The organism is Candidatus Hinthialibacter antarcticus, assembly GCA_030765645.1.
Classification (GTDB): Bacteria; Hinthialibacterota; Hinthialibacteria; order Hinthialibacterales; family Hinthialibacteraceae; genus Hinthialibacter; species Hinthialibacter antarcticus.
Map to the genome: position 1 here is coordinate 1 of JAVCCE010000074.1, position 115,343 is coordinate 115,343.

Here is a 115,343-nt window from a genome sequence, read left to right on the forward strand (position 1 = left end):
ATATTTATTCAGAAACAGGCTCCGGCATTTCACAAATTGACAAACCAATCAGGCGTGGGTGGAACTCTGGGAGCGCCTGTGCATAAGGGCTTGAAAGCCCGCACTGAAGCGAGCAGAGTTGTACCCACGCCTAATACAGTGAAAGATCAAAGATTTATGAAAAAGCGTCAATAAAACGCAATTTAATTTGTGATAAAGTATCCAAATACCGGAAGAACCAAAATTAATTACATGAGACGGATTGACTACGATTCGCTTTTTTTCTTGAGGGTCTGGTGATATTCGGAGCGGCGGCGGCGATACTCGTCAGCGGACATGGTCGGCGTTGGGTCTTCGCCGTTCTGCATCTTCTCATAGATGTTCTGCAGAAAGGGGATGCACCAGCCGCAGCCCGTGCCTGCGCCGTGACATTCGCTCAACTGCGACGCCACTTTGGGCTGATGGCGGCGAATATGCTTGACGATCTTGCCGTACGGCACATGATAACACATACAGATTTCGCGGTCGTCGTCGTCGCGTTTTTTAGAAGGATCGTTGATATCAGACATGCGTTCATCTTACCCGCCGAAGGCGAAACAACAATCCACGCGCTAGGGCTCGTCGCTGAGCGCGTCCGGCAGCGGCAGAAGTAGTTTCTCACGCCCCTGCTGCGCCGCTTCGACCACGGCCTCACGAAACGGACCGCCGAACACATCGTCTAATATTTCAACCACAGAAGGATGCAGCGTCTTCGAGTTCTTGCGGCGCTTGGCGTTGCAATGAAATTTCATTGCGTCATCGACTACCGAGAGCGTCTTATTGCTCCCGCCGGAAATCGCCAGCGGCCATAAGATGCACGAACGCGGCTTGGCGGTCGGGACGGGAGCGCCCAGACGCAGCGCTGCTGAGTGCAGACCGCAGCGCATCTCATCGCCGTGGGCGTAGGCGAACACGCATTGCCCGTCGCCGTTTTCGTCGATGCAATACAGGCCGTCGTCGACGGGTTCGATCACGTTTTCGTAGCCGCCGTCAACAATCAGGTCGGGGCAGTCGCGCGAGGCTTCGGCGATGAAGCCGTCGATCTTGGCGATCTCGGCTTCGCTGATACAGATTTCATAATGCCCGCAGCAAAACGGCTGGGCATGGCCCGCGCAACTATCGCACACATGATTAATCGAACACAACGCGGCTATATCAATTTCAATTTGGGACCGCTTCATAAAGTGAGCACTTTCGTTCTTCCCTCGACAGTAACTCGTTTTTGCAGAGTTATCTTGCCTCACCCGCGTTTGCCTGAGTCGCCGATGAAGTGTTCGGAGCGGTCTTTAAACAAAATATTAAACGTGGTCAGGGTGCCGTAAATCTTGGTGATGTATTGTTGCAGGTCGATCTTGTCTTCTTCGGTCAGCACCTTATGCGCGTTGATTTTTTGTTCCATCACCCGCAGCCGGTCGCGCAGCATGACGATTTTATGAAAGAAGCCGTCGATAGGAATCTCCTTCGCGCCAGTGCCGCCGCGCGGTTCCATATACAGTTTGCCGCCGATCCACTTCTCGGCGATGGTGGTATGCCCCACCGGCAGGTCTTCTTGAATGAGTTCGCGTAAAATTGATTTGAGTTCTTCCCGGGTCATTTCCATTTTTGCTTCCCCTACAAGGTTGATGTGTATGGCGCGGCGAAAGCTCGCGCTCCCTAGAATCATCGTAGCGCAGCGCCGGTTCGTCAATATCGGTTTTGCGCGTTTTCTGCTTCGCTCATATCGCGGTTTGTGACGTTTTTCGATACAATGAGCTTATTAGAGTGTTTCTTAATCTAAGCGTAAAGCCTGCCTGCCGCAGGCAGGGGCTTAGCGATAGACACAAAAACTCATTACGAACCGATTTTTGAATATCACAATAAAAATGTCCGGAGACGGTTGAAAGCATGAACAGCAAACGGGAAATTCGCATCGGTATCATCGGCGTAGGCATGATCGGGGTGGAGCACATCCGTGGATTTAAGGTCATTCCACGCTGCAAAGTGTTCGCCATCGCCGACCCTGACGAGGGCCGTCTGAAAAAAGTCAGCGCGGAACACTCGATTCCGTTGTCGTTTAAGAACTACAAAGAGTTGCTCGATCATGAAGAAATCGACGGCGTGGTGATCTGTGCGCCGCCCTTTGCGCATGAAGAAATCGCGACCGCCGCGCTCAAAGCGGGCAAGCACGTGTTGACCGAAAAACCGATGGCGCCCAACCCCGCCGCCGCCAAGCGCATCAACCGCATCGCGAAGCGGGCCGGGCTTTGGCTTGGCTCCTGCTCATGCCGTTTTCGTTTTAGCCCAACGGTAATGAAAGCGAAAGAAATTGTCGAATCAGGCGATTTGGGTGAAATCTACCACATCTCGATGTCAGGCGTATCGCGCCGCAACCGCCCCGGCATCGACTACCACGTATCCGCCGCCTGGAACCTGGACAAATCAAAATCCGGCGGCGGCGCCGTCATGGACTGGGGCATCTATGACCTCAACATTTTGTTTTGGTTGTTCCCTGACTTAAGCGTAAACGCCATTGATGGATTTTGCTTCCAGGGCGTCGATGACCCGCAGGTGGGCGACCTTAAATTTGACGTCGAAGAACACGGCGCAGCGTTGTTGCGTTGTTCGAAGGGAATCAACGTCATGTGGGAACGCGCCTGGGCCGCCCACATGAACCGCCAGCCGCGCATTCGCATTTACGGCTCGCAGTCGGGCCTGGCGTTTGACCCGGTGGCGTGGTCGCGCGATGTGTTTTTTGAAATTTATGAAGACCGTAGCGGCAAGCCGGTCACCATTGCGCCCGACACCGACTTCGACCCGTGGAACGTGCATATCAGCATGGCGAGCGACTTTGTCAGCGCGATTCAGAAAAACCGGGCGCCGATTACCACCGGCGAAGAAGAAGTGAAATTTCTAGACATCATCTACGCGCTCTATAAATCAAACCAGAAAAAAACGTCGGTAAGGGTGTAGTAAAGAAGGTCTGAGAGAACACAAACAAACGGCGGCGGGGCGTTATTTCCCGCCGCTTTTTCGTTGTTTATCCATAAAGGCCATGCCCAGGCGGGATTCTTTTTCGGCGGATTTCATCGGTCGCTGTTCAAACGGAAGCAACCTGTCAGGGAGCATCTGCATCCACATAGGCATAGAACGGGGTGAAGATACGTCACCCTTCGCGTCGGATATCTTATTTTTAATTTCCAACGCAGCGATATCGAAAAGGCAAGATGAAAATTTTTTCACACCGCCATCGGAATACAGAATCGATCCATTTTTAAATACTAAGTTTTGTATTGGATAATTCCAGTTCATCGACTTAGACGTGATCTGCTGTATTTCGTGCCCTCCTATTAACCTTAAATTTACTCCACTGCCTGAAATTTTTTTATATAATGCAGTTTTGAAAAACAAAAAATCACCATTATGAATCTTTAGGTTTTGTATGGTAACAAAGATTTTTTTCGACATGAATTCAACGCCTGTAATTTCTAATTCAGTGGCGGCTCTGTTCTCTTGGAAATCAACGCTATTTGAGTGCAGAGTTGCTTGAGAGCGTGTCAAACCAGATCCAATAGTCATGATTTCTCTGCAATAATAAGGTATTTTCTCAAAGGAAGGTTGTTCGTATTCTATGCAAAGATTGGAAATCATTATTTTATTTTCATTCGGAACATACTTAAATGATTCTAGTTTTATTGTCGGTGTGTTTTCATGAGCGGCGAAATAACTAATCTTAGCTTCATTTATAGTAAAAATTTCAACTTCATTACTTCCAATTTTCGACACCTGAATAGTATAACGATCTATCCAAAGTGATATCACTAGTAGGCAGATGCAAAACAGAAAGCACAGTAGTGAATAGCCTTGCTTCATTGTTTGAAACTGCTCAAATAATGCAATTCATGCAAATCCCAATAATTGACCACGCTATCGCCATTTATATCGCCGCCTGTTACAGCTAACAACCCAGCAAAAACTCGATCAAGCAGAGAGAGGTAGCGCGCAATTGATTGTGCGTCCTGGCCAGTATTTAAGTAAAACAAATGGACATTTTGAGGAGTTTTTCGAATGGCTACACTTTCAAGACCGTCGCGAATGTTTTGAGTACCCAGCAACCAGTTCTTTAATGCTGAACGGAAAATCTGTTGTATTTCCGCTCTGCCAGACAGAAGATCTGGATATTCGATTAAAAGAGAATCAAGAACAATTGGATCGGTTGGAAAAGGGTAATATTTCTCCGCTGCAACTTTTGGTTCCATCCCTAGATCAAAAGCATTTAAAGCAAGGATCATTGATTTCATTAACAATAATATGCCCGAACTGATTTTCACGTCACCATTATCAATTTGGACCCATCCCGTTCTTGCCGCCGTTAGATCAGTCTCTTCCTCATTGACTTCATCGGGATAGACTTTTTTATCATATTGTATTGGAGGGATAAAAGCAGTCGCATCAGATTGATTAATTACCTTTTCTAAATGTTCCAAAGACAAGTCGATTACAGGCAGTATATTTTCAACTCCATATAATTGAATTTCACTCACTTTCATCATCGTGTCTGTTGGGTTATCAATTCGTGACCCAGATGGAAACAAGTCAAAATCAATCTGGAATTCATTGTAAATAGAAACAAGCTGTTGATCAGGATTCTCAATCAGGTTAATTATTCGAAGCACTGCCGCATAGAGATTCGATTCAGGGTCATCAGGCGCAATTTCGAGAAATTGTAATTGGTCATCAAGCGCTTCCTGACAACGGTTATTTTTGAGCAATTGCAGCAAGTATTTTAAACGCGAATTTGCAGATTGCACACTAATCTGAAATCTTCCTGTTGATCCATTGTATGGCTCAATTTTAATCAAATATTGACCCGAAGTCAGACAAGTCCACTCCAAGTATTTTGAATTTTCATCCCAAGGGTCATTAAGTGCGAGAACCGTTGTACCATCTGTATCGTAAAGCCCTAATTGGAATTGCTCGAGAGAATCGGGTGATGCAATGATGATGTATTCTATGCCGCCTTGCGCTTCAAATGAAAAGAAATCGCTTTCATCAGAACTTTCGAAAACGCCCGAAATCCAAACCCCTGTTTCTAAAGGGGATATAACACTTTGTGGTTTAGTTGTGTTCTCAGCAAAAGAAGTGGATGCAAAGCACAACATCAGCGCTATAAAACCATATAATTTTCGCATCACATCAGCCCCCCGTTTATTTCTTTATTAAATACTGCATGATATAAAACAAAATTGCAAGAGTTTTTTTTCAATTAAAAACCATTTCCCCCGCCCTAGAGCGTTTGTCAAAAAGATGTCCGTAAAGCGCGCCCGCAGCCCAATGTCATTAACTTAAGGGGTGGCGAGCCAAGGCGCCGCGAATCCCCCCTGACGCTTTCAGCGCCGTCCCCCCTTAAAAAGGGGGGCTAAAAGTCTTAAGTCAATGACATTGCCTCTGTATCTCCCCCATCTTGGGGGAGAGGATTCTGCGGTAGGGCGGGTTCTTAACCCACCTAGAAAATCCTAGACGGGGCGTTATTTCCCGCCGCTTTTTCGTTGTTTGTCCATAAAGGCCATGCCCAGGCGGGATTCTTTTTCGGCGGATTTCATCTTCTTTCGTTCAAATTCTTTTGCGTCATGCTTCGAGCGTCCAGTCGCAAGCCGGTCGAGTTCGCCCAACACGCTATCGTTCAACGCAAACCCGCTGCTCATCAGTTCGTCTTGAACGGTTCCCGGGACGCAGACTTCTTCCTGAGGATTTTTTTCGAGCCACTGTTTTTTGAGCCAGCTGCGCACAAACACTGACGAAAGTTGCACCCCGTTCATCGGCTCAATCTCTTTGACTAACTCAGCGACAGGGTAGAAATCCTGGTCGGAGCAATGCAAAAACGCATAAACCGTCACCAGTAGGTCGAGTTCTTTTTCCTCACAACCCTCACAGCACAGGCTTTTCTCGTCGATGGACTTCAATTGCCCGCAGATCATACATTTTTTTGACGGCATGGTTCTCTTTCCAGTTCAGCAATGTTCAACAAACCATTCTACTATCCTCTATAAGAATCGGAACATCAAAACGGTTTCTTAACAAAAAAACCGCCCGGCGGAATTTTCTACCAGACGGAACTCTTGGGAAACAACTCGAAGCATCTCTAAAAAATACTGATGATATGGTTTTTCGACCTATCAAAAACTGATAACTCTATTTTGGCATGGGTGCATCTCCGAGAGCGCCTGTGCATAAGAGCCTGAAAGCCCGCACTGAAGCGAGTGGAGTTGTACCCATGCCCTTCTCAGCGAAAGATCAAGTAACTTTGAGATGGTTTCGAGAGTCAATATCATTTTGCGTTCTGGTCATAAATACTATCAAAAATGCCTGCGTCTTGCTGGTTTGCACTGCCGCCGCCGAACTCACGTTCAGGGATGATAACCAGCGCACCCAGGCGGTTCTGGCCATTATCGCGGCGGTTATAGCCAATGATGATGGGGCGCCCGATGCGCCCGGTGACGGCGTTGCGTAAAATCAGCGAGTCTTTTTCACCGGAGGAAAAAGTGAACGGGGCTGCGCCAGTGGTCTTGTTCATTTCCACTCCAGTTCCTCCGCCCATTCCACCCATCATCCCCGTGCCGCTTGAGGATTTGAATGAAACCGGCGCTCGAATGCCAATGCCCGACATGGGACGGTTTCCACCGCCCTGTTCGAATACGGACACATCCAGACGAAAGCCTTCATCCTGTCCGTCGGCGCTTTCCATCACCAGTTTCCAGTCGCCCAGCGGCGCCTCGACCGTCCCCGGCATTGAAGTATTACCGAACCAATAGCCGGTCACATAGAGAGCATTACCAAGTAGGCTTTTCAGCGTCCCTTGGACATTCTGTGGAATTTCAATACGGCTCGGTTGCATCGTTTGAGAGGGTTCACGAGCTTCGATTTGGTCAACGGTAATTTTTAATCCGCCAAGTTGAACAATCTTATCTCTCAACCGGAGCGCTGCTCCTTTTTCAAACCCAACGCCGTATAGTTGATACGTTTTTTCATTAGGAGTACGGCTTAATCGGGTAATTTCAAATGCATCATCATTGAGAGTAAAAAGGTTCTCTATTTCTAACTCTTCCAATGCGGTTACCACCATGCTGAATTCTTCAACGACTTTGTCATCATTGTCAGAAAGCGCTTGGTTTTCAATCGCATACACCCGCACCGCCATGTCGGCGGTCTGGATCGGCTCCGGCGCAATGGGTTCTGTATCCAGCGTCCTCAAGACGTCTTCAAATAATTTGAAACCGCTTTCGTCGCCGACGACGATTAAACTGCGGTTGCTGGGGTGCATTGAGATATTCAACTTGCCGCTGAACAATTTTTGCATGATGGGCAAAATGGCTTCGACCGGGGCGTGTTGCATTTGAAATACCCGTATCTGCACATTGGCGTCTTTCTCCCAGTCAATCGCGGGCAAATCAGGAACCGTACGTCCCCCATAAAAACTTTCTACGCCAAAACCGCCGCCGCCGCTAAACCCACCTGAAGCAGTGCTGCGGCGATTTGAGGGTTCACTGCGTGGCAAGACATTACTCATCCGGTTCTGTCGCTGAACCTGTTGTTGTAATTGTTGAATCTGTCTTTGTAGTTGCTGTCGGTCTTGAACCATATCTTCAACAGGGATTTCGCCAATTAGAGGGAGATCATCGTTTGCTTCTGGCTGGGCGAGTTCCTGCTCATAAACTTCCGCCTGCGACCAAACACCCGGCTGGATAGCAAGCATCGCGATAAGGCATACACTGAAATATCGAATCTTCATCATAGAGTCTCCTCATTTGTTTTATAAATTCAGAACCACCTGAATGGCGCCATTTTCGCTGGTTCCGTGAATGACTTTCTTTTCACCCTTCGGATCACTGGAGTCGATCACCAGGACGGGGTCTTCAATATTGGAATAGACCATATCGAGCGCCTCGCCGCGCACGGTTTGAAAGGCGTCGAACTGCTCAATGACAAGTGGATTGTTTACAGGTTGCACTTCTAAAACAGGTTGTTGTCTGCTTTCTGATTTATGATCTTGTTGGGCGGGGGCGTTCATGGTGACGACGATGCCGCAGATCATGCCGATCACAAACACCGACGAAGTCTTCCAGGCGGAATGAAGCAAGCCATAGTACCAAGGCGCGGCGTTGGGGCCGGCCTTCGCCCAGGCGGCCTCAAACTGCTCAACTTTTTCATGTGGAGCCAGCGCGGGCGCCCCGGCCTCTCGCATTTGGTCGAGCGCTTCGCTCAACGCCTGGTATTGCGCCTGTAATTGGGGCGACGCCTGCAATTGCTCGCGCAGTTCCGCCGCGCGCGGAGAATCCGCCTCGTAATATAATGCGACGAAGTCTTCATCCGTGATTTTCTTCATGATGTTCCATCACCTCTTGATACGGGGCCAACGCCTTGCGTAATACCCGCGCTGCCCTGTGGATATGCGTTTTGACTGTTCCTTCGGAGCATTGCAGCGCCTGCGCGATCTCGGCGTAGGCGGCCCCTTCATAATGCCGCAACGTAAATGCGGCCCGCTGCGCCTCTGACAGCAGCCCCAGGCAGGCGTGTACTTTCAACTCGAAGGCGTTTTCATCGGTCTGACGCCGCGCTGATTCTGGTTGCTGAATGTTTTCAAAGACAAATTCATTGTCTGTCTCTTTTTTGCGCCGACGGCCTTGCTTGCGGTGCTCATCAATCGCGGCTCTCACGGCGATGGTCCGCGCCCAGGCGACGAAAGATTTGCTGCCGTCATAACGGGCGAGATTGCGAAAAATTTTGATCCAGGCTTCTTGAGAACCGTCTTTGGCGGACGCATGGTCAAGCAGCACACGGTAACAGACAGCAAAAATGCGGTCAGCGTACCGGTGATAGAGCTGCCCGGCGCTGGCTTGGTCGCCGTTCGCCGCAGCCCGCGCAAGAGTCGAATCGCTGCTTGTCTGCATTCCCTCAGTCAAACTGGTTTCTGATCAATTGAGAATCTCATTTCGCCTGTCACCCTTAATGTACGCCCGATTGGGGGGACGGGTGTACACAAAATTTCATGGATACGAACAACTTTTTCATTTTTCTTTATTGATATGCTCGCTGAACGGCGACAATTACCTGAGAAGTGAGTACAATTTCGTGATGAAATGAGCCTCAGTGCTCTAAATGCCTTGACGGGAGCCCGCAAGTCGGCTACTTTTTCCCTCTTGCGTGACTTTTTACGGAAAATGGAATAGAACATGAAAAGCCATATAGCTACTCAAAAAGAGATTCAACAGGCACACAAAGTACACCTGATCGACGCGGAAGGCAAAGTGATGGGGCGCCTCGCCAGTGAAGTCGCGAGACTTCTAACTGGTAAGAATAAGCCTATTTACACGCCGTTTCTTGACACTGGCGACCACGTCATCATCATCAACGCCGACAAAGTTCGCCTCACGGGCAACAAGTTGGAAGACAAGAACCATACCTATCACACCGGGTACCCGGGCGGACTGAAACAGTCTCCCTATCGCATCGCGATGGCCGATAAGCCCGTGACCATGGTCACCAAGGCGATTTGGGGCATGTTGCCCAAAACGCGGTTGGGTCGCCAGATGTTGAAGAAACTGCGCGTCTACAAAGGCCCGCGACATCCCCATACCGGTCAAAAGCCGGTTCCTTTAGAAGTTAAAGCTTAGGAGATTAGTGAACGATGGGTGAATCCTACATTTCATACGGCACAGGACGCCGCAAAACTTCGGTTGCGCGGGTTTATCTAAAAAACGGCTCCGGCGAAATTATCATCAATGGTCGCAAAGCGCCCAACTATTTGATGCGTAAATCGTTGGAGATGATCGTCAATCAGCCCTTCGACGTCACCGAAACGGTGGGCAAGTTTGACGTATACGCCAACATCGGCGGCGGCGGACTCAGCGGTCAGGCGGGCGCGTTGCGCCACGGCATCGCCCGCGCACTTTGCGCGTTTGACAGCAAGTATCGCGCGTTCCTCAAAAAAGCAGGCCACCTGACCCGTGACCCGCGTATGGTCGAGCGTAAAAAATACGGTCAGCCCGGCGCCCGTAAGCGCTTCCAGTTCTCGAAACGCTAGAGCACGCCGACATACCTATACAGTCAAAACGGGACAAGCAATTCGCTTGTCCCGTTTTTGTTTGCACGAATTTTATTATGGTTCTTCCGTAAATTTGGATACTTTTTTTAGAGCGTTTGTCATAAATATGTGCGGAAAGCACGCCCGTAGGGCTCAGCGATAGATACAGGTATGAAAACTCAAGCCGCACAGTATTCTGGCAACCACTATAAAAATTGAATTGAGATTTCACTGCATGTGGCATGAGTACAACTCTGCTCGCTTCAGTGCGGGCTTTCAGGCCCTGATGCACAGGCGCTCCCAGAGTCGCACCCATGCCTGAATTGGTTTGCCAATTTTTGATATGCAGGAGCCCGTTTCTGAATCAAAAAAATGACCATCCATCAATGCAAGAACTCACTTACCGGATGAACCTTTATTAAACCGAAACCCCACCTCCCCCAATAAAAAATGCCGCTGAAACCATATCGGCCCCAGCGGCATTGAGTTGATTGGTGGATGGACGGTCTACATTTCTTCGGTGTCAGTATCGGAGGCAAAGCGTGTCGAGCCGGAATGGTTTGGGTCGGCCAACAGGCGTTGCTTGCGTTCATCGGCTTCTTGCTGCATGCGGTCTTCCTGGTCTTGGGCTTTGCGTTTCGCAATGCTGCGAACCGTTAAGTTGATTCCAAGCGCGATGAAGATGCCGAGGGTTCCAAGAACGCTAATCAGTTTCGCGGCAAGTCCGGTTGCGACGGCGGCAATGAGTGCTGACAAGAACCAGCAGGTCACAACCCAGACTGTCCGCCCCATTTTGAGTTGCGCATCGCCCCGGTGAAAAACGCGGTCAGCCCACCCGGTTGAAACGACCGCCGCAAACGAGACGTAGGTGGTAGAAACCGGCAGGCCGATTCCCGACGCGAACGCGATTACGCTGGCGGATACGGAAGTAATCACTGATGCGCGTAGGGCGTCATAGTGTTGAATTTTTGTCGCTTCTTCTATTGGCGCTTCGGGCGCCAGGGCTTCTTCTTCATGTTGTTTTGGAACAAACAACCCGGCGACTTTTATACACCATTTTGGCGCGTAGAGACGGACGATGTCTCCCTGGCTGCCTGTATTGACTTCTGAACGGGTGACGCGCTGGGCGTTGCGGGTGGTCATCCCGAGAAACAACAACACGCCGCAGCATAACAATAACCAAGCGGGGACATCAAGTTCCGGCGCCAGTTCACCGTGCTGTAGAATCATAATCGCCGCCAAGCCGGGCGACGTGCAGTTCGCCAGGTCATTTTGTCCAAATGCGACAGCGATGGCCATCATTCCAATAATCGCCATGGTTGGGAACAAGCGCAGCCGAAATTTATCGCCGCCAAAGTGCAAAACGACAACGGTGAGAAACGTCATCAATCCCCAAACCAAAATCATTACCAGAAGAAAACCCGAATTACTGAGTACATCGAGCGTTTCGGAGCGGATCATTTTAATGAAAGATAAACTCTTCATCCCCTTAAAAACCATAAAATAGAGTAAGCCGGTCAGCAGCGCCCCGGCGATCCAAGGCCCGTGGAGTTTGATTCGCTCCATGTTCGTACAGTCTTTTCCCATGGCGCCGCGAAAGGCGCGTTGAATCAGAAATCCGGCGATTCCGCTGACAAAGATCGAACACACAATGGCAAAGAGAACTTCAAGGCTTTTCGAGCCGCTGACCGAATCAAAGCCGCCTAGCATCAATCCGCCGCCCAACAGCGAAAATACGAGGCCTGCCGTCGTGGAAATAGGCATTCCAAAAGCGGAAAATGAATAGAGCAAGACAGTATCAGTCAGATAAACGCCTAAATAAATCGCGAGCGCATCGGAGAGGGAGAGCGTTTCGGGAAGGAAGATGCCTTTGCGGGCGGTTTCCATGACGGGCGACGACGCCCAGGCGCCAATGATGACCGCAAGCCCCGCGAGGTAAACTGCGTTTCTGCGCTTGAGGACGCGGGCGCCAAACACGGCGTTGACGATATTGGCGGCGTCATTTCGCCCGACCTCAATCGTGTCCCAGATCAGCATTCCTACGGCAATCGTAACAGCAGTGATGACAAAAAACGATGGTTCAAATCCCATGATGTTCCTTATAGTTCGAAGACTTCAGATAGCGGACTAATTTTTGGGGGGGCTCTAGATACAAAATCCCCAGTCTTGCTCATAACATAACAAAGTCCTAGCCTTGTTGGACAGGCCGTGGCATCATTTTAATGTAATTCTAACATTGAGGGGACAGCGACTAAATCGCCGCTCAAAATAATACTGCTCTATTGCCTGTTTTTCACTAATCTCGAAGCCCTAGCCCAGTTGCAAGCAGCCCCAGGGCTCAATCCGAATAGAATTCTATCTACCACTATAAAAAGTAGACAAGCGCTTTTTTTGCCCAATTGAAAGAATTTTCTTCTATATTCGTATATAAACGTAACGCGAATTCGAAGGGAAAACTCATGCGCAAACTCGCACCGTATAAAACCAAACGAGGCGCCATCGTCGCTCTGGATAACGGCGGTCGATTTTATAATTTTCTGACACAGGCGGATGACGGCGAGATTTCTCCCGCTGAGTTAGGAAAAGCAGCAGGCGTTTTCTCAAGCCGTCAGCAGATGTTTCTTTATCTTGAGATGGCCATCGCCGAACTCGACGACCAATCGGTGACGGACATTTTTAAGCATCTGTCGCCCGCTCTCAAAAATTCAGCGAAAAAATTTAGACCCGTTCACTACACGCCCGCCGAAGCCACAGCCAACGGCAAGCCGTCGAAATCCGCTATCGTGATTGGAACGCCAACATATATGGAATCTTGCTCCGATTTCGTTGGATTTATCTTTATTCCAATCAGCACGGGCAAAACCACCACCATGATGATGGTTCCAATTATCGACCAATATGATGTGTATGAAGTACGCGATCGGGCGACCGACCAGCAGTTTTTGCTGGCCCATACCAAGGGACAGAAGAAACTGGAGCCAGTCGAAACCCGCTTTGGCGGGGTCATCAAAAAACTTCAGGCGAAAAAAGGCAAACCCCAAAAGCATAAGGTCTTTCTCGAAACCCTCTACTACACCCCAAACCCCAAGAACCGCCGGGCGACTATTTAAAGTGGACATAAAAATAGGGGCATAGCGTCGCGCCATGCCCCTGCGGTTTCAGTTATGTAAAAAAGCCGACTTCGCTATACGCCTTGGATGCAGCGCACGGTGTCGCGGGCGAAGACCAGCTCTTCATTGGTCGGGATCGCCCATACGCCGACTTTACTCGACTCAGACGAGAACTTGCCCTCGCGCCCGACGCACGCCTTGTTGAGTTCTTCATCAATTTGCAGCCCCATAAATCCCAGGCCGTCGCATGAGTCAGAGCGCACCAGTTCTGAGTTTTCGCCGATGCCGCCCGTGAAGATCACGTGGTCAACGCCGCCCATCGCCGCCGCATAAGCGCCGAGGTATTTCTTGATGCGGTACGAGAACATATCCAACGCAATCTGGGCGCGTTCGTTGCCGTCGAAGGCAGCTTTCTCGATCTCGCGCATGTCGCTTGAGACGCCGGAGACGCCCGCCAGGCCGGAGTGTTTATTCATCAAATTGTTGGCCTCGCCAAAGGTCAGTTCTTCTTTGGCGGCGATGGTGGTAATGATCGACGGGTCCATGTCGCCGGTGCGGGTGCCCATCAGCAGCCCCTCGAGCGGCGTAAAGCCCATGGTGGTATCGACCGACTTGCCGTGGTCGAGCGCGGTCATACTGCAACCGTTGCCCAGGTGGCAAGTGATAATTTTCAGATGGTCGCGGTGGGTCCCGACTAACTGACCCAAACGATACGAGACATAACGGTGCGAGATACCGTGGAAGCCATAGCGGCGAATGCCGTGTTTTTGGTAAATCTGATATGGCAGGCCATAGAGATACGCCTTGGGCGGCATGGTTTGGTGAAACGCCGTGTCGAACACCGCAATATGCGGGCAGTTGGGCAGCACCTCTAAACACGCGTAATAGCCCTTCAAGTTCGCGGGGTTGTGCAGCGGCGCAAACTCGACGCAAGCGCGGATTCCCTTAATCACGTCTTCGTCGATCAGAACGGAAGACTTAAAGAATTCGCCGCCGTGGACGACGCGGTGACCAACGGCGTCGATCTCGTCCGGCGACGAAACCACGCCGCGTTCGGGGTCGGTCAACGCTTTGAGCAAGTGTTGAATCGCCTCTTCGTGGCCCAGAATTTCGATAGGCTCTTTGTCTTCGGGTGGAAGCGAATCTTTCTTTTCGGGCAACGTCAGCGGGTTTTCATTCAGCTTTTGATAACGCAGAATGGCGGGCGAAAAGCCGATCTTCTCGACCATGCCCATCGCCAGCACAACTTCGGTCTGTTTGTCGATGGCTTCTAAATCGGTTTCAATCAGTTGAAATTTTACAGATGAACTGCCGCAGTTTAACACTAAGACTTTCATGGCGCCGTGACCTGATGTCCTTTCAATTATGCCGTCGCGCGCCGTTTTCCGGCTTGCGCTTGTACGGCGGTGATCGCGATGGTGGTATAGATGTCTTTTGCGCAGCAACCGCGCGAAAGGTCGTTGACTGGCAGCGCCAGTCCCTGCAACAAGGGGCCGTAGGCTTCGGCTTTGGCCAGACGCTCGGTGAGTTTATAAGCGATGTTGCCCGCGTTGAGATCGGGAAAGATCAGCGTATTGGCCTGGCCCGCAACGCTGCTGTCGGGCGCTTTGCGTTTGCCGATGGCTTCGATCAAGGCGGCGTCGGCCTGCAAGTCGCCGTCGAGTTTTAACTCAGGGAACTTCTCTTTGGCGATTTTGGTCGCTTCTTTCACTTTATCGACCAGCGGGTGGTCGGCGCTGCCGTAGGTGGAAAATGAAAGCATCGCCACGATGGGTTCAACGCCGGTGAGCGCTTCCATCGAGACCGAAGAGGAATAGGCGATATCGGCCAGCTGCTCCGCCGTCGGATCGGGCACCACCCCGCAGTCGCCATAGCACAAGGTTCCGCCGTCGCCGTACTCGCAATCGGGGACGATCATCAAGAAGCATGACGACACTGTCTTGATCCCCGGTTGTGAGCCGATAAACCACAACGAAGCGCGGATCACGTTGCCAGTCGAGTTGACGGCGCCCGCCACCATGCCGTCGGCTTCGCCCTGGCTGACCATCATGGCGCCAAAATAGAGCGGATCGCTCAACACTTTAGCGGCCTGCTCAACTGTCATGCCTTTGTGTTTGCGTTTTTCGGCGAAGGCTTCGGCCCATTCTTGATTTTTGGGATGGGCGGCGCGGTCGATGATGGTAATGCCGTCGAGTGAGACGCCTTTGCTGGAGGCGGTTTGTTGGATAGCGGCAGGATCGCCCAGCAGGAGAACTTCGGCGACGCCCTCGTCTGCGGCCTGTCGGGCCGCTTCGATCATGCGGTCATCGGTTGCTTCGGGTAATACGATTCGCTGCGGTTTGTCTTTGGCTTCCTTGAAGATTCGGTCCAGTGGATGCATAGCGCCAAAATGACCTTTCTATTGAGTGAGTTAACAAAATGCGCGTTTTGGGTCTTTTTCTTCTATGATATTTTTTCACAAACACTTACTACCGCTTGCGGCGATTTTGAAGCCGCAAGCGGTTCCAGCGTCTAATTCAACCTTTTTGTCTGCCGCGCTATGCGCGTTTTTCGGTCACTTTCTCCTTGTGTCGTCTGGCTTGCGTTTCGATCTTTTCGACCGCTTTATCGACGCAGCCTAAGACATTGTCGCCTTGTTCGCGAACATGCATGACTTTCTGCAATCCATGAAACGTGATCTCGACGATTTGACCGGTGTCGTTTCGTTCTAACACGACATGCGCCTCGCCGGCGCCTTGCGCATATTTCTCCAGCTTTGATACTTTTTTCTCGATGTAGTCCTTGAGGTGGTCGGAAAGGCTGTGACGGCGGCTCGTTATTGTGGTTTCAATCAACGCCCTCTCCCCTTTCTATGGCCATGATTCGCCCGTGGTTTGATGCTTGAACTCAGATGACGATCCCTATGTAGCAAGGTAGCATAGCCCTCGCGGGAATCCAAGTTCCCTCTTGAGAATTTGCCCCAGTCCCGAAGCAGTTTTTATCAATTCTTTCGGTCTATATCTATTTTACTTCTTCAAATCAAAAGGCAATCATCATTTATTCCATTAAACAGAAATAGGACGATTTGTCTAAAAAATCCCGCCGGAATTGAGATTCAAATGGATGAAAATGCTAGCGTATTGAGGTCATCTTCATGCCTGCATTGGCACTTATTCGACTGACCGCATCGACTTTCGCGTCAAAAAACATTACAAAAACTTGAGGTTTTTCTCTGGTCGCCGATACTATAATTCATACGATATACATTTATTTTTATTGACGTCGGTCGATGAAAAAAACACAAAACGTAATACTTTTTCATTGACAGCAGAGAGAATCCAGCGTACCTTAGTGAAATTATGCGGGGAACCTGATTCTTGACTCAAGGGGAAAATCTGCTTTAGTGTCACAGTTAAACTATGTCTATTGCCCCATTTAACAACGAATGCTTCAGGGGCTTTTTTAGGGTTTTGAGGGATATTCCAAAGCCGGACTGCTTTGAATGATGAAGCCCATGAAACGGAATATCCTAGCCCAAGCATCGTTGGACGAGGTGATGCGCGAATATGCGCAACGAGCAGGCCTCGACTTCGATAGCGCCGTACCCGCATCGGTAAGGGCTAGATTACAACGTGAAACTTTTCGCTCCGAGGGGAGACTGCATCTGATGCTCACCGCAGCGTCGATCGTCTACTTCGTGGTTTGCCATGTATTAACGCAACCAGTGCGACGCTTGGCGATTCGCCAAACAGCGCCTGTCTATGCGACCGCCGGGCTATTGATCGCCGTTTGTCTTGCGGTGTATGGAGCTGCGTGGCCGAAACCCGAGGTACAACGTAACTTTAGAGAAGTGGTTGAGTCGTTTTCGATCTCATTAGAAAACGGCGGCGCCATTACGAATTGGGATATCCATGAGGCCGAAGCGCATGAGCCGTTTCATGGTCTCGCCCAAAATATCCCCAGCGAACTATTACCCGACAGCTACCACGGCATCGTCATGCAGCCGTTATTGGTGCAAACGCCGGTTCTGCCCCATGATGAATGGCTCGAAGAGAGTGGGGCGCCGTTATTGGCCCAATCCAACATCCCCGACATTCAGCCGTCAGACGACAAAACAACCGTCGCCAAAACGATCGAACCGCCCAAGCCTCTCGAAAAAGGGGTGAAATACACCATTCAAAGCGGCGACAATATGTGGTACGTCGCCAAGCGCTTCGGCGTCAAACACGACAAACTGGTTGCGTATAATCCATTGGTGAACCCCCGCGCGATGCAGCCTGGCGACAAGATATACGTCCCGGGCGTCACCGAGCCGATGTTGAAAAACATCATCACCAATCGAATGATTATGCCCATCGCCAATACTACCATCACCTCTAACTATGGAATGAGAAAACACCCCTTGGGCGGAGCGGTTCGCTTCCACCACGGGATTGACATCCGCGCCAAGTATGGAACGCCAATCAAGGCCGTTCTGCCCGGCATCGTCAAAACAGCCGCCTATCAAGGCAGCAAAGGCAACACCGTCATCATTCAACACGACAATGGTCTCCAAACGGTTTATGCGCACTGTTCAAAATTCAAAGCGAAACGCGGACAGCGGGTCAATCAGGGCGAGACGATTTCGTATGTCGGCAACACCGGCCGCGTAACCGGAACCCACCTGCACTTTGAAGTCTTAAAAGCAGGCAAGTCGCAAGACCCGATTAAGTATTTGCCCTACAAACCCCGTTACGTAAAAAGCAGCCGCAACCGAAGTTAATCGGCGATTTTCTTGATTGACAAAACGATGATAAAAAAACGCCCCGGCAATCACCGGGGCGTTTTTCATTTTCAAAAGATACGAGGCTGATATTATTTGAAAGAAGAAAGAAGGATGTCGCCTTCTTCAACTTCCACTTTAATCGTCTTGCCGCCGCCGTTTAAATTCAACATTCTTGCAGAACATAAGGATTATTGTTTGTCGTCTGGCTCATCCGGCGCGTCTGAGTCATCTTCATTGTCAGTCTGGTCGAGTTCGAAGACCTGCTCAATGGGAAACTCTTCCTGACCGGACGCCATATCGAGCACCAGATATTCGCAGTCGCCGTCTTCGAGGATGCCCAGCAACACATCGCGTTCAATCTCGACGCTCATCATCTTCACGCCAAAGTCGACCAGCCATTTCGCCAGGATTTCTTCGTTAGACCACACCGGAACAAAGCCCACGTCTTCGGCGTCGGTCAGCGAGACCAGCGAAATTTCATCGTCCTCGCCGAGTTCCACTTCTTCCGGTTCGGCTTCAGGGTCGCCCTGTAACGCGGCGAGCACAAACAGCGTATCCGGTAATTCACTCAGTGACATATTCATTTTTAATCTCTCCTCGTCGCCGTTTGCAGCGCCCGACTTGTAGGGTGGGTTCTAAACCCACCAGAATCTTTAATTCAATGCTTCTTGAAAATTCTCACCTAGCAGTTCCGCCACAATCTGGTTTCCGCGTTTGGTAAAATGGGCCGAATCGACGAACAGCGTCTCCGGCGAGGCCGCGAACTCAGGCGCGCGGGTCACATCAAGCGTATCGACGCCCTGTTGCGACAATACTGCGTTTGAGGCGTCGATGAAACGCTGGTACACCGCCGGGTAGTGGTCTTTATAATGCGGCGCCAACTGGTCGATCAAATCAAGCAGCGCGTCTTCGTGTTCAGTGCGCGTCTGCTTGCCGCCCAATTCGGGTTGAAACCCCGCCGTGTAGCCAATTTTGTTCTCTCGGCAGATTTGGGCGATGCGTAATAAATTATCGGTGTAAGCGCGAACGGTTTTGTTGAAATATTCATCTGACATTTCGGGACATGGCGCGGCGCGGCGTTGATTTTTGATGGAGCGTTCCATGGTATTTTTTACGGCGTCGTCAAGCAGGCGGACGCAGGCGCTCTTTCGTAACGTCACTCGCATAAACCGCCCTAACGCAGCGAACGCCCCGGTCTGGGTGTGGTAATTCGCCGTCAGTTCGTTTTGAATCTGCGGCAAGACCAGCATGTTGTAGTTCATTTCCTGATCGGTTTTTTCTTTGCCAAGCGCAACCAGACGATGCCAAGCGTCGAAGATGTCAGCGTAGGCGTCGAAGGTGATAACGTAGTCAGGCTCCAGCGCCAGCAGTTCGGTTTCAAAGTAGCGCAGTTCCTGCATGGAGTTGTAGCCAATCACCGAAGCGTTGATGACTTCGAGCGTTGGGTCAGCGTCGAGTAACGCGGCGAAGGTTTCGCCGTTGCCCTTGGCGCCGAAGCCGAAGGCGGTGGATGCGCCCAGGATAAGAACGCGTTTTTGGCTGGGATCCTTCGCGCCGACTTCATCGCCACGCAGGCCGATTGAGTTAATCGAAAAATATTCCGTCTCTTGATTGGGAATCGTTTTGTATAGCAAGTAAGGCGACAGCGCTAGTTTGACCGGACCTTCGGTGGTCGAGATGGGCCTGCCGTCGTGGGTATGAAACGAGGTGTGATAGGGGTCAGGCTGTTTGAAGGGCGGGCGAAAGAAAAATAAGAGCTCCGCCAGCAGAAAGAGCGTTCCGAAAAACACAATCGGCGGCAGGGCGGAACGAAGCGTTTGTTGAATACGTTGCAACATGGGGCGACTCTATCCCAGGGTGGAGGGTTTATTTTTTGCGGCCGATCATTAAGAATAGGCCGCCGTCGATGTCGTAGATCATCTCGCGGCCCTGGCTGAGCAAGTGGTCGAGCACCGTGCCGCGCGGCTCCGGCTCAAACACCGACTTGCGGTAATCATAGTCGGGACGCGTTCCAAAAACCGCGCTGGGCAGCGCCCGCACAAACTCGATGCCGTTGTCGTCAAACCACTGTAACACTTCGTCTATAGTATGCAACGACTCGCGTGGATTGACGTATTGGTCCATGATCCACGATTTGCGTTTTTCTTCTGACACCTTATATTGCCGCAGGTAGGGGTCGAACATCGCCACGCGGTCGCCCATGAAGGGGTACATCCATTGGCGCATGACCGTTTTCATGCGGCAGTAGCGGTTATAAAGGCCGATCACCATGTAGCCGCCGGGTTTGACCAGCGGCACAAAGCCGCGAAATCCGCCGACGGGATCATCGGTCGAGTGCAACACGCCGGTGCAGATTAAATAATCAAACGATTCGGGCTTGAGGGGAATGCGGAACAGGTTCATGTGGCAGAATGACGCCCGGTCGAGTTGGTTTTCGGTTTTGAATTTGGTCGCCAGCCGCAATGAGTTCAAACACAAATCGACCGACACCACCCGGCGTTGAAACACGCTCAAGAAGTTGCCTAGTTGTCCGGTGCCGCAGCCCACTTCGAGCACGGTCGAGTGCGGCGGGATGCTGCGGTTAAACAAATTGGGGAAACCGCGCGCCAGGCTTTTTTCGATCAGCGAACCGACGCTGTCAATGTCGTCATAATTGGGGAACGGGTGTTCCTCATAAAACGCCTTCATCTTCTGGGTGATATCTTCATCGGCGCCTTCGTGAGGGACGAACGCGCGCAGAAAGCCCTCTTCGATAGGGAAGCGAACGCTATCGTCGCCCTCGCTGACGTAGGCGTCGCCTTGCAAGCGCATGGGCGCACCCGTCTTGGGGCAGATCAACAGGTCGTCTAATGTCCAGGCGTGGTTCGTAATCATTAAGTCATCCTAAAAAAGCGCGTAGATCAAAAACACACCTTGGGTGCCGCCCAAAACAACGAGTAAACCGAGCAGCAGCACGATTGCCACCACAGGCACCAGCCACCACATTTTGTATCTCATAAAAAAGTAACCCAGTTCGCTCAACAGGCTGCGTCGCGCGGGCTTGGGGGCTGAGTTGGTCATTTAGCTTTGTCTCCCAAAACTATCGAGGTCTGACGCGGGCGCCTCGTGAAACATCGAGTCTTTGCGCCGCGCTGCGCCAAAGTTTCGTTCGAGGCGGTTCATGCCGCACAGGCGCAAGAAGAAGCCGATCAACATCACGCCGAACAGGTACATCAAATACACCATCAGCCATGAGATCAGTTGGCTGATCCAAAAGGCGATGAGAGAGAAGACCAGAAATACGCTGCGCCCAATCAGTGGATACGCCATCCAGGCGATCAATTGAACGCCGCCCATGCAGGCCAAAATGGTTGGAAACACCCACCAGCCAGTGATGAACCAGATCAGCCCCGCCATGGCGGGCATACCCAATCCACCCGTCAGCAGATGGCGCTTTTCGGCGCGTTGGCCGGGATAAAACAGGTTGGCGCTCATGGGGCGGCCTCCGTCGCGGCGAAGTCGCGCATAGGTTTGTCGAGATCAACGCCCGGCTTGGCGATGACGATGTTATCAATCACGAGAATATCAATATCAGTCATACAGAAGCAATGATACGCGTCAACATGGTCGCACACGATGGGCTCGCCGCGCACGTTGAAACTGGTGTTGACGATCATCGGGCAGCCAGTTTGTTTGTCGAATTCAGCGACGATTTCATAAAAAAACGGGTTGCGCTCGGCGTTGACGGTTTGCAGCCGCACCGAGTTATCAACGTGGGTCACGGCGGGAACATCCGAACGCGGCGTGTTGAGTTTAGCAAAGCCCGCCTGCGCGTCGTCCTGGTTGATGCGCTTATCTTCATTGATGGGCATGACGAACAGCATGTACGGGCTGGGGATATCAATATCAAAATAATCTTTGACGCGTTCTTCGAGAATCGCCGGAGCAAACGGGCGGAACGATTCGCGGTATTTCACCTTGCGGTTGATGCGCGACTGGCTTTCGGGGTCGCGCGGGTCGCCCAGAATGCTGCGGGCGCCGAGTGCGCGCGGGCCGAACTCCATGCGCCCCTGGCACAGGCCGACGATGTAGCCCGCGCCGATCCATTGCGCGATGCGCCCCGGCAGAGCGGCGGCGTCTTCTTGGTTATGCTCACGACCCAAGCCATCGAGATATTCTTTCGCGCTCGCAGCCTCAACCTTCGGCCCTAAATAGGCGCCGTTCATTGCGTCGGTGAGTTGCGCGCGTGGATTGCCTAACACCTGATGCCAGACTTGCATCGCCGCGCCAATGGCGCCGCCGGGGTCGTTGGCGGCGGGCTGTATATAGATATTGTCGAATATTTTCTCGCGATAAATGGCGCCGTTGCCCACGCAGTTCAGCGCCACGCCTCCCGCCATGCACAGGTTTGACTTGCTCGTCATCTCTTTTGCGGTTCGCGCAAGTTTTACCATCGCCTCACTGCAAACCGACTGCACTGAGGCGGCGACATCCATGTGGAACTGCTCAATCGGATCGCGGGGGTGACGCTTGGGCTGGCCCAACAGGCGCCCCAAACGCGGCGAGATCATGGTCAGGCCGAATTGATAGCGAAAGTATTTCAGGTTGAGCGCAATCGAACCGTCGGCTTTCAAGTCGATGACTTCGTTGCGCAGTTGCTCAACATATTTCGGCTCGCCGTAAGGCGCGAGGCCCATCACTTTGTATTCATCAAAATTCACCGCGAAGCCGAGGTATTGAGTCATCGCGCTATAGAACAGCCCCAGCGAGTGAGGAAAATGCTGCTCCTTCATCAGGCGAATCTGGTTGCCTTCGCCCACGCCGATAGATGTACACGCCCACTCGCCTACAGCGTCAACGACGAGAAGCGCCGCGTCATCAAAGGGGCTGCAAAAAAACGCCGAGGCGGCGTGCGACTCATGGTGGCGCGAGAAATAAATCGGCCCTTCATACCCCGGCAGGCGGGCGTCGATTTGCTTGGGGATTTTCAGTTTTTCTTTCAGCCACACTGGGATACTGGCCTTAAACGAGGCGTAACTCTGAAAGGGATATTCTAAGTATGACTGCAACAGGCGGCTGAACGTCTGGATCGGCTTGTCATAATAGGCGACCGCATCCAGCGCATCGGGTTCGACCCCGCCCTCAGCCAGGCAAAACTCAATCGCCTTCTCGGGAAAACGCGCATCGCCCTTGCGCCGCGAGAAGCGCTCTTCTTGGGCGGCGGCGACGATATGCCCGTCTTTGACAAGACACGCGGCGCTGTCGTGATAGAATGCGGATATGCCTAAAATTGCTGTCATTGCGTTGATTTTTCGTGGTTGATCAATTATTGCTCCAATGGAAGCAACGAACGGGTATGGTACATTTAATCGCCCCATTCTCAAAGGAATAGCGTCCCGTTTGACGTTCAATGCCCAACACTGCTGTGGGAGGGCGAGGCTCCCGCCGAGCCGCAAAAATGAGATTGGCTTTCTGATTGATCCGGCTCACCAGGAGCCAGCCTGCCGCAGTCTGCTAGCCGGAGGCTAGGCAGGGTTCGCCCTCTCAGTGAACTGATGAAGCGGCAGCGTAGTTCCTTCTCCCTCTGGGAGAAGGTGAGGATGAGGGAGAATTTTTCCAGCGCCGCCTTGGCTCGCCAACCCGTCTGCGAGCAGGTTGCTTTTTCAGCCCCCTTTTTCAAGGGGGGACGGCGCGGCAAGCGCCAGGGGGGATTCGGGCGCAACACGTTGCGCCCCTACAGGGCTGATCTATTTTTATTTCGTTGCATCCAGCGCCGCTTTGCTCTTGCCACCCCACTTAAATCTGATCTAATCTAACGGTGCGATCCCTCAATATATTTTAGTTTTAATCTCAAGGACTAATAACAGTATGTGTTAAAAAAATCTACTTAAACAAAAAAAGGAAGTGAGAAAAGCATGAAAAGAAACATGGTTTCTTATGGAATAACTGCTTTTATTGATATTTTAGGTTTTAGCGAAAAAGTTTTGTCGGCAAAAACTTATGAAGATATTAATGAAATACAATTATTGCTTGAGAAAATTCAAAAAGAATTTGATTTCAAAACAAAGGATTCATCAATAAAAGATGTTCAAAAACTATACAAAAAAAAGGTTCTTGCATTTTCAGATTGCGTAGTGATCAATATCCCATTAAAATCTAACGCTACCAAATATGACGGAACATTTGATCCTTTAATGATTGAATTATCTAACTTTGCTATCGCTCAAGGATCATGCGTGCAAAATGGCTTATTTCTCAGGGGAGGAATTGATTTAGGATGGTGGTTTCAATCTAGGACATCTTTAATAAGCAAAAGCTTGGTAAGTGCTTATAAGATTGAGAAACTTGCCAAGATGCCTATAATTGCATTGTCAAAGGGTTTTTACAATTTCCTTTCTAAGCACAAGCATAGAGATTATTATTGCAATGAACTAGATCCAGTAAAAGATTTATTTAAAAAATACAAATCAATTAAAAATGGAATAGAAGTTTGGTATTTAGATTATATTTCAATTTGCTTAGATTCATTAGACTGGAGACTTTCTGAAAGACAGGTTGAAGAACACAGAAATGCGACTCCCGATAAAAAAACCAAGATCGAAAGAAATGGGTATCGTAAAAATACAGATAACTGGCTTATTAAGCATGCGCAGAAAATTGAAGAATCATATGTTAATTCTCCTGATAACAATGTGTGTGAAAAATATTCTTGGTTGTCTAAATATCATAATAGGATGGTCAACGGTTATTCAAAAAATCCTAAATGTAAATGCAGTTTAGCAAGAGCAAGGAAGAAAAAAAACTCTTAGTATTTAATTACAATTAAGTATTCAAAGAGCTCTTACACATATTATAGAATCGAAGAAGCGGATCATTTTCGCTCCCCTCATTACTCATACAACATCCATTCTTTGATCCCCGTGGCGCCGCCGTCGCGGAAGATGGAATACTGATTGGCGTCCAGGTCGTATTCAAAAATATCAAACCCGTCATCGCGCTCGATCATTAGCATCCCGTCGCTGATGGATTGGACATTAGAAATTGTCGGCTGACCAAGAAACGGCTCGGCGATGGTGATGTGGCGCGTTTGGTTCACGCCGTCGCGGCGGGCGATCACTACCGGATGCGTTCGCGGCAACGATTGCGACGGCCCCTTCGCGAGAAAATATTTCGTCGCCCCGCCGCCCGCAAAGGCCAGCTGCAAGCCGCGCACTTCGCCGAGATGGATGGCATCGTTGCTCCAGGTTTGGATGTTGTCGATCCAGATGCGGTAGAACCCCTCAAAGCCCGACGCGCCGCTCAATCGAAATTGCAGAACATGGGTGCGCAATGGGTCTTCAAACGAAAATTCCGGCTGCGTTAGATCAATGTCAGCCTGGTTCCATTCTCCGATGGGTAATTCACCCTGCACGCCAATAATGAAGTGGTCGCGCTGGTTTGGGTTGAGTCCGTTCAGTGCAATTGAAAACTGGCTGAAGGTGGCGGCCTCGATTTTATAATCAAAGGTCAATCGTTGCGGCGCCGGGGCGGACGGGTTCACAATTTCATACGATTTGCCGATGCTGTTAAAGCCGCGCGGAATCACGATCCATTGCAGCGAATGTTCGCCCTGGGTCGCGTCGGTCGCCAGCCCGACGTTGCCGCTCCAATCGTTGAGCGTCTCGCAGTCGTCAGCAAAGCCGAACCGATGACGCGCTTGGATCATGAACGGCGCATCGGTTTCCGCTTCTAAAATGCCCACCGCTTCTCCCTGCCCGAACAGGCGCGGCGCTTCGAGATATTGATAGCCGGTGGTTGAGTCGCGCCATACCTGCGCGTCTTCAGAAACCTGAAATGCTTGCACGCCGTCAAACGCGCCCAGCGTGTGAAAAACGAAATCATAAGGCGCAGGGCCATCGGCGACTTCGTCGATGATGATGAGATAGTCTTCACCCACCAGCGCCGCCGTGCGGTCAACGCTGCCTTGCGGATACGCCGGTTGGCTGATTTTCGCCCGCATCACTTGCAGCAACTCATAAAAGGGCGGAAACAAATCAATCGGGCGTTCCAACTCGCTGTCAAACGTCTGTCCGGCTTCGCCCATCATGACGGCGTTGTGCGCGATGGTGCGGCGAAACCATCCCTCCTGCGTGGGCTGGCTGCTGCTGACCGCGCCGACGTCAGGCAGCCATTCGTTGCCTTGCCCGAACAACGAAACATGCAACTTATCAAAATGCCCATGCGCGGCGCCGTGCGGGCCGAAGTCCATCAGCGCGACCGGAAGCGATAGAAAATTGATTCTTCTCAGAATCGCAACGCCCATCTCTTCTTTCAATGAGGGCGGCGGCGAGAAAAAGGCCGGTTGATAGGCGCGGCCAAAAAAGAGCGTCTCAAAATCTGAACGCGGGCGCCCCAGTTCCTTATAGATAAATGTGAGAATTCCATCGAACAGATAATTCTCATCATAATGGGCGTTGCAAAATTCATAGAGAATGTCGCGGGAATACACGTTCTGGTTGGTCGAGTCATTGAGGTTAGGAAACGAACCATCGGGGAACACCATATCCAAAATTGAAACATGAGCGCGTTCGATTATTTCGTCATAGACAGATTCGCCGTGGGCTTCGGCGGCTTCCATCAAAAGATGAAGCGGCAGCAGCGCAAAGAAGTGATAGCCCACCGAGCCTTCAAACCACAAGCCATCGTCGCGGATGGCGTTGGCCTTGAGAAACGCCAGCCCGTTCCCGCCGCGCAGCGCAAACTCGACCATTGAAGAGTCATTGAGAATATAGCCGACCAGGCCCACGGCGGCGTTGTGCCACGACTGCCAGTTGCTGGTTCCCATCGGGTTGCCGCGAATGATTTCGGCGGCGGGGCGCAGCAGGTTTTCTTCGATGTGAATGCGGTCGGCGTCGCTAAAGGCCGCGTCCCAACGCGCCAGCGAATATGCCAAGGCAATGCGATGCAGCCAGATGGCCTCGCCCAAGGTCTCGGTGGTAATTCGCGCCGAACGCACGGTAGTGTTACCGAGAAAATCGTCAAGCGGCCAGGTCTTGTAGCGGGTCGCGTAGTCGGTCAACATCGCGCGCAGTAACTGGGCGTATTCCGGCTTTGGTTCGAGCGCATAGGCCAGCCCCAGCCCGCGCAGGCGGTTGCTCTGATCGTCGTGATAAAAGCCGCGCCAACCGGCGTCGTATTGCTCGCCCTGATAGATGCGCCCGTCGCTGGAACTGATGTGCAGATGCGGTTGTCGCACGTCGAAGATCAGCGGCGCGCCGTCGCCGTCGTTGGGGTCGTCGTCGCCGTCGCCCACGCCGTCAGAGATATAGCGCCCCGTCCAGCCCGCTTCGAGATCGAGCACCGGCAGGTTGTCTGCAACCACCGCGTCGCCAAAACGCAACGCGCTGGAATAAATCGCTTGCATATCAGCGGGGCCATTGCTTCCACTTTCGCGAATTGCTTGCAGGCGGTCTTCGTCAAAGAAAACATAGCGCGGCGCGCGTTCTTCGGCGGCGCTGGCCTTGATTCGCAATTCCGCATTGGCGCGAACGATAGGCGTTCCCGCCTCATCGCTGAGCGTGATTCTAAACTGCGCGATTGATCTATCCGCCGCGTTTTGCGCCGCGCGGATACGCAGGGGGAGGCGCGCCGTCGAAGCGCTCTGCACAACAATCGGCGACAGGTTTTCAACGGTCGCCGCAACCCCGCTGGTTTGTTCAGCAGAAACAAGAAACGATAGCGATTGCGCGTTGTGGTTCTCAATGCGAAACCGAAACGGGACCGCAGCGCCCGGGGCGCCAGTCATCGAAAGTGAACGCGGCAGCAGCAGGTTATCCAGCGAGGGGAACGGATACGCCGACTCAGGCTCCAAATAAAAATAATTAAACCCGTCTCCCTCAATCAGCACGTCGCTTTTCGGTACCAACAATCGCCACAGCGTTCCCGCTTGTTCAGAGGGAACGTCAGCGACCAGCGTATAGTCGCGATTGATTTCTGCGAGTTCGACGGATGAAACTGATTGTTCTGTTGAATCAAACAACTCAATCGTCTGTCCGAGTCCATCAAGGTGTTGGGTGCGCAGGCGTATCGAAACCGCGTTGGGCGGCGCATAAAAATAGAGCGTCGCCGACTGTTCGGGCTTGAGCAATTCGAGGGTCGAGGGCAATCCAAAAAACGGCGCGTCAACCACCAGCGCATAGCGGCTATCGCGGCTGGCGTTAGTGCGCAAACGATAGACGCCCGGTTCAGGCAAATTCAACGTCATGGTTTTTTGCGTAACCGGGCCAAACACGCCGCTGGCGGTTGCGTCGCCGTCGTCAGATGAAATGCCCACCGCGACGCTTTTATCAGACGCGTCGAGCGCAAACACCGCAAAGGCGTCGCTGCCTGCTTCTAAATTAAAATCCTGCTTGATGATGGTGAGTTGCAGTTGGGTTCCCGGGACGGAAACCAGCGCCTCGATGTTGCCGCGAACCGCAAGCGGAAATTCGATTTGCGTTTGTTGCAGCAAGGCCGCGCCTGGTTGGTGCGGTAATCGCAACCATTCGTCGCGCCGCTCTCTATCGGCAAACTGTTGAGCCTCCTGAGGCGACGGGTAGGTATCGCTGGCGGCGAATGGAATATTGCTAATGAAAACGAGCGACGCAATCCAACAGAAAAACAGGCGGTTCATCCATTCATCCCAATCTCAGCGTCAATGCGTCTTTCTCTTATGTGTATCGTACCGTATCCGCCAAAGTTACGCAAAAAGCCGTTCTGAAAATCCCTCTTAAAGAAGGTCTACAGGTGATATTGCGATATCCACTCTACGCGAATCTATGATATGCTTTATTGTCTCTACGCTTTTTTTTATGATAAGAACACTGAACCGTTTGATTGTTCGCCATGACATGATTTCAGGGGAAAAAAAATGACGACTCACAACTCACGCCGTCCGCATCGGCGGCATCGGGGTCGGCGACCGCGGGTCGGGCTGCATCCGCACCGCGAAAACGCTGGGCGCTGAAATTGTTGCGCTCGCTGACGATTGATTGCGCAACAACCAAGCCGCTTCCGTTGGTTCAGTATAAAATAAATCCACGCTCAGTCTGTCATGTCATAGTGCAGCCGGTAGTTATGAAAGATATCACCGAGTTTTGAATTCCCATCCACTACGCAAGTATCATAAGCAACGATGCGGTCCACTTTTGGGTAAAATTGCAACCGTCTCAACCAACCGCCGCCGCCTTCTTCACCCATGCTCTGAAAGTCGGTCAGAATTTCATACACAACGCCGCCCGCGTCATTGATGCTAGTTTGTAATGACAACGCGCCAACATGCCCGCACACCACCATAAAAATATTGTCGTTGGTTTTGACCAACTGCTCCCAAACCTTCACGCCTGCGTCGTTGCGGCCTTGGGGCGACATGTACTTATGCGTCGCCACAATCACGCGGCGGTCGGGATGTTGCTTCATCACGCCGTCCGCCCAAGCGAGAATTTCGTCCGATGGTTCATACTCAAGGTTCACGATCATAAACTTCAAGCCATCGACGTCTAAAAAACAATAGTTGTTATCATTGTCGTCGCCCATGCGCCCGCCATACCATTCATTCGTCTCATAATCACTGGCGGGAAAATATTTGTTGAAGAACGATGAGTCGCGCGTTTCGACGTCCTGGTCGTGATTGCCCGGCGCGACCGTGTATGGAACAACGCCGTCAAGCAGGCGATGGGCGTCGCGCGCAATCTTCCACTCATCTTCGTTCTCGTTACGGTTTTGAACGATATCGCCCAAATGAATCACAAACTGAATATTCTGGCTTTCGGCGTTATCGCGAATCCACTGGCATTGCGCCTGATACAGATGAGGAAATTTTTCAGAATAGAATTGAGTGTCCGGCATCAGCACGATGGTAAAGTAGGGCGGCTTTTGGTCAGCGTCATCTTGACCAACCGCGTGATACGCCAACACCGTCGCCAATACTACCATCAAGAAAAAATGAAATCGCCGCATGGTTTTCTCTCCAATCGACGCGTGGTCGCGCGTCTTGTTCTTTTTGTAACGAGGCAAAAGGCCGTGATTCAGGATATCTCCTGGCTGCTATTTTGTCTCTCGCTTTATTAAAGCGTTAAAAAGGTTTGACGGTCGATTGTTAAAGTGGAATTATTAAAAAACAAAACTCTTCGATCAGAGCGAATTCGAGCAAATTCATCTGTAGCCGCAACGCTTGCGCTACGCTATGATGTCATAAACGAAACGCTACTGTTCTATGGGATGCGGGGAATGCCGGACAACAAACTCTATATATGCGTCAACAAAGAAAACCAGGAGGTTTTCTTTGCCTCGATGATCAACCGAAAAGATTTTCACGCCAATTTGCGTTCGTCTCACGCAATCGATAAAGGCATGAGCTTGATTATGATCGAAGCGCCGCCCGATTGGGACGGAAAACCCATCCCGGCGGAGAGCATCACCAAGTCGTCAAAGTCATTCGAGGCGCACGTCATTTATAATGAAGGCCGCGGCTCGTTTCGCGTACGCATTCTCTCCGGCGACCAGAAAGACATGGTCGAGCGGGTACGGTCCGGTTCGATTAAAAAAAATATCCTCAGCGTAAAAGTTCGCGAAGTCGGCGCCATTTATGAATTAGACCTGAAAGGCCGCCTGGGGGTCGACTCGGTCGGTAAGATTCAACGCGCGTTGCGCGAATTGCCGGAGAAGATCAAACCGCTGTTATTTGACTTTGCAGGCGTCACTCACATCAGCAACGACTGTTTCGGCGTATTGAGCGAAACCCTGGAGTCATACCGGGAAAAAGGCCATGCCATCAATATTCTCGTCCCGCCAGACAGCCACATCGAAGAAGTCATGTCAAAGTCGCGCTTGTCGGCTATCATAGAAGTCTATAGCGACCGCGAGCAAGCGGTGACTGCGCTGTTAATGCGAACCTTTTCGTGACCCTTGTTATCGCCTGCCGTTCGGCTTTGATACACGCATTCTCAGCCATGTTTTGAAATTGCCCTGGAGTGAAGCGTAACCAACGACCATGATCCCGCTCAACCCTGAACGTCTCGACCAAATTAAAATGCTTGCAGACCAACTCGGGTTTCCACAACTCGACCCGGAACAATTGAACCTCGCGTTCTGTCACAGTTCATACGCCAACGAAGTAGACGGCTGCGCCAACTACGGCAACGAGCGCCTCGAGTTTCTGGGCGACGCGGTGGTCGGCTTCGCCGTGACCGAAGCGTTGTATGAGCGCCGACCCGACCTGCGCGAAGGGCAGCTCTCTAAAATCAAAAGCGTGGTGGTCAGCAAACGCATTCTCGCCAGACGCGCCGAAACGCTGGGGCTGGGCGATTTTCTCTTGCTCGGCAAAGGCGAAGAGCAAACCGGAGGCCGCACCCGCTTCTCCATCCAAGGCAACTTGTTTGAAAGCCTGGTCGGCGCCATTCATCTATCAGAAGGCATCGAAGCCTCCAAACGCTTTGTGATCGATCAACTGATTGAAGAAATCGACAAAGCCTCGCGCGGCGAGAGCATTCTTGATTACAAATCCATCTTGCAGGAAGAAGTACAAAAATCGTTCGGCGTCCTGCCAGCCTATCGGGTGATTTCCGCCGAAGGGCCTGACCACGATAAATTATTCGTCGTCGAAGTTTTCGTCCGCGACAAACGCATTGGACGCGGCGAAGGCAAGAGCAAAAAACTCGCGGAACGCGCCGCCGCCTCCAACGCGCTCAATGAACTGGGCGTTCAGGAAACCGCATAAATGAAAGTGCTGCCGCTTTACATGCCCTTTCAAGGCTGCGGCCACCAATGCGTATACTGCAACCAGCCGCTCATCGTCGGTTCCGAAGACGAGCAGGACTGCTGGGATGAACGCCTGCAATCTTTGCATCAAACCGACGATGAATACGAAATCGCTTTCTACGGCGGCACCTTCAGCGCCCTGCCCCGCGAGACCATGCAGTCTTGCCTGGAACGCGCCCGCCCCTATCTCGATTCAAACCACGCCAGCGGCGTACGCATCTCGACCCGCCCCGACCGGGTGGACAGCGACACGCTTATTTTTCTTTGGGAACGCGGCGTACGCACCATTGAACTGGGCGTCGAATCGTTTGACGACCGGGTCTTGCAAAAGAGCGGACGCGGTCACAACGCCCAGACGGCGCGCGACGCCTGCCGCCGCGTGAAAGAACACGGCTTTCAATTGGGCGTCCACCTTATGACCGGCCTGCCCGCGCAAAGTGAAGCCTCCTGGCGGGAAACGGTCGGCGAGGCGATCGAACTGCGCCCCCATCTGGCGCGCATCGCCCCCACGCTAGTCATCAAAAACACGCCGCTGCACCGCCTATATGAACGCGGCGCCTATCAACCGCAAACGCTCGACGACGCGCTTGCGCAATGCGCATTCGGCTATGTCCAATTGCGCCGCGCGGGGACCGTCATCGCCCGCATCGGCCTGGGCGTGTCAGACGCAAGCGGCGACGGGACCGACAAAATCGTCGCCGGGCCGTGGAGCCACGCTCTGCGCCACGACGTCGAATCGCTGCTGGCGGGCGAGACCATCGAACGCGCCATGCGTTTGTATGGCGCAACTCAAATCATCATTCACCCAAAAGATTATTCCATCGTCGCCGGGACGAAAAAATGCAACCTGCTTCGCTGGGCGCGACAATGGGGCGACGCCGTGGAAATTTTGCGCGGCCCTCAAGTCGAGCGCCATACGTTTCAAATCAACGGGCGTTCGCAGCCGCTGTTTTGGAGTAACGATGACTGATAGGGGGCGCATCCTCGGATTGGATTTAGGCAGCAAGCGCGTCGGCGTCGCTCTATCGGACGCGCTACGCATCACTGCGCAGCCGTTTGACACGCTCGAGTTTTCCAGCGTCAAAAAACTGATTGAAGACGTGCTCGCCATCATTGAGCGTGAATCCGTCTGTGAAGTGGTGGTGGGGCTGCCTAAAAAATTGAGCGGGGCGCATGGCGACAAAGCCGTCGAGGCCAAAGCCTTCGCAAAACAACTTCGCGAAACGGTCGGGGTTCCTGTACACTTATGGGACGAGCGCTTCTCGACCCATGCAGCGCAGCGCGCACTGCTTGAAGGCAACGTAAGGCGCAAAAAACGCAAACAGGTGATTGACAAAACCGCCGCCGCCTGGATTCTACAAGGCTATCTTGATTCGAAATCAATGGGATGAACCACGCCGCGCCTCAGACAAGACAATCTCCCCAAGCAGTCAGCGCAATCGCAGCGGCGTTGATTGTTCTGCTTGTCCTTGCGTTTTTTTATCGAAATGAATTTCTCGGGCCATTGCTTCACCTGCGCGGTTGGATCGCGGGCCTGTTGCCCCTGCTGATGTTTTGGGGAACCGCAGAACGCATCATTCAGCGCCTCGCCCCAAACGACGGTTCGAACGAACGCATTCTATACACAGCGTTTTTGTCATTCGCTCTCGCATCCTTACTCGGCTTCATCTTGCTGACGCTGCGCATCGGCAACCCGATTGTCTTCTTGACCCTCTCGGCGATTGCCATCGTTCTTGACCGCCGCGCCTGGGCGCAGCGCTTCACCGCGTGGATGCTTTTAGTTCGCAACGCCGAAGCGTCATCAAAAAAATTATGGCTTGCCATCGGCGCCGCGCTCTTACTTCTCGCCGTCGCCGCCAGCCTGCCGCCGCTTTGGTATGACACGCACGAATATCACCTTTACGCACCCGAACAATTCCTGCGCACGGGCGGCTGGGTCGCCTTTTCGAGCAACGTCTATTGCGCGTTCCCCATGAATGTAGAGATGTTGTTTTTGTGGCCGCTGGCGGTCGGAAGCAGCGTCGGCTGCAAAGTGGTGCTCTTCGCGTTCTGCCTGATCGGCGCCGGAGCAACGGCGTCGCTGGCCAAGCGTTGGGGCGCGGGACGCAGCGCCGCCTGGAGCGCGCTGATCCTGCTCGCGACCGGATTGCTGTTACGCGTACTCATGCAAGGCAAACTCGATGCAGCGCTGGTTGGCTCAACGGCGGTGTTATTGCTCGCCTATGAACGCTATCGCGAGAAAGCGAACTCACTCGACGGCTTAATGATCGCGGCGGCGATGGGGTTTGCGCTCGGCGCCAAATATGTGTCGGCGTTGTCGATTGCAGCGCCCTTTGCGGCAATGGTATTCATTGACGCGCTCGCCTCAAAACAATGGCGGCGCTGCAACGCTTTCGGGTGGTGCGCAGCCGGCGCCGCCGTGTGGTGCGCGCCCTGGCTGGTGCGCAACGCGTTTTTATATGAGAACCCGGTCTACCCGCTGCTGACGCCGATGTTAGGTGGAACGCCGCCGATTTTCGCCGATTTATTCCAAGCCGCTCATGCCCCCACGTCGGCGCCGTTGGCGCAGCAGGCGCTCGATTTCTTCTGGCTGCCGCTAAAAAAATCACTGCTCGAATCTATGCCGATTGGTTTCTCGCCGCTGTGGCTGGCGGCGCTGCCGCTGATGTTCACGAAGCCGCGCAATAGCGGCCTCGCGCACGGCGCCGCGTTTTGTGTAGTTGCATATATGGGTTGGTTTTTTCTCACTCAACGCAATGACCGCTTTTTGGCGCCGTTGCTGCCGCTGCTGGCGATCTTCCCCGTATTCGTCATTGCGCAATGCGGGCAATGCCGAACGCAGCGTACGTTGAAAATTTTGTTTTCTTTTTTTATTGTGATGCAACTCTGGCTGGGCGCGCGGGTGGTCGTCAATTCACAATCGGTCGGCTATCTTTCATCGCCCACGCTCGAAGAAATCTACTTCAGCGAACGCATGCCGCATTACCGCGCCATCGACTGGCTGAATCAACAAAGGCAAAAGAACCCTGCGCAAGTCGGCGGCGTTTTATTCGTTGGCGAGGCGCAGGCTTACGGCGCCAAGTTCACCGCGATTGCGCCGACGGTGTTTAATCATCATCCGTTAGCGAACGGCAATCTCAGCAACATAACCCATATTTTGTATAATCGTTCGGAACTGAGTCGCCTCACGAAAGGCTACGGCCCGTTGGGTTGGAGGCTCGGCCCGGTCTTGCAGCAGCGCATGGACGAACTCATCCAAAGCGGTAAAATCGAAGCCGTCTATAGCGACCCCGACTATCCCGATGTGATTAAAATTTTTCGCGTGAATCCATAAAAAAATGCCGGAGAGCACACACCCTCCGGCATTTGATTTGACTTGTGGCGTTTGACTTAGTCGAGCGGTTTGACTTTGACGTTAGCGAACAACACCACGTCGGTCGCATGGTGGTTTTGCAGCGCAAGCGGCCCGGCGTTGGGGAACGCATTGTCGGGGTCTTTCCAATCCAATGAAATTTTCCCGTTGATCCAAATGATGAAGTGATTGTCGATGCACATCACTTGCTGGTGCATCCATTTGCCTTCATGCACTTCAAAAAAGGCTTCCGGTTTCCATTTGCCGTCTTCGACTAACAGGTTGCCGGGCGCGCGTCCATAGATGCCGCCGGTGGGGTTGTTGATGTCATACGGGTCAACCTGAATTTCATAACCCTTGGGGAAGCCGCCGCCGGTTTTTACGGTGCGGACAAACACGCCGGAGTTACCGTAGCGCTTTTTGGGGATAGCGACGTCATACGCGCATACGTCCCACTGGACGATGCAGTTTTTAAAGGTGCGGTCGCTGAACAGGTGGCCGGTCCCGCTTTTGCTGACGATCACGCCGTCAACCACTTTCCATTCGCCAGCGTCAGGCGCCCAGCCGTCGAGGTTTTCGCCGTTGAACAGCAGTTCCCATCCTTCGGCTTTTTCCTGCTCGGTCAATTGGTTGAGTTTTCCTTCGGGCTTGTTGATGGGAAAACTGCGGTCGCCTTGCGCATAGGCGCTGACGCAGAGAAACCCTGCGGCGATGGCGAGCGATAAAAATGTTGTTGAAAAACGCTTCATTGAATTGCCTCCAGATACCAAGTATGCGCCTGCCTGCGTTCGCAAGCGGCGAAACCATTAAACCGAAACGCTTCGCAAAGGTCTAGGCTTTGTCTAACGCGAATTGCAAGTCGGGAATCGGTTTGCCGTCGATATCAGAGAGTTCAAAATAGAATCCCCAGGGGCCGTCGCGTTTGCTGATTTTGACCAGAAAATGGTTCCATCCTTGAAACAACTTAAAATAATGGATGTCCGCAGCGGGCCGGGGTTGAAAATAGCGGCGCTGCGAAAACATCTCTTTGTAATTCAAAAAGACTTTCACATCGCCCGCGCCGCCAAACTCCAAACGGGCGGGCAGTTCACGCGCAGAATATACGCTGACATACGCATACGCCGCGCCCGAATCGCCCCCGTACGCGGACGCGAAATTGATGAACCCATTGTCGAATGTGTTCTCAGCCCAAGCGATTTCGCCTTTGGGAACTTTGTAGGTTTCGGTCACGTCGATATCGACTTCGGGCGGCAGCAACGCCGAGAACGCCTCGCCGCGCGCATCGGAAAACGGCCCCACCGTCATCCACTGTTTGATAAAATCATGCCCCACAGGCAGTTGCAATTCGCGCCGCAGCGGCATGCCGTTCCATAAGCCGGTAATCACCGCAGGCAACAAGCGGCGGCGCATCCACAGGTCTTCGGCAGGCGCTACAGAAAACTCCACCCGATGCCTCCCCTGCTGCATGGCCGCTTCATCGGGCGCCAACGGGCCGGTGGATTCCACTTGCCATTGTTGAGGCGGGTCAAGCGCAACCCGGAAATCTAAATCGCCTTTCACCGGGAACCGCGTCTCGACCGAAACCGTAAACGGCGCAGCCTGAGGCGGCGCGGGGCTGGCCTTGGCGCTAATGGTCAACGGCGCAAAGTCGCCCACGATCAAGGCGGAAACCACCGGGTCCGGGCAACGGCGCAAAACGTCTTGCAAAAAACTGGCTTCTTCTTTTCGCGCTCGCTCAATCACATCCAACAGCGATGTACGCGAGCGTTTTTCTTTCTGATCGCCTTCTGAAGCAAACGAATCCGCCGGGCCGATTTCAAGTAGAAACCCGCGCTCTTGCGCGTCTAACGAAACGGCTTCGTCGATGCGTTTTTGTAAATCCCACAACTGGCTGCCGAGTTCCCTGGCGATGGATTCTAACGGGACAATGCGCCGTGTCGATTGCGCACACGCCCATTGTGCGCGGCGTAGCCAATCCTGGTCATCCAACGTCAACGGGCTGGTTTGCAACAACACCGGGACCGCCAGCCCCGATTCAGCCAACCCTGCAATTCGGGCGCCGTCTAACGCGGCGGTTTGAAGCGCGTCGCCTCCGCCCTGCATTTCGAGAAAAATGATTTGCGGCGAACGCAGCCTGTTTCTGACCCGAAACGCCGCGTTGCCTGCGCTTGAGTTGATGGGTTCAATGTCGCAATAGGCGCCAAAGTTCACCGCGACTTTCGCGGCGAGATCCACGCGCACCCGCCCCCCCTGATTTGACGCATACACGCAAATCAATTCGTCGTCTTTCTTGAGCGCGCGCGGGTAGGAAAACTCAAACACGCGCGAGCGTCCGCTGGTGAAATCCTGACCGACGGCGGGCTTGCCGTTTAACAACACCCGCAACACCGCCGCGTCGGGGTCGCCCATCGCAGGCGGGCGAAAGGCGATTTGTTTCAACCGGGCTTTTCTGGGAACCGATTGAACCCGCAGGCGCGCGGTCGTCTGCCCGGTTTCCGGCGGGCGGGCCGCATCCAACATGAAGGTATAGCCGCCGGATTGCAGCAACGCGTTGGCCTCAGCCGCGCCGCCCACCATCGAAGGGCCGACGATAAAGCGTTCGTTGTGTGGATCGTAGCCCGCGCCAGTGAACGCCGACTGCGCCCACCACAGGCTGGCGTCATTCAATACGTCCCAACCGTTTTGAATATGCGATTTTACGTTGACCGCTTGCAGCGCAGCGTTGGGGTATCCCGCCAAAATCATCGACGCGACATCCAGCCCCGGCGCCCACGAGCGCGGCAACACGCTACCGCTTGATTGATCGGCAAACCCGCGCCAACGCGAGACAATGCGCTCGTCGCCCAGCGGCAGGTTCCAACCAATAGACTGCAAGAAGCCCGTCCCCGGCAACGCCCCCGGCTGCACGGTTGGCGCCTGGGTTTGTGAATTCACATCAAATTCATTGAGAAAAAATTCGCCGTTCCATAATTGTTGAATCGCGCGTTGCGCAATCTGGCGGTAGGTCTTGCGGCAGATAGATTGAAACTCAAGATCGCCCGCCCACTGGCCCAGTTCTTCGCCGATGCGTAAGGCGCCGAGATAGAGATCAATATTTTCAAGCGACGTCGCATGGCGCGACGCATTGCCAAGCAGCACCGGCCCCCGGGGGACGCCGCCGTCTTCGGCCTGTTTCGCCAGCCACACAATCGCCGCGCGCAAGTTAGGAACCATATCTTTTAAATAGTCTTCGTCGCCTGTCTCGAGATAGGCGTAAAAGCCCGCCAACACAAACGCCGAGGCCGACGATGCGCGCCCTAAAAAACCGCCGGGCGCATCGTTTGAATCCAGCCCCGACAAAACCGACCCCGCCGCGCTCGGCGCCTCTCCGTCCGACAATTGACCGTCCGCCAATCGCAGGAGTTGGTCTTTCAACAATGCGGGGAACTCGAGCGCCAACATCGGCGCCGCCGCCAATAATTCTTCGGGCGAAGCCAGTTGGCCGGGATACTTGGGGTCCTGCCCTAACAGCCCCATCGCGTTATTATCGAAGTGAACGGTAGAAGCCGCCAACAGCCCAACGCCGTTCAAAAGACGGGAGACAAACGCCTCCGGCAGACTGGACGAATAATATTGCTGCTGCCACGCTTCAATTGTTTCCAGCCAGCGCTGCCAACGGCCTTCGGCGGCCTCGGCGGCTTTTTGCGACGACTTCCAGCGCTTGGCATAGTCCACGCCGCGCTCATCGCCATTCAACAAGTTCCAATGCGGCATCCGCCAGGCAAACACAAACACATAATCTTTGGCCTCGCCGGGCGCAATGGTTTGCTTCATCGAAACCACCGCTGCGGGGCGATGCTCTGACTGCGCCTCAACCTCCGCCGTTTCGGCCTCGCCGCGCGACAACACGCCGTCTTGCGAAAAATCATCCAACAGCGCATCCATGTTTGTTGTTGAAACCAACGGCGCAATCGAAACTTCGGCGCCGTCTTGCTCGATTGCCGCCAGGGTATATTCGCCCAGCGCATTTTGTTGAGCAGGTTCAACTTTATCTTTGGATTCAAACCCCATCCCAACACCCAACAGGCCGCCGCTCTGAAACGCTTCGTGCTTGCAGGTTCCTGAAAGAGAAATCGCTTGCGCCGCGCCGCCAATCCCGATCCCGTTTTGCCAACGGACCGCGATTGCAACCTCAATCGGCGCCAAGGTCGGGTTTTGGACGCGATATCGCAACGTCAGCGCCGGGATAGACGATTCATCGAGGTCGCCGGAAACGTAGGGCGTAAAAGCATTCAGTTCGACGCCAACCGGTAGGCCGCCGTCCGCGTATCTTGCCTTCGCCAGTGGGAACCCGCCGCTGAGCGAAACCGACTCCACCCCGCGCTCACCGATATGCAGCCACTTCGCCTGAGACGCGCTCGCGCTCTTCACATAGACCGCCGCAGCGCAGCCCGCAGGCGCGTTGATGGGGTGATGGGGGTTATTGTTGATGGTTATGCGGTCCCAGCGCCCGTCTTCGCGAAGCAGCAGCGAGCCTGTCCCAACGCCGCCCAGCAAGACATCCGCAAAGGCCGCCGCGTTGGCGGAAATCAATAAAAATACGCACAGAATAATTCGCAATGCGCGGCTAACAATCTGGTTCATCATCGTAACAAAGGTCCAATCAAATATCCGGCTTCTTATGTATTGAAGATAGTACATTGTGGCGAAAATGGCGATTTTCCAACAGGGATGCCGCAGTTCCCCTTACGATTCAGAACATAAAGGCGAGGGGGCGTCACATCGCTAGCGTTGGCAGCAGAGGAAAAGCCCTCTTTTTTTAAGGGGGGTGGCGCGTCAGCGCCGGGGGGATCAGGGTTCAAGGATCGGTTTTCATTTTGTCAGAATCAGAATGACCAGGATTTTCAGGATGAACAGGATAACAGAGTTTGAAATTTGAAGCCTAATGTGCGACGATGAAGGTTCGCTTTGTTTATAGATTCGACGCCGCATCTGATTTGGAGACCATCCATGAAAATCACATTACGCATCCTTCTTCTTTTCGCCTGCATTTCATTCCTATTTAACGCAACCGCAGCGCCCCGCATCGACCTCAGCAGCCAGAGCCAGTGGTCGGCGCTGCATGATGTGAGCGCGTTCTCGCAAAGCGAACCAGGCTTTGCGTTTGAATGCACCGGGGCCGACCCCTATATTCACACGCAGCCGTTTTCCGCTTCCAGCGACGACTACAAAGCCATGCGCATCCGCCTCAGCGCCAGCGCAGGCTCGCAAATACAAGTGTTTTGGATCAGCACAGACAACCCCGGTTATTCAGAACCCTTTAGTGCGCGGGTGGAACTCAAACCCGACGGCAAGCCGCATGAATACGTTTTGTCGCTGGCAGCGAACCCGAAGTGGACGGGAACCATTACGCGCCTGCGCCTCGACCCGTCCGACACCATGAGTAAAGTCACGCTGCATTCGTTTGAACTGATCGACCGCATCGGCCCGCGCATCGAACCTATACGGTTCGCTCCCGCCGCGCCGTTCGCCAACCTGGGCGAACCGTTGCGCGTCCGAGCGCGGCTGCGCAACGCGGGAGACCAAGACGGAAGCGTGATTGTAAAACTGATTGCGCCGCCGGAAATCGAAGTCATCGGCGCCGCCACCCGCAGCGTTTCCATCCCGCCCAATCAAGAGACTTACGTCGAGTGGCGAACGGCGTCTCATCAAACCATTGCCGCGCCGTTACGCTGTGAAATCAATTCCGGCGGGCCATCCATGAATACTGTCGCCCGCTGGTTTGACGCGAAAGTTCCCGGCGCTTTTGAGATGAACGCCGACGACTGGCGCGCGCGGTTTGTTTTGGCTGACGGCGGCGCCCAGGCGATTGAACTGAGCGCGAAAGTCGGCGCCCAATGGCGCAGCGCCGCCTGGTCGCCTGATCTCGGGACCGTCAAGACGCAAACCCATCGCGGCGAAACCCACACCCTCACCGTCGCAGGCCTCAAGCCCGTGCAGAGCGACGCCTCCAGCATTCAATTTGAAACCAAATGGCGCGACAAAGACGGCGTCCATTGGCGCTATTCGCTCGAAGCGAGACGGATCAAATCTCCGGTGGACGTATTGCAGTTTGACGTTGCCCTACAAGGCGACGGCGGGCGGCTGTTGTATCTGAGCGGGCCGGAATTTTACCCGGGCGAGCGCAGTTTTGGCCGCAGCAAAGACCTCGCGCTATTGCCCGGCGTTGAATATCTCGACCGCTATGCGGTTTCATCCAGCGACGAAGTAGCGAGGCCGCCAGTACGCGACCATTACCGCCCGCATCCCTACAAAATCACTATTCCATTGATGGCGCTTACGCAAGACAATCTTCTGATATCGCTGTTATGGCCGCCGAAATATCCCTGGTCGCGCAATGAGCAGACGCTCTCGCCGACCTTCGCCGTTCCCAATTGTTTTGATGAACAAAACAACCATCGCTTCGGCGTGTTTGCGCCTTCGGTTCCCAATTATGTATTAGAAAACGCCGACGCCGCGCATGAGCCTTACATCATTCAACCCGGCGAAACCGTGCGCCTGCAATATGCAATGTATTTGACGGAATCCAACGACCCGATTGACGCAATCGACGCCTGGACGGCGCTCTATCAACGCAGCGAGTTGCCGCAGCCCATGCAGCCGCCGCGTTCATACGAAGACGCCATCCGCGTCAGCCGCGAAGCCTACATGACCACCTGTTGGGACGAAACAAAAACCGGCTGGGGTCACTGCGCGGGCTGGGCGGCAAGCCCGTCTGGCGGCATGTTGGCGCTGCTTGATTTCGACCGCTTTCTCACTGGAGACAACGACGCAGCGCTGTCGCAACGCATTGAGACAGTACGCAATCACATTCTAGAAACCCAGGGCGAAGCGGGGCTGGCGAGTCCTGCGGGCTGCCACGTCATGTTCGAGGAGGCGGCGTTTTATTGGGGCGTGGTTGAGCAATCGCTGCCGGGTTGGAAACGCGCGGCGCAACGTCTCGCCAACGCGCAGGACCTCGACGGCAGTTGGGGCTTTGGTCCCAACAAACCCGAACAAAAAGACCTGGGCGAAGCCGGCGAAGTGGTTTCGGGCACCATCGCGCCCAACGCCATGCGCCTGTTGCGCTACGCCCGAATCAGCGGCGACGTAAACGCGGCGTGGACAGGCTTCAAAGCGCTCAAAGCCCTGAACGCCCTCCGCGTTCCTCGCGGGTCGCAAGGGTGGGAATGTCCTCTCGCCGCCGCCGACGTTATGGTGTGCGGGTACGCCGCCCGCGCCAACCTCGACGCCTACCGCATCACCAACCAACGCGCTTATCTCGATGAAGCAGTCTACTGGGCGCGCGCCGGGCTGGCGTTTCATTACCTGTGGGAACTCGACGACCGCCCCTTGCAGCGTTATGCCACCATCCCCATTTTTGGAACCACCTTCTTCACGCATAGCTGGCGCGGCGTTCCGGTGCAATGGTGCGGGCTGGTCTATTCGTATGCGCTGCAAGAACTGGCGCCGTTTGACGACCGCTACGACTGGCGCATGATCGCCGAAGGCATCATCAACAGTGCGCTTTGGCAGCAACTCACCGACGGCCCCTACGCAGGGACGCTGCCCGACAGTTACGGCGACTATTGCCTCACCGCGCGCGGGGCGTACATCAATCCCGAAAACATCATGACCAACCTACACGCGCTGCACGGCAACAGTTTGGATATCGAAACGGCATTCTTTGAAAAAGCCGCGCCCGACGCGCAACGCGTCAGCGCCAACGCCGCAATCAGCGACCCGAAGCGCGATGGCGGCAAGTTATCGTTTTCGCTTTCATCAACCCCAGGGCGCACGACGAGCATTCTCATAGCGCCATTGCCACAAAAGCCGGAGTCGATTTATCTCAATGGCGAAGCGCTGCAAATGAAATCGGATTCAGATCAAAGCGGTTGGTGGTTATACCAGGAAGACGGCAAGCATCTCATCATCACCATCAAACAACAAATGCAGACAGATGTGATTGTGGTTGAGTAACAAAAAAAATCGCGGCGAGCGCTCAAATCAGCTCGCCGCGATTGATTGTCTTTCTGCGCTTAATACGAAATGAAACTGGGAGCGCCCGGCTCAATGCTTTGCGGGCGGCCCTTTGGCCCCATCAGCTGAATGCCGATCTGGATGCCGAAGTCATCGCCAAGCGTCGGATGGTTCTCATGCTCCAACTCAATCGTACCGAAGAAGTCATACATATTGCGCATCAGCCCGATGGTATTGCGGCGGAAGCGCTCTTCATCGAGGTCGAATCGCATTTCATAAAACAGCGCCCATTTGTTGGAGACGTCCCAATTGAGGCGCACCGAAGCGTCTTGTTGCTCATTCAAATTCAAAAACGGATAGCGGAAGGTGTAGTAGCCAATCGACAACCGTGCACGATCCATGATGTTGAACTGCGAGAAATAATATTGCGACCGCATTTCTTCGTCGTCGATGTCATAGCGCAGGTTGCCGCCCAGCGTCCACCAGGCAAACGGCATGATGGCAAAGTCATGCAGCAGGTCAGAAAACCGCTGGTCGTTTTCTTCGGCGATGTCTTCATAGAATAAAAAATTGTCGAAGCGCAGGTTCTCATCGGGGAACACTTCATACGCAAACCCCACCGATGCGCGTAAGAAATCAGACGTCGCGCCATTGGCGTCTTTGCCCTGGACGCGGGCGCGCAACATCGTTCTCACGCTGTGCATCTCGGCGCGAAAATCATCAAGCGGGTCTACATACGGAAAACGCCCGCCCGCCGGGGTGGTTAGTTCTTCCAGGTCGGTATCCGGCAGGTAGTAGCCATATTCAATCGCGGGTTCAAACAAGACGCGCATTTTTTGATAGCGGTCTAAGAACGGGTCAAATTCCATCGTGCGCCGCGTCGAGAGGTTCATGCCGGTCTGCGCCATCAAGCGCGACTCGGAGCCAAAATCAAACCGCTGCAGCGACCCGGTCAGCGGATCGTTTGACAACCGGTGCGCGTCCTCATACATCGTTGCGCGGTAGCCGATCCACGGCTCCAGCGTGAAGCGTTCGGGCAGGTAGAAGGGATACGTTACTTTGCCGTCGGCGTCATAGCGGGTGAATTTATCGACGAACTCGGTCTGTTGATAGAGCGTGTATTTATCCAGCGGGAAGGTGATTCCCTGTTCGCGGTTGTAGCGGCCATAGTCAAGCGACATGCTGCCGTACAGCCCGGTGTTGAACAAGTTGGTTGGATATTGTTCAGCGTGGACTTGGGGCTTGCGTTCAATATACGGCAGCCCGTTTGAATAAAACTCATCCAATCGCAGGGCGCCGGTGATGCGCACGCTCTGGTCGTCGAAGCGCTTGGTCAGGTTGATGTTTGAGGTCAGGTCGCGTTCCGACTCGCGAACGTCCATCTGGCGCACCCGCTCAGGCGAGCGGTAATCGTCGCGATATTCAGAGTCGGAAAACTTGTGCCCCTTCACGGTAAGGCGCATGTCGTACGGCAGTTCCTGGGCGTATTCCACCGCCATGTGATAGCGGTCGTCGCCGTCAAAAATGCGGTCGTTGTCAGGAGCTTCTTGTTTGATGTGGTAGCCGTAGACCTGGCCTTCGGGGCCGTATTCACCGTCAATATCCCATTGGAATTTCGCGCCCTTACCAATGCCCGCCTCGGTGTGGTAGTCGCCGTAGAGGTCGATCATATATTCGTCGCTGGGGACAATGTTGACTTTGTTGAACGCCACAAAGCCCAAGCGCGAATAGTGCGCCGCCCAGATGTAATAAGCCACCTTGTTTTCACGCAGCGATTGCGAATAAAACGGCAGGTAGGCCATCGGCATAAACTGGGTGTAAAACACCATGTCATACAGCCAGTAGCGGGTATTGGGTACGACCACCAGACGGTCAAACTTAAAGTAGTAATAAGGATGGGGCAGATCGTTTCCGGTCACGCTGCCGTTGAACAGGGTATATTCGCGGATGGTCTCTTTGCCGTCGACGGTTTCGAGCGACCCCGCCTGACGCGGTTTGTATTCAAGCCGCTCGCCTTTGAAATAAAAACCTTCGTTCAGTTCGGCGTCGAGCACCGTCCACAAGGTGCCAGTATCGTTTCTCAGATCGGCCCACATGCGGTCGCCGCGTAGAATGCGTCCGTTTTCCCACAATTTCACATCGCCGGTGGCGCTGAGAATTTCGTCAGTGGACTGATATTCGATCACATCGGCGGTGATGGCGGTCTTGCCTTTGGAGAGCGTCGCTTGTTTGCCTGCGCTGCCCGTAATGATGAGCGAATCGCTGTTGACGACGTACTCGACCTCGCCCTTGATGATTTCAACTGGCGCGTCGGCGGCGGTCGAGAGAAAATCCTGTGCGGCGGCTGGCAGCGACAACGCAGCCAGACATATAAATAACGTAGAGAACCGAATAGACAAAATCACTTTCCCTTCAAACCCGTAACTCGCAAACGAAACGGGAGATAGGCTTTTCTACCATGCAAGCGCCATGCGGTCAATCGCCGGGCGAATTTTGATTTGATTTTTGGGGGCGTCTTCACTGGCGCCTGCGTCCACACAAGCGTAAAAAAAGCGCCCCTGTAGGCAGGGGCGCTCGCTGGTAATCACACTCAATACAGAATCGAATGGGCTGCTAATACGTTCCGCTCAAATCGCTGCGCATGTAGGCGCGTTCTTTCTTGTGCCAGGCGACGTTCGCCATGTGCGGCCCGCAAACAGCCGAGTGGCCCACCTCAACCGGCGCGTTCGGGTTTTTGCGCGACTTGATGCAATCCAGAAAATTCTGCGTATGCGGCGCGGTGGGGATACTGCCTTCGATTTTCATCGCGGGCTTGGTGTCGTATGTCATTTGGTAGGGGTTGTCCATGTTCCAAGGTTCTTCATAAACCTCGGCGCCCGAGTCGTTGATATTGATGGTGCCGTCCGTGCCTTGGAACTGAATCGTCCAACCGCTTTGGTATTTGTTTGTGTAATTGAGAGTCCAAGACGCCTGGAACGAACCATAGTCATAAATGGCGGTAAAGATGTCGGGGGTCTCGGCGCCAGTCATGCGATACACGTCGCCGAAACATTCCGCTGACTTGGGCGGATCGCTGTCCATAAACCATTGCACGACGTCCATCAGGTGGGTGCCCTGGTCGGTGACGTTGCCGCCGGAAAACGGCCAGAAGTAGCGCCACTCGCGGTATTTCATCGGTTCAAACGGCACGTTCTTTTTTGGGTAGCAGAACGCGTCCCAATCGAGATCATGCGGCAGAGGCGAGTTATCAAGCGGATGCGAAAGCACCCAGTTCCACCAGGCTTTGACCATATATATCTTGCCGATTTTTCCGTCTGAAATCAGTTTTTTGGCTTTCATCACCGTTTCTGAACTACGGCGTTGCATGCCGATCTGAACAACTTGGTTGGTGGCGCGCACCGCCTGCACGGTGCGGTAGCCCTCTTCGATAGTGTTAGACATGGGCTTTTCGCAATAGGCGTCTTTGCCCGCTTGCACGGCGTTGATGAGTTGGGTGCAGTGTTGGTGTTCGGGCGTGGCGATCAAGACGGCGTCGATGTCTTTTCGCTCTAATAGTTTTCTGTAGTCGCGGTAATTTTTGACGCCGTCGTCAAGCATATTCATGGTTTCAGCGGCTTCGGCGTCATAGATTTCGCTCATGGCGATAAACTTGGCGTCCTGGCGCAGAAAATCGCGCATCACGCTGCGTCCGCGTCCGCCCGCGCCGATGATACCCATACTGATTGAGTCATTGGCGCCGATGACGCTGCTGGCGGCGACCATTGGCGCGCACATCGCGGTAATGCTGGCGGCTGAGCCTTCTAAAAACGAACGGCGGTTTACTTCCGGCTTTTTGTTCATCCTAATATTCCTTTCAAATGAATACCCCCGCCGCAAGCAGCGGGGTATCAAATCAAGTATTTATAGTGCTTGTCAGAATACTATGCGGATTGATCTTTCATAACTGTATCCATCGCTGAGCCCTACGGGCGCGCTTCAGGTACATACTATTTGACAAACGCTTTTGAAGCCATCTCAAAAATACTTGACCTTCGCTGCGTTTGGCATGTGTACAACTTTGCTCGCTTCAGTGCGGGCTTTCAGGCCCTTTTGCACAGGCGCTCCCAGAGTTGCACCCATGCCTGAGACGACTTGTCAATTTTTGATCGGTCGGAATCCCATTTCGTTATCAGTATTTTTGAGATGGCTTCAAGTAATCTTTGCGCCCCAAGGGGCGAGGAATCAAACCTGATAACCATTCAAAGCAACACGCCTAAACAGAATATGCGTTTGAGTATGGCAAAAAATCAGCGAAGGATCAATGAATCAATGAAATTTTATGATTGCGACTGCATTTGCTCCAGCAGCCAGGCGGGCATACGCTGCGGGGCGAGTCGTCCGTTCTTGAGCGCGGTGCAGACCATCTTGGTATAGCCGCGCGCGATCTCTTCCCGTTCGCCGTCTTTGTTTATGCGCGTGATGGTATAGGTAAAATCCAGGAAGGCTTTTCCGCCCGCTTCGACGCGGGTTTCAATGTCCAGCGCGTCGCCCAGTTTGGCCGACAACAAATAATCGGCCTCGGCGCGGCGGCAGACAAACAGGCAGTTGCGCTCCTCAAGTTCAGGCAGAGTGAATCCCGCCGCCTCGACATACAGAGCGCGGGCGTATTCAAACAGGCGCAGGTAGTTGGCGTAATAAACCACTCCGCCCGCGTCGGTGTCGGCGTAAATGACTTTGTATGGAAAGGTACGCGTGGGAAATGACATAGCCTCGCTCTGACTGTTCGAGATATTGCACTGGCGGGTTAAGAACCCACCTTACGGTTATTGCACTGCTGCATGTTGCGAGTGTCGTTGCGAGCGAAGCGACGCAACCTGCCTGCGGCAGGCAGGTCTCGTATTCGACAGAACAGATCGCATCGGTCGTTATACTCCATCGCGATGACGCGAATGATAGAGAGAGCGACAATATTGTCCCTTCTCCCCCTGGGAGAAGGATAGGATGAGGGTTGAAAAATTTGTGAATCAGAAGCCCTCACCCCAACCCTCTCCCAAAGGGAGAGGGAGTCTGGCAGCCCCCGCGCTCACGATGACGCGATCCTTAATTCACAAGACAATCGCTGCCATCAAAATCAATACTGCAACGCGTTAGTGCAATGGCTCCAACGCATGTTTCATCACGTCTTCCATTTCTTTCATAAAATGGATTTTGATCTTCTTGCGCACCGCTTCGGGGATATCGGGCGCGTCCTTGCGATTGTCGTCAGGCAGCAACACCGTCTTCATATTGGCGCGGTTGGCCGCCAACACTTTTTCTTTGATGCCCCCCACCGGCAACACCTTGCCGCGCAGGGTGATTTCGCCAGTCATGGCGAGGTCTTTTTTTACGGGACGCCCGGTCAGCGCCGAAATCAACGCAATCGCAATGGTGATGCCCGCCGAGGGGCCGTCTTTTGGAATCGCGCCTTCAGGAACATGAATGTGAATATCAAACCGTTTGTGAAATTCGCGGTCGAGTTGCAGCGAACGCGCCCGCGAGCGGGTAAACGACAGCGCCGCCTTGGCCGATTCCTGCATCACGTCGCCCAGTTGCCCGGTCAGAATCAACTGCCCGGACCCCGGCATGATGGTGACCTCGGTGGTGAGGGTTTCGCCGCCCACGCTAGTGACCGCCAGCCCGGTCGCGCAGCCCACACCGTTTTCTTTTCCGTATTCGGTTTCACGATAGCGGGGGATGCCGAGCAGGTCGTTAACCATTTTCGGCGTTACATTAATTTCTTGTTCTAACTGGTTTGACGCGGCCTTGCGCGCCAACTTGCGGCACACCGAGGCCATTTCGCGCTCCAGGTTTCGAACGCCCGCTTCGTGGGTGTAATCGCGCACCACTTGCAGAATTGACTTCGCGGAAAATTTCGGCTTAAAGCGGTTGAGCCCGTGGTTCTTAATTTGTTTGGGCAATAAAAAATCGCGGGCGATACACGCTTTGTCTTCTTCGGTGTAGCTGGGCACTTCAATAATTTCCAGCCGGTCTTTCAACGCAGCGGGTACGGTATGGCTGACGTTCGCGGTCGCAATGAACATCACGTTTGAGAGGTCGAATTCAACCTCCATATAGTGGTCACTGAAGGTGTGGTTCTGTTCCGGGTCGAGAACTTCCAACAACGCCGACGCCGGATCGCCGCGAAAATCCATGCTCATTTTGTCGATCTCGTCGAGCAAAAAGACCGGGTTGTTTGACTTCACTTTTTTGAGCGATTGAATGATGCGCCCCGGCATGGAGCCGATGTAAGTGCGGCGGTGGCCGCGAATCTCGGCCTCGTCGCGTACGCCGCCCAGCGAGATGCGCACAAATTTGCGCCCCAACGCGCGCGCAACCGAACGCCCCAGCGAGGTTTTGCCCACGCCCGGCGGTCCAACAAAACACAAGATGGGGCCTTTGAGATTTCGCTTCAATTTGCCAACTGAGAGAAATTCTAAAATACGTTCTTTCGGTTTTTCGAGGCCGTAATGGTCGGCGTTGAGGATCGCCTCCGCCTGATCAAGTTTCAGATTATCTTTGGTCGATTTCTGCCAGGGCAGGTCGCACAACCAGTCGAGATAGTTGCGCACCACCGTCGCTTCGGGCGACAGCGGCGGCATCCCGTTCAAGCGCTCTAATTCTTCCAGGGCCTTCTCTTCGGCCTCGCTGCTCATTTTGGCGCGCTTGATGCGCGAGCGGTATTTTCCGAAATCTTCGCCGCCCTCTCCATCTTTGCCGAGTTCGCGCTGCAAGACTTTGATCTGTTCTTGCAGGTAATATTCTTTCTGCGAGTGCTCCATCTGTTTACGCACTTCGCCTTTGATTTTGCTTTCGAGTTCTAAAATTTCCAACTCATCGTTGAGCATTTCACCCAAATATTTCAGACGGTTTTTCGCGGTCGCGGCGGCCAACAGTTTTTGTTTGTCTGATACTTTAATGACCAGTTGCGCGGCGATGCCGTCCGCTAGTTTCCCCGGATCGTCGACATTCATAATCGACAGCAGCGTTTCCTGCGGCACTTTGCGGTTGAGTTTGATGTAGGTTTCAAACTGGTCGCGGACGTGGCGCGACATCGCCAAGACTTCCGCCCCAACGTCATTAGACGGTTGAATCGGCTCAATATCCGCGACGAAGAACGGCTCTTCCGCAGCCACGGTTTTGATGCGAACCCGGGCCACACCTTCCACCAACACTTTGATGGAGCCGTCCGGCAGTTTCAACATCTGCATAATGTTGACCAAGGTGCCGACCGAATAGAGTTCTCCGGCCTTCGGCTCATCGACTTCCATTTTCTTTTGCGCGGTGAGAACGATCTGCTTGTTGCCCTGCATGCCCGCTTCGAGCGCCGCCACCGATTTCGGGCGCCCGACAAATAGCGGCATAATCATTCCAGGAAAAATCACCACATCGCGCAGAGGCAAAAGCGGAAATTCAGACAACGGCTTGGCGACGGGTTTCTTTGCTGCGCCTTTTTTGGCTGCTGGTTTCTTGGGTTTGGCTTTTTTGGTTTTAGACGCAGTTTTTTTGGTTGTTTTCTTTGTGGCTGTTTTTTTAATAGGCATAGTGACTCATAGGTCGATTCTTTATTAGGATCATGGAATAGGAAATAAGCCGGACGTCAAGCCAATGTCGGCCCCGACAATTGCGCTTCATAAAACACGCCCATTTCACGAAAGCGCTGATAGCGGTGTTCCGCAACCGTTTCCGGGTCCATCGCCGCAAATTCTTCGAGACGCCGGGAGACCGCCTGCTCGACGTTTTCATAAGCCTCTTGGGGGTTCCGGTGGGCGCCGCCCATCGGTTCCGCAATGATTTCGTCGATCACGCCCAGGCGTTTTAGGTCATCGGCGACAATGCGCATCGTCCCTGATACTTGCGCCGCTTTGGTTCGGTCTTTGAGAATAATCGCCGCGCAGGCTTCGGGCGTACACACAGCGTAGTACGCGTTTTCCAACATCATCACGCAGTTGCCCACGCCAATCGCCAACGCCCCGCCGCTGCCTCCTTCGCCTAAAACGACGCAAAGAACCGGTACGCGCAGCCCCGCCATCATTTCCAGGTTTTCCGCAATCGCCGAGTGTTGGCCGCGTTCTTCGGCGGCGATACCGGGATAGGCGCCGGGCGAGTCGATAAAGGTCACAATGGGCAAGCGAAAGCGGTCCGCCATTTCCATAATGCGGCGCGCTTTCTTGAAGCCTTCCGGGTGCGACATCCCAAAATTGCGGCGAATATTTTCTTCGGTGTCGCGCCCTTTTTGATGACCAACCACCGCAACCGAACGCCCGCCGATAGAACCCAGCCCCGCGACAATCGCTTCATCGTCGCGAAAGGCGCGGTCGCCGTGTAGTTCAACAAAATCGGTCACGAACGATTTGATATAATCCATGGTATAAGGGCGGTTCGGGTGGCGGGCTAATTGAACCCGCTGCCAGGGCGTCAACTGCGAGAAGATTTCATCAATCATCGTCGCCAATTTTTCGCGCAGCGGTTTAATTTCATGAGAGAGGTCCATATCGCGCGAAGACGCGTAGACTTCCATCTCTTCAATTTTGGTTTCGAGTTCCCGCAAGGGTTGTTCAAATTCTAAATAGCGCATAATCCAATCCCAATGTTGTTCGTTAGAGCGTTTGACAAAACACCGTGCGATCAAATAGATCGTTTCAGTTTATCCTTAATAATAACGAACAACAATGCGGGTGTGGAACTGCGCGATGCCTCCCCCCTCAAAAAGCAATGTCATTGACTTAAGGGGTGGCAAGCCAAGGCGTCGCGAAGTGAGGGCAGACCTTGATGCAACGAAATCAAAAATATCAGCCCTGTAGGGGCGCAACGTGTTGCGCCCGAATCCCCCCTTATAAAAGAGGGGCTAAAAGTCTTAAGTCAATGACATTGCCTCAAAAAGGGCGACGCAACCAATAAGCGATTTTTAAAAATCGACTGTAATTGTGATGAGCGTTTTGAGAAATGTTTAAACCGAGCGGCGGCGGTTGCGGGGCGAGTCTTTATTGTTGCGGCCCTCTAAATAGGTCACCCGGTATTGTTGGCTTTTGGGTTTACGCTTTTCTTTAGGAGGCGGCGGCGGGGTCAGCGTCGTTCCACAATGTTTACAGGTAAACTGGTTTTCGAGCGGGCGAGAACACTCAGGACAGCGCGAGCGAAACAACACGCAGCGGATACGCCCGTCGCGAATCCACTCTTCAACACGCGAGAAGGGAATCGTTAGCGACTTTGAAAGCTCTTCGCCAGTCGCTTTCGGATGCAGCAGCAAAAAGTCGAGTGCGCGGTTCAGGTTTTCATATTCAGACTGGACGCAATCCAAGCAGCGCCCGCTTCCATCTACGGGCAGATATCGTTGGCAGTCCGTGCAATTACCGAATTTCATTTTCTTCATCGTCTTTTCCTCTCATTGCCCGGCCCCTCAAAACTCTTTTCATTACTAATTATAGTAAGCATTCAAGGTAAAATCAACAATCTATTGCACCTACTGATAAAATATTTCACTCTAATCGCTAATTATGCAATTTATCTTTACACATAAGACGCTGCAAGCGTGACAAAAGCTTCAACCAGAAACAAGGCAAGCATAAACCATGACCCTCATCTCCCTAGAACAAAATTCTCCTTAACTGTTAAATCAACTCTCTATTTCACAACGACTAGGTTCCCAGAATGACGCCGATCCGCGCTCTCCTTTTTGATCTTGATGAAACCCTCATCAAAGACCGCGCCAGCACCATCCACTCACTCAACGCGGTCGTCCCAAAGATGCTTGAGCATGTCCCAACGCTGACGCACGACCAAATCCGCGCGGTTTTCGTGAAAACCAATAACTGGCATTGGGAAAACTTCGACGAATCGCCCATTAGCAAAATGAATGACCCATTAGAAACCCGCTCTTTTTTATGGTCATTGGCGCTAAAAGAACTGGGCGTCGAAGCCAACGGGCTTGCCAATGAGTTAGGACAAATCTATCAAGACGCGCGCCATGATTCGTTTGAACCCTATGAAGACGTCGCTGAATTTCTGCCCGTTTTGCGCGAGCGCTATGCCCTCTATCTCGTCACCAATGGCAACCGCCTGATGCAGCGCCGTAAGTTAGAAACCACCGGCCTCACCGGAGGCTGGGAGGGCATTTTCATCGCGCAAGAACAGGGCGTCTCAAAGCCCAAGCCGCAATATTTTCAGCGCGTATTAAAAGCGGCGAAGGCTTCGCCTGATGAATGCCTGATGATCGGCGATAATCTAAACGCCGACATCCAGGGCGGCATCAACGCCGGCATCAAAACCGTCTGGATGAAGCGCCGCGACGATATGCCCGAACATCCAGAGGTAAAACCAGACCACACGGTACAAAATTTAAAAGAACTCGTAGAGTTACTCGACAACCAATATGTCTAACCAGAACCGCTCGTGGGTATTGGGCATCATCTGCGTAATCGGCGCCCAGTTTCTGTTCGGCACCACCTTCGCATTCAACAAATGGGTGATGAACCACAACATCGACCCCATCGCGCTGGGCTTTGCCCGCGCGTCGCTGGCTTCGGTTTTCATGGCGCCCTTCTTCTGGAGCGCCCGCAACACCACCCGCTGGACGCCCAAAGACTGGCGCCGGGTGGTCTTCATCGGCCTCGGCTTAAACGCCGTCGCCATTATTTGTGAATATATGGGAACCAACTTCACCAGCGCCTCCAACGCGACCCTGATTATCGCGACCGAATCGGTCTTTTCGGTGTTTCTCGCCGTGATCATTCTCAAAGAGACGCTTCACAAACAGACGGTAGTCGGCGGCGTGATCGCTCTGGCAGGCGTTGCGCTGGTGATGTTTCGCGACATTATGCACTTTGAAGTCCACGGCGGCGCGGGCCTCTTCGGCGACGCTCTGGTGGTCGCTTCCGTTGTTTGTTGGGGTTTATTCACCATCCTCAGCAAGAAGTTACTCAACCACTCCAACCCGATTTACACGCTGTTTTTCATTAACATATTCGCTTCGATTTCTTTGGGGATTGTCAGTGGAACACAAGGCACGCTGGCCCCCATGCTTGAAATGGACGCTTACACTTGGGCGGCGGTATTATATTTGGGGTTAATTTGCTCCGGAGGCGGTTTCTTGCTCTATTTCACCGCGCTTAAACTTTTGCCCGCCTCAATCGTTGTTCTTACTCTGACGCTGATTCCGGTTTTTGGCGTCGTGTTTTCTATTGGATTGCTTGGCGAAGTATTGACCCTGCCGCAAATAATCGGCGGAACATCCATCATCTGCGGGGTGACCTATGCTATGTGGCCAAGGGAAGCGCAGAAAGTCGTTAGCGAAGACGCACTGATCGGGCCGTAACCGGCTATGCACCTAAGCCGTTGAAACCATTTGGTTTCCATAAAACCTAAAGGAGATGGTTCAAATGAAATGTAAATCGTTAACTGGATTGGCTTTCGCTGTTCTGTTTGCCTGCGCCGCAACCATTGCCGCGCCGCAAGAGATGTTCAATGGAAAAGATTTAACCGGCTGGACGCCCATCGGCGGCGGCAAATGGACAGCCGAAAAAGGCGAAATCGTCGGCAAAACCGGCGACGGCGCCTATGGCTGGCTGTTGAGCGATAAAGACTACGCCAATTTTATTCTTGAATTCGACGTCAAAACCGAGGCCAAAGGCAACTCCGGCCTGCAAATCCGCTCGCATGTCGTCGAAGGCCAAATGCACGGCTACCAGGTTGAAATTGACCCGACGGTCGGGATGCACAGCGGCGGCATCTATGACGAGCATGGACGCGGCTGGCTGGCGCAACCCACCGCCGATGGCGAAAAAGCCTGGAACCCGGACGGCTGGAACCATTATCGCGTCGAAGCCATCGACGAAACCATGAAGGTGTTTATCAACGGCAAACAGATCGTCGAAGTCAAAGACGACAACGCCCGCAGCGGCGTCATCGCCCTGCAAGTGCATAGCGGCGACAACCCGCCCGTGCATGTGCGTTTCAAGAACGTCAAAATCGACGACAAAGGCCTCGGCGAAGGCTGGACGCCGCTGTTTGACGGCAAAACTCTAAACGGTTGGGAAAACATCGGCATCGAAGAATGGTCCGTGGTTGACGGCGCCATCCTGGGCATGGCGGTCACCGACGCCTATGGATACCTCGCCACCGAGAAAACCTTCAAGGACGTTGAAGTGTCGGTCTACTACCTCGCCGAAAGCAGCGGCAACAGCGGGCTGTTTTATCACTCCACCTTCAAGGGCGTTGACGTGTCCGGCGTTCAGGCGGAGATCGACCCCAACCCCGGCAATCACACCGGCGGCCTCTACGAAAGCGCGGGCCGCGGCTGGTTGGTGCAACCCAATGAACTCGCCGAAAAGGTCATCAAACCCATCGGAAAATGGAACCACCTGCTTCTCAAGGTCAAAGGCAAACACGTTCAAACCTGGACGAATGGCCTGAAATCCGTCGATTACATCAATGAGACGCCCAAGTATTTTGACGGCGTGGTTGCGTTGCAGCTGCACAGCGGCGGCGCGGCGGGCGTACGTTTCAAGGGATTGCAATACCGCATCCCAGAGTAAACCCAAATGACGAAATTTTGGCTCCCTATACCTCGTAGGGAGCGGCGCTCGAAAAGCGGCAATCAGTCTGATTGCCGCTTTTTTTTGTGGATGCGCTGTTGCGAAAAAAAGTAACCATCTCAAAAACAATGATGACGAAAAGGGCTACGACGAATTAGAGCGTTTGACAAAAGACTGTGCGTTAAGCGCGCCCGTAGATCTCAGCGATAGATACAGTTATGAAAACTCAATCCTCACTTCCATTCGGTTATCAGATTTGGTAGGGTGAATGGATACTGATTCAAGCCAAAGGACCAATTATGAAACGTAGAACATTTATCCAATCCGCTTCCGCTTTTGCTGTGGCGCCGTTCGCCATCGGCCAGGCAGGGCAAGCAGCCAATAGTAAACTCAACGTCGCCTTCATCGGCTCGGGCGGTCGCGCGGGAACCCACGTCGGCTTCTGCGCCAACAACGAAAACATCGTCGCCTTCTGTGACGTAGACGACGACCGCGCCGGGGACAATTACCGCAAAGCGCCCGACGCCAAACGCTTCAAAGACTTTCGCGTGATGCTCGACAAGATGGCCAAAGAGATCGACGCGGTGGTGATCTCGACGCCCGATCATACTCACTTCGCCGCGACATATTCCGCCATGGCGAACGGCAAACACGTCATGACCGAGAAGCCGCTGACTCACGATATCTGGCAGGCGCGCACCCTGCAAAAAGCAGGACATTACTTTAAGGTCGTGACCCAGATGGGCAACCAGGGCCACGCCACCGACGGCATCCGCAAGATTAAAGAATGGTATGACGCGGGCGTGACCGGCAAGGTGCACACCGTGTTGTCATCATTCGGCGGCCCGTCATTCGGCCCTGATAAATACTTTAATATTCCAGAACAATTCCCGCCCGCCAAACAGCCGATTCCAGACCATGTCGATTGGCAACTGTGGCGCGGCCCGGTAGCGGAAAATATTGAATACAACAGCATATACGTTCCAAAGCAATGGCGCGGCTTCTTCCACTTCGGCAACGCCCAACTGGGCGACTGGGCGTGTCACACGCTCGACGCGCCCTTCTGGGCGCTCGACCTCGGCGCGCCAACCAGTGTTGAAGTTCTCAAACGGGAGATGATCGCGAAAGATTTTGTGCCGAGACAATCGTTGTTGAAATTCACCTTCCCGGCGAACAACAAACGCGGCCCGGTGGTTCTTTACTGGGGCGACGGCGGTCTCAAAGGCCCCGTCAAATCAGAGTGGAACCTCAAAGACAACATCGGCTCGATGTGTATGGTCGGTGAGAAAAGCGCCATCACAACGGGCGGACGCCCCAATGACCCGCGACTGGTCAACGACGACCAGTGGGACGATTTCCAGAAGAACATGCCGGCTGAAACCATCCGCCGGATCAAAGGCGGCCATGTCAAAGAATGGGTAGACGCCATCAAAGGCGACGGCCCCACCCCCGGCTCAAACTTTGATTATGCGTCTGGTTTGACCGAGATGACGCTGTTGGGCGTACTGGCGCAGCGCTCTGGCAAAAACATTGAGTGGGACGCGAAGAACATGCGCGTCACCAACCACCCCGAACTCAGTTCGTATGTCCGAGAACCGGTTCGCAAAGGCTGGGAATGCGGCGACGAAGTCTGGACGTAATGTCAGCGCTGTATATCAAGAAAATTTTAATCCCTCTGGGTGAATTGCCCAGGGGGATTTTTCCAAACAGGAGGCCGTCATGACGCAGCAGGACGCTACTGTTGAGATCGTTGAAAAATCCGTCGAAGAGCAGATTATCGCCGGGCTGCGCTACACCGGAAAATACGAAGATTGCGGACAGTATTTCGGGCAGCTGTTCCGCAAGGTCGGCTGGGGCGCGGCGGGCAAACCGTTCTGTCTGTATTACGACTGCGAATATAAAGCAGACGGCGCCCAGGTCGAAGTCTGCGTCCCGCTCAAGCAAGAGAAGCCAATCGAAGGGCTGGACGTTCGCGTGTTACCGGGAGGCCGCTGCGTGAGTTTGATGCACAAAGGGCCTTACTCGGAACTCAAGCGTTCGTATGAAAAAATCGTGGCGTATTTCAAAGAGAAAGAACTTACGGTATCTAAGCTATGCCCGTCGCGCGAAATTTACCACAAAGGCCCCGGCATGATCTTTCGCGGCAATCCAAAAAACTACCTCACCGAAATCCAATTTATGATTGAGGAATAAGACAAGAAATGAAATTGAAAACAAACCAGGGGATTATAATTTCGATATTGGTCTTATTATTCAATTTGCCTTGTTGCAAAGATCTTTATGGCAGAGAACAACTCGCAATTGCCGACAAAGGCTCCTATCTTGCTGATATCATCAGCACCTTAAAAACAGAATGGCCTACGAACCGCACAGTGAATATCATCGCGCATGGACATAGCGTACCTGCGGGATATTTCAAAACGCCAATCGTGAATACTTTCAACGCTTATCCCCATCTGATTCACAAAGCGTTAAAAGCAGAATACCCCTACAGCGTCATCAATGTCATCGTATCCGCCATCGGCGGCGAGAATTCCCTGAGCGGAGCAAAACGATTTAAAGAAGATGTATTGTCGTTAAAACCTGATGTTATTTTGATCGACTACGCATTAAACGACCGGGGAATCGGCCTTGAAAGTGCAGAAATCGCTTGGCGGGAGATGATCGAAAAATCTTTATCGAGCGGAGCCAAAGTCATTTTACTCACACCAACGGGCGATACGTCTGCCGGGATGGATGATCCCGACGATCTATTAAACCAACATGCCAAGCAAATTCGAAACCTGGCGCACGAATATCAGGTTGGCCTAGTCGACAGCCTCCAGTTATTCAAACAATACATACAACAAGGCGGCAAACTGGAAGACCTGATGTCGCAAGTCAATCACCCAAACCTACAAGGCCATCAACTGGTCGCGAATGAATTAGCGAGTTGGTTTAAAGCAGAATAATTGAGGTCGGGCGGCAAGCCAAGACGGCGCGAAGTTCGCCTCGGCGAACAGCCCTTGCCACCCGACCACAAAATTAATTGTTAAAACAAAATTGGCAGCGAATAAAAATGTCGCCCCGGCTGTTCAACCCATTGGTGGCGTCAAACGGCAGCCCGCGCGTCTGGTTGCCTTGCGACGAAACCGAGTCGCCTAATATCCCGTCGGGGCCGGCGCCAACCACTGCGTATTCACCATCTTTCAGCGGAGTGATTGTTGAAGACGATTGCTCGCGGTGCTGTAAAGCGTAAAACATCATGTCGCCCCCAGGAATCTGCGGGTCTTCATCAACATACACATACGTATCGAGGATGCTCTCAAACCCGCGTTGGTCTAATTCGCCGCGCCGGTCTAAAAACGGGTCTAACGGCACCGTCGACATATACGCAATCGGCGACGTCAACACCGCTAAAATGAGTTTTGCCGAACGCTGCCCCGCGACGGCGGCGCCCACGTTGTTGAATTGTTCTTCTAAGATTTGCTTGCCTTCTGCGGTCTCGTAATCCCACACGTCAATCGGTAAGTAGCCCGAGTCGAGTTCTAACATTTGGACTGAAGTATAGACGCTGCGCAGGTCAGACATATTACGCGATAGTTTTGCCTTTACTTGCGCATTCAAAAAATTGGGCACAGCAATCGCGGCGAGAATACCAATAATCGCGACAACAATTAATAATTCGATCAGCGTGAATCCACGTTTCATTTGATTTGTCCTGTCTGTTTTTTAGATTGGATAATGCGCGTTGATGAGCCAAGCGCAGATCAAATCAATAGACAGGTTGTAGCAACACACGTTTGGAGGGTGGTATTTTGAAAATAGGATTGCGTATCGTTGAAACGAAATGATTGATAGCGAACAAGGATACGAAATTTGATTTGAGAATACGCATCCTTCGGATGGGGCTGTGCGTTAATACTTTGGTTCGAACTTGTTAAAACAATATCTGGAACCGGGCGGGCGTGAGCGATGTCAAATGAACACTCACACAAACGATCGCTATCGCTTGTGTCTATGAATCTTCCCGCGTCGTTCAATTCAACCAGGGCTGACGCGTTGCCTCTTTCAACCTCACAACATGTTTCTTCATTAACATCACACAGACACAGATGTTCACTCGCTTCGCCAAGATGCCCAAAAACCAGCGAAAGTATACAGAGAGCGCAGGTCAGTGTGTTTAAAAACCGTCGATTCATACTTGAAAGTATATTGTTTCCATCAACTTAAATCAACAGCTTTCGTTGCCGGGAGAGAGACGAGCGCGCAGATACGGCTGAACCTAGTGGCGAACCAAGGCGGCGCGCAACGGCGATAACTCTTGAGATAGGGTGGCAAGGGCAAGAACGAGCAGAGCGAGTTCAGCCCTTGAGGGTTAGGCTTCCCAGTATTCCCACCAGCGATCAACTCGAAAGACTTTGTCATCATCTATTTCATAATTTCTAAAACTTGAATGAGGCCATTGACCGGGAGAATTGACAAGCCTTCGTACAACAGGGTTCTGATGGCAGTATGTAAGTTTCTCAATTAGTTTTTCTTGTGTGAATATATTAAAATCATAGAAACGCTCTTGCCACAATTTATTTTCTTCAACGCCCTTTTCTCGAAACGCTTTTAATACATTGATCGAAACATACCATTTTAACGCGCCTACAATTTTCGAAATTGGTTGCTCTTGTTTGGCAGCAAGTAAAAAATGCGCATGTTCAGGCATAATGACATACCCAAAAACAAAAAACTCTTTTTTATTGCGAATATGATCTATGGAATGAAGAACGATTTTGCGAATTTCAAATGAGTCAAAAAACGGTTTTCTTTGACAGCATGATGTAGTTACAAAATGAACGTGCCCTTTTTCGTTAATGCGAACAGGATGAACCTTGTTCTTGAAATCAGGATTCAGTAATGACGAATCGTGTTTTTTTAAATTCATTTTAGACTTAAAATACGATGAAAGATTGCTTCAAGGGCTGGCCTTCGGCCTTGCCCTTGCCACCCAACATCCCTGAAAAAGAAAAACCCACCGAAGTAAGCGTGCAAAGCAGAGGCCCGGCGGGTGTACTAACTATAATATTACAAACATACACGCAAATGTCCACGGTTATTACCATACACTTTAGGAAAACATATTTAAAACGTGCGAATTAAACACAGTGTAAACAAATATCAAGTATTTGAATAGCATAAAAATGCCAAAGAATAAGATGAGCCGGGTGGCGAGCCAAGGCGTCGCGAAGCGGCGATAACTCTTGAGATAGGGTGGCAAGGGCAAGAACGAGCAGAGCGAGTTCAGCCCTTGAGGTAATTTGCATTGAATTTGACATAGAGAAAACAAGTAAAAACAAAACCGGGGAAAAGCAATTCGCTCTCCCCCGGTTGGTTTTCGTATGCCTTTTTCCCGTTAGGGCATTGGGGTGGAAGGGATCGGCGCGGGCGGCATCTTGGCGTCGAAACCAATCGGGTTCGGGAAGATGTCGTGTTCCATATTCCAGGCTTCTTCCCATTTCAGGTTCTTACCGGTATACGCTGCTTCGCGTCCCAGAATCGCGGTCATAGTGGTTTCGCAAATCTGCACCGCCTGGTTCCAGTAGGGGCCGTCTCCGCGAATGGAATCTTGCAGGTCTTTGTGCTCCTGCACATAGGCGTTCATGCCGCGTTCGCCCATATCCGCGCAATTGCTGATGCCGTTGCGGAACTTTTTGTTGGTTCCGAACACGCGCTCAGACACTTCGTTGGCCGATTTGTTCAAGTGACGGCAAAAGCTGAAAACGTGAACGCCATTGGGATACTCAAAGTCACAGGAGAAGTTGTCCCAGATGTTGCCGTATTTTTCGATTTTGGGCTTCCAGCTGCGTCCACCGCTGGCGACGACGGAGATGGGATGCGAACCAAGCACCCAGTTCATTACGTCGAGATTGTGGATGTGTTGTTCGACGATGTTGTCGCCGCAGATCCAGCAGAAGTTATACCAGTTATACAGTTGGTATTCGAGGTCGCCCTGGCCATCGCGGCGGTCGCGCGCGTGGGGCAGTCCGCCGTTCCAGTAGGCGCGTCCGGCGACGATTTCGCCCAAGGCGCCGTCTTGCAGCATCTTGACGGTTTCGACATATTCTTTTTGGTGACGGCGTTGGTTGCCGGTCACGATGTGTAATTTCAGACTTTCGGATTTTTTCGCGGCGGCGTGAAAGCGGCGAATGCCGTTGAAGTCGGTCGCGACCGGTTTTTCACAGAAGCAGTTAAGTTTGGCGTCAACAACGGCTTCGAAGTGTTCGGGACGGAACCCGGGAGGCGTCGCCAGAATCACATAGTCAGGCTTCATGGCGATGACTTTTTTGTAGGCGTCGAGGCCCCAGAAGGTGGTCTCGTCGTTGACTTTAATGCTTTCTTTGATATTTTCGTTGCTGCGCAAGCGTTGTACGCATCCCTTGGCGGTTTCTTCACGAAAATCAGCGACCGCTACCAGTTCGATGCTGTCGCCGCCCGCTTGGATGGCGTTTTCAGCCGCTTGGGTGCCGCGTCCGCCCGCGCCGATCACGGCGATGGTCAGTTTGTCTGCCGCCTGGGCTTTATTGGCAGCGGCAATTGTGCTGATCGCTGCGGCGCCCAAGGCTGATTTTCTGCCGAATTCACGGCGGGTCATGTCTGTTTTTTTTGATTCACTCATGTCCAAACTCCTTCTTTGAGGCATTCGCGTTGTAGTATTGGTTTCGGTCATTTTCCACCAACGGGCGACGCCCTTGGCCCCTTTGACCGAATGGATGGGCCGCAACGAGTTCGCGGTCTCCCCGATTCATTCAAACCGTTGCGCGCCAAATCAACGCGCATGGTCATTCAAATTATCACAGGGCGCGGACGAATTAAAGGCAATCAGCCCGGAGATAAACTCTTTTTTGTCGATCTGCTCTTCGACGCCAACACACGGAATTACCGCTTGACACAGTTAAAGGCGCGTCCATAGTATCCCAAAGCGTTTGATCTTACGCCGCGACCTGGAATCTACCTCTTTGACGAAGGCTGGAACACGCATTGATGAGCGAGAGAATCATTCGGCGGGCGACGAAAGAAGACTTGCCTTTCGTGGTCGGTTTATGGAAAGAGATGATGAACCATCATCTCTCGGTCGACCCAAGGTTTGAGTTAGGGCCTGACAACGAAGGCGCCTATCTGGAATATTTATATTCCATCATTGATAACTATGACTACGCGCTGTTCGTCGCCGAGCATGACGCCCGCATCGTCGGCTACACCATTGGGATGATTCTCGCCAACCCGCAAGTCTTTGCGTTGGGCCGATACGGTTTCATTGCCGAGATGAGTGTCAGCGCCGACTTACAGCGGCAAGGCGCCGGGCGCGAACTCTGGGAGCGGGTGCGGCATTGGTTTAAACGGCGCGGCGTCAAAGTCATTCAACTCAACGTCTCGCCGCGCAACATAAAGGGATACGACTTTTGGAAACAGCTTGGATGCGATGAGTTTTTGCATATCCTATGGCACGACATCCCCAAAGACGCATAACGGAACCACAAAACATGCAACCTCGCGGCGCGTGATGCGCTGTGATGAATTCGGGAGTAATCAGTCCGTATGACCTCGCCAACACAAACCGCCTTGGCCTTACTTGAAATTGCGCGCCCGAAGCAATGGGTAAAAAACGCCTTCGTCTTCGCGGCGTTAATTTTTTCGCAGAATATTTTTGATGCGGGCGCCGTGCTCAACGCGACCGCCGCGTTTGCGCTGTTTTGTCTTTACTCTTCGTGCGTCTATATGATGAACGACATCGCCGACATTGAGCGAGACCGCCAGCATCCCAAAAAACGCAATCGCCCCCTGCCCTCAGGACGCCTACGCATCCCCACGGTCATCGTCGCCGCCGTGTCGCTCTTTTGCGCGGCGTCGGTTGGCTCGGCGCTTCTATCCTCCCATTTTCTCTATGTCGGGCTGGTGTATTTCGCCGCAAACATCGTCTATTCATTTATCTGCCGCTCTATCGTCATTCTCGACGGCATGATTATCGCACTCGGTTTCTTGCTGCGGCTGTACGCGGGCGCCATCGTGATTGGCGCGGAGGTTTCAGATTGGTTGTATTTGTGCGGCCTGTTTGTTTCATTATTTCTGGCTTTCTGCAAGCGCCGCCAGGAACTTATTTTATTGGGCGAAGAAAGCGCCGGCGACCACCGCGCCATTCTCAAAGAATATTCCACCCAGTTTCTCGACCAGATCATCTCCATCGTCACCGCATCCACCGCCGTCACCTACTCGCTCTATTGTCTCGACAAGTCACAAACGGCCGACAACCATCACGACGGTTTAATGCTGACCATCCCCTTTGTTCTTTATGGCCTTTTGCGCTATCTATACTTGGTCTATCAGAAAGACGAGGGCGGAAACCCCAGCGAATTATTGTTGTCGGACAAGCCAATTTTGATCAATGGCGTCCTATGGCTCGGCGTCGTTTATTGGGCTTTATATATCCGTGTTTAGCACCGCAAACAAAAATCTTGTGTTAGACAAAAAAACAGATAGCCTAAAAGTAGAAAATCAGCTATTGACTAGATTCAATCCGCGTGTAATTTACGCGCAAGAACACTCGCCGAATGAAACGGCGGGAAGCACAGGAAATCATTAGATGATCTCACCCTACAGACGACCCTACCGTAGGCTGGGAGATCAGAGGAGAGCGGCCATGCAGACAGTCCATCCGCGGTTGAGGAACGCAGTGGTTCCAGTTCAATTCTTCGTCGCAACAAAACTTACAGAAAGCGCAGTCGCCATTTGGTCGGTTGACCCAAGCGGTCAGGTACAGCCCGCCTTGCTGGCGATTAACTATGAAAGCGATGAATCGCTTTCCTCTCCTGACGACGTGATCTTCTCGGATTGGGACAATGAAGATGACGACTATGACTACGACGATGGTTTAGATGACGACCTCGATGACGATGACGACGATGATCTGGACGACGACGACGACGACGATGATGACGATGATGATGATGATGACTTAGATGACGACCTCGATGATGATGACGACGACGAAGAGGACGAAGATGAAGAGGACGGCTTCGATGACGACATTGACGATATCGAGATTGGCGCCGATGACGAAGATGAATTTTAGCGATTACGCGTAAGGGCATAGCGAGGCTGCGCCCTTACGTTATGTTTCGTTATTGGAATTGATGATTTGCCGTACTTATGCGGTCAGCGCTTCGAGTTCCCCAAGATGCACCAGCAACTCTTCCGCCATTTTGATGCTGTAATTCATGCCGCGATCTTCGGGATAAATCTGCGCCATGGTGCAAAGATACAGGCCCTGCAAGGGCGTATCAAACGAGGGGCGCCGCTTCGAGTAATGCAGCCCAATCACCGGCTGAGTAAACTCGGCCTTTGAAATCGTCGCGCACTGGATCCACTCGCGCTGAAACGCCGGAAACATTTTCTCTAATCCCTGAATGAAGATTTCCTGCACGTCAGGCAGTTTCATGCTGAAGTAGGGGTGGTCGGCGTTCAAATAGCGCGATAAATAAATGGGGACCAGCCCGTCATATCCCGGGTCGTTAAACAAGCGCGTGTGTTCAATCACCGCGACGAACGGCGCGTCAGGATGGGTCACGTTCAGCCAGTAATAGGGCGAGATCGAACGATCAAGCCCCATCGCCATGGTGACGTTGGCCTGATAGGGAACCTGGTCAACATCGCGGCGGTAATCGTCCGGCAGTTCCGGCGCCATTTCGAGAAAACTGGGGATGCTGGGCGTCACAATCACACGGTCAAAAGTTTCCTCGCCGGAACGAGTACGAACCACCAAGCCGTCCGGCGTTTTTTCGATGCGCTTGACGATCTCACGAAAGCGAAACTCGCCGCCCCAGCCTTCGATTTTTTTGCCCATGCCTTCATAAATCTGCGCCCAGCCGTCTTTCATATAACCCAGGCTTTCGCCGCCGGTTTCTGAGCGGGTGCCGCCGCGCAATTTGATCTTGCCCCAAAACCACACAGCAGACACTTCGCGATAGCGGTCGCCGAATTTTGAGCGCAACAGCGGTTCCCACAAAATGCGGTAGGCAGGCTCGCCCATTTCGCGAATGATAAAATCTTCCGCCGTGATCGACTCGAGTTCTTCAAACGACTCGCGGCGCCGCATCCGCAACACTGCGAGACCGACGCGGATACGCGACAAAAACGGCAGCGGCTTAAACAGCAAAAGGTCTTTGGGTTTGGTGAATGGATATAACTTGCCCGCGTGTTCAAAGCCGACCGACGAGTCGCACCAATGCAATTTGTCCGTCAGCCCTAAACGCCCGGCGTAAGCCTGCACGTGGGTATCGCTGGTGAAGATGTGGTGATAAAAACGGTCAAGCGAGGTCTTGCCAAACGGGATATCCGCCGCCAGCCCGCCCAGGCCGTTCCATTTTTCATACACAGCGACGGAATGACCGTTCTGGGCCAAATGCCAGGCGAGCGTACATCCAGCGGCGCCGCCGCCGACGATGGCGTATTTAAGCGGCTTACTTGGCTTTGTCATCTAATAACAACTTATATTCAATGCTGTCGACCAGCGCTTCCCAGGAGGCTTCGATAATGTTCTCCGACACGCCGATGGTGATCCAATCCGACACGCCGTCGGTTGATTCGATCATAACCCGCGTCTTGGCGGCGGTGCTGCGTCCCGTGTCGATGATGCGCACCTTAAAGTCGGTGAGGCGCACCTCGCTCAGCTGTGGGTATTTTTCTAACAGCGCCTTGCGCAGCGCATTGTCGAGCGCATTGACGGGGCCGTCGCCTTCGCCCGCCATAAAGAACGAATCGCCGTCGACCGTCAGCCGCACCGTCGCTTCCGACCATAAGTCGCCTGATGAATGTTGGTCGACCAGCACCCGGTACGCCACCATATCGAAGTGTGAGTTATACTCGCCCAGTTCTTTACGGATCAGCAACTCAAGCGAGGCTTCGGCGGCTTCAAAAAAGTAGCCTTCGTTTTCGAGCGATTTAACTTTCGTCAGAACATTCTTGGCCACCGGCGACGATTTATCGACTTCGATGCCCATGTTTTTCAGCATGTGAAAAATATTCGACTGCCCCGAGAGTTCCGACACCAAAATGCGCTGGCGGTTGCCGACCATGGCGGGGTCGATGTGTTCGTAGGTTTTCGAGTCGCGCTGCACCGCGCTGACGTGGATGCCGCCCTTGTGGGCGAAGGCGCTCATGCCAACGAAAGGCTGGTTGTGCTTGAGCGGTACGTTGGCCAGCTCACTGATGAACATCGACAGCCCGGCAATGGTTTGCATTTGTTCAGGCTCGATGACGTCATAGCCCATTTTATACATCAGGTTGGGCAACACGCTGGAGAGATCGGCGTTGCCGCAGCGCTCGCCGAAGCCGTTGAAGGTGCCCTGCACGTGCGTACAACCCGCTTTGATCGCCGCCAGTGAATTGGCGATCCCGCAGCCCGCGTCATTATGGGCGTGAATGCCCAACGCGCCGTCGAGTTCATTGCGCATCTTTGTAACGATCTCAGTGATCTCATGCGGCATGGTCCCGCCGTTGGTGTCGCAAAACGCCAAGACGTCGGCGCCCGCTTCACACGCGGCCTTCACGGTCTGCAACGCATAGTCGGGATTGTTCTTATAGCCGTCAAAAAAATGTTCGGCGTCATAAATCACGATGCGCCCGTTCTCTTTGAGAAAACGGACCGTGTCGCGAATCATGTCGAGATTGTCTTCCAATTTAATGCGCAGCGCATTGGTGACGTGTAGGTCCCAGGTTTTGCCGAAGATCGACACCGCTGCGGTTTCCGCTTCGATCAACGCGCAGACGTTGGGGTCTTCTTCGACCTTGTTGCGCGCATGGCGGGTGCTGCCGAAAGCGCATAACTTGGCGTGTTTGAATTGAACGTCTTTGGCCCGTTGAAAAAACCCGATGTCTTTCGGGTTAGACCCCGGCCAACCGCCTTCGATAAAATCAATGCCAAAATCGTCCAGGCGCTGCGCGATGCGCAGTTTGTCTTCTAAGGACAGATTTACGCCTTCGCCCTGCGTACCATCACGCAAGGTTGTATCAAACGTCTCAATTTTCCCCGCCAAGATGACTCACCTCATACTTACAAAATAGCCGTAGACACGGTGAGCCATTATTGTACCGCTGTCGCGCTGGAATCAAACCGCCGCTTAATGTAAGAACCAATCCGGCGTTTTGGCTTCGGCTTTGACAGTCAGCGCATTCTCCAGGCGCAGCGTTCGTCCGTTGCCCGCGCTGAGGGTCAATGTGTAGACGCCCGGCTGCAAGTCGGCAGGCAGTACGCCCTCGACCCGGTTGCAATCCAGTTGAAACACATCTTCCATCGGGACCGAATCAAACCAGGCGCGATAGCCGTCGCCGTAGGTAAAGCCCTCGCCGTCAATCGAGAGAAAGAACGGCCCGGTTTCGGTATCCAGGTCAATTTCATCTGGAACAATTGAAACCACCTGCGCGGGCGCAAACGAGGCCTCGTCCAGCCAGTCTAAACTGTTTCTCAATATTTGTTGGCCGGATTCGTCGGGCGCGGCCTCAAGCGGAAACGCCAGAAAGACGGCGCGGTAATTGCAGCCCTCAATCGTCACGCCCACGCTGCGGCTGCTGGAACCGTTTGATGTGAAAGCCGTCTCAGCCGTCCCGCGACTGCCGATGGGGCGCACCATGTCAACGAAATCTTCGAGGCCGTTGGAATAGTTCATTGAGAACGACGCCACGCCTTCGCCGACGGGGTTGCCCGAGACGCCTGCAATGGTGCTGGCGCCCTGGTCATGCACCGCCATGCGAACCCCGTAGGCTTCCGCCGCGAGAGTCGAATCGTCTTTCTGGTCGAAGTAATCCTGCCCCGAATGCAACAACGCCCCGCCCTCGCCGAGATAGCGCTGTAATTCGGTTTCAAATAAATGCTGCGGGTTCCAGGCGATGACAAACGCGTCAGAACTGGGGTCTCCGACGGCGTTGAAACTTTTGCCGGATTGCACCCAAACCACGGCGTCAAACCCGTGCATATAATTCGCCGTTGGATAATCGTCTTTTCCATCGACGTCCCAATGCACATAGGTGCGCTCAATCGCGTCAAGCCAACCCATGTAGGTTTCTTCAAATGATTCACCGTTGTCGTCGTCCACCAACAACACGCTCTGCGGCCCCGGCGCCGGGACGGTGCGCATCCAGCAGGCGATGCTGTAATTCAATCCGGTGGTGAGATTGCTGAGTTGCAGGCGCTGCTCGAGGTCCGTCAACCCACTGGGGCTAGACGCGCTCGCGGTCGCCTTGATTTCGATCTTTTCGCCAGGCGGCAACGTAAACGAATCGTCGGACAGTTCAACCGACAATGCATTATTAAACCGCACCGGGGTGATGACGTATTCACACTCTTGCGCAGAGGCATTCACGATGCGCAGATAACGCTCCACGCTGCCGCTATCGCTCAGGGTCAATCGTCCGAACCCTAATTTGGGCGGCAGCACGATGGTATCCACTTCGCCAGCGGCGAACGCATCCACCCGGCCCGCGCCAGTTTCCATCGCGTTCGCTTCACGCGAGCCGTTGCTGTTTTTGGCGGTATTCGCCGTGGAGATCACAATGGCCGACTTCACCCAATCGGGCGGCCAGTTGGGGTGTAACTGGCGCACCAACGCCGCCAACCCCGCCACGCGGGGCGACGCCTGGCTGGTACCGTCCACCCAACGAAATCCGCCCGCCGTAAATTGGCTTCCCGGGAAATCCTGGTCATTCTGAGTGGCGCCGAAACTGCCCGCGCCAATCGCGCTCACGTCCGGCTTGAAACTATATTCCGCCGACGGCCCCAATGATGAAAAAGTCGCCATGCGGTTCGAGGTGAACGGCTGGTCTGAAACCGGGCCGCCGATCACTTCAATGGTCGCCTTGTCGCCGTTCGACAGCGCCTCTTTAATCGCCAGGCCAAAATCACGACCGACCAACACAACCGGAACCGATAAATTTTCGGAGTCGGGGATAATCAATTCTGAATCCGGCCGGTCGTTTTGATAGAACAAAACCCCGCGCCCGCCGATGGCCTGCACCCGCGCCGCTTTGTCCACAAACTGACACTCGCCGCGCTGTACCAACACCCAGTCAGATGCGGACGCGCCTGCGGGAAAATCGTTGCACGCGCGACCGTCTAAGTCGCCGCCAAACGCGCCGCCGTCAAGCGTGTCGGCGTCAACCACAGAAAACGCGCCAATGATCGGCTCGGTATAAAAGCCCGACGATGCGCTCGCGTCAGACGGCGAACCGAAATTCGCCTGTTCTTCGGTGATGACCGGTTCGCCGTTCACCCAAAGGCTGACCCGCAGCGCGTATTGATCAATGGTTCCATTGGCGCGGTGCGAATTGGTAATCGCGCCTACTGTGATGGCTTCCTCTACTTGCGCGGGCGCGCCGATGGTGAATGCGCGGCCTTCATTCTGCGCGGCAATCACAGCAACCGCGCCCGCCGCGACGGCATTGCGCACCGCGTCTAACTCAGCCGAATGATGAGGTTCATCAAACGCTGAAAAACCGAAACTCATGTTTAAAACGTCAGCCCCGTCGCTGACCGCCGCTTCGATGGCGGCGATGATCTGCTCGCTGCTGGCGCCGTCGGTGGTGAAAATTTTGTAGTTGCCCAAGTAGGCGCGCGGCGCAACGCCGGAGAGAAACCCCAGCGGAGACTTTACGTCCAGATTCGCAGCGGAGATCGAGGCCACGTTCGAGCCATGTCCATCGCGATCAAACAGGGTGGTGTCGCCTTGCTGACCAAAACCGGGCGGAAACACCCGCGCGGCAATAATCTTTTTATTGGTGAAATCGGCATTGCCTTTCGGAAACCCCTCAGGATACTCATACCCATCGCCTTCAAACGCGGGGTGGGTTGCGTCAACGCCCGAATCAATAATGGCGATAAATACGCCTTCGCCTGCGTTGTCTCCAAATTCAAATTTTTCGTAGGCTTCGGGCAAACGCATCAACTGGCCGCTTTGGGTCAGGGTCGGTTTGTAGGTTTTGACGCGGGAGATGTACTTTACGTCGGGGTGTTCGCGCAATTCACCCAGCGCCTCGGCATTCATGCGAACGCTGAACGCGTTGATTAAGTCGGTAAATTGTGCGCCGAGCTCGGCCTGAGGATCAACCTGGCGGCATTGTTCAAACAGGCCCGATTGTTGAGCGAGCAGCTGTTGTTTGTAGGTCGTCGCCGGGACCGGCGTCCGGCTCTGTCGCGAACGGTTATTATTCTGTGAACCGCCCGCAAGCAAAGCCGGCGCTGACTTTAACACAACAATGGAATGCAATGATTGACCGCCGGAGTAAGGCAGCGACCATACGCTGAGCGTCCCCAAAAAAAGACACAGGGACAGCCCCAATACAAAAACTTTCATTCACATCTCCAATCGTTCAAGGTTCTGTAGCGATTGTTAAACGATGTTCGGTCAGCGCGCCCGAAGGGCTTCGCGATAGATCAATTGACGAAAACTCAATCCGAACACAAATCTGACAACCACTATAAAAAAGAACCCGACCGACGCGAGAGGTTAGTCATTCACCAAATCAAATTCTTCACATAAGGCGCGGACGGCAAGTTCGGTATAATTTTCGTCGATGACGCACGAGATTTTTATCTCCGACGTACTAATCATCAAAATATTGATGCCTTTCGCCGCCAGTATATTGAACATGCGCGACGCCACGCCAGCGTGAGCTTTCATGCCGACGCCGACGACCGAAATTTTTGCAATCTTATCGCCATAGGTGATTTCTTTGGCGTTAATGACCTCCCGCAACTCGGCTTCGTTCTTTTTAATATACGGCAAATCGGTACGCTCTACCGTAAAGGATATATCAGCGCGACCATTTTCGCCCACATTTTGAACGATCATATCGACGTTTATATTGAGTTGGGTGAGGTGAGAGAACAATTTAGCCGCCATCCCCGGCTCATCGGCGATGCCCGAGAAGGTCACTTTGGCTTCTTTGGTGTTATGTATAACTGCGCTAACGACGACATTTTCCATGGTATGAACCTCCTGGGTAATCATGGTTCCGGGCTTATCTTCAAAACTCGAAAGCACTTGAAGGGGGACGTTATATTTCGCGGCGAACTGCACCGACCGCGTGTGAAGAACCTTGGCGCCGGTTGACGCCATTTCCAACATTTCTTCGTAGGACAATTCGTTAATTTTTTTCACATTTGGAACAATGCGCGGATCGGTGGCGTAGACGCCGTCTACGTCGGTGTAGATGTCGCAGCGTTCTGCATTAAGCACCGCCGCCAGCGCAACCGCCGTAGTGTCAGACCCGCCGCGACCCAGCGTGGTGATTTCCCACTCGCCGGTCACGCCCTGAAACCCGGCGACGACTACGATCTTGCCCGCGTCGAGTTCCTTACGGATTTTGGCGTCGTCAATGCTTAAGAGTTTGGCTTTGCTGTGGATTTCGTCCGTGCGCATATTAATCTGCGGCGCCAGAAACGAAATCGCAGGCTTGCCCAATTTTTCGCAAGCCATCGCCATCAGCGCGATAGACGCCTGCTCGCCCGACGCCGCCAGCATATCGCGCTCGCGCGGCGACCCGGCGGGATCAATCTCATTGGCGAGGTTTAACAGACGGTCGGTCTCGCCCGCCATCGCGGAAACCGCCACAACCACCTGATGGCCCCGCTCCATTTCACGCACCGCCCGACTGGCGGCGTTTAAGATTTTGGCGGTGTCGCCCACTGACGTCCCGCCAAACTTTTGCACGATGATCGACATGCTGGGTTCCTCTATTCTATGAGATCGGTAAATAGTGAATTCCCATTCGATTATGCCTGAATCGAATAGGTCTTAATGGTTTCATCTTCGATATTGATTTTTTCCGCCAGCGCATCCAGAAGCCGAAATCCGCGCAGGACCTTCTGGCTGCGTTGATTGACCGCCCACTCCGAATATCCGCCTTCGCCCTTCACTTCAGGAGAGCGGCTGTCATACAGCAAAAACGGCACGGGGTCGTCATTGTGAGTACGGATCGAGATCGGCGTGGGGTGGTCGGGCAACAACAGCACACGAAAATCTTCGCCGCGCCCGCGCAGTCCATCAATCAGAATGCGCAACATGCGCTGGTCAAAATCATGGACGCTTTGGGTTTTCATTTTCAAGTCGCCCGCATGGCCCATCTCGTCGGTGCTTTCAACATGGACGATCACGAAATCGTCTTTCTGCAAGACTTCCAACGCGGCTTCGGCTTTGCCTTCATAATTGGTGTCGGGCAATCCAGTCGCGCCCTCGACGTATTTAATTTCCAGCCCGGCGAGAAAGCCGATGCCGCGAATCAAATCAACAGCGGTGATGACGCCGCCGCGTAAGCCGATGCGTTCTGAATACGGTTGCAGACTCGGCGCAGGGCCTTGGCCCCACAGCCAAATCTGGGTCGCAGCAGGCTTGCCCGCAGCCAGCCGCGCTTGATTGACGGGATGCCCATCAAACACCGCGATGGATTTCTCCATCAAGCCGCGTACGAAATCCTGCGAGCCGCCCTGGGGAAGATAAAGCGCAATATCTTTATCGAGAATATCGTGCGGCGGGGTGCATTTGACCTCGCCGTTTGACGCCGCCGTCTGCATGATATGGCGATATTGAACGCCAGGATGAAACAGGACGCCATCAGCAGACAGCGCCTCGTTGAGGCTCTTGACTAACGCCTCCGCCTCTTCGGTGGAGATATGCCCGGCGGTGAATTCTTTCATCTTGCCGTCGGCAATGGTGACCAGGTTGCAGCGATAGGCGAAATCGTCGCCCAGTTCGATGCCCAGGCTGGCAGCTTCGAGCGGCGCGCGTCCCGAATAGATTTCAGCGGGGTTGTAGCCGAAGATCGACAGACACGCCACGTCGCTGCCGGGGTGCATCCCGTCCGGGGTGTTCTGCGCCCAGCCCACTTGTCCGCAGTTGGCGAGTTCGTCCATCAGCGGAGAGTCGGCGGCGGCCAGCGGCGTTTGCCGGTTGGGAAAATCGCTAACCGTATCTGACGCGCCGTCGGGAATCGCAATGATATATTTCATTTGGATCCAATCTCCAAAATCGGGTTCGGTTTACGCCTTCACGTCGTTCAGGTCGGCGATGCGAATCACCGTCGGCGGTGCGAGCACCACATCAAGCGCGTCGATTTTTTTCAGCGCCTGCATGATGTCTCCTTCTTTGGCGTGGTGGGTCATGATGACCACCGGACATTGCTGCGCATTCGCAGACTCGAGTTGCAAGACCGACAGTATGCTGATGCCGCGCTCCGCCAGTTCATTGGCGATTTTTGCGAAGACGCCGGGTTTTTCTTTCACCAGAAAGCGCAGGTAATATTCTGACGCCACTTCGCTCATGGCGCGTAACGGCTTGGCGGGCGTATAAAAGTTTGAGTAATCCACCGGACGCCGCGCCTGCGCATCCAGCGCGCATTGAATCACGTCGCTGATGACGGCGTGCCCAGTCGGCTTGTCGCCCGCGCCGCGCCCATATTCGACGGTCATGCCAAGCCCGTCTGCGTACGTACAAACCGCGTTGAACACGCCTTTGACCGACGCCAAGAGATGCGACTCAGGGATAAACGTCGGGTGCACCCGCACATCGACCTCGCCGCCCAAGTCTTTGGCGACCGCCAGCAGTTTCAGGCAATAGCCCAACTTGCGGCCATACTCGATATCTTCAACGGTGATGTTGCCGATGCCCTGCGTGTAAACATCGCTCAGTTTGACTTCGGTGCCAAAACAGATCGACGCCAGCAGCGTGATTTTATGCGCCGCGTCATTGCCTTCCACGTCGTAGGTAGGGTCGAGTTCGGCGTAACCGAGTTCTTGCGCTTCTTTGAGCACCACATCGAAAGGCCGGTTGGCTTCTTCCATAGTGGTGAGAATGTAATTACTGGTTCCATTGATAATGGCGTAGATTTCATCAATCTTGGCCGACGCCAGGCCGCCGTACAGCGACTGAATAATGGGAATGCCGCCGCCCACCGCGCCTTCGAAATAGATTTTGCGCTGATTGTCTTCGGCGAGTTTAAACAGTTCGGCGCCGTGCGTCGCCAGCAGCGCCTTGTTGGCGGTGACCACGTCTTTCTTATTGTTTAACGCGCCGATGACGAATTCTTTGGCAATGGTATCGCCGCCGATGAGTTCGACGACGCAGTCAACCTCGGGGTCGTTGATAATTTCCCAGCCATCGGTGGTGGTTTTGACCTTTGACAAATCAACGCCGCGGTCGGTGGTCAGATCGAGGTCTGCCGCCGCATATAACACAACATCCGTCCCTGCGCGTTTTGTGATTTGATCGGCGTTTTGCAGCAACGTCTTGGCCGAACCCGCACCGACGGTTCCAAGTCCAATCAATCCAACCCGATATGCCATAATTCACCTTTTGATTTCGAGAGAGTGACAGCTAGTTTATCTTGGGGGGGCTAATCATTGAAGGAGAAGCGAATTACATAAAAAAATCTAAAGATATTCTGTTTGAACCGAAGCAAGTAGAGTTGCGCCCATGCCAAGAGCGACAACATGCTAGCCTTATTGAGATTCTTTCCAGGAGAAATAGCGGTAAAACCGCGCCGTCGGTTGACAGCGCCACGGCTGGATTTATGATAATTGGCTCATCTGTTTGACATATCGGCGGCTTAGCCAAGTGGTAAGGCAGAGGACTGCAAATTCTCTATCCCCGGTTCGAATCCGGGAGCCGCCTTTTCTCCTATCTGCACCAGATAGAGCCTACAACGATAGCGCGTATTCGACTATGTGATATCCTCTTCCTCATCACCTTCCTCCACGTCATCTAGTGCGGTAGGAAAATTAATCAATTTTGATGCTTCTGAATTTGGTAATTGCTCAACCGTGCGCAAAGCTCTCTCCATTGCCCGTCTCCTCACATCAGTCCTTTCAACAGTTTTGGTTGCAGTATTTAACTGTTTTTTTATCTTTTCCAATACATCGCCAAACTTACCAAATTCTGTCTTAACCGCACCCAATACCCTCCAAACCTCTACCGCCTGTTGTTCAATGGCTAACGTCTGAAATCCCATGCGAAGGCTGCTCAGGAGCGCCGCCAAAGTAGTGGGGCCTGCAATGACAACCCGGTATCGATTCTGAAGATCTGCAACAACGTCTGGCTGCCGAAGAATCTCTGCGTATAAACCCTCCGTCGCTAGAAACATAATTCCAAAGTCAGTTGTGTAAGGCGGATTAACATACTTATCATGGATGTCTTTTGCGGCGACTCGAACTGCCTTCGCCAAGCCGTCTACCGCCGACTGGACAGAATCTAGATCGGCTGTGTCTGCTGCTTCTTGGAGACGATTATAGTCTTCCTGTGGAAATTTCGAATCAATCGGAAGCCAAATACAAGCCTCGGGATCATCTTTAGGCCCTGGCAATCGAACGGCAAACTCAACCCGCTCTTGTGAATTCTCCTTAACCTGGACATTCTTTGCGAATTGTTCTGGATTAAGAATCTGCTCTAAGATCGCTCCAAGTTGGACCTCGGCCCACGTTCCGCGCGCTTTCACATTGGTCAGAACCCTCTTTAAGTCTCCAACGCCCGTGGCTAATTTTTGCATCTCCCCTAAACCAGTATGCACAGCCTCAAGTCTTTCACTCACCTGTTTGAATGACTCACCAAGCCGTTTTTCTAAAGTTGCGTGTAACTTCTCATCCACGGTCTTGCGCATCTGTTCGAGTTTTTTTTCATTATTTTCCTGAAGCTCTTTGACTCGGGAATCAAATGTCGTCCGAATCCGTTCCAATGTTGCATGATTGGATTCGGTTAATTCCTTCAGCTGTTTCGTCATCGAATCAAGTCGCTCTTTTTGGACTTTTCCTAGACTGTCCAATGTTCTTGATAGCATATCGTTCGTTGACTTAAGCCCAGCCGATACTTCTTCTCGTAATTCTTTACCCGAGTTTCTTGATTCTTCTCGCCCGAGTCGAAGTTCTTCGCGCACTTCTTTCCCAACTTCTTTCAGACCTTTTGGCCCTCTAGCGATCAATACAATTACAGCGATCAAAGTTAACGCGGCGATGATTAGGGTCAGCAGCAGCAGGTCTTCATTCATTGTTTTTCACCGATTTAGTCGTTGGGGAATTTCGTATTAATGAAGAAAACAGGAATAAAAAACAGTATTTCACCAAATATTTTTCAAACTTCAGTCCCCCATTTTAAACCCCACCCATAGATGTCTCATATCGTAAAAATAAAGTCAAGCACTTTTTTTGAAAAACAGATTTCTTCAAGGGCTGAACCTGCCTGCGGCAAGCAGGTTCGCTACGCTCATTCTTGCCCTTACCACCCCGCCATTGATACGAGTTTACAGTCCTGGCGTGGGGGCGCCTCTGTGAGCGCCTGTGCAGAAGGGCATGAAAACCCGCACCGAAGCGAAAAGAGACGTACCCACGCCAGTGCCGATTGTTTGCCCTTATACATCACACAATCAACCGCCGTCTTGTTTCCAAGGCGGCGGTTGATTGTTTTATATGAATTGGATTTTTACGCTGATTGATCGAAGAGGTATTTCATCAACGCTTTTTGGGTGTGCAGGCGGTTTTCAGCTTGCTCAAAGACGACTGAGCGGTCGGATTCTAACACACCGTCGGTAATCTCTTCGCCGCGATGCGCGGGCAGGCAGTGCATCACCACCGCATGATTCGGCGCCTGGCTCAGCAAGCCCTCGTTCACCTGATAACCCTGAAACACGCGCTTGCGCTCGTCGGTTTCTTTTTCCTGCCCCATGCTAGTCCACACGTCGGTGTAAATCGCGTCAGCGCTCTTCACTGCCTTGACCGGGTCGAGTTCAAAGGTGATCGCCCCGCCCCAATCGTGCGACATTTCGCGCCCCTGCCAGGTCATCGACGGGTCTGGCTCATAACCGCTGGGCGTACACACCGTCAAATGGAAGCCGAGCAGCCCGGCGATGAGAATCAGCGAATTGCATACGTTGTTGCCATCGCCGATGAAGGTCAGGTTGAAACCTTCCAGATCGCCGCGCTCGCGCAGGCAGTCCCAAACGGTAAACAGGTCGGCAATCGCCTGACACGGGTGGCCTTCGTCTGACAGCGCGTTAATGACTGGAATGTCCGCATACTTGGCAAGGTCCATAATCGACTGCTGCGAAAACACGCGCGCGACCACCAAATCGACCCAGCGCGCCAGGTTGCGGGCCACATCTTTGACCGGCTCGCGCTTGCCCAGGTTGATATCCTGGTTGGTCAAATACACGGAATAGCCGCCCAACTGTTGAATGCCTGCCTCGAAAGTGACCTTGGTGCGCAACGATTGCTTTTCGTTAATCATCGCCATGGTCTTGCCTTCGAGCGCTTTAGAAAATGCGCGCGGATCGGCTTTCATTTCAGCGGACAGTTGAAAGATCGCGAGTAAATCTTCGCGGTTTAGGTCGGTAATGAGTCTCAGGTCGCGTTTTTTCATGAGTGGTTCTCCAAAGATACAGTCAGGCAATCATCCAGCGCAGGCAATACGCCGAGTAACAAATCTTCATTCACAATTAACGGCGGCAGAAAACGCAGCACGTTCGGTCCCGCCGAACCAGCCAGGTAGCCCCGCTCACGCAGTTTTGACAGCAAGCCAGCAACGGGGCCGGTCATTTCAACGCCGATCATCAGCCCGCGCCCTCGCACCTCTTTGATGCAAGCATGTTTTGTCTTCATCAAGTTCAATTGGGCGCGAAACATCTCGCCCAGCCGTTTGCTGCGTTCAGCGAGATTGTCGTCGATGATGGTCAAAAACGCCGCCACCCCCGCCGCAGCCGCCAAGGGATTGCCGCCGAAGGTCGAAGCATGGGTCCCCGGCGTAAGCAATTCCGCCGCGTGGTCTTTCATCAACAACGCGCCCATCGGGACGCCGCCCGCCAGGCTCTTCGCCAATGCGATCAGGTCCGGCTCGACGCCGAATTCTTCGCTGGCGAACAAATGGCCCGCGCGCCCCAGGCCGCACTGCACTTCATCAAAGATCAACAACGCGCCAGTTTTGTCGCATAAGCGACGCGCCTCTTGCGCAAACTCAACGCTGACCGGATGGATGCCGCCCTCGCCCTGCACGGGTTCAAACAACACCGCGCAGGTGGAAGCGTCCACCGCGTTCGTTAACGCCTCGACGTCGTTGATGGGAACATGAACGAAGCCTTCCAACAAAGGCTCGAAGCCCTGGTGATATTTTTCTTGTCCGGTCGCGGCCAACGCGCCCATCGTGCGACCATGAAACGAATTTTGCAGCGCAACGATTTTGTGTTTGCCTTCGCCATGTTTTTCTTTTGAATATCGGCGGGAAAGTTTAATGCCCGCTTCGACGGCTTCGGCGCCGCTGTTGCAGAAAAACGCCTTGTCCGCGCCGCTGTGTTCAACCAGCAAACGCGCCAATTCGATTTGTGGTTCGATTAGATAGAGATTGGAAACGTGCAGCAAGGTTTCAGCCTGCTTTTGAATCGCAGCAACCACCCTCGGGTGGCAATGGCCCAGGTTGTTCACGCCCAAACCCGAAAGCAAGTCTGTATATCGCCGCCCCGTGTTGTCCCACACTTGTGCGCCTTCGCCGCGCACCAGACACAAATCACGGTGACCATAATTGTTGCTCAATACAGCCGCAGCGGCATCCGCCGCCGATAGAGACGCCGTCGTCATGGCGTCGCCCTCCCTTCGGTTCTAAGCAGGATCGGGATACACCTGCGTTCCTACGCCGGTGTCGGTAAACAATTCAACCAGGACGGAGTGTGGGACCCGCCCGTCGATAATGTGCGTTTTCTTCACGCCGCCGCCGATAGCCGTCAAACAAGCCGTCAACTTGGGAATCATCCCGCCCTGGGCGTTTCCTTCGGCGATCATTTGTTGCGCTTCGGTCGCAGACAACGACGAAACAAAACTGGCGGGGTCGTCTTTATCTTTGAGGACTCCGCGCATGTCTGTCAACATGACGAGGCGTTCGGCCTTTAACGCGCGGGCAATTTCTCCCGCCGCAATGTCGGCGTTAATGTTGTACGCATGGCCGTCGTCGCCCATCCCTACGGACGAAATAACGGGAATGAACCCGTCGGTCTCAAGCGTATTGAGAATGCGCGGATCGACGTTGGCCACATCGCCGACATAACCGATGTCGAGTTCTTGCGACGGGTCTTCGCTATTGCGGTGCATTTTTTTCTTGGCGCGAATCAAGCGGCCGTCTTTGCCCGACAAGCCGACGGCGCGCCCGCCTTCGAGATTGATACGCGCGACAATGTCTTTGCCGACCGCGCCAGTCAACACCATTTCGGCGATATCAACGGTTTCTTTATCGGTGATGCGCAGCCCGTCGATGAACTCCGTCTCTTTTCCGAGACGCTTCATCAATGCGGTCACTTGCGGGCCGCCGCCGTGCACGACGATGGGGCGCATCCCCACGTAGTCGAGCAACACCACGTCGCGGCAAAACTCCTGCTTGAGCGTTTCGTTGGTCATGGCCGCGCCGCCATACTTAATCACCACGGTCTTGGCGTAGAACTTCCTGATGTATGGAAGCGCTTCAATCAGATGCTGGGAAAAAAGTTCACGGTTGTCAGTCACGATTGTCGTCCCGCTAGTAGATCAATTTATTTAATGGATATTCGATGATACCAACCGCCCCGGCGTGTTTGAGACATGGGATAATCTCGCGCACGGTTCGCTCGTCCGCAATAATCTCAATCGCGCTCCAGCCTTTTTCATACAAATTTGAAACGGTCGGATTGGTGATGCCTTTCGGCAAGGCCTTCATCACGGCTTCCAAATCAGCTTCTTTGACATTCATTTTGATGCCGACCTTGTCGTTGGCGTTGATGGCGCCTTCAAGCATCATCGCCATGCGGTCAAGTTTGTCGCGCTTCCACTTATCTTTGAACGCGGTTTTATTGGCAATCAAGTTGGTCTGCGACTCAAACAGCGTGTCAACAATGCGCAGATTATTGGCGCGCAATGACGAGCCGGTTTCGGTCACGTCAACAATGGCGTCGACCAGATCAGGACACTTCACCTCAGTGGCGCCCCATGAAAACTCGACGGTCGCATTCACGCCGTTCTCGGCGAGATAGCGCTTGGTGGCGTTGACCAGTTCGGTGGCGATGCGTTTGCCTTCGAGGTCTTTCACGCTATGAATGTCAGACTTCTCCGGCGCCGCCAACACCCAGCGCACCGGACGCGGCGTCGATTTGGAATAACAAAGCGTGATAACCGATTCTACCTCCGAGTCGTTTTCGCGCACCCAGTCCTGCCCGGTGATGCCCGCGTCGAGCACGCCGTCTTCAACATAGCGCGACATCTCTTGCGCGCGCAGCAGCACAATCGAAAGTTCCTGGTCGTCGCAGCTGGGGTAATACGAACGGTCGCGCACTTTGATTTTGTAGCCAGCGCGTCCAAACAGGTCAAAGGTCGATTCTTGCAGGCTGCCCTTGGGCAAGCCCAGTTTCAATACATTTTCGCTCATGGTGTTTTCCTAAATTTATCTCTATTCAACAATCGTCAACGAGGAGCCCAAGCGGACGATTTTATACAGTTCTTCCACGTCTTCGTTATACATGCGAATGCAGCCGGCGCTTTTACGAAAACCGATGGTGTCAGGCTCGTTGGTGCCATGGACGCCCAGGCTGCTGCCGATGCCCATCCAGCGCGTACCCAGCGCATTATCAGGATCGCCCGGGTCTACGATGCCGCCGGTCGGTTTATACCAGCGCGGGTTTTCCTGTTTGGTCTCAATGGTGTACTTGCCCGCAGGCGTTTTATAACTCTGTTCGCCAATACCCACTGGATACCATTTGATGAACTTCCCGCTTTCGGTCAACAGGTTCAAGCGGCATGATTCTTTTTCGACCACAATGCGAAACGGTTCTTTGGGAACCTTCAATCGCTTGCCGATGCGCAGCGAACCGCGCAGGCGGTTGGCTTCGTTCACATACCAGGCGGTGGTTCCGTACAGGCTGCCGATTTTAATGGGCGAGTCGCCCTTCTCGACCGTGTACAGCTGCGAAAATTCATCTAACGTCGGCGACCACAGCGTGGCCGAATTCATTTCGGTCAAACGGTCTTTCGCAGCGGCGATGACGCTTTGCGGCGCGTCCATCTCTAATAGTTCATAGAGATATTCGCGCTCTTTATCAACATTGCCTTCTTTGGCGTATGACGTAGCGATTCCAACCAGCGCTTCGCCGCGCAAGACCGGGTCGGTCGCGGACGCCACTTCACTAAAGATCGCCCGCGCCTCGGCGGGTTTTTCTTCCAGCAACGCGCTTGCCTGACGCTGTCGCGCCGTGAGGAAGTATTCGCTTTCGGAATACTCCGAGACAAGACGGTTCCAAATTTCGAGCGCTTCTTTGTGTCCGCCTTTTTCGTAGGCGAGCGCCAATTGATAGAGTGCGCGGGCCGCGCCGGGAAAGCGGTCTCCCGCCTGCACGACCGGCAGCAACGCCGGGATCGCCGTCTTCACGTCGCCCGACTCGATCAGCGATTCCGCCAGGTGCAACTGGTTCCAGCGGCCTTCTTCGACCCGCTTGTTATAGAGCAAAAAGCCCGCCGTACCGAGCGAACCCAAAAATACGAGAACCAATAAATAAATGAAAAATGTCCGGTTCAACATGTCTCAACCTCCAAGTCCACAAACAAAACGACCAAACCGCCAACCTCATTGGCGCGTAAGACGACCTCATACGAAAACACGTATTGTAACCCGCTTTTTCCAAAACCCCTGAAAAAAAGCGAAACCCGCCTCTCCACAACAAGGCGGGCGTTCGCCGAACATTCAAGCGGATGAGCCGTTGTCTTACGCAGCAGAACCCAAACGGTTGGGGTCAATCGCCTCGCCGTCGTCTTTGACTTTCTTCGGTTCATGCTTGCCCATCATCAACAGGATGGGGCTGGCAACAAAGATTGACGAGTATGTACCCACCACAACGCCGATCAATAGCGTAAAGGCGAAGTCGTGAATGACCGGCCCGCCGACAATGTGCAGCGTTCCGATGACCAATAATGTGGTGACCGACGTCAACACCGTACGCGACAAGGTCTGGTTGATGCTGTGATTGACGACGTCAGAGAAACTCTGTAAACCCGATGTGTAATTTTCGCGAATGCGGTCAAACACAACGATGGTATCGTTCAATGAATACCCAAGCACCGTCAGCAGCGCGGCAATGATGGGCAAGTTAAACTCCGTACCGGTTAACGCCAACATGGATAGCGTAAACAAAATATCGTGGAACAACGCCGCCACCGCCGCCACCGCAAACCGGAACTCAAACCGGGCGGTGATATACAGCAGGATGCCTACGCTGGCGAACAGGATGCAATACAAACCTTTGAGCAACAGCTCGCCGCCGACCTTGGCGCCGACCGTGTCTGCTTGCAGGGTTTCAAACCCCCGGCCCGGGAACACCTCGCGAATCTTGGCGTCGAGTTCGTCTGAACTTTGCACCACGGCGTTTTCGCCGCCGCGAACCCGGATCAGCATTTGTTTGCCTTCGCCGCCTAGAACTTCCTGAATGACCGCGTCCGCAACGCCGATTTGCGCCATGCCGCCGCGCACTTCGTCCGCCGTGATGACGTCGTCAAACGCCAAAATTACTTCGCTGCCGCCGGCAAAATCGATGCCCTGGTAATTCTGCCAATTGGCGGCGAGAAAAATAAATCCAGCAAGGCCAATTGCCAAAGACGTCATCATAAAGACTTTGCCTTGCTTGAGGAGATTGTAGTTGGCGTTTTCAAAGAACCGGATATTGCCGATCGACAACGTCTCGGCGCCGCGCCCGGCGATAATATCAAACACCAGACGGGTCACGAAAACGGCGGTAAACATCGAAATGATGATACCCAGCGACAATGTCACTGCGAAACCTTTAATGGGGCCGGTTCCAAATTGGAACAGAACCAACGCCGTAATCAACGTCGTTAAGTTGGCGTCGAAAATGGTCATAAACGCGCGACCGTAGGCTTTGTCTAAGACAAGAGGCAGGTTTTTGGCGCGCTTGCTTTTCATTTCTTCGCGCATACGTTCAAAGATAAGAACGTTGGCGTCGACCGCCATACCGATAAGCAATACCAGACCGGCGATACCGGGCAGGGTCAGCGTCGCGTTAAAGAACGCCATGCCCGCCATCAGAAGTATCAGGTTCATTACGACCGCCAAGTTGGCGACCATACCGACAAACAGGTAGTACGCCGCCATAAAGACCAACACAATGGAGCCGCCGATCATGCCCGCATAGATGCCTTTTTCAATCGAGTCTTGACCCAGTGACGGGCCAACCACGCGGCTTTGTTCAACGTGCATCGGGGCTGGCAAGGCGCCTGCGCGAAGCACAACCGCGATGTGGCGCGCTTCCATGATATCGCCGATGCCTTCGATGACGGCGCTGCCGCCGCGAATTTCGCTGCGAATCACCGGCGCAGTAAACACGCGGTCATTCAACACAACCGCGAGGTATTTGCCTTTGTTGTCGCGGGTGGTGCGGTGAAACATCTTGCCGCCGTCGCTGTTAAAATTCAGAGACACGCGCGGTTGATTGGTGGTCGGATCCATCGTCGGGAACGCGTCATCCAATTCCGAGCCGGACACTTCAACCTTTTTCTTTACCAGATAGAGATAGCGGTGAGCGAAATCAAAATAGGGAGGGTAAGGCTCTTCTTCATTGCCCCACACAAACATCAGGTCGCGGTCGATCATGGCGTTGACCGTCGAGCGCTGTAAAATCGTATTCACCAACTCGAAATTTTCCGGCGTCTGTACTGCAACCGCCGCTACCGAGCGCATCGGCATTTGCGCAGCCAACAGGCTCTGGAAATCTTCCGGCGCAGCAGCGTCAATATCGGAAATAATGCGTACCAGGTCCGGTTGCTCCGCGACGATATGGAAACTTAATTTTGAATCAGCGCTTACCAGCTTTTTCACGGCGTCGGGATCGCTAAAACCAGGCATTTCCAACACGATGCGGTTCGGCGCTTGTTTGATGATGGCCGCTTCGGCGACGCCGAAGGCGTCAACGCGGCTTTCAATCGCGGCGGCGGCGCTGTCAAGCACAATTTCTTTCGCATACGCGATATCCGAATCGCTTTTGCCCTGGGCGCGCAATTCCGCTTCGTATTCTTCGATATCCACTTCGATAACCAAGTGAACGCCGCCCTGCAAATCAAGACCGAGTTGCAGGCTGTTATCTTTCATCTCACGCAACGCGCGCTTCTTCGCCATGAGTTCATTTTGCAGCTCAACAGCATTTCCCTGGCCGGATTCAATCTTCTTTTCGATCTCTATGATTTCTGCCGAGCTGCCGGAGGTGCGCAGCAAGGGGTCAATCGAATAGAATTCGTAGGTAGGCAATAGCAGCCAGAGGGAAATCAATAAAACAAAAACAGTGATGGCGATTCGCCAGACGGGGACCCTCTGCATTTTACTCAAACTCCTTTAGGACGTTAGGAACGAAAAATAGGGCGTTCAAGACCGTTTCCAGGGAACGCACGAAAGTGTACCTTACCCTTAGCCAGATACACAGTCAACGCTCGTAAATCAGTACCAAGTTGTGATTAGGATTTCCCGGTGAACGAATACAAACGTCGTCATTTCAACGATTTCCCAACGCGTTTGGTCACGCGCTTTTGGCTGCCAGCGGCGCTTTTTCTCTTCGTGTTCGCTGCGGCGCGAATCACCCCGCCCGACCTCGCGTTTTATTACGCCTATGGGCATTCCATGCTATATGACATCGATTTTTACTTCGCGCCCCAATTCGCCGCCTTTCCCTTCGCCAACCACGAACTCTACCTGTCGGCCCACGGCCTGCCCGCCAACGACTGGCCGATGGGCGCTGGCGTCCTCTGGGCGCCCTTCATGTTGTTCGCATCCATTTTGCGGATCGGACTCAACCTTTTCGGCTTTTCAATCGAACCCGGCGGATATGCGTGGTTCGATCAATGGGTCATTACGTTTAGCGCCTCTTGGCTTTTTGGCGCAGGAACCCTATACGCCTCTTATCGCTTGGCGCGTTCCCACAAAATCAGCCATGCGAATGCGGTCTGGGCTTGCGCGCTGATGGCGGCGGGCAGTTCGCTCACCTATCATCTGTACGTCAATTCCGCCGACTCACACCCGCCCTCAGCGTTCTTCATCGTCCTGAGTTTGTTGGCGTGGCAGTCATACAAACAGACCCCGCGCCTCGCCTTCGCCCTGTTTGCCGGGGCCGCGTTGGGAATCGCCGGGCTGGTGCGCCCCCACAATCTGTTATGGGGACTCACGCCGCTTCTCGATTGGGCCATCAACCCCGGCGATCAAAAACGCGTTACCGTCCGGCCCGCTCATATCGCCGTCTTCATCCTAGCGACGCTTGCCGCGTTTCTGCCCCAACTGATGGCTTGGAAGGCGCTCTACGGCTCCTGGTTCGCCCTGCCGCGTTCTGGCGACGTGCTCTGGCTTCACCCGCACCTCTATGAGATGTTGTTTTCTGACTTCCACGGCATGATCTCCTGGTCGCCGCTGTTCGGCTTGGGCATCGCGGGCTTGCTCACTCAACGCCGCGCCCTGCCTTATTTGCTGCCGATGCTGCTGACCATCTACATTTATTCCTGCAACATCGCCTGGTGGGCGGGCGGCTCGTTCGGCAACCGCCGCATGGTGAGTTGTGCGCCGATCTTCATTTTAGGATTAGCCTGGCTCTTACAAGCAACGCCCAAAGCGTGGTTCAAAGGCTTCGCCATTCTCTGCGCCGTCTGGACGTGGCTGTTGTTGGTTGCAGAAATGGGCGGCGCGATTCAGCTCGACCACTATCAATCGTGGAGGGAGATACTGGCCGTTATCCCGCAGGGAGTTCCGCCCGGTCTCAGCGCCCATTTCACCCGTATTGATTGGGGCGAACACGCCCTGTTGAGATTCATCGGCGCAGTCAGCGTCTGCGCGGCGATGCTTGTTCTCCTATGGCTGCATTGCCGGTTTGCGACGATCAAACGGACCGCTTACGTTTTCACGGCGGGACTCCTGCTTCTCTGCGCCTGGTCTGGCGCCGCCCTGCTGCGAACCCCGAACGCAATCAACCCAAACGAACTCACGGATTACATCCCCCGCGACCGCTTCACCTGGGTGGTGTATTTTGAAAAAGGCTTTTATGAAATGCAAACCCGCCAATACACCGACGGCCTCGAAAGCATGTTGGCGGCGGCCATCACCGAACCCAGCCACCCGCAACCCTGGATGTACATCGGCGCCAATCTGGAGTTCCACCAGATGCATGAGTTGGCCTATCTTTATTTTAAACAAGCGATGAGTTACGGCTCGCGCACATCGACGTTTTTCACCTTTTATCTCAACTCAATCAACCGTCAGTTGCGAACAGCGCCCACCGCTTTGCTATACAATGAACGCGGCGTAGTCTTGACCTTGATGAAACAATATGACCAGGCCGTCGCTGACTTTGAACGCGCACTTAAAATGGACCCGGACTATAATCCTGCCATAGAGAATCTAGACACCGTCAACAAACGCGCCGCCGGACAATCGGCCCCGATGCGCTGGGAATAAAAACAATATGGACCAACGGCCTTTAAACCTGTTCATCTCCGTCGGCGAAGAGTCTGCTGACCATCACGGGGCGCATGTCGTTGAAGCGCTTCGTCAAATGCAGCCTGACATCAAGTGGTTCGGCTTTGGCGGCAAAGCGCTTAAGCAACAAGGCGTCGACATCCTCTACCCGTTGCCCGACTTGGCGTTGATTGGTTTTGTTGAGGTCATCAAACGCCTGCCGACCCTGTTTCATGTACGCGCCATTGCAGAAAAATCCTGGGACGAGCGCAAACCCGACGCCGTCATTCTGATCGACTACCCCGGCTTTCACCTGCACCTCGCCAAGCGGGCGCAGGAACGCGGCATTCCCGTGTTTTATTACATCGCCCCCCAGGCCTGGGCCTGGCGCGAGAAGCGGGTCGAAACCATGCGCGAAACCATCAAGCGCCTGTTTGTGATTTTTCCTTTTGAGGAACACTTTTTTCAATCGCGCGGCGTCGATGCGCAGTTTGTCGGTCACCCGTTGCTTGACCGCATCCCGCCGACCCCGGCGCAAGATCGGGCGCCGCTCGAACGCCCCGTGGTCGGGCTTCTGCCCGGCAGCCGCAAGAACGAACTCAAGCGCTTGCTGCCGACCTTACTCAGCGCGGCGAAACGGTTGCGAAAACAAAAACCCGAGACGCAGTTTTTCTTACCGCTCGCTGAAACGCTACCGGAATCTTTTTTGCAGAATTTTGATCTTCCCGATTGGTTAGAGGTAGGACGCGACCCCGATTATGCGCGGCGCAAACAACTGACCTTCGCCTGGACGGCGTCGGGCACGGCAACCATGGAAAACGCGCTGCTGGGCCTGCCGATGGCGGTGGTCTACCGCAGCGGCGCCGTCAACGCATTTCTGGCGAGGCGGCTCATCCGCGTGCCGTATATTGGTATGGTGAATTTGATTGCGCAAAAAGGCATCTGCCCGGAGTTCATCCAGGAACAATGCCACCCCGAACAACTCGCCCGCCATGCAGAAGAGTTTCTCAGCGACGCGCAACGCTATCAGGAAATGATTGACGACCTCAACGCCCTGCGCCAAAAACTCGGCGGCGAAAACGCAGCGCAACGCGCGGCGCAAGCCATTCACGCCGCCATTCTTGAGACGCTCTAGACCGAAGCAGAAGGACGCTCAGTCGCGACCAAGCCGTACAAATCCTTGAGCAAGTAGTACACAAACATCAACAGAAACGAAATCATACCCGTCGCGAGAACAATCAAACTGCGGCGCGGATACACCTTTTTGGGGTCAGGAATCGCATAATACGCGACTTTCAAATCTTGACGCTCTGAGGCGACGGTGGTTCCCGCCCAGTCAAAATTTTTCTCGATGCCAGCCACCACTTCAAGCGCCTGGCTCCAGTAGCGCTTTGATTCGGTCTCTTCGACATCAAGCCGAAAGAACTGCTCTTGTTGTTCGATGACCAACGCTTCCAGCCGCGCGATTTCTTTTTTCATTGATTCAAACTTGGCTTTCATCGCGGGCAGGTCAATCGTGAGTTTTATATATTCCGACCGTAATTGATAATAAATACCATTGATCGTTTCTTCAATGTAGCCCATGCCGGTCAGATCTTCGATTGACTGATTTGGCTTGGCCTCTTCAAGTTGATTTAATACCGTATTGTTACTGAAAATGCTGCGTTTCACTTGCAAGATTTTCTCAGGCGCATCGGTGGCGGAAAAGACTTTTTCAAAATATTCCTGCCGCGTCTCGAGTTCGCGGATGGAGTGGACCAGCGTGTCATGTTGTTGCCGAAGCGTGGCCAGAATAGTGTTATTGGTATCCAACTCGTTTTGTAGCAACGGCAGTTTATTTTTAACCAGCAAGTCGCGATAGTCGATTTGGTAACGCATCGTCTGCTCTTGAATGGGAGTGAGTTCTTGTTGAATAAAACGGCGGCTGTTGTCTTTTTCTTCCATAATAATCTCATTGTTCAGTTGCAGTGCGCGGTTGGCGAGTTGGTTGGCGACGAGTGCGGCGAATTCGGGGTCTTCAAGTTCAACGCTTAGTTGAATCCGGGAAGACTTCTCGTTACTTCGAATTGCCACGCGCCCAGCCAGCGCATTGATATGTTTAAGCCCAAACGGCTCTTCGCTCAAGCGGAATTCATCTATCACGTCCTGCAAAACCGTATCCGCCAGAAAGAGTTCCGAGTAAGTGTCCATCGTCATGCCCGGAAACATCATCGCCCGCTCGCCGATCTTCGAGTTCATCACCACCAGATCAACTTCGGCGCGGTAGCGGTTATGGATCGTGTAAGAAAACGCGGCGGCCAATACCATGCACACCAGCGAAATAATCGCCATCATTCGGCCCCGGCGCCAGATCACCTCAAGGATCGATGCGAGTTGAATTTCGTGCTCCACGCTCATTTCGGTTCCTTTCTGAAAAACGCCGACGACTACTGCGGACGTGAACTGCTAAATGAAGGCGGAGACGGAATCGCCAACACCGGAGCAGGCGTAACGCTCGCGGGGTTAGGCAATTGTTGGCGAAGCGCTTCTTGATGAATTTTAACCTGATAGGTGTCGCGCAATGATTCGCGCCAGGCTTCGAGCCGCTCCTGCATCATCATTTGCGGAAGCAGGGCTTGCACCGGCGGCGCTTCAAACGGTTGGACGCCGACCGACTGTTTCTCTTTCACCAAAAAGAAACCATAGCCATTCACGCAAGCGACCACGGGCGACAGTTCGCCTTCAGGCGTCTTGAGAACCTCCGCCACAAATTCCGCGCCGTAGGCGTTATCAATTCCTTCTGCGTGATACAGGATGCAGTAGCCGTAGTTATACGAGCCGTCAGGCGTGTCAGAATATTGATACGCATATTGCTGCATCACTTTTCGCTTGCCAGTAAAATCGGTCGCTGACGCAATCAACGCCTGCACTTGGGCGTGAAGGTCTAAGGTTTTTTCTTTGGCTTCTTCAAGCGTCTGGTCGTCTTTGGCTTCAATCACCACGCGGTTAATCATTGACCGCGCGGGCGGCGTAAACTTGTCGATCTGCGATTCATAATACGCTTTCAATACGTCCGGCGTGAGCGAATCGCGGATGCGTTGTTTTTGATCTTCCATACAAACGCGCCCCAGCTGAATGTTGCCTAAAATGCCAACCAGTTGGTCTTCGGTCTGGTTGGCTTCCTGGATGTGTTTTTGATATTCTTCTTCGGTCTCAAATTGCCCTTTGAATTCACGCAGCAACACTTCTTTTTCCGCGTCGGTCAAACCAAGGTCGCGCACGCGCGCTTCTTCGATCAACAAATAATTATCGAGAAGCATGTTCACCATCGACTCGCGCTTTTGCGCAATCACGTCTTCCCACTCGATATTTTCTTGCAGCCGATAGGTCGCCATCATTTGTTCGGGGTGAACAATATTGTCGATGTCAGACAAATAAATCGTCCCGCCGCTCCACTCAGCGACCGCGAGATCATTGGCCCGGGTTCCGTTTTTCTGGGGCGAATCCGGCGCGGCGGCCGCGGGAGATTTCTCATTGGTTGGGGAGCCGGGACCGCACGATATCAATCCGATTGAAATGAATAAGGATAAAACCGCAACACAAAATGCTCTCATACTGATGACGCACCTGCCCTTACAATCAAAGTGTCAAAACTCAATTTGAATCCTCATCACTGAGGATGCGCTTCGCAGGCCCCACGTCGTTCGCCTGTAGATAGGTTTCGTAGTCGGGCATGGGTTCTGATGGATGAAACTGTTGCCAGTATTTTCTAAAATTGACTTTTTGCTCGTCCAAAGTGCTATTGGTCGCCGTTTTTCCATACATCATTTGTTCGCGCTGAAAAACGCGCCCATGTTTTTCCTGATAGTCTTGCATGGCTTTTTGTTGTTGCTGCGCCGTAATTTTCGTCGGCATCTGATAGCCGGGCAGCGGCTCATAATTCTGGCTGAGCGCTTTAAATTTATCGCCAAACCGTTTGAGGTAATATTCGTAAGCCTCGACTTGTTCGTCACGGGTCAAGGCGCGGGGATTCTTCCTCACGTCATCGAAAAATTCGGGCTTCTTCGCCAAACGCAGCGCAAAAGCGGCCTCGCCCATGTGCAGCGTCACTTGGTCTTCCGACACTTGATGGACAGTGATTCCCGTTTCTAACGTCTGGCCTTCAAAGACGATAAAATATTCGCTGGTGCGCGTCTTTTGAATGGTGCCGTTTTTCTTTTGGCCCAACTGTGAAAAGTTGACGTAGATCCAATCATTCACCAGCGACAACAAGCGCGCTTTATCATTGATTTCGTCTGACGGTGGAACATAAGGCTCAGCCGCCATCGTCGTCGGCGGCGTGAAGAGATCATCCTGAAGGATAACCGCCGCGTCCTTCAATTCGGGAAACAACTCAAGGATGGAGTCGCTGCCTCGCCCGCCGGGCGCGAGCGGACGCGGTTGTTCAGCCAAGGCAATCCGCGGCGCCTCCACCGTGGACGTCACTGGCGCCGTAGGTTTAAAAACGGTAATCGCCACGACCGCAGCGACTAAAACACAAGAAAAAACAACCAGAACGATGCGCATTGGCACTCTCCATCTGAACTTAAATATTGTTCAGTTACGCGAAAGGTAGTGTATCACGGGCGCCGCTGCAAACAACAGATTCAGCGTACATCCCCCAGATTGGCCTCCGCATTTTTATTCGCGCGGCCTCAACTCACCATACAATCACGATTTCAGCCAAAAAAAGTAACGGCGCCTCGAAACCGAGGCGCCGTGAAAATGCGTCATCAAACGGAGCGGCTTAGAAATTACCCGGCAAGATGAAGTCGTCCTGATAACGATATTCAAACAACCCAAGCGCAAAGTCTAACGCTTCCGTGTCAAACTGGACATCATCAGGAATCTGAATAAAGCCGTAGTGTTTTCCGTCACGGGTAATGACAAAGTATGACCGCCCCGGAATATAAGTCGCCTCGTGGCCGATGAAATCAACTTCGCCTGTATCAAACGGATTGGCCAGCACCATTGAATGCGTCAGAGAATTCACGATCGTTTCAGGATCCAGCGAATAAATATCGATTCCCTCGGGAAGCATCATAATTGCGCTGCGCGGATCAGGCGTAATAAACGTACCATCACCCATAACGAGGTCCGCATCCGCAGAGAAGACGGCGAATACAGGGCCGCGCTGATCAAACGAGAAGCCCCACGGTTGTTCGACTTCAAGATCGGTAATTTCTGAAAGCACGGTTTCATCGAGTCCGTCGAAGAAGTCAAAATCACCGTCATTTTCAGCGAGAACAATTCTCGAACTCATGCTGCTCATACGAAACTGACCGTCAGCCGATTTCTTATAAATGATCTCAACGCGGTTTAAGCCGAGAGTGCTCAAAAACGTACCAGGATACCAGGCGATTTCGAGAACGGGCTGCGTACGCGAACGGCGCAAGAACTGCTCACGGTGAATGAACAACAATGCGTATTGTTCAAACTGGTTCAGTTCAGGCACTTCAATAAACATCGGCTTATCAACACCAGCGTTCTTAGGCGCATAGGTCGCAATCAATTTGTTCCCTGAGAGCCGCGTCAGTTCATTGTAGATTGAAAATTCGGGATCTTCGCTGCCTGAAGTTTCTTCAAACATACGACCGAAGTTTTTGATTAAATAGACGTCAATCAACCAGGCGCGCCCATCAAGAACTTCACGAATCCGCAACGTCTGGCCTTCCGCCGGGCGGTTGTCGACAAAGAACATTCTCGCGACGGTTTCGCCAGCAACGGCGCTATCTGTAATATCTACCGCCTGATACTCACAAATTGGCAGGTAGTATGACATATCGAGTAGCAGGTTGGCGCGAATCGTATCGCCTTCGTTCAACAGCGTGAAAGAGTTTTCGATCCCTTTCGATTGCGTAATCGAAATTACTTCGGTGAGATCGAAAAACGAGTTGAGCGATTTTTTTAATCCATTAACATCGGCGCCCTGCTTATCTAAATAGCCCGGGGCCGCATGAGAAACGATCCGCTTGGCGTCTTCAGAATTAAGCGCGTCGATGATGTCATACGTGGTTGCAATAACCGATTGGAGATTGACGTTTCCGGTTTCGACATCAACCACGGCGTCGTCATCCAGGCCCGGTGTATCCGCAAAGACAAACGCGTCGGAGGGAATCTCTGACCTTGGAATTTCATTTACGCCAAAGTAGTGAATTTCACCGCTGCCTTCAACCAGAATGTAACGGTCAGTAACGCCGGGGAAGACTTTGACCTGGCGGACTGTGCCCGGGTCAATCACTTCGCTTGGCAATTGCGGTTGGAAAACGGCTGAGCGCAAGTTCGTTCCCGAACCGGCCCCAGTCACGCGGATGCCGCCGTCTTTGTTTACAATCACAACATTGGTTGCGGTGTTTTCTTTGACAACCAATTCGATGTCGGTGTAGAAGTTAACGTCTTCCTTCAAGTCGCTCCACACAATGTTGTTGACATTGTTGGCAAGCGTCAGAACGCCGTTGCCGGTCAGGAAGTACATATCATCGGCGCGCGGCGTGAGTTCCATGTCGCGATAGATATCCAACCCGACTGCGGGCGGACGCAACGCCGTGTTGGCCTTGCTGCCTAAGAAGAGCATATCGCCATCGCCGTCGAGAACGTAAATTGCGCCATTGGCGTAATCGACCTCAACGTCGCGGACGTTTTCAAGCGCGATCTGGGCCGCTGTCGGCGCAACAATCAACTGAGCGCCTTCAACCGAATTTTTGAGGAACGCCGTGTTTTCGCTCTTGAACGCCAACGTGCCATTGGCCTGCAGCAGCGGCAAAAATACGCCCACATCGCCAGCAGCCAAAACCCCACCGCTGCGTTGTACGCCTATCATGCCGGTAAAGGATGAATTGGGTTCAATGTCGACAACGATGTCGGTTGTGGTCAAATCACCTAACGATGGTAAATCGCCAAGGCTGAAGGTGCGGCCATCGCTTAGTGCTTTGACCATATCAATCTTGTTCGGCAATTCGCCATCAACAGAAATCAAGCCCGTCGATGGATCGTTGCCGCCAGAATCAACCGTGCGCGCCAGTGTGATAATGGGGCCGTCAGCGTAGGTATAAACCAGCGGGTTTACGCCATCGTCTACGCGGGCGTAGATGTAATACTCTTGGGTCGGGTCAAAGTCAGGAATTTGGTCTAGCAGTCTCAAAGTAAACGAATTGGCCAACCCGACTTGCGGACGGACTAACGAACCGCCGATAAATGTTCCATCAAACCCGATGCCGTTATCATCGACAAACAAAGCGACTTGCGGCGAATCGTCAGGGTCTTGAACAACATACGAAATCTGATAGGTAAAGTCTGAGGTCGCGATGTTCGCCCCTGATGTTGGCGACTGGAACGTGATGCGAGGAGAAACATTTTGGCTTTGAACAACAATTTCCCCTGTCGTTAATTGTGACTTACTGATTCCACGGAACGGTTCCGTTTCAATATAGTCCGTGTTTAAGAACGAGTGATACGCAATTCCGCCTTCAGGCGAATCAACATTAATGAAAGAACCATCATCGGTATCGAAGAACGAATACTGGGCGCCCAATTCACCTGAACGCATACGGACGCGGAACGAGTCGCCGACTTTAGCGAGCTGCGACATGCGCAACGTCACAAAGAAGTCGTTGCCAGCGAGAGGCCCGAAGTTTTCATCAGGAATCTGAATCTGATACATATAGGATGTATCGTAATCGCCGGTCTCATGCCAGTTTGAAATTCCAATCGCGCTATAGGGGTGTTGGAAGGCCACTTCAACCGGATCGGGAACATCGGGATATTCCGCTGCTTCGCCCGAGTCAGCCGCTTCGGCGTCAGCGTCAGCCACTTCCTGGTTGTAGTTATCAATGTTTTCAAGCGCACTTTCAACAGCGTCGCCAAAGGTATCGAAGAAGTCGTCTAAATAGTCGCCTATCGTATTGTTGTCGCCCAAGAATGTGTAATGACCAAACTGGGTATAAATTGGCACGTCCGGCTGGTCTGGACCGATTGGGTCGTTCGCATTTTCAGCAAACTCGGCCTCAACGCCAACCACCATCGGAACCTGGCCCACTTTTACGAAGCCGTATTGACTTGGGAACCGCAAGGCGGATGCGAGTGAAAGCAAGAACGACCGGCGAATATCGCCGTCAGGATCGCGTACCCACGGGATATTGTCTTCATCAAGATCGCCAAACGTCAGCATCCAAAATTCTTCGCCGTCGGGGGTGACCACTTTCAGGTCTTCGGAATATAACCCTTCTGCGTTGATGGAAGGATACAAATCAATCAAGCCCATACGCGGATCAAGCGTCGGGAACATGCCCTGGTTATAGCGCGGCGAGCCAAAGTCCGGCGCCGGATCGCCTCTAAACGGACGCGAACCACGGAACGGGTAGATTAAACTGCGGATGGTTTGGTAGAGCGAGAAGTTCAAAACGCGGAAGTCTAACTCTGCAAACCATGAGCCTTCGCCAACGCGCAACGGTAAAATCTGGCCGTCAACTCTATCAAAAGGCGTATCCGCCGGCTCGATGGAAGTGATATATTCTTCAAATTTGGCCAGGTTATTGGGCGGAAATACATACGCCGCTTGCGCAAACCCTCCGGTTGAGCCGAACTGGTCTCGAGTAAAGGGCATGTAACGGTCATTGGCGTCAAACACGCCGTTCTCGCCTGCCGGAGTTAAATCACCTAAATCTTCATCGATCAGACCATCGCCGTCGTCGTCCTGCAAGTTGTAAAGTTCTTCGTCAAACAGGCCGTCGCCGTCGTTATCCCGGTTATCGCCTGTCGGTGTATCGTCATCCTGATAAATAGCAATTGAGTGAGACGTTGCAATAAACGGCCCGGTTTGCGTGACGCCCAATTCAAGAGGAATCACAGAGAACAACGCGGCAAGCGCAGTGAGCGTGGTGCCCGGCAAGAAGTCAACTTGCATTTCTCCAAGAACAGTGCTCTCAGTAAAGAACGCATCCAGCAGATCAAAACTGACGCCTTCGCCGTTCAGCAACAAGGTCGGGTTCTGACCAAAGTCAATCGCGTCGATGCCGACAACGGCTTTGGGCGGCGACGACAAGGTGCGATCAAAAATAACATTGTTATTGCTTGCATTTACGCCTTCGCCCGGCTGGGTGAGGTCTTGAAACGAAAAACGGGGACGTGGACGCCCAATCAGCGGGGTGGTTGAACTCGTGTTGGGACGCCCCATACCCACGCTGGATACCGACTCAAATTCGCTTTCATCTGTCGCGCCCGCAGCATATGACGCAAGGCCCGAACCGACGATGACATCTGTCGGCTGAATGAATGGAATAATTGAATCGAGGCTGCGGACTTTATCGCTCGTTTTAACGGCCAAGTACATTTCAGGGCCGCCGTTGGCGCCAGCGCGCGTGTTCGGAGAGCGCAAGTCGCCGACCGCATTGTTACGCGAAACAGGCATTGTGATGGTAAAGCCTTGGAGCAATGGGAAATTATAAAGATCAAGCAAATTGGATTTTTCGTTGCCCGACAACGAGGTCAAATAACGCACTTGACCTTCGGTCAGCCCTAAAAACGGGCGGGAGATGTTAATCAACTGGTCAAACATCATGCAATCGGGGTCTTGGAAGCACTCTAACGAACCCAATGGCGGGCGAATGATCCCGTCCGCGATTGATTCGTCGCTAATGCTCGAAATCAGATCGGCAGGTAATCCAGCCAATGCGCTAGACAAATCGGAGTCGCTAAACAACCAGGGAATGACGCGTTTCGCTGCCGTGCCGCCCACGCTGCCTGGAATCATACGCTCAAGCACTTTTTGAAGCGCCGGATTGGCCGCAACGTCATCAGCGGTGATATCAAACGGGCTAATTTCTAATTGTGACGGATCAAGCGCAATGACGCGATCAACGCCATTATCAAATTTGCCCGCCTGACCGCCGATTTCACGATACAAGAAGATGCCGCCGGCTGCGCGTTCAAGCGGTTTCAAGAAAATATCCTGGTTGGTGGTGTGAGTCGGTTCGAGGCCTGATGAACCAAACGGACGCGGGCCGTAAGGAACATAGCTCAATACATGCGAATTTAAATTGTCATTTCCCGTAAAGAACGCCTCGCGCGGGATGCCCGCAAAATTCAGCGGCATGGTCTTGGGATACGAAATGGGCTCTTCGCCCCCGACGTTGCGCTCTTCCATCCAAATCATGCCCGGGTTTTCAGGGTCTTCCGGGAAATTATAGAAGAACGGGTTATAGAAGTACGTCGGACGAAGAACGCTCGCAAATGATTGACCGCCAAAGTTTATGCCGGTTCCAATCGCGCTAATTAAGTGGGCGACGGACGCAAGGTTTAAACCGACGAAATTCACTTTCACTTCTTTAATGAAATAATCTTCATCCGGCCGACCGACAAAATCAAAGCCAAGCAAAGTACGCGCTTCTGACTTCGCGTCGATACGGAACGAGTTGTCGGTGTCTTTAATTAAGTTGACGATTTGAACGATGTCGCCCTGGAATATCTGGCGCTCTGCAAAGAGCGGGTTCAAGCCGACAAACGCGTCGTCAGGAAACGGCGTTTCATAGAGCGTATTTTTGGGCAGCGGGTTCCTGCGGTCGCGAATCTTGATACTGTTCGCTGGAATCATTGCCTCGAAGCGGTCGCCCTGGCGCCAGTTTAATGTCGTTTGTACGACAATATGGAAATCGGGGTGACTGTCTTGGATCAGGGGAACCCGCGAAGATGACGACCCCGACACGGGTTTAAATGTTATGAAAAACCGACGCGAATTGGTCGGGTCTACCTGCACTGTCGGTATATCAATCAAGTTGACGGGAATATCGCTGCTCGGATCATTCGCAAAATAACTAAAACTATCGGGCTGGGCCGAACTCTCTTGATAAAGCGCAACGCCGCTTGAGAGCGCCGAAGCCGACAATGGCAAGAAGTCTTCTGCGATATCGAGACCCGCATTGCCATCGGTTAAATCCTCAATGACAATGGTCAGTTCTTCGATCTCTTGCAATCTTGGAATAGGAATCTGGCTTCCTTCGTTCCCAATTGCGGATAACGGAAAACTGAGAACCGCTGTTCGCACAGAAAGCGGCGAGATGCCCAACGGAATGATCACGTCCTCATCGTCTTGAGCGAATGAAGGCAACGCAAACGACGCTGCCACAACGATAAGCGCGAGTCCCCAAACAAGTCCGGCGGGGAAAATACGGGAGTTTTTCTTCATCTGGCTGCTCATGGAAAAACCTCTTTGTAGTTGGATCACTGACTCTTCTACCCTTTGATCGCCCTGGGAAAACTTGCGCGGAGTCTCGTCGCAAATTGCCCATAAAAAGCGCCCTATATACAGACACCTAACGGCCCACAGGGCGCAAACCGTCCCTCAGGCTCCAGCCCGATCTTTCTAACTATCCAAGATACAGACAGTTATTCATACCGGTTCAATTGTATATGCTGCCGTAACTATATAATGCGGCTATAAATAGTGTCAAGTTGAGCGGATTCATCTCCACCACTTCCAACGGTGCAAAATCGTCAAATTCATAACAGCCAAAAATCACAAAAATCCATCAAAATTCTCGTTATAGCCGCATCAGGATGATACCCGACGTTTTAAGTCAACTCTATTCGAGTCACCTTGCGATAGTAACACATTTTTTTTTCTCTGCCCAAAACCCCTATTTTTCGGGAAAAAACAAGTTTTTTTTGACTTTCTCACGAAAACGAATTGACGAAACCATAACAGGCTTTAAGATTATACCAACGATAATTTTTGATTCGGTCAAACTGGCCTTGTTTTATGCCAACGGAGGGTAACGTGGACGAAATTCGTCCCCCAAAATCCACACGATTTATTTTTGTTACAGGGGGCGTCTGCTCTTCGCTCGGCAAGGGCGTGGCGTGCGCCTCGATGGGCTGCTTGCTTGAAGCGCGCGGTCACACCGTCGCGCTGCAGAAGTATGACCCATATATTAATGTTGATCCGGGCACCATGAGCCCCTACCAACACGGCGAGGTCTATGTCACCGACGACGGCGCCGAAACCGACCTCGACCTCGGTTATTACGAACGCTTCACCTCATGCACCATCACCCGTAAGTCAAGCATTTCTACTGGACAGATCTATGACGCCGTCATCAAACGCGAACGCCGCGGCGGCTATCTAGGCAAAACCGTCCAGCTAATTCCACACATTACCGATGAGATCAAACGCCGCATCTATGATGTAGCCGACCAACAAAAGCCCGACTTCCAAATCTGTGAAATCGGCGGCACCGTCGGCGACATCGAAGGCTACCCGTTTCTCGAAGCCATTCGACAGGTCGAGTGGGAACTCGGGCGCGAACGCGTCTTATTTGTCCACTTGACTCTCGTACCAGTCATTTCTGTGGCGGGCGAAGTCAAAACCAAGCCCACTCAACACAGCGTCAACAAGCTTCGCGAAATCGGCATCCAGCCCGCGATTTTGCTATGTCGTACGTCGGTTGCGCTCAACCGCGAGATGAAAGACAAGATCGCGCTGTTCTGCAATATCCCGTCTCATGCGGTGGTCAGCGCCCGCGATATCCAATCAACCATTTATGAAATCCCCATTGCTTACCGCGACGAGGGGCTTGATAAATTGGTCGTCGATTACTTTAAAGTCGGCAATGGGCCGCCCGAACTGCGCGAATGGAAGCGCATTGTTTCCTGCATCAAAAACCCGCGCAAAGGCCCGGTGACAATCGCCGTCGTTGGAAAATACATCCGGCTGCAAGACGCTTACCGCTCCATCTATGACGCACTCATCCACGGCGGCGTCGCCAATAACGCCCGGGTCAACATCCTGCCGGTTCATGCGGAAGAGATCGAGAAAAAAGGCGCGCATGAGCTCCTCAAGGACGCCGATGCGATTTTAGTCCCATGGGGATTCGGAAAACGCGGTACGCTGGGCAAAGTGCAAACCATTGAATACGCCCGCAAGAACAACGTCCCCTTCTTTGGCATCTGCCTGGGGATGCAATGCAGCGTGGTGGAGTTTGGCCGCAACCAACTGAAAATGGACAACGCTTCCAGCACGGAATTTGAACCGGACACCGATTTCCCTGTCATCAGTTTGATGGATGAACAACGCCGCGTTGTCGACAAAGGCGGCACCATGCGGCTGGGCGCTTACCCCTGCGTCCTGAAAAAAGGCACCAAAGCCCGCGCGGCCTATGGCGAAGATGAAATTTCAGAACGCCATCGCCACCGCTGGGAATTCAACAATGATTTCCGCGAAGCCTACGAAAAAGCGGGCTTCATCATTAGCGGTTCGTCGCCGGACGGACACCTGGTTGAAATCGTGGAGTTGAAAGACCACCCCTGGTTTGTCGGTTGCCAGTTCCACCCCGAGCTGAAATCACGTCCGCGAACGCCTCACCCATTATTTAAGGCGTTTATCAAAGCCGCGCTCAAAAAACAAGAAGCCTAACCCGACCTCGGATGAATGATGCGTTTCAAGTAGGGTGGCGTTGAGCGCAGCGAAACCCACCAATAGAAGCGTATCGAAAAAGCGCATCGAAAACCAAAGGTGGGATTCATTGCATTCATCCCACCCTACGGGGGCTGCTTAGATTGATCCCCCCAGGTGATTATGAAACCAATCCCGTCGCGGTGAATGCCCCCCTTGAAAAAAGGGGGGTGGCGCTGAAAGCGCCGGGGGGATTCGGGCGCAACACGTTTTCTTTTCATGCGGCTCACCAGGAGGTTCGCCCTCCCCAGATCATTCAATATATTGGTGGGTTATTATCTACCGCTAATGATGATTGAAACATTGCATGGTGGGCTGTTCGCGCGAGCCCACCCTACCAGGCTCATTCAATTCAACCAAACAAATAACCGTTCAATTCTTCCCAAATGGTAAGTTTGGGAGGGCGAGGCTCCCGCCGAGCCGCGAACAACCAAACAAATAACCGTTCAATTTTTCCCAATTTGAGTCATAATGAGCGTTTGCTACACGACTCGTTGAAGGAAACAGACCGAATGACCGAACCCACTGCCTATCCCTCAGGCACAGACCTGCGTCTTCTTCTACAAAATTGCCAATGCGGCGACGATTTAATGCGAAAACCGGGCGCCGCATCGCCGCTGGTGCGAAAGGCCATTCAGTCGGTCGGCTTTCAGGATTTAACCGAAGCCAATTACGCCTTTGACGAAGGCGGCTATACCCTGGCGATTGTTCTCGCCGAGTCGCATCTCGTGATTCACACCTGGCCTGAATTTGACAATTTAGTTTTGGTCGATATCAGCGTTTGCAACTACCTGCGGCCCAACCGCGAACGCACGCTGCAATTGGGTGAAGAGGTCTGTCGGGTGTTTCAGCCCAAACAACATCTCGTCGAAGAAAGCAGCATGGCGCCGCGCCTGCAAGACAAACTCATCGCCGGCCACGGCTACTATGTCGAGATCGACAAACTGGTCGACTCGCGCAAGAGCGAATTTCAATCTATCACGGTGGCGGACACCCCGGTGTTTGGACGTTCTTTGGTGATCGACGGCGTGTTGCAGGTCAGCGAAGCCGACAGCGCGTTTTATCATGAGCCGCTAGTGCATGTACCGCTGCTGGCGCACCCCAACCCGCAATCCGTCATGATCTGCGGCGGGGGCGACGGCGTCGCCGCCAAAGATGCGCTGCTGCATCCTTCGGTCGAGCGCTGCGTGATTGTGGATATCGACCCCGAAGTGGTTGAGGTCTCGCGCCAGACGCTGCAAACGCTTCACCAGGGCGCGCTCGACGACCCGCGCGTGGAAATTCGCATTCAGAACGCCAAAGAACACCTCGCCCATCTTGATAGAAAATACGACGTGATCTTAATTGACAGCACTGATCCGGTCGGCTGCGGCGAGGCGTTATTTACCCAAGACTTTTACCAGAACCTGTCGCGCTGTCTGGCGGACGACGGCTGGCTGAGCCTGCATGTAGGTTCGCCTTATATTATAGAAGCAGAGTCGGCCCGCGCGGCGGCCAAAGTCTATCAGGCCTTCCATCGCGCCGACCCGTATTTGCAATACGTCCCCAGTTACGCATCGGTGATGGGTTTTATGCTGTGCCAGAACCGCGACGAGCGGCTGCCCGGCCCCGGCGCCATTCAAGAACGCATCGAAGAACGCGGCCTCGACAAACTCGAGCTGCTTACGCCGGAAACCTACGCCGCGATGTTTGCCATCCCGCCCAAATTGCGCCATGTGTTCCCTCATGTCGCGTCGCGGGTTTTCGCGTAATTTCAACGCCTACTTACCAGTGACGAAACGCAACCAGCGGGCTATTGTATGCGACTAGAACGTTTGTCAAAAATATGTGCATAAAGCGCGCCCGCAGCCTGCCTGCTGCAGGCAGGGGCTCAGCGATAGATACCGTTACGGAAACTCAATCCGCACAGTATTCTGGCAACCACTATAAAATAACCATCTCGAAACCAATTTCGGCATGAGTGCAACTGTGGGAGCGCCTGTGTAACAGGGCCTGGAAGCCCGCACCGAAGCGAGCAGATTTGTACACATGCCTTTCGCAGCGAATGAGCAAGTAGCATTTAGCATTGAGATGGCGTCTTGGGTTCGCGTAATACAGTCTGCCTGCGCATTCAGTCGCAGGGGATTGGGTGGAGCAGCTTTCGGAGTCAGCGGCAATAAGCCGCGACGGAGACAAGCGGAATCCAACCCCGAGATTGAATGCGTCGCACAAGAACGCACGATTCTATAAAATTACTTTTTTACGGCATTTTCTGAAGGAGCGGGGAGTTATGCCAGACATTCATGAAGAGCGCATTGCGCCAATCTCGATGCGCGTAGCCTTGATCGTCGCGGCGATTGCTTTGTTCGGCGCATTTTTACGCCTCTATCAACTCGATTACATGGCGTTTCACCATGACGAGTCGATCCACGCCTATTACGCCCATCAGCTCTATCAGGGCAACATGACCGCCTACAAATACGACCCCACCTATCACGGGCCGTTTTTATATCACTACGGCGCCCTGTTTTTCATGTTGTTCGGCGACAGCGACATCGCCGCCCGGCTGCCCTTTGTTTCGTTCGGCCTGCTGATGATGTACTTCGTCTGGCGGCTGCGGCCCTGGACCGGGACCTACGGCGCCTTGTTCTCGATGGCGCTGGTGGCAATCTCGCCGACCATGTCGTATTTCTCCCGCTTCGCCCGCAACGATATATATATAGCGACCGCCGCGCTGGGGGTATTGCTGTTCGCGTTGGAATTTCTACGCGACCGTAAACATTCACAGCTGGTTTGGATGACCTTCTGGCTGGCTTTAATGTATTGCATCAAAGAAAACTCGTACATGACGGGCTTCATTCTGGGCTCGTTTGTCACCTTTTACGCAGTCTATTACGTCCTCAGCGCGGGCAGTCTCTTACGAAAAGACGCGCTGGCCTCGATTTTTGTCGAGCGCTCTCCCTTTGTGAAAATTACCGCGCTGTATGCGCTATTCTCATGCGGCGCATTTAGTTTGGTCTATTTCGTCACCCGCGCGTTTGGCGCCGGGGCCTATCCCAAAAACCCCAACCGCTCGCTCGACTTGTCGCACATGTACAACCTGCGCACCGCCTGGAGCGAATATATCTCCGAACACGCTTGGGTGCAGCCGTTTTGGCTCTTCCTGTTCGGCGGATTGACGATCACGCTGCTATTGGCGTTGGCTTGGACGCGCAGCCGTTTCGAGACGGTGGATTCCTCAGAGCCTCTGCTTTCGCGCATCGCCAAAAACAACCTCGGCGTCTTGACGGCGGTGTTGGTTGCGCTGGCGACCTATGCGTTTCTGTTCACCACCATGGGGTATAACTCCAACGGGATGAAAGCCGGCGTGATTGACTACCTGCTCTACTGGATGGGGCAGCAGGACAACCCGCGCATCGCCGGAGCGCCGACCTATTTTCTGCCGCGCCTGTTTATTTATGAAATCTCCGCTCTCTTGATTGGAACCATCGCCTATTTGACCTACACCCTGCGCGGCTTCGGCCTGTTGGGTTGCGTGAGTTTTCAATTTGCGATGGCCGCCGTGGTGTATACCTACAGCCGCGTCATTCTCTATCACGGTTCCAGTTTAATCACCACGCTCCTGGTCGCGGCCATTTTGTTGATTCTGGCAGGCTTGGCGTTTGTCGGCTCGTTCTTCTTTAATCCATTCAAATCCAACGACCAAAGTTCGGGTACGCAAGACGCCCCCGCGCTCGCGCCGGACGGCGTACGTACCCTGTTTATCTATTGGACGCTGACCTCGGTGATGATCTACGCCATGCTGCACGAAAAGGTGCCTTGGCTGCTCACCCACCAGGCGTTTCCGTTGTTGCTGCTGGCGGGCGTCTTTTTGGGCGACGTGTTTTCGCGGCTGAAACCGGGCGTGTGGCGCCATGCGTTTCTTATCGTCGTGGTGGTGTTGTTCGCCTATCAAGCCCGAACCTCGATCCTGCTGAACTTTTATAACCCCGACAGCCCGCGCGAACTGATGGTCTATACCCAAAGCGACCATAACGTAAAACAACTGGTCGACGAAATGGCGCACGCCGCGTTCCTGCTGGGGCCTGACTACCGCCCGACCAATACCAAAGCGCGTCCCAAGAAACCCATTGCAGTGATTCACGACGACCCGGCATCGTGGCCCTATAGCTGGTACTTGCGCAACTACAATTTTCTCACCATCAGCGCACAACAGATGCCGCCCTCAAACGCTGAGGACGTTCCCTTCGCCATTCTAAACCCCGGCATCCAAGACCGCATGGCGGCTTGGACCAAAGGCAAATACATCAAACAACAAATGCCGCACCGCGTCTGGTGGCCGATGGGACAAAAGGAACTGCCCTTCGAATATTACCGCAACCGCAACCGTCCCTTAGACGAAGCCTTTGACGCGCTATGGCGCTATATGTTGCGCCGCGAAATGTGGAACGAAAACGACCCGTTGCTAAAGCCCGGTTCGTCGGACGTCGTCGTCTACCGCCGCCATCCATTGAAAGACCCCGAGGTCCCGCCCGAGCTGCCCAAGGGATACGACAAACAACCGCGTCCGCTCGAAGTGACCGCGCAGGTCGGCCGCTTTGGCGCAGGCCCCGGCGAGTTTAACGAACCGCGCGGCGTCGCTTTGTCTCCTGATGAGAAAACACTTTACGTTGTTGATGCGCGCAACGGGCGGGTGCAGGTGTTCAACGCCGAAAATGATTTGACCTATGTCGCGACCTATGGCGAGCCGGGAACCGGCGATGGACAGTTCAGCACACAGGGATTCTCTCAATATGACCACGGCCCCAGCGGCGGTATTGCCGTCGCCCCCGATGGAACCATCTACATCACCGACACCTGGCGATTCGAAGACAAAACAGAACAGATTTTCGGACGCATCGTGCGCTTTACCAAAGACGGCGATCCGCTCCCCAGCCTGACGCCGCCCGACGGGCCCTTCTTCTTCCCGCGTGGTTTGGCGGTCGATTCGCTGGGCGTACTCTATGTCGCCGACACTGGGGCGAACCGCATCGTCCGTTTTGCGCCAGACGGAACCTATCTAGGCGTATTTTTGAACAACGTCGTCCGCGAACCGGTCGGCGTGAAAATCGCAAAAGACGGAACCGTATATGTTTGCGACGTGGGGGGCAAACGCGTGGTTGAGGTCAACGCCAACGGGCAGTTCATCAAAGACTATACGGTATACGGCTGGTCGCCCACCAGCGAAGTCGCCATGCAATGGATCGAACCCTATATCGACCTCGATCCAGCAGGCAATATCTATGTCACCGACTCGACGGCCAATATGGTCCACGCCTTCTTGAAAACTGGAAACGAAGTGGTTTTAATTGGCGGGACCGGTTCCGCTCCTGGCAATTTGAATCGTCCCAAAGGGATGCTGGTTGATTCAAGATACCAGGTTTATATCGCCGACTCGAAAAACAACCGGGTAATAAGAGGCATTGTTCGTTAGTTTTCTGTCACAAAGCATACCAATTTGATCTAGTACAACAGCGCGGGAATTTTTGCATTTTTCAAAATATTACTTCTATTTGATGAGATAGTTACTACAATATCTGTAGTAAGGATACTTTTTAGTATGCGAATGTGCGAATATGATAACTGGCGTTCATGAGGCTCCTATTGATATTTCATCATTGAAAGAGTCTCAATCACTCGACAAACCGCGAACATTACTTGCCTTGGGTTTAGATGAATCCGAGACGGAGTCGTTGCAGTATTTGAATGAACTTGGCTACATCATTGAGAATGGCCGTAAGCGAAAAAACCTCTACGAACAAATTCTTTCTCAGATTCCCAATGTGTTAATCCTGGATATAGATGCACTAGACAAAGAAGCGATTGAATTAACCAAACAACTCAAAGAAAACCCGCTCACCTATACTATGCCCATTATTATTGTATTGGGCAGCCACGATCTGTTGTTGGAAATTGCGGTGTTGGAGGCGGGCGCAGAAGATTATGTCGTCAAGCCGTTTTCGCCCAACGTGCTTGCGGCGCGCATCCACACCAGTATGCGCCGCAACATTCGCCTGCAAGTGTCAAATCCGCTGACCGGCTTGCCCGGCGCTCTTTATATTGAAGAACAAGTTACCCGCCGCCTGGAAGACAAAATCCCCACCGCGATGTGCTACGCCGACTTAGACAACTTCAAGGCGTTTAACGACCACTACGGCTACTCGCGCGGCGATAATCTCATCCGAATTTTGGCGACCATTCTACACGAAGCGGTCAGTATGCACGGACGCTCCGGCGACTTTGTCGCCCACATCGGCGGCGATGATTTTGTCATGGTCGTCAACTACGCCTGCATTGATGCGGTCTGCAAATACGTCGTCCTCAGTTTTGACGCCTTGGCGCCATTTCAATATGAAGAAAAAGAAATGAACGATGGTCATATTCTGGCCAAAAACCGCCAGGGAGAAGAGATGAAACTTCCATTGGCGTCGGTTTCAGTCGGGGTCGTCTCCAACGAACGCCGCGACATCGTAACCTACTTGGAAATGACCGAACTGGCGGCGGAAATGAAAGAATTTTCTAAATCCGTTGACAAGTATGATTTAAACCGCAAGAGCCTCTACCGGGTTGATAAACGCTCTCGTTAACGGTTGCCCTCTCCTTTCCCCATTACCTCAAAGTGCTACACTTTAAGATTGACCTTCGCATAGACTTTTTATAAACGCCGTATCCGGTTCAAGGGAGAAATTGCATGCCAGCACGTGTATTCGTCACTCGCCAGATTCCCCAACCTGCGCTCGACCGCCTCACCAAAGCGGGCATTGATTTTGACGTGTATCCTGAAGACCAGGTGATCCCGCGCGACGTCTTGCTTGAATCCATCAAAGGCCGTGACGGCGTTTTGTGCATATTGACCGATACCATCGACGCCGAAGTGTTTGACTGCGCCGACCAGGCTAAAATTTTTGCCAACTACGCGGTTGGTTATAACAATATTGACCTCGATGAAGCCACCAAACGCGGCGTCGCCATCACCAACACCCCGGGCGTTTTGACCGACGCCACCGCCGATCTGACCTGGACCCTCATCTTTGGCGCAGCGCGTCGCGTCGCCGAAACCGACGGGTATTTGCGCGAAGGCAAATATACCGGCTGGGGGCCAATGTTATGGCTGGGACAAGACGTCACCGAGCGCACCCTGGGCATCATCGGCATGGGACGCATCGGGCAGGCCGTCGCCCAACGCGCCGCTGCGTTCCGCATGAAAATTTTATACACCGACGCCGCCGACAATAAAGAATTTGAATCCAGTTATCCCTTCGAAGCGCGTCGCGTCGGGATGGACGAACTGCTTCAATCCAGCGATATCGTCAGCGTCCACGTACCCCTCTTGGAATCAACTCATCATTTGATCGGCGAGGCCGAACTCAAAAAAATGCAGCCCCATTCGATTTTAATCAACTCCGCGCGCGGCCCCATTGTCGACGAAGCCGCCCTAGTCAAAGCGCTCAAAGAAAATTGGATATTCTCAGCCGGGCTGGATGTCTACGAAGAAGAACCCAAGGTGCATCCCGAATTGGTCAAGCTGCCCAATTCGCTGCTGTTGCCTCACCTGGGCAGCGCAACCATTGAAACCCGCACCCGCATGGGAGAAATCGCCGTCGATAACCTGATCGCGTTCTTTGAAGGCAAAAAGCCGCCGACGTTAGTCAATGAATCCGTTTGGACAAAATAGCCTTTTTCATAATATACTAGGTAGTATTCACCCAAACGCATGTTCGCCGAACGCTCAATTGACTGGTAGTTCCGATCATTCAAAGGCAGTTGCTTACTCATGGATTTAATGCAAAAAGGAAAACAACACGCCCAGGCCGGGCGCTTCGAAGAAGCGTTAGACGCTTTTTTATTGGCGCTGGAAAATGACAAAGAAAATCCCGACCTGCACTTTTACCTAGGCTTGAGTTTCAGTTCGCTTGAGCAATTTGAATACGCCAAACATCATTATGAAACAGCCTTGATGTTGGACCCCAATCACCAAAAGACCAAATTGGTGTTTGACAGCGTCCAGAACGTTGACGCCAAAACCCCGCCAGAACGCAAAATGCTTCTCAAAGCCGTCGCCAAAACCCGCAAAGAACAAGAAGGCGGCCAAACTGAAGACAACGCAAAGCCGCAATCCGTAGAACCAGACAACGCTTCTTACGATGAACCCTCTACGGATGAACCCCGCATCAAACTGACGGACGACAAGTGGGAGCAGGCCTTTCCCGCAGGCAATTTAAAACCCCGCAGAAAGTCGCCAACTCAGTCATCCGTATGGATGCGCCTTGTCTGGACCCTCATTGGAATCGCGGCGGTCGGCGCGGCGGTCTACTACGCTCTCAACTATTTTTATCCCCCCATAGTCCAGTCTGTAATCCAGTAGTGAGAGATTTTCAAAAATTAACCCAAAATTAATGGTCGCTTGCCCCGCTTTTGTGATATTACTCTCTACGTAGTAAGTAATATTCGCTCAGAATGTATCCAGACGGAACCAATTGTCTTTGTCGTGCGACAAATATATCAAAGGCAGTTGTTTTTTCCCGTCCTTCGCAACAAATGCGACATTTACGTAAGATTTTTGCAATTCGTCGCAAGGAGGTATGGTTTTTCACCAGGTGAAGCGCATCGCTCAGTACGCTCCTGAATATGAGTAAATGATTGAGCATTTCGCAAACAGAAATTCCAGTCAAAAAAAAGTGAAAAAAGTTGTAGCCAGCAACCTTTCGTCAACGATCTCCGTTGTGACGGAACTTTTATCAAAAATGTTCAGCAAGCGTAAATTCGAACATTTTTCTGAAAATATTATCGAGTCGTCATTCTAACCAAGAGGTGATTTTGTGAAAAACTTTGACTCTCTGCGCGTTCCAAAATACGTGCGTTTAATGATCCATCTAAAAGACCAAATTGATAAAGGCGTTCTCAAACCGGGCGACCCGCTCGCCACCCGCGAAAAACTGATGAAAGAACACGAAATCAGTTTAAGCACCGTCACCCGCGCGGTTTCTGAACTCGAACGCCAAGGCTGGCTGATCTCGCGCCAAGGCAGCGGCACCTTTGTCGCCAAACGAAATCCCCAAGAGCCAAGCGACTCGGATGAACCGCTCTTAGTGGGTTTGCTGGCGCCCAACAACTGCCGCTTCTCACAAGAAGCCGTGGCCGAACTGATCCATGACGGGTCTCAACAAAACATTCAGTTTCTGGCCATGTTTTGCTCCGGCGACCAGGAAGACGAACTCAACCAAGGCCGCCTCTTAATGGAAAAAGGCGCACAAGCGCTGGTTTGGAGCCCCATCCAACCCAAGCGCCATGTCAGCGTCGCGTCCTTATTCGGCAAGAACGAACTGCCCGTCATTTTGTGTGAAAAAACCACCGACCAAATTGTGTCGCCATGGTATTGCGTTCGCAGCGACTATTTCGGCGGGATGAATAAAGCGCTCGAACATTTGTTCAGCCTGGGGCATCGCCGCATCGCCTATTTTGGCCCGAAGAACAGCGAAAGCGATTTCGGCCCGGTTCCCGAACGCTGGAACGCCTATAAAGACGCCATGAAACAACACAACTGTTGGGACCCGGATACATTGACCTTCCACCCGACGGTGTTGCGCGACTGGACGCAAAACCGCAGCCGCATCGAAGCCATTTTCCGCAGCGACAATGCGCCCACCGCCGTGATTGGCTTTAATGACCTGATTGCACTCGAAACCCTCAACGTATTACGCACGCTCAATCTGCCCAACATTAACGACCTCGCCCTCATGGGGCACAGCGATTCAACAACCGGGCAGTATTGCCAACCGCGACTGAGCACCGTTGCAACGTCGCTCGCGGAATACGTCGACGCCATTCTGCGGATTTTAAAAGCGGAGTTTGCCGGTGAAGCGAAAACAGATGCGGTACAGCGGGAGTACATCATCCCCCAGCGCTTAATCCTGCGGGAATCGACCCTCTCCCGCCAAAATAATCACTTGAAACCGCAGGAAGCCTAATCGGACAACAATACGATACGATTACGATTCATCATCGCCTGTTGGGGTTTGCGCCTCAGCAGGCGATTTGGTTAAGAGCTCTTGGACCATCTCTTCGCGCCAGATGGTGCGAACGCGACTGGCTTTTGAATTTGGCTTGTGATTTTTGTATAACGCAGAATACGCAAACAGCGCCGCCCCCCCAAACTTCTCATCTGCAGTCGCCTTTAATTGCGCTTGCAGAATGTCCGGCGAGATCGACGTAGCGAGCAACCCGGGAACCATGCGCCAGTTCCATTGCGTCCCCAAGTGTAATTTCAACGCATCCAATGATTCCTGATATTTCGCCGCGCTGCGTTGGTACACCATCGGGACAGCCCAGTCGATCCATTCATTCTGCAACCACAGCGACGGGTCCTGGCCTTTTTCTTCGGTAGCTTTATTGATATCAGCAAAAAACGTCGCGCTCAGTTCGATGTCAGCATTCACCGCTTTGGTTTGCTTTCGGATTAACTGCAACGAGTCGCCCACCTGGTCGCGTTTAAAACGGCTCCATTCGTCTGAATCATGGCGAGGCGAGCGTTTGTATTGTTGTTTAAAACGCGCCACGCTGGTTTTGTCGAACGAAAAATTGCGATACGCGCCGAGCTCTTTGTTGCCCGGGTAGCGAATGTAATCCATGTGGATGCCGTCGAGGTCGGGGTAGAGTTCGACCATTTCTTTCATCACGGCAGCGGTGTGTTTTTGCACCTCTGGAATCCCGGGGGAAAGAAACGAATAAAACGCTTTGGTCGGCCACATAAAACTACCGTGATGATCGACCATAAACCAACTGCGGTGGGTCGTCCATAACTGGCGGGCTGACTTGGGTGGGGCGTCGCCGCCGCGCCATCCGGGAAACACATTGACCCAGGCGTGAAGCCGCAGCCCGGAGGCGTGCGCGGCGTCGATGGCGGTCCGCAGCGGGTCCCATCCAGGGTCTTTCCCGGTCGAACGCGCATCGTCGCTGGTGAGTTCCCACGCCCAGGGTTCGAGTTTGGAGGGATAAAACACCGTTGCGTTTCCGCGAACTTGAAACAACACGTCCGATGCGTTAAGCGCTTTGGCGTTTTCAATAATGACGCGAATGTCCGCCGCTGTTTTGAAATCCCAACGGGTGACCCAAATCGCCCGCCGCGAATCTGCGTCCGCCTGCAATGAACTGACAATCACAACGAACGTAATCAGGCAAATTGTTTGTAACTTCATACGTCCCTCAACCTAAAAAGAAATAAAAATTCATCTCTTGTGACATCTGCATGACAAAAGAAAACTCGCAGGGAATTGGGTGAAGCGGCTTTCGTAGTCAGCGGCAATAAGCCGCGACGGAGACAAGCGCAACCCAACCCCGAGGGTTTTCGATAACCATAAAGCATCGCGTGACGCGAATCTCTCCAGCGTCACGCGATTTTCGCTCACTTAATTGTCTGATTCAATGACCGCATAAATTCATCTCTTGTGACATCTGCATGATGAAAGAAAACTCGCAGGGGATTGGGTGAAGCGGCTTTCGTAGTCAGCGGCAATAAGCCGCGACGGAGACAAGCGCAACCCAACCCCGAGGGTTTTCGATAACCATAAAGCATCGCGTGACGCGAATCTCTTCAACGTCACGCGATTTTCGCTCACTTAATTGTCTGGTTCAATGACAACACAAATTCATCTCTTGTGACATCTGCATGACGAAAGAAAACTCGCAGGGGATTGGGTGAAGCGGCTTTCGTAGTCAGCGGCAATAAGCCGCGACGGAGACAAGCGCAACCCAACCCCGAGGGTTTTCGATAACCATAAGGCATCGCGTGACGCGAATCTCTCCAGCGTCACGCGATTTTCGCTCACTTAATTGTCTGGTTCAATGACCGCAACAATTCATTTTGCGTATCAAGAATCAGCGTCGTATTGCTGTCCAGGCTTTTCTCAAGCGCTTCGAGCGAACGCACAAAACGGAAAAACTCCGGATTGTCTTCAAAGCCCTGGATAGTTTGCGACGCCTGTCCTGAGACCTCTTTCACAAAGCCGTTCGCATAGATGCGGGCCGCTTCAGCGTCAGCCGTGCCCTGAATAACTTGAGCTTCGCGTTCCGCTTCCGCCAACATGTTGTTGACTGTGAGGTCGGTTTCGGCGCGGATAATAGCAGCGTCGCGCTTGCCTTCTTCTTCATATTTCATGCTGATGCGCGCGCGTTCGGCTTTCATGTTTTCATAAATCGCACTCTGGTTTTCAGTAGGCACGTCGGCCCTCTTGATGCGCACGTCAATGATGTACACGCCCAGCGACAACGCTTCGCGGCGGCTGATCTCGGTCACTTCTTTCATAATTTGGTCGCGACCGGTTGTGATTTGAATGCGCTTTTGCGCGGGAATGTCGAGATCAAGATCGTTCACCATATCGTTGTTCGAGCGGATAATTTCGATGAAGTCATTTTTGCCCAACACATCACGCAGCGCCGAGTAGATGATATCGTCCAAACGGGTGCGAGCATTGGCGATGCTAATAATGCTCTGGCGAAACAACAACGGATCATAGATATACCAGCGCGCAAAATTATCGACCACTAAGTTCTTTTTATCTTTCGTGACGATCGCTTCCGGCTGGGCGTCGTATTCGAGTGCGCGGTCGTCAAAATATTCGACCTTTTGAAAATAGGGCAGTTTGAAATACAGCCCTGCGCCTTGGACAACGCGCACGTTCCAGTCATTTTCACCGTTCAGTTTAACAATATTTTCCTGCAAGAGATCAATTTGGTTAAATGGCGAATCGCCCACAATGACGCGCACCGGGCGCCCCCATTGGGTGATGACCGCCTGGTCGATTTCGGTAACGATAAACGCTGCCGATAAAACCAGACCCGCCAGCAAGAAGAAAACAATCACGCCAATAACGTAGAGATACTTTTTCATATTATCGCCCTCCTTGTGGGTCTGGCGCAATCGGCAGCGTAGGCGTAAGTCCCGACGGGGTTACATTCAAAAACTTGAGTACGTCGTTTTGGCTTTGAGTCCCAATAATCACTTTCGTTTTGCCTTCGAGGACCTTTTCCATGGTTTCGAGATAGAGACGCGTTTTTGTGACTTCGGGCGCGGCCTCATATTCGCGCAGCACAGCGGCGAAACGCTCCACCACACCTTGAGATTCCGCGATGCGCTTGACGCGATAGGCTTGCGCTTCCTGCAGCAGTTCCTGCACCTTGCCTTCCGCCTTGGGCACTTCGCTGTTGCGGTAGCCTTCGGCTTCATTAACGAACCGCACCTGGTTTTCGCGAGCGCTCACCACTTGGCGAAATGCGGGCTGCACCTCCGGCGGCACATCGACGCCTTGCAGTTGCACCTGTTTGATCGAAACGCCCAGGTTGTAATTCTCACAGAGCGCTTGAATCTCCAATTTGATTTCAGCGGCGATGTCTTCCCGGCGATCAGTCAATACTGCGTCGATGGGATAATCGCCAACGACTTTACGCATGGCTGATTCAGCGATGTCTTTCACGGTCTCTTCAACATCATCAGCATTGAAGAGATATTTGACCGGATCATTGATGAGAAACTGTACCGCAATCTTAACCTCGGCAATGTTTTCGTCGCCAGTCAACATGTAACTCTCGCCCGACACTTGCTGCGCAGGCGTGGTTCCAGGCCGGGAGCGAAAGCCGATTTCGATGCGTTTGACCTGCGTAACCTGGGGGGTATAAATCAATTCAACCGGAGGCGGCAAACGAAAGTGGATGCCCGGCCCCAAGGTGCGGCTGAATTCCCCCAACCGCAACACCACGCCGATCTCGTCGGTGTCAATCGTGACCCACGGACGAAACACTAACAAACCAAAAAATACGATCGAGAGAATGATAACGGTGGGAACCCATTTCTTTATCCATGCTGGTGGTTGCATATTCGCCATTTGCTCCTTGCGCCGCTTTTGTTCTTCGAGCGGCAGCTCTTCAAACCAGTCTTGAAAATTCTTGTCCATTGAATTTGACTCCTGAGTATACGCCTTGGTGTAGACGCCTATTGTAGCATTAGCGTATGCTTTCAACATGGAATACGACAAAAACGTCGAAAACTCTACAAAATAAGGAGGCGATTCGCATGAAACTCGACCCAATAGGCAGAACATTTCTCTTTTTGGCGGCATTCGCGCTTTTTGTTTTAACAACCTTCGCGATGCCGACGCAAGGCGACGATATAATCCAAACGCCCGAACAAGCGATGGAGTGGCTCAAACAGAAATCCACCCAAATGGTGCATGAATGCCGCCGCGAAATGGACGACGGGACCGCCGCGTTTCCACCGCAGGTTGGACTTGGATACGAAGCGTTTTGGCTGCGCGATTACGCCTACATGCTGGAAGGCAACCCCGGCGCATTCACGGCGAAAGAAATGACCGACGCCTGCCGCTTGTTTGCGGGCAAGCTAAACCCAGACGGCGCGGGCGTTGATTGCATCAAATTTGACGGGACCCCCATCTACAAGCCCGGCTTCGGTAGTTTGGGCGAAAACCCGGTCGCTGACGGCTCTCAATTCACGGTCGATGTGGCGTGGCATACCTACCAGCAGACAAAAGATCGCGCCCTGATACGCGAAATCATCGACGCGCTGCTCAAAACCATGCGCGCCTGCCCGCGCCAAGCCAACGGGCTGGTGTATATCGACCCCAACCGCGACTACGACCGCTGCCCTTATGGGTTTACTGACACCGTGCGAAAACAGGGCGCGGTATTATTCAGCAGCCTATTATATGTGCAAGCAAGTCGGCAATTGTCTGACCTCTTAGGCGCTATTGAACGGGGCGACGAAGCGCAGCAATGG

General features: G+C 53.0%; 86 protein-coding genes and 1 tRNA gene (1 of these 87 running past the window's edge). 33 read left to right on the top strand and 54 right to left on the bottom strand.

Going from position 1 to position 115,343, the window contains the following annotated elements; genetic code table 11:
• Nucleotides 1-245: 245 nt before the first annotated feature.
• Genes P9L94_18865 through P9L94_18875 form a run of 3 tightly spaced genes read right to left on the bottom strand, consistent with a single transcriptional unit; the run spans nucleotide 246 to nucleotide 1,618 of the window.
• Nucleotides 246-548 carry a (2Fe-2S)-binding protein gene (locus tag P9L94_18865; GenBank protein MDP8246152.1) on the bottom strand — a complete coding sequence of 101 codons (303 nt, stop codon included), beginning with the start codon at nucleotides 546-548 and terminating at the stop codon, nucleotides 246-248.
• A gap of 42 nt (nucleotides 549-590) precedes the next feature.
• On the bottom strand, nucleotides 591-1,199 hold the full coding sequence (locus tag P9L94_18870) for a hypothetical protein (protein MDP8246153.1): 609 nt from the start codon (nucleotides 1,197-1,199) through the stop codon (nucleotides 591-593).
• A gap of 59 nt (nucleotides 1,200-1,258) precedes the next feature.
• Nucleotides 1,259-1,618, bottom strand: coding sequence for a hypothetical protein (locus P9L94_18875; protein ID MDP8246154.1), 360 nt, complete (start codon nucleotides 1,616-1,618; stop codon nucleotides 1,259-1,261).
• Nucleotides 1,619-1,902: 284 nt separating this feature from the next.
• Here P9L94_18875 and P9L94_18880 point away from each other — a divergent pair, with 284 nt between their 5' ends.
• Complete coding sequence (locus P9L94_18880) at nucleotides 1,903-2,967, top strand: Gfo/Idh/MocA family oxidoreductase (protein ID MDP8246155.1); 1,065 nt, start codon at nucleotides 1,903-1,905, stop codon at nucleotides 2,965-2,967.
• A 42-nt stretch (nucleotides 2,968-3,009) separates the two neighbouring features.
• Here P9L94_18880 and P9L94_18885 read toward each other — a convergent pair whose 3' ends face one another.
• The 6 genes from P9L94_18885 to P9L94_18910 all read right to left on the bottom strand — a co-directional run bounded on the left by P9L94_18885 (nucleotide 3,010) and on the right by P9L94_18910 (nucleotide 8,942).
• Nucleotides 3,010-3,867, bottom strand: a complete 858-nt coding sequence (locus P9L94_18885; protein MDP8246156.1) for a hypothetical protein — start codon at nucleotides 3,865-3,867, stop codon at nucleotides 3,010-3,012.
• Nucleotides 3,864-5,189, bottom strand: a complete 1,326-nt coding sequence (locus tag P9L94_18890; protein MDP8246157.1) for a hypothetical protein — start codon at nucleotides 5,187-5,189, stop codon at nucleotides 3,864-3,866. Before P9L94_18890 ends, P9L94_18885 begins: the two co-directional genes overlap by 4 nt.
• 333 nt (nucleotides 5,190-5,522) lie before the next feature.
• Entirely contained in the window at nucleotides 5,523-5,990 is a 468-nt protein-coding gene (locus P9L94_18895) for a hypothetical protein (protein MDP8246158.1), read from the bottom strand.
• Between the two features lie 332 nt (nucleotides 5,991-6,322).
• A complete protein-coding gene (locus P9L94_18900; GenBank protein ID MDP8246159.1) occupies nucleotides 6,323-7,786 on the bottom strand; it encodes a hypothetical protein in 1,464 nt (487 codons plus the stop codon).
• Between the two features lie 18 nt (nucleotides 7,787-7,804).
• A complete protein-coding gene (locus P9L94_18905) occupies nucleotides 7,805-8,377 on the bottom strand; it encodes a hypothetical protein (GenBank protein ID MDP8246160.1) in 573 nt (190 codons plus the stop codon).
• Nucleotides 8,358-8,942: an RNA polymerase sigma factor gene (locus P9L94_18910; GenBank protein MDP8246161.1), complete on the bottom strand. Its 585-nt coding sequence runs from the start codon at nucleotides 8,940-8,942 to the stop codon at nucleotides 8,358-8,360. The genes P9L94_18905 and P9L94_18910 overlap by 20 nt, the downstream gene beginning before the upstream one ends.
• A gap of 282 nt (nucleotides 8,943-9,224) precedes the next feature.
• Here P9L94_18910 and rplM point away from each other — a divergent pair, with 282 nt between their 5' ends.
• Nucleotides 9,225-9,665, top strand: a complete 441-nt coding sequence (rplM, locus tag P9L94_18915) for a 50S ribosomal protein L13 (GenBank protein ID MDP8246162.1) — start codon at nucleotides 9,225-9,227, stop codon at nucleotides 9,663-9,665.
• 14 nt (nucleotides 9,666-9,679) lie between these two features.
• A complete protein-coding gene (gene rpsI / locus P9L94_18920; GenBank protein ID MDP8246163.1) occupies nucleotides 9,680-10,075 on the top strand; it encodes a 30S ribosomal protein S9 in 396 nt (131 codons plus the stop codon).
• Between the two features lie 507 nt (nucleotides 10,076-10,582).
• Here rpsI and P9L94_18925 read toward each other — a convergent pair.
• Entirely contained in the window at nucleotides 10,583-12,166 is a 1,584-nt protein-coding gene (locus P9L94_18925) for an inorganic phosphate transporter (GenBank protein ID MDP8246164.1), read from the bottom strand.
• A gap of 368 nt (nucleotides 12,167-12,534) precedes the next feature.
• Between P9L94_18925 and P9L94_18930 the strand changes: the two genes are divergently transcribed.
• The gene (locus P9L94_18930; protein ID MDP8246165.1) at nucleotides 12,535-13,185 is read left to right on the top strand and encodes a hypothetical protein; all 651 of its coding nucleotides are present in this window, start codon (nucleotides 12,535-12,537) and stop codon (nucleotides 13,183-13,185) included.
• Between the two features lie 74 nt (nucleotides 13,186-13,259).
• On the opposite strand, the gene P9L94_18935 is transcribed toward P9L94_18930, so the two are convergent.
• From P9L94_18935 to raiA, 3 genes are all read right to left on the bottom strand, one after another.
• Nucleotides 13,260-14,522 (bottom strand): acetate kinase, encoded by a 1,263-nt coding sequence (locus tag P9L94_18935; GenBank protein MDP8246166.1) that lies wholly within the window; start codon nucleotides 14,520-14,522, stop codon nucleotides 13,260-13,262.
• A 26-nt stretch (nucleotides 14,523-14,548) separates the two neighbouring features.
• Nucleotides 14,549-15,565 carry a phosphate acetyltransferase gene (pta, locus tag P9L94_18940; GenBank protein ID MDP8246167.1) on the bottom strand — a complete coding sequence of 339 codons (1,017 nt, stop codon included), beginning with the start codon at nucleotides 15,563-15,565 and terminating at the stop codon, nucleotides 14,549-14,551.
• A 157-nt stretch (nucleotides 15,566-15,722) separates the two neighbouring features.
• Nucleotides 15,723-16,019, bottom strand: a complete 297-nt coding sequence (gene raiA / locus P9L94_18945; protein MDP8246168.1) for a ribosome-associated translation inhibitor RaiA — start codon at nucleotides 16,017-16,019, stop codon at nucleotides 15,723-15,725.
• Nucleotides 16,020-16,678: 659 nt separating this feature from the next.
• Between raiA and P9L94_18950 the strand changes: the two genes are divergently transcribed.
• Nucleotides 16,679-17,926 carry a LysM peptidoglycan-binding domain-containing M23 family metallopeptidase gene (locus P9L94_18950; GenBank protein MDP8246169.1) on the top strand — a complete coding sequence of 416 codons (1,248 nt, stop codon included), beginning with the start codon at nucleotides 16,679-16,681 and terminating at the stop codon, nucleotides 17,924-17,926.
• Between the two features lie 191 nt (nucleotides 17,927-18,117).
• On the opposite strand, the gene P9L94_18955 is transcribed toward P9L94_18950, so the two are convergent.
• From P9L94_18955 to P9L94_18980, 6 genes are all read right to left on the bottom strand, one after another.
• Nucleotides 18,118-18,513 carry an SseB family protein gene (locus P9L94_18955; protein MDP8246170.1) on the bottom strand — a complete coding sequence of 132 codons (396 nt, stop codon included), beginning with the start codon at nucleotides 18,511-18,513 and terminating at the stop codon, nucleotides 18,118-18,120.
• A gap of 69 nt (nucleotides 18,514-18,582) precedes the next feature.
• Nucleotides 18,583-19,767 (bottom strand): hypothetical protein, encoded by a 1,185-nt coding sequence (locus tag P9L94_18960; GenBank protein MDP8246171.1) that lies wholly within the window; start codon nucleotides 19,765-19,767, stop codon nucleotides 18,583-18,585.
• A gap of 28 nt (nucleotides 19,768-19,795) precedes the next feature.
• Nucleotides 19,796-20,803, bottom strand: a complete 1,008-nt coding sequence (locus P9L94_18965; GenBank protein MDP8246172.1) for a methyltransferase domain-containing protein — start codon at nucleotides 20,801-20,803, stop codon at nucleotides 19,796-19,798.
• Between the two features lie 9 nt (nucleotides 20,804-20,812).
• On the bottom strand, nucleotides 20,813-20,989 hold the full coding sequence (locus tag P9L94_18970; GenBank protein ID MDP8246173.1) for a DUF5989 family protein: 177 nt from the start codon (nucleotides 20,987-20,989) through the stop codon (nucleotides 20,813-20,815).
• Complete coding sequence (locus P9L94_18975; GenBank protein ID MDP8246174.1) at nucleotides 20,990-21,403, bottom strand: hypothetical protein; 414 nt, start codon at nucleotides 21,401-21,403, stop codon at nucleotides 20,990-20,992. It lies immediately after the preceding gene.
• Nucleotides 21,400-23,208, bottom strand: a complete 1,809-nt coding sequence (locus P9L94_18980; GenBank protein ID MDP8246175.1) for a carbamoyltransferase — start codon at nucleotides 23,206-23,208, stop codon at nucleotides 21,400-21,402. Before P9L94_18980 ends, P9L94_18975 begins: the two co-directional genes overlap by 4 nt.
• Before the next feature lie 615 nt (nucleotides 23,209-23,823).
• Between P9L94_18980 and P9L94_18985 the strand changes: the two genes are divergently transcribed.
• Nucleotides 23,824-24,717: a hypothetical protein gene (locus P9L94_18985; GenBank protein MDP8246176.1), complete on the top strand. Its 894-nt coding sequence runs from the start codon at nucleotides 23,824-23,826 to the stop codon at nucleotides 24,715-24,717.
• An 80-nt stretch (nucleotides 24,718-24,797) separates the two neighbouring features.
• Here P9L94_18985 and P9L94_18990 read toward each other — a convergent pair whose 3' ends face one another.
• From P9L94_18990 to P9L94_19000, 3 genes are all read right to left on the bottom strand, one after another.
• Nucleotides 24,798-28,559: a heparinase II/III family protein gene (locus P9L94_18990; protein MDP8246177.1), complete on the bottom strand. Its 3,762-nt coding sequence runs from the start codon at nucleotides 28,557-28,559 to the stop codon at nucleotides 24,798-24,800.
• Nucleotides 28,560-28,811: 252 nt separating this feature from the next.
• On the bottom strand, nucleotides 28,812-28,967 hold the full coding sequence (locus tag P9L94_18995; GenBank protein MDP8246178.1) for a hypothetical protein: 156 nt from the start codon (nucleotides 28,965-28,967) through the stop codon (nucleotides 28,812-28,814).
• Nucleotides 28,968-28,969: 2 nt separating this feature from the next.
• On the bottom strand, nucleotides 28,970-29,884 hold the full coding sequence (locus P9L94_19000; GenBank protein ID MDP8246179.1) for a metallophosphoesterase: 915 nt from the start codon (nucleotides 29,882-29,884) through the stop codon (nucleotides 28,970-28,972).
• A 270-nt stretch (nucleotides 29,885-30,154) separates the two neighbouring features.
• Here P9L94_19000 and P9L94_19005 point away from each other — a divergent pair, with 270 nt between their 5' ends.
• The 5 genes from P9L94_19005 to P9L94_19025 all read left to right on the top strand — a co-directional run bounded on the left by P9L94_19005 (nucleotide 30,155) and on the right by P9L94_19025 (nucleotide 35,018).
• Entirely contained in the window at nucleotides 30,155-30,829 is a 675-nt protein-coding gene (locus tag P9L94_19005) for an STAS domain-containing protein (GenBank protein MDP8246180.1), read from the top strand.
• Between the two features lie 88 nt (nucleotides 30,830-30,917).
• Nucleotides 30,918-31,643, top strand: coding sequence for a ribonuclease III (gene rnc / locus P9L94_19010; GenBank protein MDP8246181.1), 726 nt, complete (start codon nucleotides 30,918-30,920; stop codon nucleotides 31,641-31,643).
• The gene (locus P9L94_19015) at nucleotides 31,644-32,654 is read left to right on the top strand and encodes a radical SAM protein (GenBank protein MDP8246182.1); all 1,011 of its coding nucleotides are present in this window, start codon (nucleotides 31,644-31,646) and stop codon (nucleotides 32,652-32,654) included. It begins immediately after the preceding gene.
• On the top strand, nucleotides 32,647-33,075 hold the full coding sequence (gene ruvX, locus P9L94_19020; GenBank protein MDP8246183.1) for a Holliday junction resolvase RuvX: 429 nt from the start codon (nucleotides 32,647-32,649) through the stop codon (nucleotides 33,073-33,075). Before P9L94_19015 ends, ruvX begins: the two co-directional genes overlap by 8 nt.
• Entirely contained in the window at nucleotides 33,072-35,018 is a 1,947-nt protein-coding gene (locus P9L94_19025; GenBank protein ID MDP8246184.1) for a hypothetical protein, read from the top strand. The genes ruvX and P9L94_19025 overlap by 4 nt, the downstream gene beginning before the upstream one ends.
• Before the next feature lie 56 nt (nucleotides 35,019-35,074).
• Here the strand turns inward: P9L94_19025 and P9L94_19030 are convergent, their stop codons facing one another.
• The gene (locus tag P9L94_19030) at nucleotides 35,075-35,785 is read right to left on the bottom strand and encodes a DUF1080 domain-containing protein (protein MDP8246185.1); all 711 of its coding nucleotides are present in this window, start codon (nucleotides 35,783-35,785) and stop codon (nucleotides 35,075-35,077) included.
• 82 nt (nucleotides 35,786-35,867) lie between these two features.
• Entirely contained in the window at nucleotides 35,868-39,662 is a 3,795-nt protein-coding gene (locus P9L94_19035; GenBank protein MDP8246186.1) for a GH116 family glycosyl-hydrolase, read from the bottom strand.
• 363 nt (nucleotides 39,663-40,025) lie between these two features.
• On the opposite strand from P9L94_19035, the gene P9L94_19040 reads away from it, so the two are divergent.
• Nucleotides 40,026-43,034 carry a hypothetical protein gene (locus P9L94_19040; protein MDP8246187.1) on the top strand — a complete coding sequence of 1,003 codons (3,009 nt, stop codon included), beginning with the start codon at nucleotides 40,026-40,028 and terminating at the stop codon, nucleotides 43,032-43,034.
• A 59-nt stretch (nucleotides 43,035-43,093) separates the two neighbouring features.
• On the opposite strand, the gene P9L94_19045 is transcribed toward P9L94_19040, so the two are convergent.
• From P9L94_19045 to P9L94_19075, 7 genes are all read right to left on the bottom strand, one after another.
• Complete coding sequence (locus tag P9L94_19045; protein ID MDP8246188.1) at nucleotides 43,094-45,433, bottom strand: hypothetical protein; 2,340 nt, start codon at nucleotides 45,431-45,433, stop codon at nucleotides 43,094-43,096.
• 54 nt (nucleotides 45,434-45,487) lie between these two features.
• Nucleotides 45,488-45,628 carry a hypothetical protein gene (locus tag P9L94_19050; GenBank protein ID MDP8246189.1) on the bottom strand — a complete coding sequence of 47 codons (141 nt, stop codon included), beginning with the start codon at nucleotides 45,626-45,628 and terminating at the stop codon, nucleotides 45,488-45,490.
• A gap of 19 nt (nucleotides 45,629-45,647) precedes the next feature.
• Complete coding sequence (locus tag P9L94_19055) at nucleotides 45,648-46,874, bottom strand: Gfo/Idh/MocA family oxidoreductase (protein MDP8246190.1); 1,227 nt, start codon at nucleotides 46,872-46,874, stop codon at nucleotides 45,648-45,650.
• 476 nt (nucleotides 46,875-47,350) lie between these two features.
• A complete protein-coding gene (locus P9L94_19060; protein ID MDP8246191.1) occupies nucleotides 47,351-47,779 on the bottom strand; it encodes a thioesterase family protein in 429 nt (142 codons plus the stop codon).
• Nucleotides 47,780-48,160: 381 nt separating this feature from the next.
• The gene (gene lon / locus P9L94_19065; protein MDP8246192.1) at nucleotides 48,161-50,593 is read right to left on the bottom strand and encodes an endopeptidase La; all 2,433 of its coding nucleotides are present in this window, start codon (nucleotides 50,591-50,593) and stop codon (nucleotides 48,161-48,163) included.
• 56 nt (nucleotides 50,594-50,649) lie between these two features.
• Nucleotides 50,650-51,627: an acetyl-CoA carboxylase carboxyltransferase subunit alpha gene (locus P9L94_19070; protein ID MDP8246193.1), complete on the bottom strand. Its 978-nt coding sequence runs from the start codon at nucleotides 51,625-51,627 to the stop codon at nucleotides 50,650-50,652.
• A gap of 372 nt (nucleotides 51,628-51,999) precedes the next feature.
• On the bottom strand, nucleotides 52,000-52,422 hold the full coding sequence (locus P9L94_19075) for a hypothetical protein (protein ID MDP8246194.1): 423 nt from the start codon (nucleotides 52,420-52,422) through the stop codon (nucleotides 52,000-52,002).
• A gap of 278 nt (nucleotides 52,423-52,700) precedes the next feature.
• On the opposite strand from P9L94_19075, the gene P9L94_19080 reads away from it, so the two are divergent.
• From P9L94_19080 to P9L94_19105, 6 genes are all read left to right on the top strand, one after another.
• Nucleotides 52,701-53,429, top strand: coding sequence for an HAD family hydrolase (locus P9L94_19080; protein MDP8246195.1), 729 nt, complete (start codon nucleotides 52,701-52,703; stop codon nucleotides 53,427-53,429).
• Nucleotides 53,422-54,363, top strand: a complete 942-nt coding sequence (locus P9L94_19085) for a DMT family transporter (protein MDP8246196.1) — start codon at nucleotides 53,422-53,424, stop codon at nucleotides 54,361-54,363. The genes P9L94_19080 and P9L94_19085 overlap by 8 nt, the downstream gene beginning before the upstream one ends.
• 64 nt (nucleotides 54,364-54,427) lie before the next feature.
• Nucleotides 54,428-55,582, top strand: coding sequence for a DUF1080 domain-containing protein (locus P9L94_19090; GenBank protein ID MDP8246197.1), 1,155 nt, complete (start codon nucleotides 54,428-54,430; stop codon nucleotides 55,580-55,582).
• Nucleotides 55,583-55,881: 299 nt separating this feature from the next.
• Complete coding sequence (locus P9L94_19095) at nucleotides 55,882-57,222, top strand: Gfo/Idh/MocA family oxidoreductase (GenBank protein ID MDP8246198.1); 1,341 nt, start codon at nucleotides 55,882-55,884, stop codon at nucleotides 57,220-57,222.
• Nucleotides 57,223-57,301: 79 nt separating this feature from the next.
• The gene (locus P9L94_19100; protein ID MDP8246199.1) at nucleotides 57,302-57,775 is read left to right on the top strand and encodes a GyrI-like domain-containing protein; all 474 of its coding nucleotides are present in this window, start codon (nucleotides 57,302-57,304) and stop codon (nucleotides 57,773-57,775) included.
• A gap of 8 nt (nucleotides 57,776-57,783) precedes the next feature.
• On the top strand, nucleotides 57,784-58,533 hold the full coding sequence (locus P9L94_19105; protein MDP8246200.1) for an SGNH/GDSL hydrolase family protein: 750 nt from the start codon (nucleotides 57,784-57,786) through the stop codon (nucleotides 58,531-58,533).
• Between the two features lie 73 nt (nucleotides 58,534-58,606).
• Here the strand turns inward: P9L94_19105 and P9L94_19110 are convergent, their stop codons facing one another.
• From P9L94_19110 to P9L94_19120, 3 genes are all read right to left on the bottom strand, one after another.
• Nucleotides 58,607-59,272, bottom strand: a complete 666-nt coding sequence (locus tag P9L94_19110) for a prepilin-type N-terminal cleavage/methylation domain-containing protein (protein MDP8246201.1) — start codon at nucleotides 59,270-59,272, stop codon at nucleotides 58,607-58,609.
• Nucleotides 59,273-59,939: 667 nt separating this feature from the next.
• Nucleotides 59,940-60,497 carry a transposase gene (locus tag P9L94_19115; GenBank protein MDP8246202.1) on the bottom strand — a complete coding sequence of 186 codons (558 nt, stop codon included), beginning with the start codon at nucleotides 60,495-60,497 and terminating at the stop codon, nucleotides 59,940-59,942.
• Nucleotides 60,498-60,965: 468 nt separating this feature from the next.
• Nucleotides 60,966-62,228 carry a Gfo/Idh/MocA family oxidoreductase gene (locus P9L94_19120; GenBank protein ID MDP8246203.1) on the bottom strand — a complete coding sequence of 421 codons (1,263 nt, stop codon included), beginning with the start codon at nucleotides 62,226-62,228 and terminating at the stop codon, nucleotides 60,966-60,968.
• 90 nt (nucleotides 62,229-62,318) lie between these two features.
• On the opposite strand from P9L94_19120, the gene P9L94_19125 reads away from it, so the two are divergent.
• From P9L94_19125 to P9L94_19140, 4 genes are all read left to right on the top strand, one after another.
• Nucleotides 62,319-62,522, top strand: coding sequence for a hypothetical protein (locus P9L94_19125; GenBank protein ID MDP8246204.1), 204 nt, complete (start codon nucleotides 62,319-62,321; stop codon nucleotides 62,520-62,522).
• Between the two features lie 71 nt (nucleotides 62,523-62,593).
• Complete coding sequence (locus P9L94_19130) at nucleotides 62,594-63,079, top strand: GNAT family N-acetyltransferase (GenBank protein ID MDP8246205.1); 486 nt, start codon at nucleotides 62,594-62,596, stop codon at nucleotides 63,077-63,079.
• A gap of 69 nt (nucleotides 63,080-63,148) precedes the next feature.
• Nucleotides 63,149-64,045, top strand: a complete 897-nt coding sequence (locus P9L94_19135; protein ID MDP8246206.1) for a decaprenyl-phosphate phosphoribosyltransferase — start codon at nucleotides 63,149-63,151, stop codon at nucleotides 64,043-64,045.
• A 202-nt stretch (nucleotides 64,046-64,247) separates the two neighbouring features.
• Nucleotides 64,248-64,679: a hypothetical protein gene (locus P9L94_19140; protein MDP8246207.1), complete on the top strand. Its 432-nt coding sequence runs from the start codon at nucleotides 64,248-64,250 to the stop codon at nucleotides 64,677-64,679.
• 75 nt (nucleotides 64,680-64,754) lie between these two features.
• On the opposite strand, the gene P9L94_19145 is transcribed toward P9L94_19140, so the two are convergent.
• The 6 genes from P9L94_19145 to P9L94_19170 form a co-directional block, all read right to left on the bottom strand.
• Nucleotides 64,755-66,083: an NAD(P)/FAD-dependent oxidoreductase gene (locus tag P9L94_19145; GenBank protein ID MDP8246208.1), complete on the bottom strand. Its 1,329-nt coding sequence runs from the start codon at nucleotides 66,081-66,083 to the stop codon at nucleotides 64,755-64,757.
• Entirely contained in the window at nucleotides 66,067-67,641 is a 1,575-nt protein-coding gene (cimA, locus tag P9L94_19150; protein MDP8246209.1) for a citramalate synthase, read from the bottom strand. Before cimA ends, P9L94_19145 begins: the two co-directional genes overlap by 17 nt.
• An 84-nt stretch (nucleotides 67,642-67,725) precedes the next feature.
• Nucleotides 67,726-70,950: a S8 family serine peptidase gene (locus tag P9L94_19155; GenBank protein MDP8246210.1), complete on the bottom strand. Its 3,225-nt coding sequence runs from the start codon at nucleotides 70,948-70,950 to the stop codon at nucleotides 67,726-67,728.
• Between the two features lie 153 nt (nucleotides 70,951-71,103).
• On the bottom strand, nucleotides 71,104-72,321 hold the full coding sequence (locus P9L94_19160; protein ID MDP8246211.1) for an aspartate kinase: 1,218 nt from the start codon (nucleotides 72,319-72,321) through the stop codon (nucleotides 71,104-71,106).
• A gap of 50 nt (nucleotides 72,322-72,371) precedes the next feature.
• Nucleotides 72,372-73,604, bottom strand: coding sequence for a cofactor-independent phosphoglycerate mutase (locus P9L94_19165; protein ID MDP8246212.1), 1,233 nt, complete (start codon nucleotides 73,602-73,604; stop codon nucleotides 72,372-72,374).
• Nucleotides 73,605-73,634: 30 nt separating this feature from the next.
• Complete coding sequence (locus tag P9L94_19170) at nucleotides 73,635-74,936, bottom strand: homoserine dehydrogenase (GenBank protein MDP8246213.1); 1,302 nt, start codon at nucleotides 74,934-74,936, stop codon at nucleotides 73,635-73,637.
• A gap of 257 nt (nucleotides 74,937-75,193) precedes the next feature.
• Here P9L94_19170 and P9L94_19175 point away from each other — a divergent pair.
• Nucleotides 75,194-75,264, top strand: a tRNA-Cys gene (locus P9L94_19175).
• A 49-nt stretch (nucleotides 75,265-75,313) separates the two neighbouring features.
• On the opposite strand, the gene rmuC is transcribed toward P9L94_19175, so the two are convergent.
• The 7 genes from rmuC to secD form a co-directional block, all read right to left on the bottom strand.
• On the bottom strand, nucleotides 75,314-76,630 hold the full coding sequence (gene rmuC / locus P9L94_19180; GenBank protein ID MDP8246214.1) for a DNA recombination protein RmuC: 1,317 nt from the start codon (nucleotides 76,628-76,630) through the stop codon (nucleotides 75,314-75,316).
• 431 nt (nucleotides 76,631-77,061) lie between these two features.
• Nucleotides 77,062-77,997, bottom strand: a complete 936-nt coding sequence (argF, locus tag P9L94_19185; GenBank protein ID MDP8246215.1) for an ornithine carbamoyltransferase — start codon at nucleotides 77,995-77,997, stop codon at nucleotides 77,062-77,064.
• The gene (locus tag P9L94_19190; GenBank protein MDP8246216.1) at nucleotides 77,994-79,205 is read right to left on the bottom strand and encodes an aspartate aminotransferase family protein; all 1,212 of its coding nucleotides are present in this window, start codon (nucleotides 79,203-79,205) and stop codon (nucleotides 77,994-77,996) included. Before P9L94_19190 ends, argF begins: the two co-directional genes overlap by 4 nt.
• Nucleotides 79,206-79,226: 21 nt before the next feature.
• Nucleotides 79,227-80,120, bottom strand: a complete 894-nt coding sequence (gene argB / locus P9L94_19195) for an acetylglutamate kinase (protein ID MDP8246217.1) — start codon at nucleotides 80,118-80,120, stop codon at nucleotides 79,227-79,229.
• 13 nt (nucleotides 80,121-80,133) lie between these two features.
• Nucleotides 80,134-81,015: an ATP phosphoribosyltransferase gene (gene hisG, locus P9L94_19200; protein MDP8246218.1), complete on the bottom strand. Its 882-nt coding sequence runs from the start codon at nucleotides 81,013-81,015 to the stop codon at nucleotides 80,134-80,136.
• Between the two features lie 21 nt (nucleotides 81,016-81,036).
• On the bottom strand, nucleotides 81,037-82,161 hold the full coding sequence (locus tag P9L94_19205; GenBank protein ID MDP8246219.1) for a L,D-transpeptidase family protein: 1,125 nt from the start codon (nucleotides 82,159-82,161) through the stop codon (nucleotides 81,037-81,039).
• 183 nt (nucleotides 82,162-82,344) lie between these two features.
• Nucleotides 82,345-84,963 (bottom strand): protein translocase subunit SecD, encoded by a 2,619-nt coding sequence (secD, locus tag P9L94_19210; GenBank protein MDP8246220.1) that lies wholly within the window; start codon nucleotides 84,961-84,963, stop codon nucleotides 82,345-82,347.
• A 147-nt stretch (nucleotides 84,964-85,110) separates the two neighbouring features.
• On the opposite strand from secD, the gene P9L94_19215 reads away from it, so the two are divergent.
• Nucleotides 85,111-87,078, top strand: a complete 1,968-nt coding sequence (locus P9L94_19215) for a tetratricopeptide repeat protein (GenBank protein MDP8246221.1) — start codon at nucleotides 85,111-85,113, stop codon at nucleotides 87,076-87,078.
• Nucleotides 87,079-87,085: 7 nt separating this feature from the next.
• Nucleotides 87,086-88,213 (top strand): lipid-A-disaccharide synthase, encoded by a 1,128-nt coding sequence (gene lpxB / locus P9L94_19220; GenBank protein ID MDP8246222.1) that lies wholly within the window; start codon nucleotides 87,086-87,088, stop codon nucleotides 88,211-88,213.
• Here the strand turns inward: lpxB and P9L94_19225 are convergent.
• The 4 genes from P9L94_19225 to P9L94_19240 form a co-directional block, all read right to left on the bottom strand.
• Nucleotides 88,210-89,475, bottom strand: coding sequence for a Wzz/FepE/Etk N-terminal domain-containing protein (locus P9L94_19225; GenBank protein MDP8246223.1), 1,266 nt, complete (start codon nucleotides 89,473-89,475; stop codon nucleotides 88,210-88,212). The two genes, lpxB and P9L94_19225, sit on opposite strands and share 4 nt — an antisense overlap.
• Before the next feature lie 29 nt (nucleotides 89,476-89,504).
• The gene (locus P9L94_19230; GenBank protein ID MDP8246224.1) at nucleotides 89,505-90,671 is read right to left on the bottom strand and encodes a peptidyl-prolyl cis-trans isomerase; all 1,167 of its coding nucleotides are present in this window, start codon (nucleotides 90,669-90,671) and stop codon (nucleotides 89,505-89,507) included.
• 40 nt (nucleotides 90,672-90,711) lie between these two features.
• Complete coding sequence (locus P9L94_19235) at nucleotides 90,712-91,623, bottom strand: hypothetical protein (protein MDP8246225.1); 912 nt, start codon at nucleotides 91,621-91,623, stop codon at nucleotides 90,712-90,714.
• Nucleotides 91,624-91,843: 220 nt separating this feature from the next.
• Nucleotides 91,844-98,275 (bottom strand): hypothetical protein, encoded by a 6,432-nt coding sequence (locus P9L94_19240; GenBank protein ID MDP8246226.1) that lies wholly within the window; start codon nucleotides 98,273-98,275, stop codon nucleotides 91,844-91,846.
• 591 nt (nucleotides 98,276-98,866) lie between these two features.
• Between P9L94_19240 and P9L94_19245 the strand changes: the two genes are divergently transcribed.
• From P9L94_19245 to P9L94_19275, 7 genes are all read left to right on the top strand, one after another.
• Complete coding sequence (locus P9L94_19245; GenBank protein MDP8246227.1) at nucleotides 98,867-100,501, top strand: CTP synthase; 1,635 nt, start codon at nucleotides 98,867-98,869, stop codon at nucleotides 100,499-100,501.
• A 551-nt stretch (nucleotides 100,502-101,052) separates the two neighbouring features.
• On the top strand, nucleotides 101,053-102,291 hold the full coding sequence (gene speE, locus P9L94_19250; protein MDP8246228.1) for a polyamine aminopropyltransferase: 1,239 nt from the start codon (nucleotides 101,053-101,055) through the stop codon (nucleotides 102,289-102,291).
• A gap of 518 nt (nucleotides 102,292-102,809) precedes the next feature.
• The gene (locus tag P9L94_19255) at nucleotides 102,810-105,992 is read left to right on the top strand and encodes a TIGR03663 family protein (GenBank protein ID MDP8246229.1); all 3,183 of its coding nucleotides are present in this window, start codon (nucleotides 102,810-102,812) and stop codon (nucleotides 105,990-105,992) included.
• A 142-nt stretch (nucleotides 105,993-106,134) separates the two neighbouring features.
• Entirely contained in the window at nucleotides 106,135-107,145 is a 1,011-nt protein-coding gene (locus P9L94_19260; protein ID MDP8246230.1) for a diguanylate cyclase, read from the top strand.
• 104 nt (nucleotides 107,146-107,249) lie between these two features.
• Entirely contained in the window at nucleotides 107,250-108,233 is a 984-nt protein-coding gene (locus tag P9L94_19265; GenBank protein ID MDP8246231.1) for a D-glycerate dehydrogenase, read from the top strand.
• 99 nt (nucleotides 108,234-108,332) lie between these two features.
• Nucleotides 108,333-108,923, top strand: a complete 591-nt coding sequence (locus tag P9L94_19270; GenBank protein MDP8246232.1) for a tetratricopeptide repeat protein — start codon at nucleotides 108,333-108,335, stop codon at nucleotides 108,921-108,923.
• A 454-nt stretch (nucleotides 108,924-109,377) separates the two neighbouring features.
• A complete protein-coding gene (locus P9L94_19275) occupies nucleotides 109,378-110,526 on the top strand; it encodes a GntR family transcriptional regulator (GenBank protein ID MDP8246233.1) in 1,149 nt (382 codons plus the stop codon).
• Nucleotides 110,527-110,547: 21 nt separating this feature from the next.
• Here P9L94_19275 and P9L94_19280 read toward each other — a convergent pair whose 3' ends face one another.
• The 3 genes from P9L94_19280 to hflK all read right to left on the bottom strand — a co-directional run bounded on the left by P9L94_19280 (nucleotide 110,548) and on the right by hflK (nucleotide 114,504).
• A complete protein-coding gene (locus P9L94_19280; protein MDP8246234.1) occupies nucleotides 110,548-111,753 on the bottom strand; it encodes a family 10 glycosylhydrolase in 1,206 nt (401 codons plus the stop codon).
• Between the two features lie 626 nt (nucleotides 111,754-112,379).
• On the bottom strand, nucleotides 112,380-113,444 hold the full coding sequence (gene hflC / locus P9L94_19285) for a protease modulator HflC (protein MDP8246235.1): 1,065 nt from the start codon (nucleotides 113,442-113,444) through the stop codon (nucleotides 112,380-112,382).
• A 1-nt stretch (nucleotide 113,445) separates the two neighbouring features.
• On the bottom strand, nucleotides 113,446-114,504 hold the full coding sequence (gene hflK, locus P9L94_19290; protein MDP8246236.1) for an FtsH protease activity modulator HflK: 1,059 nt from the start codon (nucleotides 114,502-114,504) through the stop codon (nucleotides 113,446-113,448).
• Nucleotides 114,505-114,623: 119 nt separating this feature from the next.
• On the opposite strand from hflK, the gene P9L94_19295 reads away from it, so the two are divergent.
• Nucleotides 114,624-115,343: the 5' portion of a hypothetical protein gene (locus P9L94_19295; GenBank protein ID MDP8246237.1), read on the top strand. It continues 501 nt past the right edge of the window; the window shows 720 of its 1,221 coding nt (coding positions 1-720); it begins with the start codon at nucleotides 114,624-114,626; its stop codon lies off the right edge, out of view.

What these genes read in the sequence shown, in the direction of transcription:
- P9L94_19165 (MDP8246212.1), bottom strand. Translation starts at nt 73,604, where the DNA reads ATGAAATATATCATTGCGATTCCCGACGGCGCGTCAGATACGGTTAGC.
- argF (MDP8246215.1), bottom strand. Translation starts at nt 77,997, where the DNA reads ATGAAAAAACGCGACCTGAGACTCATTACCGACCTAAACCGCGAAGAT.
- P9L94_18960 (MDP8246171.1), bottom strand. Translation starts at nt 19,767, where the DNA reads ATGTTGCAACGTATTCAACAAACGCTTCGTTCCGCCCTGCCGCCGATT.
- P9L94_19225 (MDP8246223.1), bottom strand. Translation starts at nt 89,475, where the DNA reads ATGAGCGTGGAGCACGAAATTCAACTCGCATCGATCCTTGAGGTGATC.
- pta (MDP8246167.1), bottom strand. Translation starts at nt 15,565, where the DNA reads ATGCATCCACTGGACCGAATCTTCAAGGAAGCCAAAGACAAACCGCAG.
- P9L94_19280 (MDP8246234.1), bottom strand. Translation starts at nt 111,753, where the DNA reads ATGAAGTTACAAACAATTTGCCTGATTACGTTCGTTGTGATTGTCAGT.
- P9L94_19230 (MDP8246224.1), bottom strand. Translation starts at nt 90,671, where the DNA reads ATGAGAGCATTTTGTGTTGCGGTTTTATCCTTATTCATTTCAATCGGA.
- P9L94_19105 (MDP8246200.1), top strand. Translation starts at nt 57,784, where the DNA reads ATGAAATTGAAAACAAACCAGGGGATTATAATTTCGATATTGGTCTTA.
- P9L94_18935 (MDP8246166.1), bottom strand. Translation starts at nt 14,522, where the DNA reads ATGAAAGTCTTAGTGTTAAACTGCGGCAGTTCATCTGTAAAATTTCAA.
- P9L94_19080 (MDP8246195.1), top strand. Translation starts at nt 52,701, where the DNA reads ATGACGCCGATCCGCGCTCTCCTTTTTGATCTTGATGAAACCCTCATC.
- P9L94_18975 (MDP8246174.1), bottom strand. Translation starts at nt 21,403, where the DNA reads ATGAGCGCCAACCTGTTTTATCCCGGCCAACGCGCCGAAAAGCGCCAT.
- P9L94_18925 (MDP8246164.1), bottom strand. Translation starts at nt 12,166, where the DNA reads ATGGGATTTGAACCATCGTTTTTTGTCATCACTGCTGTTACGATTGCC.
- P9L94_19060 (MDP8246191.1), bottom strand. Translation starts at nt 47,779, where the DNA reads ATGTCATTTCCCACGCGTACCTTTCCATACAAAGTCATTTACGCCGAC.
- P9L94_18985 (MDP8246176.1), top strand. Translation starts at nt 23,824, where the DNA reads ATGAAAAGAAACATGGTTTCTTATGGAATAACTGCTTTTATTGATATT.
- P9L94_18965 (MDP8246172.1), bottom strand. Translation starts at nt 20,803, where the DNA reads ATGATTACGAACCACGCCTGGACATTAGACGACCTGTTGATCTGCCCC.
- P9L94_18865 (MDP8246152.1), bottom strand. Translation starts at nt 548, where the DNA reads ATGTCTGATATCAACGATCCTTCTAAAAAACGCGACGACGACGACCGC.
- P9L94_19240 (MDP8246226.1), bottom strand. Translation starts at nt 98,275, where the DNA reads ATGAAGAAAAACTCCCGTATTTTCCCCGCCGGACTTGTTTGGGGACTC.
- speE (MDP8246228.1), top strand. Translation starts at nt 101,053, where the DNA reads ATGACCGAACCCACTGCCTATCCCTCAGGCACAGACCTGCGTCTTCTT.
- P9L94_18870 (MDP8246153.1), bottom strand. Translation starts at nt 1,199, where the DNA reads ATGAAGCGGTCCCAAATTGAAATTGATATAGCCGCGTTGTGTTCGATT.
- lpxB (MDP8246222.1), top strand. Translation starts at nt 87,086, where the DNA reads ATGGACCAACGGCCTTTAAACCTGTTCATCTCCGTCGGCGAAGAGTCT.
- P9L94_19135 (MDP8246206.1), top strand. Translation starts at nt 63,149, where the DNA reads ATGACCTCGCCAACACAAACCGCCTTGGCCTTACTTGAAATTGCGCGC.
- P9L94_19055 (MDP8246190.1), bottom strand. Translation starts at nt 46,874, where the DNA reads ATGAACAAAAAGCCGGAAGTAAACCGCCGTTCGTTTTTAGAAGGCTCA.
- rmuC (MDP8246214.1), bottom strand. Translation starts at nt 76,630, where the DNA reads ATGAATGAAGACCTGCTGCTGCTGACCCTAATCATCGCCGCGTTAACT.
- P9L94_19115 (MDP8246202.1), bottom strand. Translation starts at nt 60,497, where the DNA reads ATGAATTTAAAAAAACACGATTCGTCATTACTGAATCCTGATTTCAAG.
- P9L94_19110 (MDP8246201.1), bottom strand. Translation starts at nt 59,272, where the DNA reads ATGAAACGTGGATTCACGCTGATCGAATTATTAATTGTTGTCGCGATT.
- P9L94_18970 (MDP8246173.1), bottom strand. Translation starts at nt 20,989, where the DNA reads ATGACCAACTCAGCCCCCAAGCCCGCGCGACGCAGCCTGTTGAGCGAA.
- rpsI (MDP8246163.1), top strand. Translation starts at nt 9,680, where the DNA reads ATGGGTGAATCCTACATTTCATACGGCACAGGACGCCGCAAAACTTCG.
- P9L94_19160 (MDP8246211.1), bottom strand. Translation starts at nt 72,321, where the DNA reads ATGTCGATCATCGTGCAAAAGTTTGGCGGGACGTCAGTGGGCGACACC.
- P9L94_19090 (MDP8246197.1), top strand. Translation starts at nt 54,428, where the DNA reads ATGAAATGTAAATCGTTAACTGGATTGGCTTTCGCTGTTCTGTTTGCC.
- P9L94_19155 (MDP8246210.1), bottom strand. Translation starts at nt 70,950, where the DNA reads ATGAAAGTTTTTGTATTGGGGCTGTCCCTGTGTCTTTTTTTGGGGACG.
- P9L94_19140 (MDP8246207.1), top strand. Translation starts at nt 64,248, where the DNA reads ATGCAGACAGTCCATCCGCGGTTGAGGAACGCAGTGGTTCCAGTTCAA.
- P9L94_19125 (MDP8246204.1), top strand. Translation starts at nt 62,319, where the DNA reads ATGGATGGGCCGCAACGAGTTCGCGGTCTCCCCGATTCATTCAAACCG.
- P9L94_18990 (MDP8246177.1), bottom strand. Translation starts at nt 28,559, where the DNA reads ATGAACCGCCTGTTTTTCTGTTGGATTGCGTCGCTCGTTTTCATTAGC.
- P9L94_18930 (MDP8246165.1), top strand. Translation starts at nt 12,535, where the DNA reads ATGCGCAAACTCGCACCGTATAAAACCAAACGAGGCGCCATCGTCGCT.
- P9L94_19190 (MDP8246216.1), bottom strand. Translation starts at nt 79,205, where the DNA reads ATGACGACGGCGTCTCTATCGGCGGCGGATGCCGCTGCGGCTGTATTG.
- rnc (MDP8246181.1), top strand. Translation starts at nt 30,918, where the DNA reads ATGATCCCGCTCAACCCTGAACGTCTCGACCAAATTAAAATGCTTGCA.
- P9L94_19030 (MDP8246185.1), bottom strand. Translation starts at nt 35,785, where the DNA reads ATGAAGCGTTTTTCAACAACATTTTTATCGCTCGCCATCGCCGCAGGG.
- P9L94_19270 (MDP8246232.1), top strand. Translation starts at nt 108,333, where the DNA reads ATGGATTTAATGCAAAAAGGAAAACAACACGCCCAGGCCGGGCGCTTC.
- P9L94_18895 (MDP8246158.1), bottom strand. Translation starts at nt 5,990, where the DNA reads ATGCCGTCAAAAAAATGTATGATCTGCGGGCAATTGAAGTCCATCGAC.
- P9L94_19025 (MDP8246184.1), top strand. Translation starts at nt 33,072, where the DNA reads ATGAACCACGCCGCGCCTCAGACAAGACAATCTCCCCAAGCAGTCAGC.
- P9L94_19235 (MDP8246225.1), bottom strand. Translation starts at nt 91,623, where the DNA reads ATGCGCATCGTTCTGGTTGTTTTTTCTTGTGTTTTAGTCGCTGCGGTC.
- P9L94_18875 (MDP8246154.1), bottom strand. Translation starts at nt 1,618, where the DNA reads ATGGAAATGACCCGGGAAGAACTCAAATCAATTTTACGCGAACTCATT.
- P9L94_19100 (MDP8246199.1), top strand. Translation starts at nt 57,302, where the DNA reads ATGACGCAGCAGGACGCTACTGTTGAGATCGTTGAAAAATCCGTCGAA.
- P9L94_19170 (MDP8246213.1), bottom strand. Translation starts at nt 74,936, where the DNA reads ATGGCATATCGGGTTGGATTGATTGGACTTGGAACCGTCGGTGCGGGT.
- P9L94_19070 (MDP8246193.1), bottom strand. Translation starts at nt 51,627, where the DNA reads ATGCGCTATTTAGAATTTGAACAACCCTTGCGGGAACTCGAAACCAAA.
- P9L94_18885 (MDP8246156.1), bottom strand. Translation starts at nt 3,867, where the DNA reads ATGAAGCAAGGCTATTCACTACTGTGCTTTCTGTTTTGCATCTGCCTA.
- hflK (MDP8246236.1), bottom strand. Translation starts at nt 114,504, where the DNA reads ATGGACAAGAATTTTCAAGACTGGTTTGAAGAGCTGCCGCTCGAAGAA.
- P9L94_18905 (MDP8246160.1), bottom strand. Translation starts at nt 8,377, where the DNA reads ATGAAGAAAATCACGGATGAAGACTTCGTCGCATTATATTACGAGGCG.
- P9L94_19255 (MDP8246229.1), top strand. Translation starts at nt 102,810, where the DNA reads ATGCCAGACATTCATGAAGAGCGCATTGCGCCAATCTCGATGCGCGTA.
- P9L94_19130 (MDP8246205.1), top strand. Translation starts at nt 62,594, where the DNA reads ATGAGCGAGAGAATCATTCGGCGGGCGACGAAAGAAGACTTGCCTTTC.
- P9L94_18955 (MDP8246170.1), bottom strand. Translation starts at nt 18,513, where the DNA reads ATGAATATGTCACTGAGTGAATTACCGGATACGCTGTTTGTGCTCGCC.
- P9L94_19095 (MDP8246198.1), top strand. Translation starts at nt 55,882, where the DNA reads ATGAAACGTAGAACATTTATCCAATCCGCTTCCGCTTTTGCTGTGGCG.
- P9L94_19205 (MDP8246219.1), bottom strand. Translation starts at nt 82,161, where the DNA reads ATGTTGAACCGGACATTTTTCATTTATTTATTGGTTCTCGTATTTTTG.
- P9L94_18880 (MDP8246155.1), top strand. Translation starts at nt 1,903, where the DNA reads ATGAACAGCAAACGGGAAATTCGCATCGGTATCATCGGCGTAGGCATG.
- hisG (MDP8246218.1), bottom strand. Translation starts at nt 81,015, where the DNA reads ATGAGCGAAAATGTATTGAAACTGGGCTTGCCCAAGGGCAGCCTGCAA.
- P9L94_18980 (MDP8246175.1), bottom strand. Translation starts at nt 23,208, where the DNA reads ATGACAGCAATTTTAGGCATATCCGCATTCTATCACGACAGCGCCGCG.
- P9L94_19120 (MDP8246203.1), bottom strand. Translation starts at nt 62,228, where the DNA reads ATGAGTGAATCAAAAAAAACAGACATGACCCGCCGTGAATTCGGCAGA.
- P9L94_19040 (MDP8246187.1), top strand. Translation starts at nt 40,026, where the DNA reads ATGAAAATCACATTACGCATCCTTCTTCTTTTCGCCTGCATTTCATTC.
- P9L94_19085 (MDP8246196.1), top strand. Translation starts at nt 53,422, where the DNA reads ATGTCTAACCAGAACCGCTCGTGGGTATTGGGCATCATCTGCGTAATC.
- hflC (MDP8246235.1), bottom strand. Translation starts at nt 113,444, where the DNA reads ATGAAAAAGTATCTCTACGTTATTGGCGTGATTGTTTTCTTCTTGCTG.
- P9L94_18910 (MDP8246161.1), bottom strand. Translation starts at nt 8,942, where the DNA reads ATGCAGACAAGCAGCGATTCGACTCTTGCGCGGGCTGCGGCGAACGGC.
- P9L94_19005 (MDP8246180.1), top strand. Translation starts at nt 30,155, where the DNA reads ATGCCGGACAACAAACTCTATATATGCGTCAACAAAGAAAACCAGGAG.
- P9L94_19035 (MDP8246186.1), bottom strand. Translation starts at nt 39,662, where the DNA reads ATGATGAACCAGATTGTTAGCCGCGCATTGCGAATTATTCTGTGCGTA.
- P9L94_19015 (MDP8246182.1), top strand. Translation starts at nt 31,644, where the DNA reads ATGAAAGTGCTGCCGCTTTACATGCCCTTTCAAGGCTGCGGCCACCAA.
- P9L94_19145 (MDP8246208.1), bottom strand. Translation starts at nt 66,083, where the DNA reads ATGACAAAGCCAAGTAAGCCGCTTAAATACGCCATCGTCGGCGGCGGC.
- rplM (MDP8246162.1), top strand. Translation starts at nt 9,225, where the DNA reads ATGAAAAGCCATATAGCTACTCAAAAAGAGATTCAACAGGCACACAAA.
- P9L94_18950 (MDP8246169.1), top strand. Translation starts at nt 16,679, where the DNA reads ATGAAACGGAATATCCTAGCCCAAGCATCGTTGGACGAGGTGATGCGC.
- secD (MDP8246220.1), bottom strand. Translation starts at nt 84,963, where the DNA reads ATGCAGAGGGTCCCCGTCTGGCGAATCGCCATCACTGTTTTTGTTTTA.
- P9L94_19260 (MDP8246230.1), top strand. Translation starts at nt 106,135, where the DNA reads ATGATAACTGGCGTTCATGAGGCTCCTATTGATATTTCATCATTGAAA.
- P9L94_19265 (MDP8246231.1), top strand. Translation starts at nt 107,250, where the DNA reads ATGCCAGCACGTGTATTCGTCACTCGCCAGATTCCCCAACCTGCGCTC.
- P9L94_19075 (MDP8246194.1), bottom strand. Translation starts at nt 52,422, where the DNA reads ATGAAGAAAATGAAATTCGGTAATTGCACGGACTGCCAACGATATCTG.
- lon (MDP8246192.1), bottom strand. Translation starts at nt 50,593, where the DNA reads ATGCCTATTAAAAAAACAGCCACAAAGAAAACAACCAAAAAAACTGCG.
- P9L94_18900 (MDP8246159.1), bottom strand. Translation starts at nt 7,786, where the DNA reads ATGATGAAGATTCGATATTTCAGTGTATGCCTTATCGCGATGCTTGCT.
- ruvX (MDP8246183.1), top strand. Translation starts at nt 32,647, where the DNA reads ATGACTGATAGGGGGCGCATCCTCGGATTGGATTTAGGCAGCAAGCGC.
- P9L94_19000 (MDP8246179.1), bottom strand. Translation starts at nt 29,884, where the DNA reads ATGCGGCGATTTCATTTTTTCTTGATGGTAGTATTGGCGACGGTGTTG.